This window comes from Labrys sp. F242, assembly GCF_057813875.1.
Genome location: NZ_JBVASG010000005.1, coordinates 1 through 113196 on the forward strand (window position 1 = coordinate 1; position 113196 = coordinate 113196).

Genomic DNA, 113196 nt, shown 5'->3' on the forward strand with positions numbered 1-113196 from the left:
GTTGCCAGGCCTGCAAAGCAAAAATCTCGAATACCATGTAAATTACCTGCCGCGGGGTGGAGCAGCCCGGTAGCTCGTCAGGCTCATAACCTGAAGGCCGCAGGTTCAAATCCTGCCCCCGCAACCAATTCGCATATCAAAAACCCCGATCGAGATAATTACTCGGTCGGGGTTTTGCGTTTGAGTTATGCAATCAAGGCGGGAAATGCGATGGCCCAGGCTGCGCTCTGGATGTTCGAAGCGCTGCCTCGCCGTTTTCTCCCTGCTTCGGTAGGTGAACGCAAACACGGGATGATGATGCCGGACTTGATACATGGCATTTCTGTCCAGTATCGACTGCTGCAAAGCTGAATTGGGGGTGCAATGAGTGTTGGCCTGATCGCCCTTCTCGACGACGTCGCGGCCCTGGCAAAAGTCGCCGCCGCCTCACTGGACGACATTGCCGGCCAGGCTGCCAAGGCAGGCGCCAAGGCGGCTGGCGTCGTCATCGACGATGCGGCTGTCACGCCGCGCTACGTCACAGGGTTTGCGGCAAAGCGCGAACTGCCCATCATTGGCAAGATCGCTGCCGGTTCGCTCAAGAACAAGCTTCTGATCCTGCTGCCGGTCTCGCTCGCGCTCAGCCTGCTTGCGCCCCAGGCGATTACGCCCTTGCTGATGATCGGCGGCGTCTATCTTTGCTACGAAGGCGTCGAGAAGATCTATGAACTCATCGTGCCGCATGCAGCCCATCAGCATGAAGCCGAACTCGGTTCGATCAACCCCAATGCGCAATCCTTCGAAGATCAGAAAGTCGCAAGCGCCATCAAAACCGACTTCATCCTGTCGGCGGAGATCATGGCCATCACGCTCGGTTCCGTTCCCGATAGCGGATTCGTGACCCAGGCCGTCATCTTGGCCATTGTCGGCATAGGCATTACGGCTGCGGTCTATGGTGCGGTCGCTCTTATCGTCAAAGCCGATGATCTCGGCTTGGCGATGGCCAGGGTGATCTCGCCCTCCTTGATGGGGCGCCTGCTGCGCGGAATGGGCCGTGCGCTCGTCGTCGGCATGCCCTATTTCCTGAAGGTGCTCGGCTTGGTCGGCATTGCTGCGATGATCTGGGTCGGCGGCGGCATCATCCTGCATGGCTTCGAGGCCTATGGCTTGGGCGCTCTCAGCCATGTCCTCCATGAGGCCGCCGAAGCGGCGGCGCATAGTGTGCCGGCGGCTGGTGGGGTGGTGACATGGCTGGTCCAGGCTGCGGGCTCGGGCCTTGTGGGCATTGGCGTAGGGCTGGTGACCATTCCGGTGATCAGCTATGTCGTTGCGCCGATCTGGCGCCTGTTCAAGCCGAGGCCCAGTAGCGCCTGATATCGAGAGCCAATCCCGTCCACACCCAATTCCAAATACCCCACCGGAGAAGGCCTCACAGGCTCTCGTCGATCGCGGGGGGGGCATAAAGCCCGTTCTTATGCAGGCGCGTAGCATTGCCGGAAAGGTCATGATAGGTGAAGGCGCCCTGTGCGAAATAGTGGCAGACCATCGCCTTGCGGGAAAGCTTGAGATCCTTGCGAGGCGAGCCGCCGTGCAACAGGTCGGCATGCCAGAACAGGACGTCACCGGCCTTGGCCAGGAAATATTTCGGCTCGAGGCCCAAAGTGTCGATATAGTGTCGGATCGTCGGCTCGTAGCGTGAGCCGTAAACCCCGATATTTTCCTTGAATGCACGCGGCGGAATACCGAGCTCCCCGCTCAGCAAAGGGGGTACGAGCCGGTGGCTGCGTGGATAATATTCCAATGGCCCGCAATCAGTGCCGACATCCTCGAACGCAATCCAACTCGCCAGCATGTAGCCCAGTGGATAGGTCGTCATGTGGATCGTGTCGGAATGCGGACTCTGCCAGCTACCCTTATGTCCCATGATCGTCTGGAACGGTAGGGTCTTGCGTCCGAACAGCACATCCGAAATTCTCAATATCTTGGGATGTTGCTGCAACTCGCGCAGCACCGGCACCGGAATGTGGGGATCGAGCGTACGGCCGGGGTGAATATCGCCGGCACCCCGGCTCTCCGGCGCGACCGTGATCGTTCCATCGGCGATCGCCTTTTCATAGGCTGCCCAGAGGCGATCGAGAAGTTCCGCCTCGATCAGACCAGGCGCGATGCAGTAACCCTCGAATATCCATTGTTTGCACATCGCAGCTTCGGTGTCGTTGAGTTCGCCGGCGGTATGGCGACGATCGACTTCCAGCAACGCGTTCGGCCTGTCAAGCCAGCAAGCCGGGCCACTGATGGGAAACGCATCGCCGCGAAACTCCTCGATGGCTTCGAGGTCCACCGGCCTCTCCGCGATATAGGTTTCCCGGAATTTCTGCTCGATCACCAAGGGGCTTTCCTTCTTGGGCCCCTTCCTGATTGATTTGGCCTTGATACCCCGACGGATGAGATTCGCTAGCCCCAACACCGTGTTTCACCTTTCAGCTTGCTGAGCCGTTCGCCGGGCGAAGACGGAAAATGACGGGCCGTTGATGTGTTGGGGATCGTCATGGGCAACGCGCACATCGTCAAAACCCAGTACGCCGAGAACCGCCAGAAGGTCTTCTTTTTCCATCCAATAATGTCGATTGACCGGACCGCCGCAATATGCCGTTTTCTTCCAGGCGCCATAGTAACTGCGCTCGTGCAATTTGATATCGATGCCGCGAAACTCGACTTCGTGGCTGAGTTCCTTGTATGGCGGCTTTTGTGACTTGAACGGAACGCGCCTGAGATCTTCGGGTGGCATTGCAGTTTCGTCGAAGTAATGTGTCCAGATATAGATCGCATCGGCTCTGGCGGCCAGCAATTCGAGCAATCTCAGCGGGTCCTCCATATGATAGAGGACACCGCATGCAACGATGAGATCGTATGGCGGGTCGTCTCGTTCCAGCCATTTGACGAAGTCGCCGAGATGAAAATGCGCACGCTGCAGTCTGAAGATCTCCTTGGCGATCAGGCAGCGCAGGAAGGCCATTTTGTTGGCTTCCACGGCGTCGAGGACGTCTGGACCAAGCCTCTCCAGCATCATCGAGTGGGAGCCTTCCAAAGGGCCCAGCTCGAGAACGCGCCGACCGGAGACGGGCCCGAATTGTTCGACGGCCCAGTGGATCCTCCCATCCTCATACATATAGGAAGGTCCCGCCTGGATGCCCAATTCCGGCGGGAAGGCGTGATTCCATCCCGGAATCAAGTCGACAGCGTTCTGGGGCGACGGCTCGGAGAAAACATACCCATCGGTCAGATGGAATTCTTCGACATCTTCTTTCGATTTTGCCGCCCGCACACGGCGGAAAATCTGCTGAAGTGGATTCGTCATTTCTTCCTGCGCTGTAGAAGCATTTATCTCCAAGTCGTCTGTTTAGGTCTATCTGTCAACTGCATCCCCGGCAAATTTTGTGTCGCTTGTCCAAGCGGTTTAGCAATTGCTTGAGTTAGCCAACTTGCATGGCCAGGAAAGGGGGCTCCATGTTGCCGGTCGGGGGGCCGCGTCGCAGCCCTCACGGTGCTTCGCCGTTGCGTGTCGTGGTGCGCAGATGATCGACCAGCGCACGAAGCTTTGCCGGCTGGCGCTGGCGGCGCGGATAATAGAGATAGAAGCCGGCAAAGGGCGGCCCGAACGCTTCGAGCAGCGGCATCAGGTCCCCGCGGTCGAGATAGGCTCGGAAGGTGTCGTAGACGCCGAAGGTGATGCCGGTGCCGGTACAGGCCAGACGGATCATGGTGCCCATATCGTTGGTCGTCACCCTGGGCTCGACGGCGATCTCGAAGTCGCGGCCGTTCTCGGTGAATTCCCAGCGATAGGGGGCGAGGTCCGGCCGGGCGCGCCAGCCGATGCAGCTATGGGCCAGGAGATCGCGTGGATGCTGCGGGGTGCCGCAGCGGGCGAGGTAGTCGGGCGAGGCCACTGCCAATTGGCGCTGTTCACCTGAGACGGGGATGGCGATCATGTCCTGTTCGATCACCTCACCCAGCCGCACACCGGCATCGAAACCGGCCTGCACGATGTCGTCTTCCTCGTCCGTCACCGTGAGATCGAGCCGGATGCCGGGATAGGCCTGCAGGAATCCCGTCAGGGCGGCGCCGGACAGGAAGGTCTCGGCGATCGAGGAGACGCTGAGCCGGAGCGTGCCGGCTGGACGCCCGCGCTCGTCTTGAACCGCGCCTAGCGCCGTCTTCACCTCGGACAGGGCCGGGTTGACGCTCTGGTAGAGCTGCTCGCCCGCCTCGGTCAGACGCACGCTGCGCGTGGTGCGCTGCACGAGCGCGACGCCGAGGCGATCCTCCAGGCGCTGCAGGCCCTGGCTGACAGCCGAACGGGTGACGCCCAGCCGCTCGGCCGCGAGGCGGAAACTGCCGGCCTCCGCCACAGCGACAAAGGTTGAAATGCCTTCGAACACATCTGCCATCGGTTAGATAATCTAACCAAGTCATCTCGGATTGGCAACTCGATCGCGCCAATTCGTCGGTCTAGGGTGCATTCCAGCGGGGCCGACGGGCGGCTCTGCGCGAAACAGGAACCTGACGTGAGGAGGATGGCCATGGCGCATCGCAATGTCGGCGGCCGGATCGCGGCCCATGCGGCGATCGTGACCCTGCTGACGGGGGCGAACCCGGCGCTGGCCTCGAATATGCCGTCCCCCAGCCAGGGTCAGATCACAAGAAACGAGGCGAGCATGGCTGAACACCCTTATGCGGGGATGTGGGTCACGGAAGACGGCCATATCCGGCAGGAACTGCTGCCGAACGGGCGCTATGACGAAGCGCGCGGCGGCCGCAAGAGCGCCTATCGCGGCCGCTACGAGGTCCGTGGCAGGCACATCGATTATTGGGACGACACCGGCTTCACCGCGGATGGCGAATTCGTTGACCGCGACACGCTGCGTCATGGCGGCATGGTGTTCCGGCGCCGCTGAACGGGCGCCGGGCTGGGGCTCAATGCTCCGGGCGAAAGAGAGGATACTGACATGACAAAGCAAACACGGGTCTGGTTCATCACGGGGGCCTCTTCGGGCCTCGGCCTGGCACTGGCACAGGCCGTTCTCGCCAGGGGATGGCAGGCCGTGCTGGCGGCGCGGCGGTTGGAAGCGTTGGCCGACCTTGCCGCCGCGCATGGCGAGCGTGCTCTCACCGTCGAACTCGACGTGACGGATCCCGGCGCGATCGAGAAGGCCGTGGCGGCGGCCGAGGCTCGCTTCGGGCATATCGACGTCGCCGTCAACAGTGCTGGCTATGGCTATCTGGCAGCGATCGAAGAAGGTGAGGATGCCGCGATCCGGGCCCAGTTCGAAACCAATGTCTTCGGGCTGATCGGCGTTACCAAGAGAATATTGCCTGGCCTGCGGGCGCGCCGGAGCGGGCATATCGTCAATATCTCGTCCCTGGGCGGCCTCGTGGCCTTTGCGGCGACCGGCTATTACCACGCCACCAAATTCGCCGTGGAAGCCCTGTCGGAATCGCTCGCCCAGGAGGTCGCACCGCTCGGCATCAAGGTGACGATCGTCGAGCCCGGGGCTTTCCGCACCGATTGGGCCGGCCGCTCTATGGTGGAGGCCCCCACCGTCATCGCCGATTATGCCGACACCGCCGGCAGGCGCCGCGAGCAGACCCGCGCCGTTTCCGGGCGGCAGCCCGGCGATCCCGCCCGCGCCGCCCTTGCCATCATCAAGGCGGTCGAAGCACCGGAGCCGCCACTACGCCTGCTGCTCGGGGCGCCGGCCTTGCGCATCGCCCGCCAAAGGCTGGAGGCGCTGAGCCTCAATTTCGAGACCTGGGCCGAGACCACGCTGAGCGCCGATTTTCCCGACCCGGCGAAGGCCTGATGCCGCGCCTCGGCGCGAACACCTCAACAAGGAACCTATGAGATGAATGCAATTGCAGGAAAAGTCGTGGCCATCACCGGCGCGAGCAGTGGCATCGGCGAGGCCAGCGCGAGAATGCTGGCGGCAGCGGGCGCCCGGGTGGTGATCGGTGCGCGCCGTACTGACAGGCTGGAGAGTCTCGCCGCGGCGATCGCGGCCGAAGGCGGCGAGGTGAGGGTGCGCCCGCTCGACGTGACCTCGCAGGCCGAGGTTGCCGCCTTTGCCGGCTTCGCGCGCCAGGCTTTCGGGCGGCTCGACGTGATGGTCAACAATGCCGGGGTGATGCCGCTCTCCCCGCTGTCGGCGTTGAGGGTGGCGGAATGGGACCGCATGATCGACGTCAACATCAAGGGTGTGCTCTACGGCATCGCCGCGGCGCTGCCGATCATGGAGGAGCAGGGCAACGGGCAGATCGTCAACGTCTCCTCGATCGGCGGCCATCGCGTCTCGCCCACCGCCGCCGTCTATTGCGCTACCAAATTCGCCGTGCGCGCCATTTCGGATGGGCTGCGCCAGGAGACGGATCGCATCCGCGTCACGGTGATCTCGCCCGGCACCACCACCTCCGAGCTTGCCGATACGATCGGCGATCCCACCGCGCGGGAGGCGATGAAAGCCTTCCGGGCTGTTACCATGAGCCCGGATGCCGTGGCCGCTGCACTAGCCTATGCCATCGGCCAGCCCGATGACGTCGACGTCAGTGAGATCGTGGTGCGGCCAACGGCGAGCCCGCATTGAGAAAGTTCTTCATTTGCAGGCTACTAAGGCTGCTCACTTCGCAGCCTTCACATAGCGTCGAAGCTGCTCCAGGCTGAGCGCGCCGAAATAGACGTCGTGACCGATCACGAAGCCGGGCGTGCCCTGGAGCTGGAACAGGCGGGCGGCGACGTCGTTCCTGGCCAGCATGGCTGCGATCTCCGGGCCTCGCGCGGCAAGATCCTTGTCGAGCCGCGCGAGGTCCACGCCGGCCTTGCCGGCCGCATCGCGCACGGTATCCTTGTCCATGGTGCGGGGCAGGGCGAAGAGGGCATTGTGCACCTCGCCATATTTGCCCTGCCAATTGGCGGCGAGCGCCACCCTGGCGGCATAGACCGAAGCCTCCCCGAAGATTGGCCATTCCTTCATCACCAGCCTGATCTCCTTGTTTTCGCGCAGGAGGGTGGCGAGACGCGACTGCATCACTCGGCAATAGGGACAGCGATAATCCGTGAATTCGATGATGGTGACCTTGCCCTTGGGATTGCCGAGCACGGGGGAAGAGGGATCGGTGATGATGTCGTTCACGTCGATGTCGGCGGAGGCCGCGCGGGCGGAGCCAGACGGCGCGAGAAAGCCGGCCAGGCTGACGAAGAGGAGAAGGGCCGCGAGAAGCGGGAGCGGAAGGCGCCGAGATGTCATGATATGTCCTTGCTGGCGGGCTGTAGAGCCCGAGCGGCCCGATTCGCCGAGCCCATCGATACTCTTCATGCTGCCGGCATCTTCGGCAAATCACAGTTCTCGGCTGGTGAATCGCATTCACGTGAACGGTCCGCTCAATCTCGTCCAATCATGAAGCGCGAGAGTGCAGCGAAATCGTCCTCGCCCTGGCCGGCCGCGAGCGCCCGGCGGAACAGGCTGTCCTGGCCGAGGATGACGCCGAGGTCGATCTTGCGGGCCTGCATCACCGCCAGCAAATGCTCGAAGGCGTGGTAATGGGTGGCGATCGAGGCAAAGCTCTGCTCGTCACTGGCCAGGCGGCCGGTCTCGTTGCGCTTGATCAGGTCGGCGACCTGACCGTCGATCACCGGCATCAAGGTCTGCCAGAGCCGACCCAGCACGCCGAGTGCCACCCCCTCGGCTTGGCTCACGGCGATGGCGTTGAGCGTGCCGAACAGCGCCCCCCACATCAGGCCGAGCAGGGTGCTGTCGAGCGCATTGGCGAGGCCGGCATCCTCCCCGACATGCTGGACATTGCCGCCGAGGGCCAGGAATAACGGTTTGTTGGCCTCGAAGGCTTGGCTGGGGCCGGCGAACAGGATGGTGCCGGCCTCGGTACCGATGAAATCGGGCGTGGCCATGATGGCGCCGTCGAGATAGGCAGCGCCCTGCGCGGCCGCCCAGCCTCCAGCCTCGCGCGCGCCCTGCGGTGTGCCCGAGGTGAGTTCGACCACGAGCTTGCCTTCGAGGGCCCGGCCGGCGCCGGCCTCGCGCAGCAGCGCGGCGGTGGCGTCGTAATCGCTGACATTCACGATGACGACCGCTCCCGCCGCCACGGCTTCGGCCACGGAGGGCGCGACGGTCGCGCCGAGGGCAGCCAGCGCCTCGGCCTTGGCCGGGGTACGGTTCCACACCGTCACCTCATGGCCGGCGCCCAGCAGGGCGCGCGCCAGCGCCGATCCCATGCGTCCCGTTCCCAGCACCGCAATTGCAAGCTTCATCTCGACACTCCATATCCACCAGCGCGGGCTGACGAATTCCTGCCGCGCGTTCCATCGTCCTCGGGCAGATGGGACTGGCGTGGCGGCGCTCAATACGCACGCCCACGTAAGTGGTTACCAGGTCGTAAGGGGTGGCGAGGGAGAGGGGCATGGCGGATACGGCGAATGATTGCGGCTTTGCGGCGGCGATCCGCATGCTCGAAGGTAAATGGAAGCTCGACATTTTGTGCGAGCTCCATACCGGTGCCCGCCGCTTCGGCCGGCTGCGCCGAGCTATTCCGGCAATCAGCGAGAAGATGCTGGCGCAAAAGCTGCGCGAATTGGAGGCCGACAGCCTCATCCACCGCAAGGTCTATGAGCAGATGCCGGCCAAGGTCGTCTATTCCCTGAGCGAGCGCGGCGCCGGCCTCATCGCCAGCAGCGCTGCCCTCTGCCGTTGGGGCGAGCAGCTTGGCCTCAGCGAGCCGGTGCCGGCGGCCTGCGCGGCGCCTTTGCTGCGAGCCTGATCCTTCAAAGGAACCACTTCGCCCGGCCGATCCTTCGATTGGCCAGGCTCGCAATGACGAGCCGGGCTTTCTATCCCGAAAGCCCGTTTGACGATGCGCACCCGCATCCGCCCATTGCCGCGAATGCCCTTCGGTTTTCGAGAGCCGGGGGCGGATTCGGAACCCAGGATGTCGGTACTGAGGCGGATTGCAAAGGTATATCGCGGCATTATGACCTGGGGGCGTGGCTATTGGGACTCGCGAACGACGAAATCCCGGCTGGCAGACGATGAAGCGCCCGCTTCAACGGGGGAGGAACGATCGTTTTGTCGCGCGCAATGCTTCGTGGATCGGATTCCGGTGTCTTCTGGCCGGCGCTTATTATTGTCGTGGGCTTTGTATTGTGGGGAACGCTCTTCCCCGCCAGCCTGACAAGTGTCGCCACGGCGACGCTCAACGGCATCATCCATGCCTTCGGCTGGAGCTTCGTCGTCTCGACGGCGTTCTTTCTCGTTTTCGCCGGCTTCCTGGCCTTCAGTCGCTTCGGCCGGATCAAGCTCGGCCATGACGACGAAAAGCCGGAATTCTCCACGGTTTCCTGGGTCTGCATGATGTTCAGCGTCGGCATGGGCATCGGCCTGATGTTCTGGGGCGTGGCAGAACCCGTGTCGCATTTCGGCTCGCCGCCCCATGGGCTCGCCCAGCCGCAATCGAAGGAAGCGGCGATCGTCGCGATGCAATATGCCTATTTCCATTGGGCCCTGCATCCCTGGGCGATCTACGCCGTCGTCGGGCTGGCGCTCGCCTATTTCAGCTATCGTCGCGATCTGCCGACCCTGATGTCCAGCGCCTTCCAGCCCCTGATCGGCGACAGGGTGCACGGGCCGATCGGCCGCACCATCGACGTGCTGGCCATCATCGCTACCTTGTTCGGCACCGCCACCTCGCTCGGCCTTGGCGCGCAGCAGATCAACTCCGGCATGAACTATCTGTGGGGCACCGGCGAATCCGCCACCATTGCCCTTGCCATCATCGCCGTGCTCTCGGTGCTCTTCATCCTCTCGGCTGTGTCCGGTGTCGGCAAGGGCATCCAGTTCCTCAGCAACATGAACATGGTGATCGCGGTGGTATTGCTGCTCTTCCTGGCAGTCTTCGGCCCCACCGTGTTCATCTTCGACACGCTGATCGAATCGCTCGGCTATTATCTCAGTGACCTCGTCTCGATGTCGTTCCGCACCGCCGCCTTCAGCGACGGTAAATGGCTGGCCAACTGGACCATCTTCTACTGGGCATGGTGGATCTCCTGGGCGCCCTTCGTAGGTGTGTTCATCGCCCGCATCTCGCGCGGCCGTACCATCCGTGAATTCGTGATCGGCGTCCTGCTGATCCCCAGCGCCGTCACCTTCGTCTGGTTCACCATCATGGGCGGAACCGCCCTCCATTCCGAGCTGATGGGTGCCGGCGGCCTGGTCGAGGCGGTCAAGAACCAGGGCGCGCCGGTATCGCTGTTCGCTTTGCTGGCGCAATATCCGATGGCGACGGTGACCTCGACCATCGCTATGTTCCTGGTGGCGATCTTCTTCGTCTCCGGTGCGGACGCCGCCTCGGTAGTGATGGGCATGCTCTCCTGCCGGGGCGCTCCCCATCCGCAGGCGGGCATCGTGGTGCTCTGGGGCCTGCTCGCCGGCGCCTCGGCCTGCGTGCTCCTGGTGATGGGCGGCCTCGCCGGCCTGCAGACGGCCTCGATCATCGCCGCTGCCCCCTTTCTCCTGGTGATGATCGGCCTGTGCATCTCGCTGTGGAAGGGCCTGCTGGACGAATTGGAGACGCATGGCGTCCTGCACGACGCCAGGATCCAAGTCACCAAGCTCGCGCCGCCAGCCGAATAGGCTGGCCACGCGCTGGACCCGGGACGGGCGGGCAGGTCCCTCCCGTTTTCATGCGGCCAGGAGGGGTGATTTGCGGAGAGCCTCGCCGTAAGGTGTGGAGCCATCATGGCGCCGGTCATCAGGTCGGCGGCATCCCCGCAAGGAGCCGAATACCATGAAGAACCCCTTCGGTCTCGAACTCCACGGCTCCCTCGCGGAGCTCTGCCGGCCCGACCGCATGGCCGTCATCGTCTACGACATGCAGGTGGGCATCCTCAGCCAGATTGCCGACAGCGCCGCCATCATCGCGCGCAATGCCACCGTGCTGCAGGCTGCGCGGGCGGGCGGTTACCGCGTCATCTTCCTGCGACACATGTCGATGCCGCCCAAATTGATGGGACGCTTCCAATATCGCCAGGCCATGGCCTGGCAGCGCACCGAGGACCCCGCCGCGGTGAAGCCCTGGTTCCTGCGCTCCTCGCCCGGCTTCGAGATCGCGCCGGAACTGACGCCACGCGAAGACGAGGCCATCCTCGACAAGATCACCTTCTCGGCCTTCGCCGACACGCCGCTCGCCACCATCCTGCGCGATTGCGGTCTCACCTCCTTCGCCATCATGGGCGTCGCCATCGAGATCGGCATCGAGCCGACGGCCCGCCACGGCGCCGATCTCGGCTTCGTGCCCGTTATCGTCGAGGACGCCTGCGGCACCGGCCACCGGGAGGCGGCCGAGCGCAGCTTTACCGCGCTCGCCTATATGGGCGATGCCATCCTCACGCGGAGCGAGGCGCTGGCTGGGATGATGGCTGAGACGGCGGGATGAAGAAGGTGCCTTCGTCGCCGGCTTGGGATTCATCCATTAATAAACGAATCGAGTTGGCTCTTTGTCATCGCCGTGCTTGACCCGGCAATCCAGCTCCTCCCTCCAGACGTCGAAGCAGGGCCCCCTGGATGCCCGGGCATGACAAGGGCGGCGCTTCGGCTATTTCCGGACAATGCCTTCGTTCCAACAAGCCCTGCTCGTGGGTGAACCGGCCGCTTCTCATCCGAAGCCGAATGAAGCGGTGGCCGGTGATGCCTGTGCGGAGCAGATGCCGGTTGCCCACTCCGGCCTCCTTGCCGTCATAGAACAGCCGCAGGCCCCATCGAGGATCGCCGTTCAAATCGGCGTCCGGTTCGGAAATATCCTTCAAAATCATTGGTGCAGGTATCATGAAGCTCTGTACATCGGCTGCTATTGGGGCTGTCCTGCTCGGGACGTTACCCGCGCCGTCTCTCGCACAGGCAAAGGGCGAACTCATTCAGGTGGCGGTGTATCGGGGCCCGGCCTCTTGTGAAGGCTGCTCCGAAACCATGAAGACATCGATCGAGCAACTCGGGCCGAACTACCGTGTCGAATTTGTTGGGGCGGGGGAACGGACCGACATCTCCCCCCAAAGCCTGTCACGCTACGACATCTATGTGCAGCCGGGTGGCGGTCAGGACATTCCGGGTGCGTTGCGGAGTCTGGGCAAGGCTCGCATCGGCGCCATTCGCAATTACGTGGCGCAGGGCGGCCATTATGTCGGCGTCTGCATGGGCGCCTATCTTGCGGATGCCACGGGGATAGGCCTGATCCCGCATGATCTCGATTCCGAAGTCGGACGTCCCGGCTTCGCCGTCAAGACGATTGCCGACGCAGCCATAACCGTGCGTTGGGCGGGCCAGAAACAGGGAATATTCTTTCAGGACGGTCCTTACCTGCCGAGCGCAAAGCAGGATGCGGGCTTTCGGCAGATCGCCACCTATGAGAACGGCGATGTCGCGGCGGCGCGCTATTCCTTCGGCAAAGGCAGCGTCGTCTTGAGCGGCCCTCATCCGGAGGCCGACAAGGTCTGGTTCGAGGAGGCCGACATTCCACTGGCGAAAATGCCAGGAGGTAATTTGCTCAGGGATCTGTTTTCACAAGCCAGGCGCTAGCCGGCAATTCTGTCGGGCTGCAGAATCCATCGTGGTGGCCAGCATGTTTCCTGGCGATGCTCGTTCAACGGCCACGACCATCTGTCCGTTATTGCCGACGTTACGGCACCGGGATGTCCCGGTGCCGCGCTCCAAGCCTTCCTCCTTCCAACCCGCGGGAAGGAGGACTGGTGATCACTTCGCGGCCACGCCGACCAGTGTGCTGTAAATGAAAGACGTGCCTTCTTTCAAAGACTTGACCGCGATGCGCTCGTCATTGCCGTGCATGCGTTCGAGCGTTTCATTGTCCAGCGGGTATGGATAGATGCCATAGGTCGGTATCCCGCGGTCTCGCCAGGCGGAAGCGTCCGTGCCGGCCTCGAACAAGGCCGAAACCACCGTAGCCTCGGGCCATGTCTTCTTTCCGGCCGTTTCGAGAGCCTTGAACAGGGGCGTGTCGGTCGGGGATGCCTCGGCTTCCGTGCGCTTCTTGTAGTAGGCCTTGGCGTCGGCTTCCGACAGGGTGGTGTCGACGCTGATCTTGATATCCGGATCGGCGATGGCTTTCTCGACCTGGGCTCGCACGTCCCAGGGCGTCGAGCCCGGAATGAGGCGCACGTTCACATAGGCTTCGGCCGTGCCGGGAATGACGTTTTCCTTCACCCCGGCCTTGATGATCGTCGTCGCCACCGTATTGCGCATCAGGGCGTGCCAGAGCAATGGGTAATCACCGGTGGCGGAGACGCGTTTTCCGGCTTTCTTCAGTGCCGCAGGGTCACTGCTCGAGGCCAAGGTCTGGAGATCGCGCTTCATTTGCCCGGTTGCGCTCGATGAAAGGGCCTGGAAATAGGCCTTGGTCTGGCCGGTGAGGGTGGGCTCGGTGTCCCATACCGACAATTTCGCCAGGGCCCTCGTCAATTTGCCGACCGCGCTGTCCGGTTGCGGGCGCGAGGAGTGCGTGGGCGTACCCGTCACCTTGAGCCTGAGGCCGGCATAGATCTTGTCACGCGTCGTGATATTGACCTGGCGGGTGACGCCCTTCTTGTCCTGGAAGATCCAGCCGCCTTCATTCAAGACGAATTCAGCGTCGATCTTGTCCCAGTGATTTTTCGCCAGCCAGTCGGTGCCGTAATCGCCGGCTTCTTCATCGGCTTCGGCCAGGAAGATCACGTCCCTCGAGAGCGCGACACCGCTTTTCTTGAGCTCCAGGAGAGCTTGGACGAACACCGCCTGACCACCCTTGAAGTCCATCGCACCCCGGCCGAGAACATAGCCATCCTTGATTTCGCCGGCGAAAGGATCGACGCTCCAGGTGTGCCGTTCAACCGGCACCACATCCGAATGCGCAGCCAGAAGCACAGGCTTCTTGCTGCCGTCGCCCTTCAGGCGAGCGATGAAGTGAGCCACGCCTTCCTTCGGGGTCTTGATGATTTCATTCTCGACGCCGGCGGCGTCGAAGATCTTCTTGAGATAGCTCGCTTCCTCCAGCGTTCGTCCCGGCGGGTTGGATGTATCGAAGCGCAGAAGCTGCTGAAGAAGCTCGACCGTCTTGTCGGATTCCTGCGCCGCGAGAGGAGAGGTCGAGCCTATAAGGGCGATGACGCCGAAAACCGTCGCGCAATTTAAAAGAATAGATGGACCCAATTTCATAACTTTTCCTCTTGGTATTCTAAATTTTATGAACCTGCTCCTCTTTTCGGGCGCTTTATGTTGGTTACCCTAGCCAAAAAACCTCGTGCGACAAGCCGCGATAAATCGATACAACATGCCTGTCTTTGATCGTGCCGAAACGACGCAGGCCGTTGCCGGTAATTCCGGCATGGGCTTTCGATCGGGAGACCCTCCCGAATACCGTCACACTTGTTACTCCCACCCTCCTCTTCCCGGTGGCACTCTCTCCTCACCGATGACGAGCCAGCGGCGGCGCGTGCCGATGTGCTTGGTGCGCGAGACGTGACTGGCCGAAATGAGGAGATTTGCGATGACGACTTCAGCCGGAAATGGACAGGACGGAGCCACGGGCATGCACATTCCGCCAGTGGTGTCGCCGCAGGATTGGCAGGCGGCGCATGAGCGGCTGTTGGCGATGGAAAAGGCGCATACCCGGGCCCGCGACGCCCTGGCAGCCCAGCGCCGGCGCATGCCGTGGATGGCGGTGGAGAAGGCCTATGTCTTCGAGGGGCCGCAGGGCCGGGCAAGCTTTGCGGATTTGTTCGAGGGGCGCAGCCAGCTCATCGCCTATCGCGCCTTTTTCGAGCCGGGTGTGTTCGGCTGGCCCGAGCATGCCTGCCGGGGCTGCTCGATGGTGGCTGACCAGGTCGCACACCTCTCTCATCTCAATGCCCGTGACACCACACTCGTCTTCCTCTCGCGGGCACCGCAGGACGATATCGCCAGGCTGAAGCAGCGCATGGGCTGGACCATGCCGTGGTACACCGTGATCGACGATTTCGACTGGGATTTCGGCGTGGGCGAATGGCACGGCACCAATGTGTTCTACCGCGACGGCGACAGGATCTTCCGCACCTATTTCGTCAACAGCCGCGGCGACGAGCAGATGGGCGGCACCTGGAACTATCTCGACATCACCCCGCTCGGCCGCCAGGAGTCTTGGGAGGATTCGCCCGAGGGCTATCCGCAGACGCCGCCCTATAAATGGTGGAACTGGAACGATGCCTACGTCGCGGGCGCGGCACCCGACAAGCGCTGGGTGCAGGTCTCGGATGCAGGCGAGGCGACCTTCCGCAAATAGCGGCGCGCTACTGGTTCGTGGAGGGGCGTTTCCACAACCCTATCAAATCATAAGGGTGGGGGCGGCACACTGATGCACGCCTTGCCTGTGTGGGAATTCGCCTGCCGTCTTGCCAGGGGTGGCGGGTCCCCGCATGATCGTCGGGCAAGGAGGCCCACATGCCCGACGAGATCACGCTGAGCGAGCTGCTACACCAAGAGGCGGTGCTCACCTTCCCGGCCTTCGACAACGACATCGCCATCGATCTGGGCACGCTGGCGCTCGGCATCGCCCGCGAGCGCGCCTTGCCGGTGGCGATCAATGTCAGCCGCAACCGCCAGCAGCTCTTCCATGCTGCCCTGGCCGGAACCTCGCTCGACAATGATCAGTGGATCGCGCGCAAATCGGCGGTGGTCTACCGGTTCGGACATTCCTCCTTCTATATGGGCCAGTCGACGCTGCCGGGCGGTCCCTCCTTCCATGATCGCTTCATGGTCGATCCCAAGGAATATGCCGCACATGGCGGCAGCTTTCCGATCATCGTGGAGGGCACGGGCCTGGTTGGCGCCATCACCATATCGGGCCTGCCCCAGCAGGCCGACCATGAGCTGGTGGTGGAAATCATTACCCGTTTCCTCGAGCAACGCTTCGGCAAGAAAGGGTTGCTGAGCTGAAGGCCGTCCCGCTCAACCGGCTGCTGATCTACGCCAGAGACATCGAGGCGATGGTGCTGTTCTATGAAAAGCATTTCGGCTTCGAGGCGATACGCCACCCCGAGGACAGGATCGTCGAACTCGTCAATCCGGGCGGAGGCATGCGCCTGATGCTGCATCAGGCCGGCAAGGGGCAGCGCAGTGGCCAGTCCCTGGTCAAGCTGGTGTTCGATGTCGAGGACGTGGATGCGTTCTGCGCCCTGAGCGCCCGAAACGGCCTGGTGTTTGGTCCGGTTCATCCGGCGGATGGCTATCGGTTTGCCAATGCCAAGGATCCCTGCGGCAATCCTGTCTCCGTCTCAAGCCGCCATGCCCGGTTAGGCGGCGGGCAACCATCCTGACGGCCTATTGAGTGCAAGACGGCGTCGGGGCCGGATCGCGTGCGGGTACGACCTCGATTGCGATCCGGTACGACCGGCAGGTGCAATCGGAGCAGGCAGGCCTCTCCCGATACCGGATCCGGAGAAGCCCAATGAGACCGCCCGTCCCATTACGCCTGCGCCTGCTGCTGTTCGCTTTTCTGCAGCTGCTCTGCCTGCTGGCACCGGCCGGTAGCCGGGCGGCTGGCCTGAGCCTGATCGAGATTCCGGCCGATGGCGGCCGGCCGGCGCTCACCGGCGGCGTCTGGTATCCCTGCGCCGGCGGCACCCCCACCGCGAACCGCTTCGGCCCCATCGTGGTGGAGGTCGTGCGCGATTGTCCGCCCGCCGGCATGCAAATGCCGCTCGTGGTGATCTCGCACGGGGTCGGCGGCTCCTTCGTCAGTCATCGCGACACAGCGCGGGCGCTGGCCGATGCCGGCTTCATCGTGGCGGCTGTCGACCATCCCCTGAATAGCGGCCGCTCGGCAACGAGGCGGCCGGGGGACATCGCCTCCATGCTGGAACGCCCCGACGACATCAAGCGGTTGGTCGATTTCATGCTGGCGGGCTGGCCCGGCGCCGCCCGGATCGCGCCGGAGCGGATCGGCGTGTTCGGCTTTTCCAGGGGCGGCTATACCGGGCTTGCGGCCATCGGCGGCACGCCGGACTTCCGGCTCATCCTTGGTCACTGCCCGACCTATCCGGGCAACCGCTGGTGCGCACAGATCGAGGTCGATGCCACCGACGGCCGGGCGCTGACGCATGATGCGCGCATCAAGGCGGCGGTGATCGCCGACCCGGCCTTCGGGGCGCAATTCACCGTAGCAGGCCTGCGGCCGGTCACCGTTCCCGTGCAGTTGTGGGCCTCCGAGTTCGGCGGTGATGGCGTGGGGCCGAAGGATGCCGACACGGTGGCGCACAATCTCACCGCCCGGCCGGAACTGCATGTTGCCGCCAAGGCGGGGCATTTCGCCTTCCTGGCGCCCTGCAGCGCTGAACTCGCCAAGGCCGCCGCCGATTTCGGCGAAGCGGAGATCTGCACGGACGGGGCGGATTTCGACCGGATTGCCTTCCATCGGAACTTCAACGCTGAGGTCCTCCGCTTCTTCCGGCGGCACCTTGGCGCAGGGCAGGGGCCTTGAGCCATAGGCCGCGCCCATGCGATGGGTGTTTTGTCGGAGCAGCGTCGGCGCCGGCTCTTAGCTTCCGATCGAAAGCCCCCGCGATGAGCGTCACCATCTATCACAACCCCGCTTGCGGCACCTCCCGCAATACCCTCGCAATGATCCGTCAGTCGGGCGAGGAGCCGGTGGTGGTCGACTATCTTACGTCGCCACCCTCGCGGGAGAAGCTCGTCGCGCTGCTGGCCGCCATGGCGATGAAGCCGCGTGACCTCCTGCGCGAGAAGGGCACACCCTATGCCGAGCTTGGCTTGGGCGACCCGCAATGGAGCGACGGTGAGATCGTCGACTTCATGCTGGCCCATCCGATCCTGATCAACCGGCCGATCGTCGAGACGGCGCGCGGCACGCGCCTGTGCCGCCCGTCCGAAGCCGTACTCGACCTGCTCGACCATCCGGTTGCGGCCTTCGTCAAGGAAGACGGCGAAGTCGTGACCCCTCGTCGGACCTGATTGCGACTGATCCAGACATGCATGCGGAACGCTCGCCGGTTGCGGCCATCATCGCCCTCGGCATCACCCAGATCATCGGTTATGGCACGCTCTATTACAGCTTCAGCATCCTGGCCGCCGACATGGCGCGGGGCCTGGGCTGGACCACGGAATGGGTGTTCGGCGCCCTCTCGGGCGCGCTGCTGATCGGGGGCGCAACCGCCCCCTGGGTCGGCCGGCTGATCGACGCGATCGGGGCGGGCCGGGTGATGGCGGTCGGTTCCCTCGGCGCTTCGGCGTCACTGGCTGCCTGTGCCATGGCGCCCGGCGGTGTGAGTTTCGTGGCGGCGCTGATCGTGATGGAGATTGCCTCCAATCTGGTGCTCTATGGCGCTGCCTTTGCTCTCCTGGTGCAGATCCGGCCACGAGCGGCCCAGCGCAGCATCACCTATCTCACCTTGATCGCGGGCTTTGCCTCCACCGTGTTCTGGCCCGTTACGTCGGCCCTGCATGAGCGCATGAATTGGCAGGGTGTCTATCTCGTCTTTGCCGGGCTCAATCTCGCGGTCTGTTTTCCCCTGTATGTCTGGCTCTCCCTCGGCCTGTCGAAGCGGGACGGCAGGACGATCGGCCAGCAGCCGGCCGTGATAGGGCTGCTCGCGCCCGCCCAGCGCCCGCTCGGCTTCCGGCTGATGATCGTCGGCTTTGCCGCGCTGTCGCTGGTGGTGGCGGCCATTCTGGTCCATATGATCCCGCTGCTGTCGGGCCTCGGGCTCGGTGCGTCGGCAGCGATGATCGGTACGTTGTTCGGCCCGTCCCAGGTGCTCAGCCGCCTGGTCAACATGGTGTTCGGGCGTAACCTGCCGTCGATCGCCCTGGCGCTGATCGCGGCGACGCTGATGCCGGCCTCGGTGGCGCTGCTCGCCCTCACGGCGCCCTCCGCCACGGGCGCGGTGGTGTTTGCGGTGGTGTTCGGCCTGGGCAACGGGCTGTTCAGCATCGTGATCGGCACCCTGCCTCTGGCTCTGTTCGGCAGCGAGGGCTATGGCACACTGCAGGGCAAGGTGATGGCCGCGCGCCTGATCGTGGCGGCGATGGCGCCCTTTGCTTTCGCCTTTGCGCTGACTTCTATCGGCGCCGGCCTGTCCCTGGCGGTGACGGCGCTGCTGGGCGGGCTTGGTGGGCTGTCCTTCCTGGCGATCCGCTTCCTGGTGGAGCCAGCGCGGACAGCTTAGTGGTGCAGGTCGGCGATTGGGTGGAACGGGAGGATGCCGCATGGCCGGCCGCTTGACGATCGAAGCCGAACTGGTGCGCCGCCTGGTCGATAGCCAGTTTCCTGATTGGGCCGATCAGCCGGTCCGGCCGGTCGAGCGCAATGGCTGGGACAATACCACTTTCCGCCTGGGCGAGGACAAGAAGGTGCGCCTGCCGACCGCCGCCTCCTATGTGCCTCAGGTCGAGAAGGAATGGCGCTTTCTGCCCGTGCTGGCTTCGCATCTGCCATTGCCGATTCCCGCACCGCTCGCCCTCGGCCGTCCCGCGGAGGGCTATCCCTATCCCTGGTCGGTCTATCGCTGGATCGAGGGTGAGCCGGCGGTGTTCGAGCATCTCGCCGATCCCGTTGGATTCGCGGCCGACCTCGCGCAGTTCCTGCTGGCGCTGCAGCGTGCGCCCGCAGAGGGGCCGGCCGCCGGTGCGGACAATTTCTATCGTGGCGGGGCGCTGAGCGTCTATGACGCCGAGACGCGGCGCTGCCTCGACCAATTACGGGGCGAAATCGACGCCGCCGCGGCAGGGCGAGTCTGGGAGGGGGCGCTGGCGACGCGGTGGCAACGGCCTCGCGTCTGGGTGCATGGCGATATCGCCGTCGGCAACCTGCTGATACGCAACGGGAAGCTGAGCGCCGTGATCGATTTCGGCAGCAGTGCCGTCGGCGATCCCGCCTGCGATCTGGTGATCGCCTGGACCTTCCTCCGGGGCGAGAGCCGGGCGGCCTTCAAGGCGAAACTGGCAGCTGAGGCGGGATTTGACGAGGCTATCTGGGCCCGCGCCCGTGGCTGGGCCCTCTGGAAGGCCCTGCTCATCTGCTGTGGGCACGGCAGTATTCTGCCCACCGAACGATCGGCCCGGGAGGTGATCGCCGCCGTGCTGGATGAGCATGCCAGAGGCGATCATGATTGACCGATCCGGGCAGTCGCGCCTGTCATCCCCTTCCCGCCGCCTACGGCGGCGCCGGGAATGACAGATCAAACTTTACGCCCTCGGCATCAGTGATGGCCCGGGCCCTCGACCTTCACCTCGCTGCCCTTCGCATCGTAGAGCTTGCCGTCGAGGAAATAGTCGCCCTCATGCAGCATCGAGATGTCCTGGTAGCGCAAGGTGCGTTCCATGCCGGCTACGAACACGGACTGCTGATCGGAATTACCGGCCCGTAGATGGTTGAACACCAGGTTCAGCGTGATCGCCATCAGGGCGGCCGAGCTGATGCCCGAATGGAAGATGGTGACGAACCAGGACGGGAAATGCTCGTAGAACTGCGGGGCGGCGATCGGAATCATGCCGAACCCGATCGAGGTCGCCACGATGATGAGGTTCATGTTGTTGGCGTAGTCGACCTTGGACAAGGAGCGGATGCCGCTGGCCGCCACCGTGCCGAAGAGCACGATGCCGGCCCCCCCCAGAACCGAGGGGGGTACGGCCGCGATCACCCGTCCCATTACCGGCAGCAGGCCGAGTGTCACCAGGATGAAGCCGGCGGTGGCCACCACGAAACGGCTCTTGATGCCGGTGACCGCGATCAGGCCGACATTCTGGGCAAAGGCGCTCTGGGTGAAGGAGCCGAAGATCGGCGCCAGGGTCGAGGAAAGCATGTCGGCGCGCAGGCCATCGCCCAGGCGACGTGAGTCGACCTTGGTACCGATGATCTCACCCACGGCCAGGATGTCGGCCGAGGTCTCCACCAGGGTTACGATGATGACGATGAACATCGAGACGGTGGCGGCGACGCCGAAGGTCGGCCAACCGAAATGGAACAGGCTGGGCAGGGCCGCGGTGGGGCCGCTGGCAACCTTGGAGAAGTCGGTCATGCCGAAGGCCATGGCGATTGCCGTGCCGATCACCATGGAGAGCAGGATCGACAGGCGCGAAATAGCGGCGTTGCCGAGTTTGCTCAGGAGCAGCACGGTGCCGAGCGTGGCGCCGGCAAGCGCGATATTGGGCACGCTGCCGAAATCGGGAGCCTTGGGATTGCCGCCCATCGCCCAGCGTGCCGCCACCGGCATCAGCGTCAGGCCGATGGTGGTGATCACGATGCCGGTGACCAGAGGCGGGAAGAACTGCGTGATCTTGGAGAAGATCGGCGTGATCAGAAGGCCGAGCAGGGAGGCCGCCATCACCGCGCCGAGCACGGCCGGCAGGCCGCCACCGGTGGGGCTGACGACGATGGCAACCATGGTGGCGACACCGGCAAAGGAGACGCCCTGCACGAGGGGCAGGCGGCAGCCGAAAAGGGGCAGTCCCAAGGTCTGCAGGATGGTAGCAAGACCGCCCGCGAACAGCGAGGCGGTGATCAGCATGCCGACTTCTTCAGGCGCCAGGCCGGCCGCCTGGCCGACGATCAGGGGGACGGCAACGATGCCGCCATACATGGTCAGGACATGCTGCAGGCCATAGGCCAGGTTGGCGCCGATGCCCAGATTCTCGTCTTCGGGGCGCTGCAAGGCAGGGGCAGCGGTGCCGATGGATGTTGAACTCAAGCCGGTTTCCTCCTTCACGCGTTCTTATCGGATGCAATTCCCGGACCAGACGAGCGCGAGGCGATGCCACGACGGCCTGTCAGCCCATGCGGGGGAAGCCCGCATGCAAAACGGGTACTTGGCCTGCTGCTCATCGTCCGCGCGGGGGCGCAGGCAATGGCGGACAGACATGGCGTAGCGAGTGATGCGCCGCGGCGCTTTCGAGAGCCTCGGGCGAAGGAGTGCAGCGTTCCGGTCTCCCTTGGCCAGCATGCACTCGAAGAATTGACTTCGTTCTATTGATTGCAGCTATGATCCAACAGGATAGAAGCTGTTGGAAGTAGGCCCCGATCGGAAGGACTTCCGCGCCGGATGTGATAATGCCTGTGTAGCGCGACAGGCGGCCTGCCGCGAATATTGCGGCACCGTCGTCAATACGATGCGGCTACTCGGCTGCCGCAGCCAAGGCGCGAGCCGGATCTGTCAGATTGAATGACAGGCTACGATCCTAAAGCAAAAAGCGCTTGAGCGTAAACGCTCCTTTGTTTGAACGCATCTTTGCGGAGGGGCTTTCCTCACGCCGCAAAGTGCTTCGATGCGATCAGCGGCCGGAGGCAAACCACCAGCGGCTCTTGTTGCGCGAGGCAATCTGGCTGCTGGCCTTGCCGTTTCCGGTGACGACCACCAGCCTGTTGACCTCGCCGTTGCGATAGGCGCGCAGGAAGCGAGCATAGTCCTTGAAGGATACGCAACCGTTCGAATCGCCGCGCGGTCCGAGCATGTAGGTGTGCGCCAGCAGGCCGTCGCGGCCGAGGACGGTACCGGATCCGCCGGCAGGGATCATGCGCAGCGCGGCAACGCCATGAAACAGGGCTTCGCGGGGCCTGAGGTCATAGGTCTGGGGCGGCGTGGCGCCCCGGTTCTTCACATGCACCGAGCCGGGATCGTCGAGGAATGGCCCGAGGCCGGAATGGGCTTCCAGGCGTTCGCCGCCGGGCAGATAGACCGTGCGGGCGGAGATGTCATAGACCGCGGTGTGATTGCCGGCCACCGGCCGAGACAGCGGCGCTTCGATGGTGGGGCGGTCGAGAGGACGTCCCTCATCGGGGGCAATGGAGGCGAGGGCTGTCAGGGGGATGGCCGGACGGGTGGGCGGTAGCGGCACCAGATCGGCTGGATCGCCTTCGGCAAAACGACTGTCAATCTGGCTGCCATCGATTTGGCCGTCACCGGTCGGGCGGATCGGTGGCAGGGGCAGGGCTTCGGCAGAGGCTTCGGGCAGGCTGCCGGTGACGACGACATCCGGCGCCACCTGCTCCGCTGGCGGCGAAGGCAGGGCCGCGACCGTCTGTACGGAACGAATGACGGGAAGGGCCTCGTGCGTGCCGTCGGCATCCGGGGCAAAGGACATCAGGCTGGCCAGCACGGGTGAGGCCGGGTGAACGCGTCCGCCCGGGGCGGGCAGACGCACGCCCTCCGCGATTTCGGGGCCGGTGTTGTCGGGGGCGGGTTCGGCAGCGGCGACCGGAGTCTCGTGTTCCGTGGGGCGGGGCGCCGGCCGGAGCACGCCTGCCTGCACCAGAGCCTTGGGGGCGAAGGGATCTTCGGCGCGTAGTTGGAGATGGGCAGGCCTGGAGGCCGAGACCATCGAGGGCGCCACCAACGCGATCGCTGTCCAGGCCGCGGCGGTCGCTCCGAAACAAAGGCCCGCAAGTGCCATCCAGCCGGCGGTGTTCCGGCGAGGCCTTCGGCCTCGGACATGGCTGCCGGGAGAACGGGCGTGGGTCATGTTACTCACTTCCGGACGGCCAGGCGGCCTTGCGGCGCGAGGACCTTCGGTTGGGTACTGAATGCGGTTGCTGGCGAGGGGAAACGCCTCGCGTCATCGATCCGCCGATCGACCCGCAAATCTTTGCCCAATCTTGGTAACCAAACCCTTTACATCCGAGCCCGGATTGTCCCGTTCGCGCGATTGTGCAGTTCGTTAGCCGCGGCCATCGGCAGAAAGACGGCGCGAGTGACCGTGTCCATGACGATACCGGGCGGCCTCGTGGACCGGGAACGCTGCAATCATACGATGCCCGGCACACCCTCCGGCGGTACCGAAAGCAGGGCTGCCAGCGTGTTGAGGCCCTGGCGCAGGGCATCCTGGCTCGGCGCCGCACCGAGCGAGATGCGCAGGGCTGGTGGCGGGGCGCCGACGGCGAAGGCAGCGCTGCCGACCAAAGCGAGTCCGGCCTTGCGGGCGACCGCGCTGAGATCGGCACCGACCCAGGCTGAAGGCAGGCTGAGCCAGAGATGCTGTGCATCGGAGGCCGCGCGATAGGCGAAGCCGTTCAGCGCCGTCGCGGCGACCGTCTGGCGCGCGTGGTTCTCACGGCGGATGGCGGCAGTCAGGCGCGCCATCGTGCCGTCCTTGATCCAGGCGGTCGCCAAGCCAGCCATCAGAGGTGGCGCCATCAAATTGATGATCCGGGTCTGGGCGGTGATTTCGAGCGCCTCGGCCTGGCCCGGCGTGACGACATAGGCCAATCTCAGCGCGGGCGTCGCGCATTTTGACAGTGTGGCGACATGCCAGCTCCGCTCGGGAGCGAGGGCTGCGAGCGGAGGCGGGCTCTGCTCGGGCAGGGCGCCATAGGCGTCGTCCTCGATGAAGGCGATGTCGTGCTTGCGTGCGATGGCGACCAGGGCCTGCCGGCGCTCGGCGGACAAGGTCGCGGTGGTCGGGTTGTCGAGCGTCGGTACGCAATAGAGCGCCCTCGGCCGGCTCGTTCGGCAGAGTTCTTCGAACGCGTCGGGAAGCAGGCCATCCTCGTCGGTCCGCACCGATGCCAGCCTCACGCCGCAGCGGGCGGCCACCGAGCGTAGGCCGGGATAGGTGACTTCAGGCGCCGCCAGCACGGAGCCCGGCTCGAGCAGGGCCGAGACCACGGCAAAGAGGGCGGCTTGCGAGCCGGAGGTCACCACCAGCCGCTCGGGTGCGACCGGCCCGAGGCGGGGCGCCAGGAAGCGTGCACCGGCCGCACGGTCGCCGGGAATGCCGGCATTGTCCTGATAATGCAGCCGCGCCAGCGCATGGGGCGAGGCGAGGACGGTGGCGATGCCTTCGGCGATGGCCTCGCGCAGCCCGGCCTCGGCCGGCTGGGGCGGCATGTTCATGCTTAGATCGATCAGGGCCATCGCCTCGGCCGAGCGGGGTTCGTCGACGATCACGCGGGGAGGCACGATCCTGGCAAGGCTGACGATGGTGCCTCGCTTGGTGTTGCCCTCCACGAGTCCGGCACGGCGAACCTCGTTGAAGGCCCGCGTCACCGTGGTGAGATCGACACCCAGCGCCTTGGCGAGCTGGCGCTGCGGCGGCAATTGCACGCCCGGTGCCAGGCGTCCTGAGCGGATATCTGCCGAGAGTGCCTGGGCAATGGCGAGATATTTAGGCGCATCGCGGGCCAGTTCGGCGGGGAGCCAGAATGCCGCAGGCGAATTGTCTTGCATTTGTATGCCTACAATAATACAAAGAATGTGCTGATCGTCCGAGAAAATCCTAGGATTTTGATTTTTAAAGGCCGATCTCCTGATTCTTATAGACAGGATAGCGATATTTGTATGGAATATCAATCCATACATTTGATGCGGACGAAGGAGCTCTTCGATGGAAGAACAATCGGCAGCCTCTCAATCGATCTGGCGCTGCGGCATGCGTGGCCGCTGCCCGCGGTGCGGACAGGGCAAGCTCTTCAACGGCTTCCTGACGATCGCTCCCAAATGCAACGCCTGCGGGCTCGATTATTCTTTCGCCGATCCGGCGGATGGGCCGGCCTTCTTCGTGATGATGACCATGGCTTTTCCGGCCACCGGCTTCGGCATGTGGATGGAACTGAGCTTCGAGCCGCCGCTCTGGGTGCATTTCGTCACCACGCTGCCCTTCCTGCTGCTCTCCTGCATCCCGATCCTGCGCCCGATCAAGGGGGTGCTGGTGGCAAGCCAATATATCAACAAGGCGGAGGAGGGGCGCCTGGTGCCGCCGGACGAGATCCTGCAAGAGCCGCCGCGCCTGGCTCGGCAGACCTGAAGGGACCCGGTTGCCTCTTCCGGTTGCAATGGGTCAGAATGGCGGGCCTCTCCAAGAGCAAATGCTCAATCGACTGAAACAGCTGGGCTCGCCGCATGTATTCGTCCTTCGCCGCTCCCATATCGCCGCGCGATTTACATGACCACATCTATGCCGGTGAGATTGCCCGTTTCGCCGGACTGATGCCGATGCAGGCATTGGTGGCCTTCACGCGCGGCCTGCTGGAAGATGCTTTCCATCCGCATCAGCCGACCGAGATTCATCGCCATCTGCCCCATGACAGGCAGGTCGAGGAGTTTTCCCGGCTGCAGAAGGCGTTCGTCCAATCCGCGGAGGTCAAGCGCCTGTGGGGCGAGGTCTTCGCGACGCTCGGGCTCGATCCGGAGAAACTCGCCCGTGACCGGCTGCATCTTCGCTTCCAGCCTCATCAGGCCCCCGCTGTGAACCTGCCGAGGGCGCGCAGCACCGCCACCATCGCCTTCCACCGCGACACCTGGGGCTCCAACCTCTATGCGCAGACCAATTGGTGGGCGCCGATCTATCCGATCACGGCCGGGCGCACCTTTGCAATCTATCCGGATCTGTGGACCCGGGCGGTACCCAATACCAGCGCCTCCTTCGATCTCGAGGCCGTACTGGCCCGCTCCAGGATCGCGGGCCGCCATGCCGTCGATGCCGATGATGCCATTCCGCATCTGAGCGCACCGGTGGATGTCGGAGCGGTCGAGCCGGTGGTGATCGAGCCGGGCGAGATAATCGCCTTTTCCAGTGCGCATGCGCATGCCGGCGTGCCCAATAGCACCGATTTCACGCGCATTTCGCTGGAGACGAGGACGCTCTGGATCGAGGATGTCGTGGCTGGGCGCGGCGCTCCCAATGTCGATGGCGACGCGCCCTGGATGGCACCCGGGTGGTTCCGGCGCGTCAGTGACGGCGCCAGGCTGACGGAACTCCTAGGGCTCAATGCCCTCGAGCCTTATCGGCGCGAAAGCCCGGTGGCCTGAGGACCGGCCGTCGTAGCGCTCAGGTCGCCTGCTCTGCCTCGTGCCGATTGCGATGGCCGCTCATCGATGCCCCGGCATTATGCGGCAGCTTGGCGCTCACCGGCGAAGCCAACAGTGAAATAGCGGTGACGAACAGGAACGCCATCGAGAAATCGGTCAACGTGGCGTGTTCGTGCCCCAGCACCAGCTTGGAGCCGGTCAGAGCGAGGGCGCCGGCGCAGATGCCGAAGGACAGCATCAACTGCTGGAAGGTGGTGTAGAAGCTGTTGGCCGATGATGTGCGGGTTGGCGGAATGTCATCGTAGCAGACGGTGTTGTAGGCGGTGAACTGCAGCGACATCGAGAAGCCGCAGACCAGCAGCACGGCGAAGATGGCCCAATGCGGCCAGTCGGGACGGAACAGGGCGCAGGCCGCATAGAGCAGGCTGGAAAACAGGCTGTTCCAGATCAACGTGGTGCGAAAGCCGAACCGCTTGAGGATCGGCTTGGCTGCCGCCTTCATCAGCATGGAGCCGCAGGCGGTGGCGAAGGTAAGCAGGCCACTCTCCACTGCCGACATGCCGAAGCCGATCTGCATCATCAGCGGCAACAGGAAGGGCTGGGCGCCTTGCGTGATGCGCGAGAGCGAGCCGGCGACCAGCGAGACGCGGAAGGTGCGCACCCGCATCAGCGTCAGATCAAGGATCGGGGCGAAGTCGCGTGGTTTGCGGGCATGGACGATGTAAACAGCGCCGCTGACGACGCCGATCACCAGCAGTGCGATGGCGAGCGGCGCTTCCTCGGCGCTGCCGCGGCTGGTCATTTCAAAGCCGAACAGCAGGCAGGCGAGCGAAACACCCGAGAGCACGAAGCCTTTCATGTCGAAGGGCTCGCGCTTGTCCTCCTTCATGTTGGGAATGAAGATCTGGGTCAGCACCAGCCCGAGCAGGCCGATCGGGATGTTGATGTAGAAGATCCAGCGCCAGTCGAGGAAGGTGACGATGAAGCCGCCGACTGGCGGGCCGAGGATCGGGCCGATCAGCGCCGGCACCAGCAGCCAGCCCATGGCGGAGACGAGGTCCGATTTGTCGACGGTACGCAGCAGCACCAGACGGCCGACCGGCACCATCATCGCGCCGCCCGCGCCCTGCAGCAGCCGCGCGGCGACGAGGACGGGCAGGGTCGGTGCCCAGGCGCACAGGATCGAGCCGAGCATGAACACGGCGATGGCGATGGAAAATACGCTGCGGGCACCATAGCGGTCGGCGATCTTGCCGCTGGCGGGGATCAGCACTGCCAGGCTGAGCAGATAGGACGTCAGCGCGATGCTCATATGGGCCGGCGAGACGTCGAAGGAGTTTGCCATGGTGGGCAGGGCGGTCGCCAGGATGGTGGCGTCGAGCTGTTCCATAAACATGGCGCTGGCAATGATCAGCGCGGTGGTTCTGAAATTGGGCCGTGCCATTCGAGGCATCAGGCCGGCGGTCACTTCGGACATGGGAGCAGGCAATTCATGACAAGGCCCGTCCCAAAGGGCGGGCCAAAATTGTGGCCGACTCGACGCCGGTCATGACGCTTGGATATTTATAGGCAGGCTTTTGTTCCGACGAAATGGCAAAAGTAGGGAGAGACAACATATAGTTTCGCATAGCTGAATCGCGCTGCGCGAAACACAAGCCACATCGCAGGCGGAAGGAGCCGATGCCGCGAATCCTCCAGATCTTATCTGCATGTATAAGATATTATCTGATTGGATCAGGCTCATCGGAAAAGAGCCGAATTCTCTCGAAATTTTTGCTGTTTTCGCGAGTGATTGGTGCTTTCGCGCTTGATTTTTGTCGTTTTCGGGCGGCATAAGCCTAGTCATGGAGAAGGGGATGGGCCCCTTCCTTCAAGAACCGGACATGCCGTTGCCGACCAGTTTCAACATCTTTGCGTTTGCGGATGACGCCTCCCAATTGCCGGCCCTGGTGCCGAGCATGGGCATGCCTATCTGCAGCTTGGGCAAAGGTGGCGGCAGCGAATTGTCGAATACGAACCGTATGATCGTCGCCCGACTGGCGCTGGATCACACGAGAATCTGAACCGGCGGCAGGGCAGTCCCCTCCGCCTTGATGGCAGGAGGGTATGTACGCGCGCGGCACACTCCAAACAATCCGAAGCAAGCGGCATGTGCGCATGCCCGGGCATGCGTGCATGCCTGTCCACGCAGAGTTTCCCAGCGCGGCCCTCAATAGGCCTCGCCGGGAAACTCTGCAGATGCTCGTATCGCGCAGAGCTGCGTGCACATCATTCTACTGTCATCATTCCGTCTTTTCGTTGCCGGACAACTGTCCAGCTAGACCAGCCAACGGGGCTGGCCGGGAGTCAGACAGCGAAAACCAGCCGCCGGCCGGATAACCGGTCATCCATTCCTCAAACCAGTGCCCAATCCCCGGAGTTCGAGCGTTGAGGTAGTCATGTCGTCCCACCCCGCTTTGATTTTAAATGCCGATTTCAGACCCTTGCGGTATTTCCCGCTCTCGCTGCTGTCGTGGCAGGATGCGCTGCGGGCCGTTTTTCTCGACCGCGTGAGCGTGGTGGCGGAATATGATGCCGTGGTGCGCAGCCCGTCGACGACGATGCGCCTGCCCTCGGTCGTTGCCCTGCGCGACTACCAGAAGGTGGAGCGCATGGTGCCGTTCACCCGCTTCAACCTGTTCCTGCGCGATGGCTTCACCTGCCAATATTGCGGCGATGGCTTCCAGGCGCGCGATTTGCAGTTCGAGCATGTGGTTCCCCGCTCCAAGGGCGGCGCGACCTCGTGGGAGAACATCGTGGCGGCCTGCGGCGACTGCAACGCCCGCAAGGCGGATCGCATGGACATGAAGCCCCTGCGCAAGCCGGCGAGGCCTTCGCCCTGGGAACTCCTGGAGACGAGCCGGCATTATCCGCACAACTATCTGCATGAAAGCTGGGTCGACTATCTCTACTGGGACAGCGAACTGGTTTCGTGAGGATTGGTGGACCGGAGGAGGGCGGTGGCGACACCGCCCTTTTCGCGTCACGGTGGCAGGGGCCTTGCGGCGCGGGGGGCGATCGCAAGGCCGAGAGGAGGAAAGGATGCCGAAACTTACCGATTTCAAGGTCTTGACCTTCGATTGCTACGGCACGCTGATCGACTGGGAAACCGGGATCTGGAACGCGCTTCAGCCACTGCTCAGCGCCAGCGGTCGCGCGATCGGCCGCGAGGAGGCGCTAACCGCCTTTGCCCGCCGCGAGACCGAGCAGGAACTCGAAACGCCATCGCTGCTCTATTCGACCCTGCTTGCCGTCACCCATGCGCGGCTGGCGCAGGACTGGGGCATCGCCGTCCATGCCGACCTGCATGAGCGCTTCGGCGCTTCCGTGCCGGACTGGCCGGCCTTTCCGGATTCGCGTGAGGCGCTCGCCTATCTCAAGCGGCACTACCGGCTGGCCGTACTCTCCAATGTCGACCGTCGCAGCTTCGCCGCCAGCAACACCAAGCTCGGTGGCCTCTTCGATGCGGTCTACACCGCCGAGGATGTCGGCTCCTACAAGCCGGATCCGTGTAATTTCAGCTATCTGCTCGAGCATTTGTCGCTGCAGTTCAGCCTCGAACCGGCCGATGTACTGCATACGGCCCAGAGCTTGCACCACGATCACGTCCCGGCATCGCGGATCGGCCTGGCCCGGGCCTGGATCGACCGCCGCGCCGGCAAGCACGGCGGTGCCACTTTGGTGGTCGAGGGCGTGCCGGAGCCCGATTTTCACTTCCACAGCCTCGGCGCATTGGCAGAGGCACATCGCAAGGCGCATTCAGGCTGAAGGCGCCTTTCAGGGCGCCCTCGCATCGATCAAGCCCTGTTGGCGCAGATCGCTCCAGAAGGCGTCGGGGATGGCGACGCCGAGCAGGCTGACATTCTCGCGTGCCTGTTCGGGCGTGACGGCGCCCGAGATCACGCTCGCCACGATGGGATGGCGCAGCACGAACTGGAAGGCCGCCGCCTTGAGCGGCACGTTGTGGGCGGCGCAGACGGCCTCGATCTTGCGCACCTTCTCGATGATTTCGGGCGCGGCCGGGGTGTAGCGATAATAGGGCGTGGGCACGCCGGCTCCGGTGGCGAGAATGCCGGAGGCAAAGGGCGAGCCGATCACCACACCGACGCCGCGCTCCTGGCAGAGCGGGAATTCGAGGTCGAGCGGGCCCTGGTCGATCAGCGTATAGGGCATGGCGACCAGGAAGAAATCGAGGTCGAAGCGCTTGAGCATTTCGGGAATGGTGCCGAGCACATTGACGCCGGCACCGATGCCCTGGATCTCGCCGTAATGCTTGAGCATTTCGAGCGCACGCCAGCCCGAGCGCTCCAGATCGAGGAAATGCTGCGCGACGAGGTCGGCCGAGCCGACATGCGGCACGTCGAGGTCATGGATGAGCAGGAGGTCGATGCGGTTGATGCCGAGCCGCATCTGGCTTTGCTCATAGGCACGCATCACGCCGTCATAGGTGTAGTCGAAGCGCTCCTGAAAGGAGAGGCCGCCATACCAGAACGGGCCCTTGTAATTATCGACGTCCTTGGGGCGGTGGAAGGTGCGCCCGATCTTGGTGGAGAGGATGAAATCGGAGCGCGGCCTTTGCCGAAGTGCCTCGCCGAAACGCAATTCGCTGAGGCCGCGGCCGTACCAGGGCGAGGTATCGAAATAGCGGATGCCGGCATCCCAGGCGCCCCTGAAGGTGGCGCGGACTTTCTCCTCGTCGAGATTCTCGAACATGTCCCCCATCGGGCCGCCGCCGAGGCCGACGGGCGTGAGCATGACGGAGGTCTTGCCGAGCCGGCGCGGCGCGACATTGCCGGGCATGATGGGGAGTTGCATGGGTTCCGTCCCTGGGATTTTGAAGATGGATTCTGATTTGTCCGACAATGGTAGTGGCAAACGCCGTCCTGTCCAGAGGGGGACGGCACAATCACCCTTGCTCAAGCCATGTCCGCGCCGTGCGCAGGATCGAGGCGGTGATGTCCTGGAGGCCTTTTTCGACGGCCCGGCTCCAGTGCCAGTAGAGCGGTACCATCAGCCGCGAACCTGGATGCATCGCGACGAGAGATCCCTGCTCGAGATGGGCCTTTACCAGCGATAGCGGGTTCATGCCCCAGCCGAGCCCGGCCAGGGCGCCGTCGACAAAGGCGCCGGAGGAGGGGATCCAATGGCTGGGCCGGCTGATAGGCCGGCCGAAAGTCTCGACCAGCCAGCGGTCCTGCAGCGCGTCCTTGGTGTTGAAGGTGAGGCAAGGGGCGTGCCGCACCGCTTCCTCGTCGAGACCGTCGGGGAACCAGCGGCGCATGAAGGCGGGGCTGGCGGTGGCGACATAGGTCTGCATGCCCAAGGCGCGGCTGCTACAGCCCTGTACGGGCCCCGGAGCGATGCCCACCGCCGCGCTGACTTCGCCGCGCCGCAGCCATTCGGCTGTGTTGCTTTCATCGTCGAGCACGAGATCGAACAGGCGCCCCTCCAACCCGGACAATGCGGGGAGGAACCAGGTCGCCAGGCTGTCGGCATTGACGGCGATGCGCACGGTGGGAGCCGGGCCGGATGGCACCAGGCCGCCGAGCTCGCTGCGCAGGCTATGCTCCATCAGGCCGACTTCCTCTGCATGGCGGCAGAGGTGTTTGCCGGCTGGCGTCGCCGTGCAGGGCTGCCCCCTGACGATCAGGCCGGTGCCGAGGCGTTCCTCCAGCAACTTCACGCGCTGGGAGATCGCCGAGGGCGTCACGCCAATTTCCTGCGCGGCTTTGTCGAAGGAACCGCTGCGCACCACGGCAGCCACGGCTTCCAGCAGGGCATAGTCCAGCATGGATTAATTTTCCTAATCCAATGGTAGATTATTTAAATTTTTTAATCCCGCCAGGATGTGTAGTCAAACCCTGCTCCGGCGACGACACCGGCGCATGCTCTGAAGGGGAGACCATGACCAACGCGCTCATATCCGGATTCCTGCTCGGCCTCAGCCTGATCGTGGCGATCGGTGCGCAGAACGCCTTCGTGCTGCGGCAGGGCCTGCGACGCGAGCATGTGTTCTGGGTCAGCCTCACCTGTGCCTTGTCGGATGCCGTGCTGATCAGCGCCGGGGTGGCCGGTTTCGGCGCGGTCGGCGTGGCCGTGCCCTGGATCGAGCCGGTGATGCGCTATGGCGGGGCCGCTTTCCTGGCGCTCTATGGCCTGCGAAGCTTCCGCTCCGCCCTTGCCGATCATGGCGGGCTCGATCCGGCCGAGGGCGCCGGACTGGGTTTGGGGCGGGCCCTCATGACCTGCCTCGCCTTCACCTGGCTCAACCCGCATGTCTATCTCGACACGGTGGTCCTGCTCGGATCGATTTCCACGCAATATCCGAATGCCAAGACCGCCTTCGGCCTCGGCGCGGTCTGCGCCTCCTTCCTGTTTTTCTTCTCGCTCGGTTATGGCGCCCGCCTGCTGCGCCCGCTCTTTGCCCGGCCGGGCGCCTGGCGGGTGCTGGACGGGCTGATCGGCATGACCATGTGCGGATTGGCGCTGAAGCTGGTGATGTGAGCATGGGGGCCGGTCTTCAGACCGGCCTGCATTCTTACTCCTCATCCTTCAGCCGGTAGCCGATGCCGGGCTCCGTCTGGATGATGCGGGGATTGGCGGGATCGCGTTCGATCTTGGTCCTGAGCTGACCGATGAAGACGCGCAGATAATGCAGGTCCTCGACATGCGCCGGGCCCCACACCGAGGTCAGCAATTGGCGATGGGTGACGACGCGGCCGGCATGGCGCGCCAGCATGGCGAGCAGGTCATATTCCTTGGGCGTGACGCGAACGGCCTCGCCGTCGCGGCTCACCAGCCGTTTCAGCGTGTCGATGACGAGGCCGTCGCTCTCGAAGCGGGTGGCGTTGCCCTCGTCATGGGCCCGATGGCGCAGGGCCGTGCGGATGCGGGCGATCAATTCGCCGATACCAAAGGGCTTTTCGACATAGTCGTCGGCGCCGAGATCGAGAGCGGCGATCTTCTCGGTCTCGCGGTCGCGGGCCGACAGCACGATGACAGGCACTTTCGACCACTCGCGTACCTTGGTGATGATGTCCTTGCCGTCCATGTCGGGCAGGCCGAGATCGAGGATGACGAGATCCGGCGCGGCGGTGGCGATCAGGCGCATGGCGTCGGCGCCGTTGACGGCCGGCGTCACCTCATAGCCGGCGGCGATCAACGCCGGTTTGAGGAAACGCTGGATCTGCGGCTCGTCGTCGACAACCAGAATGTGCATAAGACGGGAAACTCTTGGTGTGCCGGTCTTTAGAGCTCCATCAAGTGATGGAACGAGACCGGCATGGCAGCGGAGAATGCCGGTCTGAAGACCGGCACACCGGAAAGGTACACGCCATCATGCCCCGACCGGCAGGCGAATGACAATGCGGGTGCCGCGTTTGCGCACGGCCGGACTTTCGGCGGTGATGGTGCCGCCCATGGCTTCGATGAAGCCGCGGCTGATCGAGAGGCCGAGACCCGTGCCCGGCGCGCGGCCGTCGACCTTGCCCCGCCGATAGAACTTATCGAAGATCTTCTCCAGGTCGTCAGGCGGAATGCCCTTGCCCTGATCGGTGATGGCAACAACCACCTCGGCATCCTCGCGTCGGGCGAACACGGCGGTCGAGGAATCCTCCCCGCCATATTTGTGGGCGTTGTCGAGCAGGTTGAACAGCACCTGGCCGAGCAGGGCCTGGTCGCCGCGCACGGGCGGCAGGTCGGTCGCCAGGCTGGTCTCGATCAGGCGGGTTGGGAAAGCTTTGCGGGCGCGATCCACCGCGGCTCGGACGACATCGGCCACGTCGATGAAATCGCGCCGTGCATTGAGGGCGCCCGCTTCGAGGCGACTCATGTCGAGGAGATTGGCGACGAAGCGGCTGAGCCGGGCCGCCTCTTCCTCGATGGAAGCAAGCAGATCGTCGCGGCTTTCCTCGCTCATCTTGGTGCCGAGCTGGCGCAGCGTGGTGACGGCACCGGTGATGGAGGCCAGTGGTGTACGCAAATCGTGCGAGAGGGAGGAGAGCAGGGCGCTGCGAAGCTTCTCGCTTTCCTCGAGGGCGGCGGTACGCACATTCTCTTTGGCGAGCTTTGCCCTGTCGATGGCGATGGCGGTCTGGTCGAGAATGGCAACGAGAATGCGCTCCTCGGCCGGCGAGAGCGGTTCAGCTCCTTCGAGCTGGGCCAGGCCGAGCACGCCGACGGCCCCGTTCGGGGTGAGGATCGGCCTGAATTCGAAGGCGATGTTGGGCAGGGTACCCGTGCCCCGGCCGGCAATTTCCCTCTTCTCGAACGCCCAGCGCAGCGCCGTCATGTCGGTGGTATCGAGGCTGATGTCCGGCGGCCAGGCGGCGGCGACGCTGAGCTCGTCGTCCTGCGGCACGGCGATGACGACGCGTCCGTGCAGCGTCGCCTGGGCATGGGCGACGGCGGCCCAGAGCACATCGTCCAGGCTGGTAATGCCCGAGAGTTTACGGGAGAACTCGTAGAGCGACATGATGTTGGCGGCGCGCCGCCCTTCGCCCTCCGCCCGCTCGCGTACTCGCCCGGCGAGGTCGCCCGCCACCACGGCCACGATCAGGAACACCGCGAGGGCGAAGACTTCGTGCGGCTCGGCGATGGTGAAGTTGTAGAGGGGTGGGATGAAGAAGAAATTATAGGCGAAGAAGGACAGGACCGCCGCGGTGATGGCGCTCCAGCGCCCGACCGTGAGGGCGCTGGCGAGCACCGCCATGAGGAACAGCATCGAGGCATTGGGCAGATAAACGAAATGCCTGAGGCCGATACCGATGCCGACGGCTGCCGCAACGCAGGCCGCCGCCATGGCGAGCCCGGCCAGCGAGGGCTGCAGGGCAATCCGGCGCCACCATCGTCGCGCCGGCGGGGCTTCGGCCATGGTGTTGGTGATAATGGTGACGTTGATCTCTTCGGAGCGGTGCAGGAGGTCGTCGGCCAAAGAGCGCCCGGTCAGGCGCTGCCACCAGCTCGACTTGCCGCTGCCCAGCACGATCTGCGTGACGTTTTCGGCCCTGGCCAGCCTGAGAATCTCACCGACATAATCGTGGCCGTTGAGCCGCCGCACCTCCGCGCCCAGGCGCTCGGCAAGGCGTAGATTGGCCTCGAGCTGGGCAAGCGCCTCCCCCCCGGCCTCCTGTCCCGGGCGCTCGACCGTAACGGCCAGCCAATCGGCGTTCAGCCCGGTGGCCAGGCGCCCGGCCGCCCGTACGACCTGCTGGGAAAAATTGTCGGAGCCGATGCAGACGATCAGCCTGTCTGCCGTCTCCCATGGGCCTTCGATGGCATTCTGGCGCAGATAGGCCAGCATCTGGTCGTCGACGCGTTCCGTGGTCCGCCGCAGGGCAAGCTCGCGCAGGGCGGTGAGGTTGCCGGGCTTGAAGAAGCCGTCGGCGGCGCGCTTGGCGTTGTCGGGCAGATAGACCTTGCCGTCCTCCAGGCGCTGGATCAGTTCGGTGGGCGTGATGTCGACGACGATGACCTCGTCCGCCTTCTTGATCACGCTGTCGGGGACGCTTTCGCGCACCGTCACCCCCGTGAGGCGCGAGACGACGTCGGTGAGGCTTTCCAGATGCTGAATGTTGAGCGCCGTCCACACGTCGATACCGGCACCGATCAGTTCCTCAACGTCCTGGTAACGCTTGGGATGGCGGCTGTCCGGCGCGTTGGTATGGGCAAGTTCGTCGACGATGATCAGGCGCGGCCTGCGGGCGAGCGCGCCATCGATGTCGAACTCCTCGAGCTGGCGGCCGCGATAGTCGACCGTCCGCCGTGCCATGATCTCGAGCCCATCCGTCAGGGCGGCCGTCTCGCTGCGGCCATGCGTTTCGACGATGCCGACGACGACGTCGATGCCCGCTTCCTTCTCCCGCCGCGCCCGCGACAGCATGGCGTAGGTCTTGCCGACACCCGGTGCCGCGCCGAGAAAGACGGTGAGGCGGCCGCGACCTTCCCGTCCCGCCAGGGTCAGCAGGGCATTGGGATCGGGACGTTTGTCGGAGGCAGCGCTTGGCATGGGGCCTCAAATGCGATGTGCCGGTCTTCTCAGCTCCATCGAGAGATGGAGCGGGACCGGCACGATTCGATGCTTCACCAGTGGAAGACCAGCACAACATCACTTCAGCTTGATTGCATCAAGCGCAAGGTTCAGGGCGAGAACATTGACGCGCGGCTCACCGATCACGCCAAAGAGCCGGCCTGACGTCTGAGCATCGACCAATGCTTTCACGTCTGCTTCCGGCAGGTTGCGAGCCTTGGCAACCCGCGGGATCTGCAGCACGGCATCGGCTGGCGAGACATCGGGGTCGAGGCCGGATCCCGAGGTCGTCACCGCGTCGGCAGGAATGGCGCCGGTCACGCCCTGCTTGCGCAGGTCCTCGACCGAGGCTGCCACGCGATCGGCCAGCGCCTTGGAGGTCGGGCCGAGATTGGAGCCGGTCGAACCGCTGGCGTTGTAGGGCTGAGACACGGTCTTGCTGGAATCATTGGGATCGGTGCCGGAGGTTGCCGAGGGGCGGCCCTGGAAATAGCGTTCCGACGTGAAGTTCTGGCCGATCAGGGACGAGCCGATCACCGTGTTGTTGCTGGCGATCAGGCTGCCATTGGCCTGGCCGGGCAAGGCGACCTGGGCGATGCCGGTGACGAGCAGCGGATAGACGATGCCCAGCAGCAGGGTGAACAGGGCCATCATCACGATGGCGGGGCGAATATGGGTCAACATGGGCTTGCTCCCTTGGAGCGCGAAAACGGGATTGCCTCGGAAGGCGGGAGCCCTCCCCGTGGGGAGGGGCAGTGTATGGGCCTGGGATCGGTGCTGGCCGGACAGAGCGAGCCAGCGGGCCACGCTCCATCCGTTCCTCATGCGCATCGCCGTCACACCAGATGCAGGGCGGCGACGACCAGGTCGATCAGCTTGATGCCGACGAACGGCACCAGCAGTCCGCCGAGGCCGTAGACCAGGAGGTTGCGCCTAAGCAGCGCGGCAGCGCCGACCGGCCTGTAGGAGACGCCTTTGAGGGCCAGTGGGATCAGGGCGACGATGATCAGGGCATTGAAGATCACAGCCGAGAGGATGGCCGACTGGGGCGAAGCCAGGTTCATGACGTTCAGCGTACCGAGCTCGGGATAGGTCGCGATGAACAAGGCCGGGATGATGGCGAAATATTTGGCGACGTCGTTGGCGATCGAGAAGGTGGTGAGCGAGCCACGCGTCATCAGCAATTGCTTGCCGATGCCGACGATCTCGATCAGCTTGGTGGGGCTGGAGTCGAGGTCGACCATGTTGCCCGCTTCGCGTGCCGCCTGAGTGCCGGTCTGCATGGCGACGCCGACATCGGCCTGGGCTAGCGCCGGCGCGTCATTGGTGCCGTCGCCGCACATGGCGATCAGGCGGCCGCCCGTTTGCTCCTTGCGGATATAGGCGAGCTTTTCCTCAGGCGTCGCCTCGGCCAGGAAGTCGTCGACACCGGCCTCGGAGGCGATCGCGGCGGCGGTGATCGGGTTGTCGCCCGTCACCATGACGGTGCGGATGCCCATCGAACGCAGCTCGGCGAAGCGCTCCTTGATGCCGGGCTTCACCACGTCCTTGAGGTGAACGACACCGAGGACGCGGCTGCCGTCGGTGACGCCGAGGGGCGTGCCGCCCGTGCGGGCCACCTTTTCCACCGCCTGCCGGAAGGCTGATGGTGCCGCCTCCAGCGTGGTGCCGGCGAACTTCACGATGGCATCGACCGCGCCCTTGCGGATGGAGCGTCCGTCGATGTCGATGCCCGACAGGCGGGTCTGGGCGGCGAAGGCGATGGTGGTGATTGCCTTGCAGGTCAGGTCCGGCTGAGTCAGGCCATATTCGCCCTGGGCGAGCGCGATGATGGAACGGCCCTCGGGCGTCTCGTCGGCGAGGCTGGCCAGGAGCACGGCCTCGGCCAGATCCTGTTCGCTGACGCCCGGCACCGGCAGGAACTCGGTCGCCATGCGGTTACCGAAGGTGATGGTGCCTGTCTTGTCGAGCAGCAGGGTGTCGACGTCGCCGGCGGCCTCGACCGCGCGACCGGAGGTCGCCACCACGTTGAAGCGGATCAGGCGGTCCATACCGGCGATACCGATGGCCGAAAGCAGGCCGCCGATGGTGGTGGGGATGAGGGTGACCAACAGCGCCACCAACACTGTGATGGAGAGCAGCGTGCCGGAGTAGCCGGCAAGGCCCCAGAGCGTGACCACGGCGATCAGGAAGATCAGCGTCATGCCCGACAGCAGGATCGACAGGGCGATCTCGTTGGGGGTCTTCTGGCGCTCGGCGCCCTCGACCAGCGCGATCATGCGATCGATGAAGGAGGAGCCGGGCTGGGTGGTGATGCGCACCTTGATCCAGTCCGACAGCACCTGCGTGCCGCCGGTGACGGCGGAGCGGTCGCCGCCGGATTCGCGGATCACCGGGGCGGATTCGCCGGTGATGGCGCTTTCGTTCACCGACGCGACGCCCTCGATCACCTCGCCGTCGCCGGGGATGAGATCACCGGCTTCGACGATGACGATGTCGCCAACCACGAGCTTGGTGGCGTCGATCACCTGGAAGTTTCCCAAGGCGGCCGCGGCCGAAGGCATGCGCTTGGCCTTGAGGTCGGACTTGGTGCGCTTGAGGCTCTCGGCCTGCGCCTTGCCGCGCCCTTCAGCCACGGCTTCGGCGAAGGTGGCGAACAGCACGGTGAACCACAGCCAGGCGGCGATCTGGGCGCTGAAGCCGACGCCGGCCCCGGCGAAGGCGTCACGCAGGCTGAGCACGGTGACCAGGGCGGCCACGACCTCGGTGACGAAGATCACCGGATTGCGGACGAGCAGCCTGGGATCGAGCTTGACGAAGGCATCCTTGATCGCCGGCAGCAGGATGGCCGCGTCGAACATGGAGGGGGAAGTGGGTTTGGAAGACATGACAGCCGTTCCTTAGAAAGTTTTGCCGGCGAGCATGACGAAGTGCTCGACGATCGGCCCCAGCGCGAGCGCCGGGAAGAATTGCAGGCCGCCGACGATCAGGATGACGCCGACCAGCAGGCCGACGAACAGCGGCGTGTGGGTCGGGAACGTACCGGCCGAGGCAGGCACCTTGGTCTTGGCGGCCAGGGAGCCTGCAATCGCCATCACCGGCACGACATAGGCAAAGCGTCCCAGCAGCATGGCGATGCCGAGCGTGGCGTTGAACCAGGGCGTATTGGCCGAGAGGCTGCCGAAGGCCGAACCGTTATTGGCGGTCGTCGAAGTGTAGGCGTAGAGCAGTTCAGAGAGGCCGTGCGGGCCGGCATTGCCGAGCTGCGACAGGGCGAAGGGCGCCATGGCCGAGATCGCAGTGAAGCCGAGGATCGCGGTGGGCAGGATCAGGATCGCCATCACGGCGAATTTCATCTCGCGCGACTCGATCTTCTTGCCGAGGAACTCCGGCGTGCGGCCGACCATCAGGCCGGCGATGAACACGCTGAGGATGGCAAAGACGATCATGCCATAGAGGCCCGAGCCGACGCCGCCAGGCAGGATTTCGCCGAGCTGCATCAGAAACATCGGGATGAGGCCGCCGAGCGGGGTCAGCGAGGAATGCATGGCGTTGACGGCGCCACAGGAAACGCCGGTGGTGACGGCGACGAAGACGGCAGTCATGGCCTGGCCGAAGCGGATCTCCTTGCCTTCCATGTTGCCGAGGGCCCCGTCGAGGCCGAGATGCGCCAGGATCGGATTGCCCGCCGTTTCAGACCAGTAGACCACGGCGGCGCCGGCGATCAGGATGACAGCCATGGCAGACAGCAGGGCCCAGCCCTGGCGGCGCACCCCAACCATCTGGCCAAAGGTGTAGGTCAGGGCCGCGGCGATGGCGAGCATCGAGAAGATCGACAGGTAGTTGGCGAGAGCCGTCGGGTTCTCGAAGGGATGGGCCGAGTTGGCATTGAAGAAGCCGCCACCATTGGTACCGAGCTGCTTGATCGCTTCCTGGCTCGCCATCGGTCCCATGGCAATGGTCTGCTTGGCGCCTTCCAGCGTGGTGACATCGACACTGGCCTGCAGGGTCTGCGGGATGCCCATGGCGACGAAGGCAAGCGCCACGATGATGGCGATGGGCAGCAGCACATAGAGCGTGGAGCGGGTGAGATCGACCCAGAAATTGCCGAGCGTGGCCGCGCTCGAACGTGCAAAGGCCCGGGTAAGGGCGATGGCAAGTGCGATGCCGGTGGCGGCCGAGACGAAATTGTGCACGGTGAGCCCAGCCATCTGGCTGAAATGGCTCATGGTGCTTTCGCCGGCATAGTTCTGCCAGTTGGTGTTGGTGACGAAGCTGATTGCCGTATTGAAGGACAGATCCGGCGGCAGATTGTCGAAACCCTGCGGGTTGAGCGGCAGATAGGCCTGCAGCCGGAAGATCGCGTAGAGCGAGGCGAAGCCTGCCATGCTGAAAAACAACATGGCGAGCGTATAGGCGAGCCAACCTTGCTCCCGGGCGGGATCGATGCCGGAAAGTTTGTAGAAACCCTTCTCGATGGGCGCCAGGACGGGCGAGAGGAAGGTTCTCTCACCGGTGAAGACACGGGCCATATAGGCACCCAGTGGCTTCACCGCTATGAGCACCAGGGCGAACAGAAGGATGATCTGAAGCCATCCGTTCAGGGACATGGAAATTCTCCAAAAGAGCACGGGCCCCGCCAATTCTCTCGCGAGAACGGTTTCTCTCGAGAGAGCGGCGTGGGGCCCGGAAAAGAGGGGACGAGCAGGGAGCGGGGCCGTTTCCCGATGAGCCGGCCCCGCTCCCGTCACGCGCCATCGCGCCGGCGCGGGGGCGGCCGGCGAAGAAAGGCGGTGAAGCCGTAAAACTCAGAAGCGTTCGGGGCGCACCAGCGTGAACACGAGATAGGCGCCGAGCAGGACGGCCACGAGGAGGCCAAGGAGGGGATCGAACATGATGCGCCTCACAGCCTGTCGAGGACGCGGGCATAAAGGACCATCAGGAACAGGCCACCAAGCCCCAGCGCCACATAGGCAAGATCTAGCATGACAAAACTCCAACCCGATTGGGCATGGGTCTGGTTTGCCACCAAAGCGCGTCAGGGTTCGATTCCGATTATCGGGCCCCGGCATAAGGAAAGTGTAAGGATGGGCCGGGTCGTCGCCGGGGCTGGAGCAGGGCTAACACTTCCCAGTTGCGTTGGCATAAGAGAGCGCCGGATATACGGAGTGTCAGCCTCACAGCTCCATCAGGTGATGGAGCAGGGGTGACATCCTTTGCCGGCAAGCGCTTTTTTCAAGATGTCATCCAGGAGGCTGACACTCCAAACTCCTTCGAAGGAAAACACAACGATCGTGCTAAGGCAGAAATGGATTGACGATCCGCAGGCGCCCGTCGATGAACAGGCCGTTCTGCATGTCCTCGGACCACAGCCTGTCGCAGTTGCTCGTCAGGGCTGCCGCGACGATCATGGCATCGTAGACGGAGAGCTTGTAGCGTTCGGCTAGGTCGATCCCGGTCCCATGGATCTCGACGGTGTTGGGCACCACCTGCAATAGGCTGCGCAAAGGCGACAGGAACTGCCGCGTTTCCTGCCATGACATGGCGAGTTTGCAGCGGGTCACATTGGCGATTTCGTTGAGGACCTGAACGCTGATCGTGCCGCCCGCGAGGAGGAGCTTTTCTGCCCGATCCGCCTTGCTCGTATCCGACGAGGCCAAGTAAAGCAGGATATTCGTGTCGAAGAAATCACCGGGCATCGGCGCTATCGCGCATTTGCTTCATCACGGTCGAAGGTGAAATCCGCAGGCAGCCTTCCGCGAAACGCCCGCAACCGGCGCAGCAACTCTTCGCGACCAGGCTTGCGGGCGATTTCCAACCGACGCTCTTCGGCGATATGGACTTCGATCTCGTCGCCCTCTTTCAACTGGAGAGCCTCGACCACGACGGCGGGGATGCGAACAGCCAGGCTATTGCCCCATTTAGCGACCTGCATGAATATGGCTCCGGATATACATGCTGTAATATGTATAGGGTCTGGTCGCCCGTCAACCTCGTCCCAAGCTATCGCGTGCCCGGCGCCCAGTCCGGCGGGGCCAGCTCGAAGCCTTCGAAGCGGAAGCCGGGGGCAACCGTGCAGCCGACCAGGGTCCAGTCGCCGAGGCTACGGGCCGCCTGCCACACGCCCGTCGGCACCACGCCTTGTGGCCGCTGGCCGGCGTCGAAGTCGGTGCCGAGAATCAGGCGCTCGGTGGTCGCGCCATCGGCCGAGAGGTCGAGGGCCAGCGGCGCGCCGGCATGGAAATGCCAGATCTCGGCGGCGTCGACCCGATGCCAATGCGAACGCTCGCCCGCCTGGAGCAGGTAGTAGATCGCGGTCGAAGCCGCCCTGTCGCCGTGGAGAGTGCCGTCGGAGAAGGTGCTGACATAATGGCCGCCTTCGGGATGGGGCTGCATGTCGAGGAGGGCGATGATCTCGGCGGCGGTCGTCATGGTCATTCCTGTTGTTTTGCGAGGATATCGTGCCCGAGCGCTCCCACCGGTCGCGACAGGAGTATCCCGGTGCGTTCTTTTGCCCGATCAGAACCGGTTCTTGCGCTCGCGCAATTCGGTGAACACGGCGACAGGATCTGATCCCGCCAGCCCGATCGCCTCGGCAACGCCGGGATCGTCGGCACGCAGGAAGGGGTTTTCGCGCTTCTCGGCGCCAAGAAGGACTGGCAGGGTGAAGCGGTGGGCACCACGCTGCGCCTCGACCTCGGCGGCGCGCCTGGCAAGCGCCTGGTTGGCGGGATCGACCGTGAGGGCGAAGCGCGCATTGGCCAGCGTGTATTCATGTCCGCAATAGAGCTGCGTATCGTCGGGCAGGGCCCGCAATTTGAGCAGCGAGCGCCACATGTCCGCCGGCGTGCCCTCGAACAGCCGGCCGCAGCCGAGCGAGAACAGGGTGTCGGCGGCAAACAACAGCTTCTCCTGCCTGAACCAATAGGCGATATGGCCGACTGTGTGGCCGGGCGTGTCGATGATCTCGGCCACGAGGGAACCGACAGCGACGGTATCGCCTTCCCCGACCATCTCGTCGACGGCCGGGATGCGGTGGGCATCGGCCTTGGCCGCCACCACCCGGCAGCCATAGGACGTCTTCAACGCCTCGATGCCCTCGACGTGATCGGCATGATGATGGGTGACCAGGATGTCGGTCAGCCGCCAGCCTCGCCGTTCGAGGGCCGCTTCGATCGCTTCGGCCTCCGGCGCGTCGATGGCCGCGGTGCGTCCGGTCGCCTCGTCGTGGAGCAGTACGCCGAAATTGTCGCTCCGGCACAAGAACAATTCGATCAGCGCGCTCATTCTCACCCTCGCAGCATGCACATTTCCTTGGAGATGCGACTCCTTCTATGCGATTGGCGATGTTAGGTCACGCAAACGATGGCGCGGACCGATGGTGATGAAGGAGCCCAAGGAATGTCCGGCGAACCCGTGGTGATCGGCGATGCGCCTCTGACCATCGATGCGCTGACGGCCGTTGCCCGTGAGCGCCGCCCGGTCGTCCTTTCATCCTCTGCCCGCGAGCGCATCTGCGCGGCGCGCTCGGTGATCGAGCAAGCCATCGCCGAGAACAAACCGGTCTACGGCCTGACCACCGGGCTCGGCGCCGGCGTCGACACCCGGCTCTCGGCCGACGATCTCGCCGCTTTCCAACGGCGTGTCGCTTTTGCCCGCGCGGTCGGCGTGGGTGACGAAATGCCGGTCGCCGAGGTCCGGGCTATGATGGCGGCGCGTATTGCCGGCATGAGTGTTGGCCAGACCGGCGTGTCGCTCGCCGTCGTCGAGGCCCTGGCTGCTGCCCTGAATGCGGGCTTTCATCCCATCGTGCCGTCCATCGGCTCGATCGGGGCGGCCGACCTCGCTCCGCTCGCCCATATGGCCCTGGCGCTGCTCGGTGAAAGCGAGGCCGAATATCGCGGCGAACGCCTGGCCGGCGCCGAGGCGCTGCGGCGGGCCGGGCTGCAGCCGGTGCCGATCGGGCCGAAGGATGGGCATGCCCTCGTGGTGGCCAATGCCGCTTCCACCGGGCGCGGCGCCCTGGTGCTCGCGGAGGCGCGCCTGGCGCTCGATACGCTCGACCGCGCCGCCGCGCTGTCGATGGAAGCCTTCGGCGCCAATATCACGCCTCTGGCGGAAGCAGTGAATACAGCCCGTCCAGCTCCCGGGCAAATCGAGGCGGCCCGGACGATCTATGCCCTGCTGGCCGGCGGCCCACTCGGCGACAACAAAGCGAGCCGGCGGGTTCAGGACCCGCTGTCCTTCCGCTGCGTGGCCCCGGTGCATGGCGCCGCGCGCACCGCCTTTGCCGAGGCGGAGGCGATGGTGCTGCTCGAACTCAACCATTCCGGCGACAACCCGGTCATCGTCGAGGGGCAACTGGTTTCCAACGGCAATTTCGACATGACCGGCTTCACCCTGCGTTTCGAGGCGCTGTCGCAGGCGCTCTCCCATGTGGCGACGATCTCGGCCCAGCGCGCCCTGAAGCTGATGTCGCCCGTCTATTCCGACCAGCCGCGCTTCCTTACCCCGATGGGCCAGAGCCGCACCGGCTTCGCCACGCTGCAGAAAGCCATTGGTGCCCTGGAGGGCGAGATCCGGGCTCGAGCCCAGCCGGCGACCCTGGCCTTGCTGCACGCCGCCGACGGCGTCGAGGATCATGCCGCCAATGCGCCGGCCGCGGTGACCAAGCTCGGCGAAAGCGCGGCGCGGGTGCTGGTGCTGGCGGCCTGCGAGATGATGGTTGCGGCCCAGAGCATCGACTTGCGCGGCGCGGTCGCGCTGGGCGAGGGCACCGCGCATATCCGCGATTTCGTGCGCGCCCATGTCGAGCGTCTGGAGGAGGATCGCCCGAGCGGCCCGGACGTCTCCCGCTTAGCGGAGGCTATCCGGACGCGGGGCTGGTGAGAACGCAGTTCGCCTGCTGGTTGACCGCTCAATTGTCAGGCAATAGCATTGGCTCAACCAAAAAGATCAACGCCGTCGGGAGCAAAAGCGCGTTTAAGCGCAAACGCGCTTTTGCGGTTCTTGGTGATTCCACCAAATCGCAAAACGCCATAGGCCCAATATCATGCTCGACTACCCCATCATCGATAGCCACGTTCATCTGCTCGACCCGGCGCGCCTGGGCTATGCCTGGACGCAGGGTATCACCGGTCTGCGGCCGAAGGCAGTGCCGGCGGATGTGTTCGCTGCCGCCAAACCGGTCGAGATCGAGCGTTTCGTCTTCGTGGAAGTCGATGTCGATGCCGGTCAGCATCTCGACGAAGCCGCCTGGGTGACGGAACTTGCGGCAGCCGAACCGCGTCTCGGCGGCATGGTCGCGAGCCTGCCGCTCGAGCGGGGCGCCGCCGTCGAGCGGGACCTCGAACGCCTGCGCGAGCACAAGCCCCTGCGGGGCATCCGGCGGCTGATCCAGGGCCAGTCCGATCCGGAATTCTGCCTGCAGCCCGATTTCCTGGTCGGCCTGAAGCTGTTGGCCCGCCACGACCTGTCCTTCGACATCTGCATTTTACATCATCAACTGCCGAGCGTGATCCGCATGGTGCAGCAATGCCCGGATGTTCGTTTCGTACTCGACCATATCGGCAAGCCGGCCATCAAGGCAGGCGAGATGGAGCCCTGGCGCGCCGATTTGAAGCGGCTCGCAGCGCTGCCCAACGTCTATTGCAAGATTTCCGGCGTATGCACGGAGGCCGATCACCGCACCTGGACCCGCCAGGAGATCACGCCCTATGTCGAGCATGCCCTGGAGAGTTTCGGTTTCGACCGCGTGATGTTCGGCTCGGATTGGCATGTGCTGGAACTGGCGGGGACCTATCCAGACTGGGTGCATGTCGTCGACGAGATCGTGCATGACTGCTCGCCGTCGGAGCGGCGCAAGCTGTTCAGGGACAATGCGGCGGCGTTCTATCGACTCGGGTGAGGGGCTGCGGCTACTGCGTGACGACCTTGACCCGATCACCCGGCCTGACCGGGCTGGTTTCGTCGAAGCCGTTCAGCACGAGGAAGCGTTCCAACTGGTCCTGGGGGTCGGCCATGCGGGCTGCCAGGGATTGCAGCGTATCGCCCGAGCGCACGGTGACGATGTCGATATGCTCGGGGCGCACATTGCGCTGCTCTTCAGGTGTCATGCGCCGGAAGCTGTTGGCCGTTTCCTGGAACAGCGCATCGGTCGTGGCATTGAGATCGCGTGCTGCCAGGATCAGGCGATAGACGTCGCTGCCGAAGCGGATGGCATAGAGGCGGAAGCTCCAGTCCTGGCCGCGGGCGAGGGCTGTCGCCGCCTCGTTGCCGTTGATGCGCAGGGTGGAGACCGAGGCGGTATCGACACCGCTGATCCAGCCAGAGGCGAGATAATCGGACAGCGACTGGCCATCCTTGGTCTTCACCGTATCGAGGCGCAGCGCCCGGCCATTGCCGTCAATGCCGAGAATGGCTTGCGGCGTGTTGTCGAGGGTGAAATTGGGCGGGGAGGTGAAGGTGAAGGCCAGGCGCGGCTGCCAGAAGATGCGGCCCTGCACATAGCCCTGTGCAGGATCCTCGCCATAAGTGAGCCCGTCGATCACCGACAGATAGCGGAACTTGTCATGCTCGCCCGAACCAGGCGCGCCATATTGGGCAGCCTCGGTGTTGGCCTTGGCGATGCGTTCAGGCGTGGAGGGATGGGTCGACAGGAAGTCCGGCGTGGCCTGGCGCGAACGCGCCTCCACCTGCCGGCGCATCGAGGTCAGGAAGCGCGCGGCGCCATAGGGGTCGAAGCCGGCCTTGGCGATGGTGCGGATGCCGATCTCGTCAGCGTTCAATTCCTGCTGGCGCGAGAAGCTCGCCAGACTGTTCTGGCTTGAGGAAACCAGGCCGGGATTGTGCACCATGCTCGCCACCTTGGAGACGACCACGGACTGGCGCTCGCGATCGGCACGTGCTGCGGCATGGCGTGCGGAGACATGCGCCATCTCATGGGCGACCACCGCGGCGATTTCGGCATCGTCATTGGCGAGCGCCAGCAGGCCGCGCGTCACATAAAGCCGGCCGGAGGGCAAAGCGAAAGCGTTGATCGACGAGGCGTTCAGCACCGTCAGCTTGTAGGGAATGTCGGGCCGGTCCGACTGGGCGGCAAGACGCTGGACGAGATCGTCGAGATAGCGCTCCAGGGCGGCATTGCGATAGGCCCCACCATAAGAGGCGAGAACGCGGGCGCTTTCGCGGTCTTCCGCATTGGGAGGAGCAATGACGCGAGGGGCCTCGGCGGGGAGGGCCGCCGGCATGGCGCGCGCAAGCTCGCCCGACTGGTCGTTGTCGCCCACGGTGGCGCAAGAAGACAGGCCGAGCGCGACCGCCAGGGCGCAAACCCGCCACCAGTTCGGTTGTCTTGTCGCGCCCCCCAGCATCTCGCTCAGCTCTCCACTCCTTTCACGGCGACACCGGCGCGACCTGTTCGATCGCCGCCGGCTCGGTAATTTCGATGCGAGGCCCGTCGCGCATCGTCACGACACCGCGGGCCCTGACATAGCTGCCCTCAAGGGCAGCAGCGCTGAGACCGGTTGCCTCGAAACGTGGCCATTGTTTGGCGGGGATCGCCAAAGTCACGTCTTCGCGCCAGATTTTGCCGAAATCGATCCACACGGTCGTCTTCGTCACTCCAACATGCAGCACGCGTCCCGCCACGATGGCGAAGCCATCGTGGCGGGCAACGGCCTCAGGAGTCGCCGCATCGGCGACTGCATAGCCCGGTTCAGCCCAGAGGCCAAGCCGAGCCCGGCGGGCATTGTCTTCCGCAGTCATTAATTCTGTGTAACACACCTCTTCCCCGACGGAAGGTCGAATGCGCGCCAATCCACGAGCCGCGAGATCGGCCGCCAGGTCGCGCCCCTCCAGATAGAGCGCTCCCCGCAGGGCGCCGTGCCTGTCGGGGCCCGCCGAAGCCACCAGGGTGGCAGTGCCGTTGGTGAGATCGGGCAGGCGCAGCGAGGCCAGATCCACGCCCGCAAGCCTGATCTTGCGGCCGTCCGCGAGCAGGAGATGACCCTCGTCGCTTTTGCCGGCAATCGTCACATTCTCGCCCGCTTCCGCCGGGACTGAGCACGGATCCGCCAACGCCGTATGCACATTGCTTGAAAATATCGCAACGACGGCCATTGTGCCCAAAATTTGTGCATGCCTTGGCAAGCGAGTGGTCCTCACATGGCAGGAGGGGAATTTTTGTCGTGATTTTTCATGATGTTAGCATGGCGTTTCGCAGTTGGCACGCGGCTTGAAAGAGCATGTCCGACCGCCAAATCGCAAAACGCTTTAAGGGGATAGAACAGCATGAAAATAGTGATGGCCATCATCAAGCCGTTCAAGCTCGAGGAGGTGCGCGATGCCCTCACGGGTCTGGGCGTGCACGGCCTGACCGTGACCGAGGTGAAGGGATATGGCCGCCAGAAGGGGCATACCGAGATCTATCGCGGCGCCGAATATGCGGTGAGCTTCCTGCCCAAGCTGAAGATCGAGGTGGCGGTGCCGAGCGATCTCGTCGCCAAGGTGATCGATGCGATCTCGGCAGCCGCCAAGACCGGCCAGATCGGCGACGGCAAGATTTTCGTCACGCCGATCGAAACCGCGGTGCGCATCCGCACCGGCGAGCGCGACGGCGACGCGCTCTAGGTCCCCTCTGCCGATGCCCTCGACTTCCATGAGACAGGATGCTTTCCCGATGACTTCCCTTCGTTCCCTCAAACTCGCGGTGTCGGCCTTGCTCGGCGCCGGGCTGCTGGCAGGCCCCGCTCTCGCCCAGACCGCAACGCCGCCGCCCACGCTGAATTCCGGTGACACCGCCTGGATGCTGGTGTCCTGCGCGCTGGTGCTGATGATGATCGCGCCGGGCCTCGGCCTGTTCTACGGCGGCCTGGTGCGCGCCAAGAACATGCTCTCCATTCTCATGCAGGTGCTGATCGTCGCCTCGGTGGTGATGGTGATCTGGGTCTTCTACGGCTACACCCTCGCCTTCAGCGACGGTGGCCCGCTCTTTGGCGGCTTTTCCAAGGCCTTCCTCGCCGGCATCACCAAGGACACGCTGAGCGGCACCATTCCCGAATATGTGTTCGTGTGCTTCCAGATGACCTTCGCTGCGATCACGCCGGCCCTCATCGTCGGCGCTTTCGCCGAACGCATGAAGTTCTCGGCCGTGGTGCTGTTCTGCCTGCTCTGGGTCACCTTCATCTACATCCCGGTCGCCCATTCGGTGTGGCAGTCGACGGGCTGGCTGTTCAAGCTGGGCGCGTTCGATTTCGCCGGCGGTACCGTCGTGCACATCAATGCGGGCGTCGCCGGCCTGGTGGGCTGCCTGATGATCGGCAAGCGCACTGGCTTCGGCAAGGAGCAGATGCCGCCCCATTCGCTCACCCTGTCCTGGGTCGGCGCCGGCATGCTGTGGGTCGGCTGGTTCGGCTTCAATGCCGGCTCGGCGCTTTCGGCCGGTGCCAGCGCGGGCCTTGCCATGATGACGACCTTCGTCGCTACGGCCGGGGCGATACTCGGTTGGTCGCTGATCGAGTGGCTCACCCATGGCAAGCCCTCGATGCTGGGTGCGATCTCGGGTGCGGTTGCTGGTCTGGTGGCGGTGACGCCTGCCGCCGGTTTCGTCGGCCCTGCCGGCGCCATCGCGCTCGGCTTCATCGCCGGTATCGTCTGCTTCTTCTTCGTGACGACCGTGAAGAATGCCTTCGGCTATGACGACAGCCTCGACGTCTTCGGCGTGCATGGCATCGGCGGTATTCTCGGTGCCCTCGGCACCGGCGTACTGGCGTCGCCCTCCCTGGGCGGTGTCGGCTATGCGGACGGCGTGACCATGGCCAGCCAGCTTTGGGTCCAGGTCGAGGCGGTCGCCTTCACCATCGTGATGACGGGCGTCGGTTCGGCGATCCTGTTCAAGATCATCGATCTCGTCGTCGGGCTGCGCGTCGACCGTCAGACCGAGGCCGAAGGCCTCGATATCGTCGAACATGGTGAACGCGCCTATCACAGCTGATCCCAACGGCATGCAACAGATCCGAACCCCGGCCTATGGCCGGGGTTTTCGGTTATCGGGGCGGATGGGCCTGATATCGTCTGTAATTGCTTGCTTCGTGGGGGATCTCTTTTGGCCGGAAACGATGAAAATCAGGCCTGCTCGTTGAAAATTCGGGCTTTACCTGACGTTCAAATCTGCAAATCTGGCGTGATCTAAGCTTGACGAAAATGAAGGAACGTCGCGCTGCTGTCATTTGATGTCGTTTGTAGGTCTCTTGCACAGCGGCTTGCAGGACACGATAGTGGGCAGGTCGAACGCTCGGGCAACGAGCGCAAATTCCATACAGGCGAGCCGCAGGGAACATTGACATGACGGGTAAGAACTTCACGCAGCAAGGGTCGGGCCTGATCCTTGATCGTCGCGAATTGATGAAGAGTGCGGCTGCGCTCGGCTTGAGCCTCGGCGCCTTGGGTGCGCTCGGCGGCCCGGCCCTGGCGGCCGACACCCCCAAGAAGGGCGGCACCTTGAAGCTGGGCATGGAGGGCGGTTCCGCCTCCGACAGTCTCGACCCTCGCACCTATGCCGATTCCGTGCCGATCTCCTACGGCTACCAGATCTGCAACGGTTTCGTCGAAATCGGCGAGGACGGTCTGCCCAAGGGCGAATTGTTCGAGAGCTGGGAATACAAGCCCGGCGCCAAGGAATGGATCTTCAACATCCGCAAGGACGTCACGTTCCACAATGGCAAGACGCTCGATGCCGATGACGCGATCTATTCGATCAACCTGCATCGCGGCGATACCAAGTCTGCCGCCAAGGATCTGCTGAGTTCGATCACCGACGTCAAGAAGCTCAGTGCCAACCAGGTCCAGATCACTTTGTCCGAGGGCAATCTCGATCTGCCCTACAATCTCTCCGACTACCACGTTCTGTGCGTGCCCAATGGCTACACCGACTTCTCCAAGCTGATCGGCACGGGCGCCTACAAGCTCGAAGTGTTCGAGCCCGGCGTGCGCGTCGTGACCAAGAACACCGGCAATTACTGGAAGCCGGGACGCGGCAATTTCGATGGCATCGAGCTGCAATATATCCAGGACCAGGCGTCCCGCCTGCAGGCCATGATTTCGGGCCAGGTCGATGCCATCAACCGTCTCGATGCCAAGACCATGGATATCGTGACCTCTTCGCCTGACGTGAGTGTGGTACAGAGCAAGGGCACCGGCAACCGATTCGCCTTCGTGGCGCTGTGCGACACCGATCCTTATACCAACGCCGATCTGCGCTGGGCGCTCAAATACGGCATGGACCGCAAGAAGATCGTCGACACGGTCTACCAGGGTTACGCCACCATCGGCAACGACACCACGATCAGCCCGTCACACAAATACTACGCGAAGGACGTGCCGCAGACGCCCTACGATCCGGAGAAAGCCGCCTTTCACTACAAGAAGGCCGGTAGTCCCAAAATGGAGCTCAAGGTCTCGGAAGGCGCCTATAACGGCGCGACGGACGCTGGCTTGCTCTATCAGGAGGCCATTAAGCAGGCGGGTATCGATCTGACGGTCACCCGTGTCTCGGGCGACGGCTACTGGTCGAACATCTGGCTGAAGGATCCCTTCTGCGCCGTCTATTGGGGCGGACGTCCCAACATCGATCTGCAATTGTCCCAGACCTTCCTGTCCACCGCCAATTGGAACGACACCCACTGGAAGCGTCCTGAATTCGACAAGCTCCTGATCTCCGCCCGCGTCGAGAGCGACGAAGCCAAGCGCGCTCAGATCTATGCCGATTGCCAGAAGATGATCCACGACGATGGCGGCATGGTCTGTTACGCGGTCGGCGACTATCTCGACGCCTACTCCAAGAAGATCATGGGGACGGCCCCGCATCCACGCTACGACATGTGCGACCAGCGCGTCGCCGAAAAGGGTTGGTTCGCCTGAGAACTCTGGAGCAAGGGGCGTTTGGCGACAACGCCGCTTTGCCCCTGCTCTTTGTTTCGACGCGTTCCTGCGATCCCTGGTGTATCAGCCAGATCGTGGAGCGCTTCGGGGGCGACGCGCGTGAGGCGCCTCGCTCTTCTCCTTTCATATTGCAGAAGGCCGGGCGCATGCGGGGGGAACTGCTACGTGCCCGGTCTCCGTCGGCAACAGGTCGAAAGGGCACATTGTGGGACGTCTTATTGGTTGGCGCATCGTCCAGGGGCTGGTGACGCTCTTCGCCATCTCGCTCATTCTGTTTATTCTAACCCTCAATTTGCAGGGCAATGCGGCGGACGCCGTGCTCGGCCAGGCGGCCACGGCAGAAACCAAGGCCGCCTTCGAACGCAGCATCGGTCTGGATGTGCCGGCCTGGCAGCGTTATCTGAACTGGCTCTGGAACATCGTCGCGCATTTTGATTTTGGTCGCTCCTACACCAACCAGAACGCCATCGTGAACGATCTGTGGCCGCGCTTCACCAATACGATGTTCCTGGCCTGCTACGCGGCCGTGATCGCCGTGCCGCTCGCCGTCATCACCGGCATCACCTGCGCCATCACCGAGGGGCGCTTGGCCGACCGTGCCGCCAACGTGCTGGCGCTGATCGCCATCTCGCTGCCGGAATTCTTCATCGGCGGGGTACTGATCCTGCTCTTTGCCGGTTATTGGCGCTGGTTTCCGCCGCTGGCGACCGTCAATTCCGACATGGGCTTTTTCTTCCGTCTCTATGTGACCTTCCTGCCGGCGGTGGCGCTGACCTGTCTGGTTACCGCCCATATGATGCGCATGACGCGCAATTCCGTGCTGTCGATCATGTCGACACCCTATGTCGAAATGGGCTTCCTCAAGGGCCTGACGCGGGCCCGTGTCGTCACCAAGCATGCGCTACCCAACGCGGCCTCGCCGATCATCTCGGTGGTCGCATTGAACGTCGCCTATCTGGTGGTCGGCGTGGTCGTCATCGAGAAGGTCTTCACCTATCCGGGTGTCGGCCAATACATGATCGACGCGGTGACCAAGCGCGACGTGCCGGCGATCCTGGCCTGCGGCATCCTGTTTGCAGCGGTGTTCATCATCCTCAATACGATTGCCGACGTGCTGGCGATCATCCTCAATCCGCGTCTGCGGCATCCCCGGTAGGAAAGCAGCATGGTCATTTTCGGACACAAGGCGCCGCTCACTGCCGTCATCGGCTTGTTCATCATCGCGCTCAACGTCGTCGTCGCCATCGCCGGCCCTTGGCTCGCTCCTTATTCGGAGACGCAGACTGTCGGCAAGACCTGGGCGACGATCTCGGCGGCCAACTGGCTGGGGACCGACCAGATCGGGCGTGACATGCTCACCCGCCTGATCTATGGCGCCCGCCTCACCATCGGCATCGCCCTGGTCACCACCATCATGTCCTTCGCCATCGGCATTACGCTCGGCCTTGTGGCGGCCGTGACCGGGCGGTGGATCGACGCCGTGCTCTCGCGCGCCGTCGACATCGTCATGTCGGTGCCGCTGCTGATCTGGGCGCTGATCATCCTGTCGATCTTCGGCCAGACCCTGACCTCCCTGGTGCTGACCATCGCCTTCCTCGACTCCAGCCGCGTCTATCGCCTTGCCCGCGCGCTCGGCATGAACCTCGCCTCGCTGGATTTCGTCGAGGTGGCGAGGCTGCGCGGCGAGGGCATTTGGTGGGTGGTCTGGCGCGAGATCCTGCCCAATGCCGCCGCGCCTTTGATGTCGGAGTTCGGACTGCGCTTCTGCTTCAACTTCCTGTTCATCGCCGCCTTGAGCTTCATCGGTCTCGGCGTTCCCCTGCCCTATGCGGACTGGGGCGGCATGGTGCGCGACAACATCACCAGCCTTAAGCTCGGGCGGGCCGCGGCACTCTATCCCGCCGCCGCCATCGCCCTGCTCACCATCGGCATCAACCTGGTGGTCGATTGGTTCCTGTCGATCGATGCCCGCCCATCCGGCGCGCAAGCGGAAATGTAAGGGGGCCGAGATGGCAGACGACAAAACCTCTTCCGACATGATCCTCGAGCTGGAAAAGCTCCGGGTCGAGACCATCACCGGCCGCGTTCTGGTCGACAATGTCGACGTGACGTTGCGGCGGGGAGAAATCCTCGGCCTCATCGGTGAGTCCGGTGCCGGCAAGTCCACCATCGGCCTGGCGTCGATGGCCTATGCCCGGGCCGGCATGCGCATCACCGGAGGCTCGATCAAGCTCGACGGCACCGAACTGCGCGCCTCCACCGCCGCGCAGCGCCGCAATTTCCGCGGCAAGAGCATCGCCTATATCGCCCAGAGTGCCGCCGCTTCCTTCAACCCGGCCATGACGCTGATGGACCAGGTCTGTGAGGCGCCGGTGGTGCATGGCGTGATGACGCGGCCAGAGGCGGAAGCCTATGCCCGCAAGCTCTTTCGCATCCTGCAACTGCCCAATCCCGACACGATCGGCGACCGCTATCCCCACCAGGTCTCGGGCGGCCAGCTCCAGCGCGCCATGGCGGCGATGGCAATGAGCTGCCGGCCCGACGTGATCGTGCTCGACGAGCCGACCACGGCGCTCGACGTCACCACCCAGATCGAGGTGCTGGCGCTGCTGCGCGACCTCATCCGGGAATTCGGCACGGCAGGTCTCTACATCACGCACGACCTTGCCGTGGTGGCCCAGATCGCCCATCGCATCATGGTGCTGCGTCATGGCAAGACCGTCGAGGTCGGCGAGGCCCAGCAGGTGCTGGAGGCGCCGCGGACCGACTATGCCCGTGCGCTGGTGAACGAGCGGCGCGAGGCCGAGCATCTCCAGCTCACCGCCCCGGCGGAGGGGGCCGAGCCCGTACTCTCCATGACCAACGTCACCGCTGGCTACGGCCCGGTGGCGATCGTCAAGAACGCCTCCTTCAAGCTCGCAAAAGGCGAGACCCTGGCGGTGGTGGGCGAGTCCGGCTCCGGCAAGAGCACGATTGCGCGTATCGTGGTCGGCCTGCTGCCGCGCTGGGAGGGGGATGTCTCACTCAACGGCAAGACCCTGCCGCCGGCTTTGCCCCAACGCAGCAAGGACATCCTCCGCCGCCTGCAGATGGTGCATCAGATGCCGGACGTGGCGCTCAATCCGCGCCAGAGCCTGGGGCAGATCATCGGGCGCCCGGTGAGCTTCTACTTCAACCGTTCGGCGGGGGACGTGCGCAAGCGGGTGCTTGAACTGCTGCATCAGGTCGGTCTGCCGGAGGAGTTCGCGGACCGTCGGCCCGGACAGCTCTCGGGCGGCCAGAAGCAGCGCGTCTGCATCGCGCGTGCCCTGGCGGCCGAGCCGGAGGTGATCATCTGCGACGAGCCGACCTCCGCCCTCGACCCGCTGGTGGCGGAAGACGTGCTCAAGCTCCTCAAGAAGCTGCAGGACGATCTTGGTCTCGCCTATATGTTTATCACCCACGACCTCGGCACGGTGCGCCGCATCGCCCATCGCACGGCGGTGATGCTCAAGGGCGAGATCATCGCCCAGGGCCCGACGGCCGACATCTTCGCGCCGCCCTTCCACCCCTATACGGAGAAGCTGATCAGCTCCGTGCCGGAGATGGATACCCACTGGCTCGACAACATTCTCGCCAGCCGCAAGGTGGCGTGATCCAATAGTTCGTAGAAAGGGCCGGTCCTCGGACCGGCCCTTTCGTTTGTCTTTCATAAAGTCTTTTCCGATGACCGCGACCCGCACGATCGAACATTTTTTTATCCCACTCGCCGATGGCACCCGGCTCGCAGCCCGCCTCTGGCTGCCCGAGGATGCGGAGGCCAGGCCTGTGCCGGCGGTCCTCGAATATATCCCCTACCGCAAACGTGATGGCACGCGCGGGCGGGACGAGCCGATGCATGGCTGGTTCGCTGCCAATGGCTATGCCGCCATCCGCGTGGACATGAGAGGCAGCGGCGAATCCGACGGCCTGCTCGAGGATGAATATCTGCAACGCGAGCTCGACGATGCCTGCGAGGTGATCGCCTGGCTCGCGGCCCAGCCCTGGTGCTCGGGCGCCGTCGGCATGATGGGCAAGAGCTGGGGCGGTTTCAACTGCCTGCAGGTCGCGGCGCTCAACCCGCCGGCGCTCAAGGCTGTCATCACCGTCTGCTCGACCGACGACCGCTATGCCGACGACATCCATTTTATGGGCGGCACCCTGCTCAACGACAATCTGTGGTGGGGCAGCATCATGCTGGCCTACCAGGCGCGCCCGGCGGATCCGGCGCTGGTCGGCGAGGCCTGGCGGGCGCAATGGCAGCACCGGCTCGAACGTCTGCCTTTCTTCCCGGCGCTCTGGCTCGCCCATCAGAGGCGCGATGCCTATTGGCGGCACGGCTCGATCTGTGAGGATTTCTCGGCCGTGCAATGTCCGGTTTTCGCAGTCGGCGGCTGGGGCGATGCCTACACCAATGCCATTCCGCGCCTGCTGGAGGGCCTGGAGGTGCCCAGGCTCGGCCTGATCGGGCCCTGGGCCCATATCTACCCGCAGGACGGCGTGCCGGGCCCTGCCATCGGCTTCCTGCAGGAGGCGACGCGCTGGTGGGATCACTGGCTGAAGGGCCGGGATCGCGGCATTATGGCCGAGCCGATGATGCGGGCCTTCATCGAGGAATGGACGCCGCCCGGTCACCGCGATCCGGTGCCTGGCCGCTTTGTCGGCGAGATGACCTGGCCTTCGCCGCAGATCACCGCCAAGACCGTCCATCTAGCGCCGGGCACCTTGACGCCCGAGCCCGGCCCGGCCAGCGAGATCGCCTTCGCCTCGCCGGCCTGGACGGGGGCAGCGGCCGGGGAATGGATGGGCACCGGGGTCAGCGGCGAGGAGCCGGCCGATCAGCGGCATGACGATGCCTTCTCCTGCAGCTTCGACGGCGAGGTCCTGACCGAACGGGTCGAATTGCTTGGCGCCCCGGAGATCGAGATCGAGGTCGCCTCCGATAAGCCTCTGGCCCAGCTCTGCGCCCGGCTCTGCGACGTCGCGCCGGATGGATCTTCTCGCCGCATCGCCTATGGCGTGCTCAACCTGACCCATCGCGACAGCCATGTCGACCCCGAGGCGCTGGTGCCCGGCCGCTTCTATCCCATCCGCCTCAAATTGAGCGATTGCGGCTATGCTCTCGCCCCGGGGCATCGCATCCGCCTGGCCTTGTCGACGGCCTACTGGCCGCTGATCTGGCCGGCGCCGGAACCGGTGACGCTGACCCTGCGCTGCCCGGGTCGGCTGAGCATGCCGGTGCGCGAGGCCCGCGCGGACGACTTCGTCGTCGCCTTCGAGCCCGCCGTGAGCGCGGCGCGTACCCCGATGTCCAAGGTCGCCGAAGGGCGGATGGCGCGTACCACCTCGCTCGATCTCCTGACGAACACGGCCACCTATGTCACGGAGGGGGAGGGCGGCCTGTTCGGAGAGGGCGTGCTGCGCTTCGACGAGATCGATACCACGCTCTCCCATAGTCTCCGGCGCGAACTCACCATCAGAGGCGATGATCCACTCAGCGCGCGCTACCACCTCACCGAGAGCTATGAGATGGGGCGCGAGGGCTGGCAGATCCGTATCGAGGTGAAGACCGCGATGCAGGCGACCGCGGCCGATTTCATCCTGGAAGGCGAGCTCAAGGCCCTCGCCAATGGCGAGGTGGCAGCCGAGCGCCGCTGGCATGAGAAAATCGCCCGCGATCTCTTGTGACCGCAATTGTGCCTCGAGCGTGCCACACCCGGCCATTCCATTGAGGACTTCCCTCGATGGAATGGCCGCCATGACCCGGAGTGTTTTTTGATTTTGGCGGTCACGCCAAGAATCGCAAAGACGCGTCGAAACAAAAAGCTGGAGCAAAGAGACGTTTATGTGAAAACGCGCTTTGCTCAAGGTGGTCACCGAGAACGGCATCAAATGCAAATATATGGGCAAATATATGGACTGTGTCGCCGAGTGCCCGGTGGATTGCTTCCGGGAAGGCGAGATCATGCTTGTCATCGATCCCTAGAGCAAAGCGCGTTCATGACTGAACGCTTGTTTGCTCCAGCTTTTTGGTTCGACGCGTCTTTGCGATTCTAGGTGACTCCGCCAAATCGAAAAACGCTTTTGCTCTGCATCGATTGCGGCATCTGCGAACCGGTTTGTCCGGCGGATGCCATCCATTCCGGCGCCGAGCGGGGGCTGGAGGCCTGGGTTGAACTGAACGCGCGCTATGCCTATCTCTGGCCGGAGATCACGATGAAGCGCGAAACCCCAGCGGACGCCAAGCAATGGGACGGCAAGCCTGCAAGCTCGCTTTGCTGTCGCCCCGGCCGGGCGCTGGAGATGCAGGACAGGCCGGGTAGAGGACAGGTCCAGTGCCCCGTTTGTGATGAACTGTGTTAAAGCCAGCACCGCGACGAATGGCTGCTCTGTGCTGGTGCGCCTTGAACCGTCGGCACAGTTCGGCTAGGCAGTTTTAGCAAGATTATAAACTTTCGGGATTTTCTGGCATGACCTACGTGGTCACTGAGAACTGCATCAAGTGCAAATACATGGACTGCGTGGAAGTCTGCCCGGTGGACTGTTTCTACGAGGGTGAGAATTTTCTCGTCATCCATCCCGACGAATGCATCGATTGCGGTGTCTGTGAGCCTGAATGTCCGGCGGATGCCATCAAGGCCGATACCGAAAAGGGCCTGGAGGCCTGGCTTGAGCTGAATGCCAAATTCGCGCAGAGCTGGCCCAATATCACGGTCAAGCGCGACAGTTTCCCCGATTCCAAGGAGTGGGACGGCAAGCCGGACAAGTTGCCGCTGCTCTCTCCGGAACCGGGCCAGGGCGACGCCTGACCGCCAGATCCCGGCCGAATTCGGCAGGGTTCGCCTCCACTGTGCGGGCAGCATGGCTGCCCGTTTTCTGGGCCTCGGCCACAGGTGGCCGTCGGGATGCGCTTGCATGTGCCCGTCGCTTTTTGCATAGCGGCTATTCACAAAAACCGCGTGGTATCAACCTTAACGAGCGCTTTACGCGCCGTTTTTGCGTGTAAAAGCGTTGATTTTTGCCGATTTTTGGTGTATACACACGGCATGGTCAAGAGAGAGACCGAGTTACCCCCGCCGCTGCTCCGCACAGGGGCAATTTTTTTGTGCTCAGCTTCAAGGGACCTCAGTCGGTCGGTGCGGGTAGCGCCGATAGATACATGGAATTTTTGACCGTCCTTCAGTTCGACGTTCCTCGCGGCGGCTCCTTGAAGCTTTGGCCTGGTTCCACTGTCGAATGGTGTTTGCGGCAACAGGCGCGAGCCTGTCCGTGGTTTGGTGCGGCTGCCGGTTCGGCATCCGCCAATGATAGGAGCGTTGAAGCGTCATGACGACAGCGAAAAAGACGTCCACGAAGCAGGGTTTCAAGACGGGCGAGAGCATTGTTTACCCCTCGCATGGCGTCGGCAAGATCGTGTCGATCGACGAGCAGGAAGTAGCCGGTTTCAAGCTTGAGCTGTTCGTGATCTCCTTCTCCAAGGACAAGATGACGCTGCGCGTGCCCACCACCAAGATCGCTTCCGTCGGCATGCGCAAGCTGTCCGAGCCGGCTGTGGTCGCCAAGGCGCTCGAGACGCTCAAGGGCCGTGCCCGCATCAAGCGCACCATGTGGTCGCGCCGTGCGCAGGAATACGAAGCCAAGATCAATTCGGGCGACCTGATCGCTATTGCCGAGGTGGTGCGCGATCTCTATCGCTCCGACGCGCAGCCTGAGCAGTCCTATTCCGAGCGTCAGCTCTATGAAGCGGCTCTCGATCGCATGGCGCGCGAGCTCGCCGCCGTGGACGACCTCATCGATTCCGAGGCCGTGAAGGTGATCGAAGCCAACCTCGCCAAGGGCCCCAAGCGTGGCGGTGCCAAGGAAGCCGAGGCAGAGTTCGACGACGCCACCGAAGAGGAGGAGGAGGCCGCCGCCTGAGGCGCTTCCCCATCCATCACAAAAAAACCCCGCTTCGGCGGGGTTTTCTTTTTTCCTGGGATCGCAGGCGTCCTCGCCTGCATCGTCCCATCCTGTGAGCGCTGCCCTTCCAAGAGCAGGCGAGGACGCCTGCGGTCCCAGCAATAACGCCGCCTTAGGTCGGGTCGGGGCATGCTACCGCCGCTGCCCGCTCGCTACCAACGAAGGCGAGTGCGAGGCCGGCAAGGGCCAGCAATCCGCCAGCAATCGGTATGGCTGCATAGCCCAGGCCCAGGCTGAGGGTTGCGCTGCCGATGGCGGCACCGAGGGCGTTGCCGAGATTGAAGGCGCCGACATTGATGGAAGAAGCCAGGCCCGGTGCCGCCGAGGCGACCTGCATCACCCGCATCTGCAAGGGCGGCACGATGGCGAAGGCGGCCATGCCCCAGATGACAAGGCCGATTGCGGCGCCCCAATGATTGGTCAGAGCGAGCGGCAGCATCATCATGATCACGCCGAGGGCTGCCAGTGAGAGCCTGGCGGCGCCGTCCAGCGACCAGTCGGCCAGGCGGCCACCCAGCGTATTGCCGAGGGTCAGGCCAATGCCGATCAGGGCAAGGGCGAGGGTGATGAAACTGGCGCCGGCTTGGGTGATCTCGACCAGTACCGAGGTGACATAGGTATAGAGGACGAACATGGCACCCGCACCCATCACGGTGGCCGCCATGGCGGTCAGCACGCTGCGCTGGGCAATGGCGCCGAATTCCCGGCGGATGTCGGGCATGCTGCCGGGTTCCCCTTTCGGGAGAGCCAGGAAGAGCGCCAGGATGGCCGCCAGCCCGAGCAGGGCCGTCGCAGCGAAGGTCTGGCGCCAGCCGATGGCCTGGCCGATCCAGGTGGCCGCCGGCACGCCGCCGATGGTGGCGATGGTCAGGCCCAGGAACATCGCGGCGATAGCGCTGGCTTGGCGTTCCCGTGGCACGATGCTGGCAGCGACGACCGAGCCGAGGCCGAAGAAGGCACCATGATTGAGGCTGGTGACGATGCGGGCCGCCATGAGCGTCCAGTAGCCGGGTGCGATCGCCGCCAGCAAATTGCCGATGGTGAAGATGCCCATCAGCACCATCAGGGCCGTGCGCTTGTGAAGGCGGGCCAGCAGCAGCGTCATCACCGGTGCGCCAGCCATCACGCCGATGGCATAGGCGCTGATCAACAGGCCGGCGGTCGGAATGTCGACGCTGACGCCTTGCGCAATGTCGCGCAGCATGCCCATGGGCGAGAATTCGGTGGTGCCGATGCCAAAGGCGCCGATGGCCAGCGCCGTCAGCGGCCAGAAGCTGGACGGCGTGCCGGCATTGGCGGTACGTGGTAGTGGGGCCATTGCATCCATTGTCGTTTCTCGACTTTCGATTCCTTGGTTTCCAAGCGGCGACGGCATCAGCGCTGCCGCCTGGGTTCAGGTGGAGGTAGGGCCGCGTCGGGTTCCGGGAAAGGCGCCGGGGATCACCTTATTTATGAAATCGTTTCACGAGTAAGAGCAGGCAGCAGATGGACAACCGCTTTGGCGAGATGCAGGTGTTCCGGCTGGTGGTCGAAACCGGCAGCTATTCGCGTGCCGCCCGGCAGTTGCGCATGACGCCTTCGACGGTGAGCAAGCTGATTGCACGGATCGAGACGCGCCTGGGATTGCGATTGTTCGAGCGTTCGACCCGGCGTCTGTCTCTTACCGGGGAAGGGCGGGCCTATTACGAGCGCGGCGGTGCCGTCATCGACGACTTCGATGCGATCGAGCGGGATTTGAGCGGGCAAGCCGTGACCCCCAGCGGCACCGTGCGCGTGACGGCTTCGCTGGCCTTCGGGGCAATGGCGATCGAGCCGATCCTGCCGGCCTTCTGGCAGGCCTATCCGGAGGTTGCCGTCGACCTGGCGCTTTCGGAAGAAAAGCTCGATCTCTATCAGGAGCATATCGACGTGGCTTTCCGGGTGGGTGCTTTGCCCGACTCGCGTCTGCGGGCACGCCGTATCGGCACCTCGCGACGCCTGATCGTCGCAGCTCCGGCCTATCTCGACCGTCATGGCATGCCGCGATCGGTCGATGACCTCATACGGCACAATTGCCTGGGTTTCAGTTTCCGTCGTGCCGTGCCGGTATGGCCGATCAGTGAGAGCGGCCGCATCGTCGACCGTGCCGTGCGCGCTTCCCTGCTCGCCAACAATGGCGAGACGCTGCGCCGCATGGCCGTCGCCGGTGTGGGTCTGGCGCGCCTTGCCGATTATCACATCCGCGACGAGCTGGCGGCTGGACGCCTCGTCGAGATCCTCGCTGATGCGGTCACGCCTGACGAGGAGGACATGCATGTCCTCTTCTTCGGCGGCGACAACATTCCCCATCGCGTCAGGGTGTTCCTGGATTTTTGCGTGCCGCTGCTGCAACGCTTTCTGCGGGATGGACTGGTTGAGCGCCTGCTCTAGACGTCAGGCCGGCCAGCGGCCGGCGAGAGCCCGGGCGACGCCACCGAGATCTTTGCGCGCCGGACCGATCATCTCGAAACCGGCTTGACGCATCAGCGCCGCCACGGCGTCCTCCTGGCCGATGCCGAGCTCGAAGACCAGCAGCCCGCCCGGGCGCAGCAGGCGAGGCGCGTCGGCGACAATGGCACGATAGGCGTCGAGGCCGTCCGTGCCACCATCGAGGGCCAGCAGCGGGTCGTGCTGGCGGACCTCGGGTTCCAGCCCGGCAATATCGGCGGAGGGAATATAGGGCGGGTTGGAGACGATGAGGTCGAATTTATCCTCCAGGCCCTCCGTCCAATTCCGGGGCTGGAATTGAGCCCGGTCGGCAACGCCATTATCGGCGGCATTCAGGGCAGCAACAGCCAGGGCGTCGGCAGAGCGATCGATCCCGATTCCGCTCGCTCGGGGTCTTTCATGGAGTAGGGCAATCAGGATGGCGCCGGTGCCGGTGCCGAGATCGAGCAGACGATAGGCTGCATCCCGCTGGGGCAGCAGGGCAAGGCAGGTTTCGACGATGGTTTCGGTGTCCGGCCTTGGCGACAGGGTGGCAGGGCCGAGGCGGAATTCCAGGCTCCAGAACGCGCGGCTCCCCAGGATGCGGTCCACCGGCTCCCCGGCCAGGCGCCGGGCGCGGAAGGCGTAGGCTTTCGCAGCGGCCTCGGCCGTTATCGGGCTGTCGGGTGAGAGCGTGATCGCGGTCGCCGGCAGGCCGGCGGCTTCGGCGACCAGCCACCGCGCGTCGAGCTCGGGCGTGGCAAGGCTCGCTGTCCGGAAGTCGGTCAGGATCTCCCGATAGAGGCCGCCGAGCGTGGTCATGGAAGCGCCCATGCGCGGCGTTTGCCGTGCAGACCAAGCTTGTCTCTCACGCCCGAGCCTCGCTGGCGGCGAGAAGCCGGGCCTGGTTTTCGGTCACCAGCGCGTCGATCACCTCGTGGAGGGCATCCCCGGTGATGATCTGATCGAGCTTGTAGAGGGTGAGGCCGATGCGATGATCGGTGAGCCGCCCCTGCGGGAAATTATAGGTACGGATACGTTCGGAACGGTCGCCCGAGCCGACCTGGTCGCGCCGGTCGGCCGCGCGGGCGCTGTCGACGCGCTCGCGCTCGGCCTCGTAGAGGCGTGCCCGCAGCATCGCCATGGCCTGTGCCCGGTTCTTGTGCTGGGAGCGTTCAGCTTGTACCGCGACGGCGATGCCGGTGGGCAGATGGGTGATGCGCACGGCACTGTCGGTGGTGTTGACGTGCTGGCCGCCGGCGCCGGACGCCCTGAAGACGTCGACTTTGAGGTCCTTCTCCTCGATGGCGATATCCACCTCTTCGGCTTCGGGCAACACGGCGACCGTGGCGGCGGAGGTGTGGATACGTCCGCCTGCCTCCGTCACCGGTACACGCTGCACGCGATGCACGCCGGATTCGAATTTCAGCTTGGCGAAGACGCCCTTGCCCCTGACCGCCACGGCGACGTCCTTGTAGCCGCCCATGGTGCCTTCGGATTCGGTCAGGATCTCGGTCTTCCAGCCCTGGAGACCGGCATAGCGCATATACATGCGCAGGAGGTCGCCGGCGAAAAGCGAGGCCTCGTCGCCGCCGGTGCCGGCGCGCACTTCCAGGATGGCCGATTTTTCGTCGGCGGCGTCCTTGGGCAGCAGCGACAGCTTGATCGCGGTCTCCAACTCGCCGAGCCGTTCGAGCAGCGACTTGCGTTCCTCCTCCGCCATCTCGGCCATCTCGCCGGCCATGGCCGGTTCGGCAATGATGACTTCGACGCCTTTCAGTTCTTCCTGGGCACCCTGCCATTCGCGAATGATTGCCGCGACGGGATCGAGTTCGGAGAGTTCGCGAGCCAAGGCCACATAGGACTCGGCATCCGGGCCGGAGGCGAGCTCCGCCTCGACGAAATCGCGGCGGCGAAGCAAGGCATCAAGGCGGTCGAGGGGTAGCATCTATTCATCCTGGGGGCGCGGACGTCCTCGTCCGCATCTTGGAAACGGTGCGCATGGGGAGAAAAAGCGGGCGAGGACGTCCGCGCTCCCGGAGCAGCCTCGCTATAACGGGATGCCGCGTTCGGCAGCGAATTCCCGCAAGGCAAGGCGCAGCGGCTTCTCCGCTTCCGGCTTGAGGTAGTGGTTGACGAGGTCTGTGATCTCGCGCGTGTCGATTTCGAGCAACATGGCCTTGACCGGGCCGATCGCGGACGGCGTCATCGACAATTGCCGGAAGCCGAGGCCGATCAGGGCAAGCGCCTCCAGCGGTCTGGATGCCAGCTCGCCGCACAGCGTCACCGGCACGCCGGCGGCGTTGGATTTGTCGGCGATCATCTTCAGGGCCCGCATCACCGAGGGCGAGAGCGTGTCGAAACGGCCGGCCACACGCGCATTGCCGCGGTCGACCGCATAGAGGAACTGGAAGAGATCGTTCGAGCCGACGGACAGGAAGTCGGTGCGCTGCAGGATCTCGTCGAGCTGGAAGAGGAGGCTGGGCACCTCCACCATGGCGCCGAGCTTCACGAGATCCGGCAGGGGCTTGCCGTGGCGGCGCAGGAAGGTGATCTCGCGTTCCACCACCCCGCGAGCCTGGTCGAATTCCTCGGCGGCCGAGATCATCGGGAACATCACCCTGAGCTCGCGTCCGGCGGCGGCCTGCAGCAAGGCGCGGAGCTGCGAGCGCATCAGGCCGGGACGGTCAAGGCCGAGACGGATGGCGCGCCAGCCGAGCGCCGGGTTCTCCTCCTCGATCTGGTGCATATAGGGCAGCACCTTGTCGCCGCCGATATCGAGGGTGCGGAAGGTCACGGGCCGGTCACCGGCAGCCTCCAGCACGGCCTTGTAGAGCGCATATTGCTCGCCGGTACGCGGGAACTGCGAGGCGATCATGAATTGCAGCTCGGTGCGGAACAGCCCGATGCCGTCGGCGCCGCTCTCCTTGATATGCGGCAGGTCGACCAGGAGGCCGGCATTGATGAACAATCTGATATCGCTGCCGTCGCGCGTGCGGCTGGGCAGGTTGCGCAGGGCGAGATACTGCTCCTGCCGCTTGGCCCGGAACCTCACCTTCTCGGCATAAGCGTGTTCGACATCGGGCGCCGGACGCACCTGGACCTCGCCCACCGAGCCGTCGACGATGATGGCATCGCCTTGTTCGACCAGGCTGGTGATGCCCTCGACCTCGCCCACGGTGGGAATGCCGAGCGCGCGCGCCACAATGGCGACATGGCTCGTCGGGCCACCCTCTTCGAGGATGAGGCCGCGCAGGTTGTCGCGCGAATAATCGAGCAGGGCCGCCGGCCCCATTGAGCGGGCCACCAGCACCGCATCCTTGGGCATGGCGTCGGAGGAGACGTGATGCCCGTCGCCGGTGAGCTGACGCAGCAGGCGGTTGGCGAGATCGTCGAGATCGTAGAGGCGCTCGCGCAGGATCGGATCGGCGACGCGCTGCATGCGCGCGCGCGTGTCGGACTGCACGCGCTGCACCGCCGCCTCGGCGGTGACGCCGGTGGCGATGACCTCGCGCATCTTGGTGATCCAGCCGCGGTCCTGCGCAAACATGCGATAGGCTTCGAGCACGTCGAGCGTCTCGGTGGCGCGGGCGAGGTCGCCACGGTCGAGCATGGCGTCGATGGCGTCGCGCAGGCCGACGATGGCATTGTCGAGGCGGTCTGTCTCGCGCCCGACGTCATCGGCGATAAAGGTCTTCACCACCACGCGTGGCTCGTGCAGCACGACATGGCCGAGGCCGACGCCCTCGGAAAGCGGGGCGCCGGTCAACTGCAGGGCGCGACGGCTGGCGAGATCGGCGCCCGGGCGGGCGAGGGCCTGAAGCTCGCCGGAAGCGATCATCTCGGCCAGCACCATGGCGACCGTGGCGAGCGCCTCGATCTCCTCTTCCGAATAAGCGCGCTGGGCCTTGTTCTGCACGACCAGGACGCCGAGCGTCTCGCCGGCGCGCAGGATCGGCACGCCGAGGAAGGCGTTGTAGATTTCTTCGCCTGTTTCCGGCTTGTAGGCAAAGGAGGGATGGTGCTGCGCGTCCGAGGTGGTGACGGCCTCGGCTTCCTTGGCGACGAGGCCGACCAGGCCCTCGCCCTTGCGCATGGTGGTCAAATGCACCGCGTTCGGATTGAGGCCTTCGGTGGCATAGAGTTCGAGCGTGCCGTCGGTGCGCAGGACATAGACCGAGCAGACCTCCGCGACCATGTTCGCGGCGATCAAGACAACGGTCTTGTCCAGCCTCTCCTGCGCCGAAACAGGCTCCGCCATGACTTCGCGGAGCCGCTTGAGGAGCAGGCGCGGGCCACCGATCGCGCCACGCATCCGATGCCTCCATGTCCTCGACAGATCTGGCGACCCGGCGAACCGGGGCCGTCCGCTGTCTCAGAGGGCCGGCCGGTTCTGGCGAAGCGGCCGGTACCATAATGAATAGGGGGCGTACCTCGCGCGAGAATCCAAACGAAGCACGCACTAACTTTTTGTTCTGTCGCAAGATCTCACGGAAATTGAAAGAAGTATTTCCGATCTTGCCGGGCACTGCGTCATCGGGGCGCTATGCCGTCGTCATGAGAACAAGGCGCGGTTGCTCAGGCCTTGTCGAGCCCGTAAAGCGTGTGGAGCGTGCGTACCGCCAGTTCGGTATAGGCCGCGTCGATCAGCACGGAGATCTTGATCTCGGAGGTGGTGATGGCGCGGATGTTGATGCCGCGGCCGGCGAGGGCCTGGAAGCAGGTTGCCGCTACGCCGGCATGGCTGCGCATGCCGATGCCGATCACCGAGATCTTCGAGACGTCCATATTGGTTTCGACATTGTCGCACACCACGTCCTTGCGGGCCTTGTCGATCACGTCCTTGGCGCGCTGGAACTCGGCCTGCGGCACCGTGAAGGTGATGTCGGTGGAAGCCCCGTCGGCGGAAATGTTCTGCACGATCATGTCGACGTTGATGTTGGCATCGGCCAGGGGCACGAAGATGGCGGCGGCGACACCCGGACGGTCGGCAACATCCCGCAGGGTGATCTGCGCTTCATCCTTCGAATAGGCGATGCCGGTCACAACCTGCTGTTCCATGATGTCTTCCTCGTCGCAGATCAGGGTTCCGGGATTGGGGTTTTCTGGATCGTCGAAGGACGATCTTACATAGGTTTTCACCTTGTGGACCATGGCCAGTTCCACCGAGCGGACCTGCAGCACCTTGGCGCCGAGGGAAGCCATTTCCAGCATTTCCTCGAAAGCGATGCGGTCCATGCGCTGGGCCTTGGGCACGATGCGCGGATCGGTGGTGTAGACGCCGTCGACATCGGTGTAAATGTCGCAGCGCTCGGCACCGATCGCGCCGGCAATGGCGACGGCCGACGTGTCGGAACCACCGCGGCCCAGCGTGGTGATGCGCCCGCTTATGGGCTCGACGCCCTGGAAGCCGGAAATCACCGCGACTTCCCCGGCGGCAAAGCCGTCATCGAGATTCTTGGAGGGGATCGCCGAAATGCGTGCGGAGCCGTGAGCGGCCGAGGTCTCGATCGGCACCTGCCAGCCCTGCCAGGACCGGGCCTTGATGCCGACGCTGCTGAGCGTCAGGGCCAGGAGGCCCGAGGTCACCTGTTCGCCGGAGGCGACGATGGTGTCATATTCGCGCTGATCGTAGAGCGGCGACGCCTCGTTGCACCAGCCCACGAGCTCATTGGTCTTGCCGGACATGGCGGAGACCACCACCGCCACGTCGTAGCCGGCGGCGACCTCGCGTTTGACATGCTGCGCCACATTCTTGATGCGCTCGACAGTGGCGACAGAGGTGCCGCCAAACTTCATCACAAGACGGGGACGCGGGCTGCCGGACATACGGCCACTAGGCTCCGATGAACTCTCGAACGTGCTGAGACGCTCTCGATGAGGGGACGCCGCACAAAAGCGGCCAGGATGCGATCCCGGCCGTGGCTGTTATGCATGAGGCGAGGAGACGCGGAGACCAGTTGTCACCGCGCCGCGGGATTTAAGCGAAAGGGGAAGCGATGGCAAGCAAAAGCGGCGCGCATCCGACGGGGATGCGCGCCGCGATCTTTATCGCAGCCGTCACTTCTCCAGCAGAGGCGTGATACGGCGCAGGGTCACGCGGCGGTTTTCCTGCTCGGGCTCCGGCGTCGGGATCTTGAGATAGCGCTCGCCGAGGCCCGCCGTGACCAGATTGTCGGGCGAGATCACGTAATATTGCGTCAAGGCCTGCTTCACAGCCTCGGCCCGCTCCTTGGACAGGCGCAGATTATAGGCATCGTCGCCCACCGCATCCGTATTGCCCTCGATCACGAAGACCTCGCCCGGATGGGCGGCCACGATGCGCTCAAGGATGCGCCCGATGCGGTCGAGATTGGCGATCTCTTCCTCGCGTACGAATGATTCGTTGAAGCCGAAGTGGATGGTATCCAGTTCGACGCTGGGAATGGACTGGCGCACGGCGGGCTGTTCCATCACCACCTCAGGCCGGGCAAGAAATTCGGCACGTGGATAGCGGCGCGGCAGAGGCTTGAGGGGGCGGGCGGCAAATTGCTGCTCGATCTGGTCGTCATCGACTTCGGCGGCCCAGACGCTCTGATAGCGCTGCCCGCGCGGGTTGATGTCCATGTCGAATCGCCTGCCGTCTTCATCGCCCCGCAGGCGGTCAGTGCGCTGACCGCGATCGCTGAGCAGGCGGCGGCGCAGATCGTTGCGGTCGTCCAGCAGATATTGCGCGAAGGCCTCACGGTCCTCGGGATTGTAGCGCTGGTCGTTGGAGGCGTCGCGATAGACCAGGATACGGCGGTTGAGCTGTTCGATGGTCAATACGTTGGACGGACGCCGATCCGCCAGGATGGCGGGAATATCCTGGGGACGGGGCGAACCCTGGCGGAACTGGGAGCGGCCGAACGGCGAGCCGCGCCCGGCCTGGCCTTGCTGCTGCTCGCCGCCATATTCCTGGTCGGCGACGCGGTTGCGCAGGGCCGCGCGTGCGCCGTTGAGGCGCTGGATCAGGGCTTGCTCGGTGGCTTCCGACAGGTTTCCGGTCGCCAGGGCCGAGCGATAGACGTTGAGGCGCTGGCGCAATTGCTGGTCGTTGAGACGGTCGGGCGGCGTGGTATCACCCAACAGGCCGATGGCGCGCTGTTCCGCCGCCCGATCGACCGGGCCCTGCAGGGGGCGGCCCTGGCCTTGCTGGCTGCCGTTGTCCGGCTGCGGCGGAAGGCCCGGGCGCCCCTCCTGACCCTGCTGCGTGCCGTCGGCCGGCAGGGGAATGCCGCCTTGGCCGGGAAGCTGGTTGCGCCCGCCTGAGCGGCCGTCCAAAGGACGGTCCTGGGGGCGGTCTTGGGGGCGTTTCTGCGGCTGGCCGTCGTCGACGCCCTGCGGCACGCCGTCATTGCCGGGCTGGCCCTGGCCAGGCTGGCCCTGCGTGCGGTCGCGGCGCTTGCCGCGCGGTTCGGGCGTGCCGCCGTTCTCCTTGTCCGTCTCCTGGCCTGCAGCCGGCTGGTCGTCGCCGGCGGCAGGCTGCTGGGGCTTGGGCTGGAGAGGCTTGGGCTGGAGAGGCTTGGGTTGCGCGGGGGCAGTACCGGCACCTTGATCCGTATTCGGCTGGGCAGGAGCGCCGGGCTTGGCGGCCGGTGTGTCCTGCCCGCTGTTTTCGCCAGGGGCGGCGGGTTTCTGGCGCTTCGGCTTTGTCGATGGAGCCGCCGGTGCCGGCTCGCCAGCAGCCGGTTTTCCAGGAGTTTCCTGGCCGGCCGCATCGGGTGCCGGCTTCTTGGGCTTGGGCTTGGCGGCAGGAGGCGTCTCGACCGGCGCCGGTTCGCCGGGCGCGTCCTGGCTGGCCGCATCGGGCGCAGGCTTCTGACGCTTGGGCTTGGCGGCGGGGGCCTCGTCAGCGCCGGAACCGGGCGCTGCCCCCTCCTGCTCGGCAGCCGGCTTCTGCCGCTTCGGCTTTGCAGCGGGAGCGCCACCGTCCTGGTCCTGCGATTCGGCGGGGGCAGCCCGTTTTGCCGGAGCCCCTTCGCCATCCTGGCCGCTGCCCTTCTTATGGCGCTTCAGAATGTCCTCGACCGAGGGCTTGGCGCCCGGCGCGGGCGCTTCCGTGGTTGGGGCCTGGGCGTCCTGGGCCATGGCATCCTGCACCAGCACGATCGCCGTGGGCGAGACGGCGAGCATCAGGGTTCCAGCCAGACCGAACAGTTTCTTGCGCAGGAGCATCTCGACCTCTCATGATTTGGCCGCCATCATCCCGATTGCGGCTGAACCGAAACTGAACGTCGATTATCGAAGATCCGTCGGTGTCGGGATCGGTCACCGCCCAGCTAACGCTCGATCCGGGTCGACAGGATGAGAGAGGTCGAGGTGCGCTCGACGCCCTCCAGCGCCCCGATGCGATCGGCGAGTTCGTCGAGTTCGCCCACGGACCGGGCCTCGATCACTGCGATCATGTCGAAATTGCCGCTGACCGAGTGCAGGGTGCGCACGGACGGAATTTCGCGCAGGCCCGCTTCCACCTGGCGGATCAGCTTCGGCACGGTGGTCAGCAGGACATGGGCGCGCAGGAGCGAGCGCGTGTGTTCCTCGGAAAGCCGGATGGTGTAGCCGACGATCACGCCGCGATGTTCGAGGCGGGCCAGGCGGCTCTGCACGGTGGTGCGGGAGACGCCGAGGCGCCGGGCGATCTCGGCCGTGGAGGCGCGGGCATTCTCGCGCAGGATGGCAATCAGGGCATCATCGGCGGGTGTCGTCATAATGACGATATAACGCCCTGCATTGTGCAAAGAAAGTTCGGCATATCGTCGAAATGCAGGCTTCGAAACAAAAGGAGGCAGGCGTAGGCTTTTGAGCAAGAATCGCGACAGGGGGGCCGACGATGCGCAAGATCGTGGTAGCGGGAGCAGGCAAGATCGGGGCGTGTATCGCCGATATTCTGGCGGTCAGCGGAGACTATGAAGTCACAGTCATCGACCGTTCGGCCGAGCAGCTGGAAAGTGCCGAGCTTTCGGCGGCGGTGGCGCAACGTGAACTCGATCTCCAGGACGAGGCTGCCCTCGGTGCAGTGCTCGACGGTGCCTATGCGGTGCTCAGCGCGGCGCCCTTTCATCTCACCACCCGTATTGCGGAAGCGGCGGCGCGCGCCAATGTCCATTATCTCGACCTGACCGAGGACGTCGCCTCGACGCGCCGCGTGCGGGACCTCGCGGCTTTGGCCAAAAGCGCCTTCATCCCTCAATGCGGGCTGGCGCCCGGCTTTATCTCGATCGTCGCCAATGATCTCGCCCAGCAATTCGACAGCCTGGATTCCATCCGCATGCGGGTCGGCGCCCTGCCGCAATATCCCTCCAACGCGCTCAACTACAACCTGACCTGGTCGACGGATGGGGTCATCAACGAATATTGCGAACCCTGCGAAGCGATCGTCGATGGCCATCGCGTCGAAATGCCGGCGATGGAGGAGCGTGAGGAATTTTCGCTCGACGGCGTCACCTATGAAGCCTTCAACACCTCGGGCGGCCTCGGCAGCCTGTGCGAGACCTATCTGGGGCGAGTGCGCACGCTGAATTACCGCACCATTCGCTATCCCGGCCATGCGGCGATCATGAAGGCGCTCCTCAACGACCTCGATCTCAGGCATCGCCGCGACGTGCTCAAGGACATTCTCGAAAATGCCCTGCCGGCGACGATCCAGGACGTGGTGGTGATCTTCGTCACCGTCAGCGGCAAGCGCCACGGCCACCTGGTGCAGGAGACCTATGCCAACAAGATCTACAACCGCCGCGTCGGCTTGCGCCTGCGCAGCGCCATCCAGGTGACGACGGCCTCCGCCATCTGCGCCGTGCTGGACATGCTGGCCGCAGGAGAATTGCCCCAGAAGGGCTTTATCCGCCAGGAGGACATTGCCCTGTCGGCCTTCCTGGCCAATCGCTTCGGCAGCGCCTATGCGCAGACGGCGGCGCGATAGGAAAAGATGTATCCAGGAACTTGGATGCCGCATCCCTAAGCGCCGACTTGGGATGAGAGATGCGACGCTAGCCTCTCCCCGTAAGAACGGGGCGAGGGGACACATGCGTCGAGTTCTATTGTCGCCTTTGTCATCTCGCGGGTCCGCTACCTTGAGGACGCATGGACGAGAACGTCCGCGTTTCCGGGAAGCGTTCCCCCCAATCGTGTCATCTCGCTTGATAATTAAGCATAGTGCTTTAATAATTGAAGGATCCTTCCGGCTCGAGATCCTTCATTCATTGGAGCACGATGGCGATCATGTCCCAGCCGAACGCGCCGGCGAGCCGCAAGGGCAGCAATTCCGTCCAGGTCCGGCGCTACAATGAGCGCGTGGTGCTCGAGGCGCTGCAGCGTCTCGGCCAGGCCTCCAAGGCCGAACTCGCCCGCTCGGCCAATCTCACGCCCCAGGCCGTGGCCGTCATCGTCGACCATCTCGAGGAAGTCGGGCTCGTGAGGCATGAAGGCAAGCGCGCCGGACAGGTGGGGCAGCCTTCCACCCTCTATGCGCCGGCGCCCGACGGTGCTTTTTCGATCGGCCTGCATGTCGGCCGGCGAGCCTTCGATGCTGTGCTGGTCGATTTCACCGGCCGCACCCTGCGCATGGAGACCAGCGACTACGAATATCCCGAACCGCAGATGGTGGCGGAGCTGGCCGCCGCCTATGTCCGCACCTTCCGGGCCGGCCTGGCGCCCGATTTGCGCAGCCGGGTGGTCGGCGTCGGTGTGGCGATGCCCTATTTCATGGACAGCTGGACCAAGGAGCTGGGCATGCCGGCTTCGATCACCCAGGCCTGGGAGGATTTCGATTTCGCCAAGGCCCTGGCCGACAGCATAGATCTGCCGCTTTTCTTCGAGAACGATGCCTCCGGTGCGGCGACGGCCGAACTGGTCTATGGCCGGGGGCGCGAGGCCAGGGATTTCATCTATCTGTTCATCTCCACCTTCATCGGCGGCGGACTGATCATCAACGGCAATCTGGAGACCGGCCCGAACGGCAATTCGGCCGCCTTCGGCCCCTATCCCGTGACGCCCTCGCTGCTGTCCAGCGTGCCGGCGCCAAAAGGGCCATTCGAGATCCTGCTGCGCCGGGCCTCGATCTATGTGCTGACCAACCATCTGCGCCAGAACGGCGTGCCGATCCGGCGGGCCCACGAACTGGCCGAGATCGGCGAGGCGGCCGAACCCCATCTCGGCGCGTGGGTGGAGGATTGCGCCGACGCGCTCGCCCAGGCGATCGTCGGCGCCATCGCCGTGGTGGATGTGTCGGCGATCGTGATCGACGGCATCCTGCCATCGGCCATCCTGCAGCGGACGGTCGAGGCGGTGTCGCGCCGTTTCCAGGCGATCATGCCGGAAGGGCTGTTCGCGCCTGATATTGCGGTCGGGACGATGGGGCCGCAGGCGGCGGCGATCGGCGCGGCCATCCTGCCGCTCTATGCCATGTTCGCGCCGGACAGTGCCACGCTGGTGAAGGCCAAGGCGCCGGGCATCGGGCGCGCCAGCCTGAAAACCTATATCGGGGCCCGCTAGGGGAAAGGGCATCCGCTTGACAGTTCAGGGGCATCGATATATCCATTTGCTTTAATAATTAAAGGATGCGGGAGGATGATGGTGGGGGTATCTCGGTCGCGTCATCGCCGGCGTGCAATGCCATGAAGAGCAGCCTGGCCGATGAGGGCCTCGGAACCTCGATCGCGTCCCCCGCGGCGGCTGCCGGGTTGGTGAACGCCTCCAAGCGCTTCGGAGGAACGATCGCTCTTTCCAACGCCAGTTTCGATCTCCTGCCCGGCGAGGTGCTGGCGCTTTTGGGCGAGAACGGCGCGGGCAAGAGCACCTGCGTCAAGCTGCTTGCCGGCGTCTACAGGCCGGACGAGGGCGCGGTCGCCATCGATAACCAGCCGGTGGAGCATTGGTCTCCGCTCGAAGCCCAGCGCCGCGGCATTGCAGTGATGCATCAGCATCCCGGCCTGTTCGGCGACCTGACGGTGTTCGAGAACATTTTCGTCGGCCACATGCCGCAGCGCTCCCTGGGCCGCATCGACTATGAGCGCATGCGCGAGGAAGCGCGCGCTCTGCTCGACGTCGTCGGACTGAAATGCTCGCCCGAGGATCAATTGAAGGAGCTGCGCACCTCCGAGCAGCAATTGGTCGAGATCGCCCGTGCCCTATCGGTCAACGCCAAGGTGCTGATCATGGACGAGCCGACCGCTGCCCTGTCCCAGCGCGAGGTCGAGCGCCTCTTCGCCGTGGTCGCCGATCTCAAGGCCCGGCAGGTGGCGATGATGTTCGTCGGCCATCGCATGGAAGAGATCTACCGTATCGCCGATCGCATCGCCGTCCTGCGCGACGGCCATCTGATCGGGGTGAGGCGGGCGGTGGAACTCGACCGCGACCAAGCCGTGCAGATGATGATCGGGCGGCCGCTCAAGGCCATCTATCCGCAATGGGACTCCAAGCCCGGCCGCGAGGTGCTCGCCGTTTCCGGCCTGTCGCGCGAAGGGGACTTCGACGACGTCTCCTTCAGCGTCCGGGCCGGCGAGATTCTCGGCCTCGGCGGGCTGGTGGGCAGCGGGCGCACCGAGATCGCCCGCGTGCTGTTCGGCATCGACCAGCCGACGGCGGGCCGCATCGAGATGGAAGGAAGGGCGGTATCCTTTGCCGATCCGCCCGCCGCCATGGCCGCCGGCATCGCCTATGTCTCGGAAGACCGGCTCGGCCAGAGCCTGGTGATGGATTTTCCCATCCTCGACAACGCCTCCCTGCCGGTGATCGAGAAGGCCACCATGGCGGGGCTGGTGATGCGCCGGCAGGAACTGGCTTTGGTCGAGCCGCACTTGCGGCGCCTGAAGCTGAAATTCCGCAGCTTCGCCCAGCCTGTGAAGACACTTTCGGGCGGCAATCAGCAGAAGGTGGTGCTGTCGAAATGGCTCGCCACCCAGCCCAGGCTGCTCATCCTCGACGAACCGACCCAGGGCATCGATGTCGAGAGCAAGTCCGAAGTCCATACCATGATCGCCGAACTGGCCCAGCAGGGGCTGGCGATCATCCTGATTTCCTCGGAACTGCCCGAACTGGTGAGCATGTGCGATCGCATCGTCGTGCTGCGCGAGGGCCGGATGGCCGGCGCCTTTGCGCGCGGGGAGGCCGACCAGGAAAAGGTGATACGCGCGGCCACCGATGCCGGCGGGGTGGTTTTGGACAAGCAGCCGGCGCTGGCGCCGCGGGATGAGGCCGCAAAGCTCGATGAGCCTCCGGGCAACTGGCTCAAGGCGCTGCTGCGCCGGCGCGAGGTCGGGCTGGTCGGGGCGATGGCAGCCGTTGTCCTGCCGGTGATGTTCCTCAATCCGCGCATGGTCAGCCCCGAGAACCTGACCGCCATCGCCATGGACGCGGCGCTCCTGATGATCGTCGCTGTGGCCCAGATGCTGGTCCTGCTGACGCGCAACATCGATCTGTCGGTGGCCTCCGTGATCGGCCTGTCGGCCTATGGCGCCGCCAGCTTCATGCATGCCCATCCCGAAAGCTCGGTGCTTCTGGGCGTCGCCACGGCTTGTGCCATAGGCCTGGCCTGCGGTGCCCTGAACGGGCTGGTGGTGACCCTCGGCCGCGTGCCGGCGATCGTGGTCACGCTAGGCACCCTTTCGGTCTTCCGCGGCCTGAACAGCCTGTGGGCGGGCGGTCGGCAGATCAGCGCCGACCAGGTGCCGCAAGCCTGGCTCGACATGACCAGTGCCCGCATCGTCGGCATTCCGGCCGTGATCCTCATCGCTCTCGCCTGCCTGGTGGTGATCGGGGTGATCCTGAAGCACTGGCCTGTTGGCCGGGAGCTCTATGCCATCGGCTCCAATCCGGATGGGGCCGTCCTTATCGGCATCCGCCGCACGGCTCTCGTGCTCGGCGCCTTCATGCTGGCGGGCCTGCTGGCCGGCTTCGACGGCGCGCTGTGGGCCTCGCGCTATGCCACCATCGATGCCCGCGTGGCGCTCGGCTTCGAACTCACCGTGATCGCCTCGGTGGTGGTGGGTGGCGTCGCCATCAGGGGTGGTGCCGGAACGGTGCTCGGCGTCGCCCTCGGCGCGCTGACGCTCCTGGTGATCCAGAACGGGCTGACGCTGGTGCGCGTCGATCCGCTCTGGCTGCAGGGGGTCTATGGCCTCGTCATCCTGCTCGCCATCGGTGTCGACACCATCATCGGGCGGCGGACCCATCAGGGACGGAGAGGGCGATGAAGACGAGCCTTATCGAAAGGATCGCCAGCTGGGAGAATTTCCTGGCGCTGCTCACCGTAGCGGTGCTCGCCTATGCGGTGCTGGCCGTACCGAATTTCGCCACGGCCTTCAACATCTCGCAGGCCATTGCCGGTGCATCCGAGCGAGCCCTGATCGTGCTGCCGATGGTGCTCTTGATCATCGCCCGCGAGATCGACCTGTCCGTTGCCAGTATCCTGGCTCTCAGCAGCGTGGTGTTCGGCGTGCTGATCCGCGAGGGCCTGCCGCTGGAGGGTGCGATCGCGCTGGCGCTGCTGACGGGCATCCTGGCGGGCGCGTTCAACGGCGTGCTGGTGACCTATCTCGGCCTGCCCTCGCTGGTGGTCACCCTCGGCACCATGGCGATGTTTCGCGGCATCGGCTACATCCTGCTCGGAACCGGCTCGGTGAACGAGTTTCCCGAGAGCTTCACCGATTTCGGCATCGACACGCTGGGCGACACGCCGATCCCCTGGACGATCGTGCCTTTCCTCGTGCTGGCGCCGGTCTTCGCCATCCTGCTGCAGGTGAGCAGCATCGGCCGGCGCATCTACGCCATCGGCGGCAGCCCTGATACGGCGCTCTATGCCGGGGTGCGGGTGGCGCGCATCCGCCTCGGCCTGTTCGTCCTCAGCGGCTTCATCTGTGCCATCGCCTCTATCGTGTTCACCGCCCGCCTTGCCAATGCCCGGGCCGACAATGCCATCGGCCTCGAACTCGACGTGATCACCATCGCGCTTCTCGGCGGCGTCAGCGTGTTCGGGGGCAAGGGCAAGCTGACCGGCGTGTTCCTGGCGCTGGTACTGATCGCCACGCTGCGCAACGTGCTGGGGCTGAGCCAGATCGGCGGCGATGCGCAGGGCACCGTGATCGGGCTCTTGCTGATCTTCTCGCTATTGCTCAGCACCACGGCCCAGCGCCTCTATGGCGGTCTCCAGGCCAAGTTCAAGGCAGCCGGCCGGCCGCGAGAACCAGAACAAACGACCTGACTGAAAGCGTAAACCAACAACGACCTGAAGAAAGACGTGAAGGAGGAGACGAGCCATGAAAAAAGCGATGAGAACACACCTGATCCTGACCACGGCCATCATGCTGGGCGCTCTGGCGGCACCGGCCTTCGCGGCCGAGAAATGCGCCAAGGAGCCCGTGACCGTCGGCTTCCTGCCCAAGCTCGACACCGATCCCTATTTCCAGGTCGCCAAGACCGGGGCGGAGGAGGCCCAAAAGGAGATCGGCGGCAAGGTGATCCAGCAGGCGCCTTCCCAGGCGACCGCCGAAGCCCAGATCGAGTTCATCAACAATCTGGTGTCCCAGAAGGTCGACGTCATCGCCATCTCCGGCAATGACGCCAATGCCGTGGCGCCGGCCCTCAAGCGCGCCGCCAAGCAGGGCGTCAGGATCGTCTCCTACGATTCGGACGTCTCGGAAGCCGCCCGCTCGCTGTTCTTCAACCAGGCCAAGGGCGACAGCCTGGCCGAGATGATGCTGGAGAGCATGGGGCAGATGATCGGTTATGAGGGGGATTTCGCCATCCTCTCCTCCACGCCGACGGCCACCAACCAGAATGCCTGGATCGACTTCATCAAGAACAAGATGAAGGAGCCAAAATTCGCCAAGATGAAGTTGGTGCAGATCGCCTATGGCCAGGAGAGCGAGCAGGTCAACCAGCAGCAGGCCCTGGCGCTCGTCCAGGCCTTCCCGAACCTCAAGGGCATCATCATTCCCGCCGGCATCGGCCTGCCGGCCGCGGCGCGCGCCCTTGAACAGGCTGGCAGCCTCGGCAAGGTCAAGCTGACGGGCCTGGCGCCGGCCACCCTAATCAAGAAATACATCCAGAACGGCTCCGTCCAGGACATCTGGTGGAACGTCAAGGATCTCGGCTATCTAACCTATTACGGTGCCCAGCAACTGGCGCAGTGCAAGATCGCCGGCAAGCCGGGCGACAAGTTCAAGGCCGGGCGTCTCGGCGACTATACGGTGGGCGAAAAGGGTGAGGTGGTGCTCGGCCCCGCCAAGATCGTCACGCCGGCCAATGTCGAGGAATTCAAGTTCTGAGCACGAGTTCCGGGCGGCGACCAATCTTGCCGCCCGGATACTGGCCCCGCCGGAAATCAGGAAATCTACATGCCGCAAACCTGGTCGCTCGACTGGTCGCATGGCCAGGTGACGGTACATGCCGGCGCTGCCGCCCTGGGCCGCACGCGCTTTCGCTTGGAGGACGGCCGCTTCGTCGAACCGTTCCACGAGGCGCCCTGGATCACGGCCGGCGAAAAAGTCGAGCCGGGCTTGGAGAACCTCCGGGGCGACTGGCCCTGCCTGCCCTTCGGGAGGCTCTACAGCAGCGACGATCCCCTGATCGGCGCCTGGCGGGGGCTGGTGGATGCTTCGTTGCCGGACAGCGGCCATCCGCTCGGCCCGAGTGATCACCTGCTGCATGGCCACAGCGCTGCCGCCGAATGGAGCCTGGTGTCGCGCACGCAAGATGCGATCGCCCTCGGCCTCGATTATCCCAGCGACTCGCCCATCGAGAGGATCACACGCACGATCCGCCCGATCGACGGGCAGGCGGGACTGGATGTTTCCGTCGAGATCCGGGCCCGGCACCGTTGCGTCAGGCCGTTCGGCTTTCATCCCAACTTCGCCCTGCGTGGAAAACCAGGATCCTTTCGCATCGAGCCCGGTCCCTATCGTTTCGGCCTCAGCCATCCCGTTGCCGAAGCGGCCGCCCGGGCCGAGCCGGACAGGAGGTTCACGACGCTTGCCGATGTCGCGGTCAAGTCAGGCGGGAGCGAGCGTTTCGACAGGCTACCCTTCGCCGACGACCGCGAGGACATAATGCAACTCTGCGGCATCGAAGGCGGCGTCCATCTCGTCGACGAGCACGACCGGGTTGCCTGGGATCTTTCCTGGGACACGACGAAGCTGCCGTCCTGCCTCTTGTGGATGAGCAATCGCGGGCGCAAATTCCCGCCCTGGAACGGGCGCCATCTGTGCGTGGGCGTCGAGCCCGTGGCCTCGGCCTTCGATTTCGGATCGGTGATCGCCGCCTCGGACAATCCCATCGCACTTGCCGGCGTACGCACGGCTATCACGATCGAGCCGGGAACCCCGCTCACGCTCGGCTATCGCATTCGCGGCCAGGCGCTGGGGCCAAACTAGAGCGTAATCTGTGCTGTCGGCTCGGCTTTGCGAGCTCATGCTTCAACGGGCTGACGGGGCGTTGATCGCAAATTGCGCGGCAAAGGCCCTGACATAAGCGGGCCGAGCTTCCCCGCGGGCGACATAGGCGGCCAGGTTTTGATATTCGTCCAGAAGGCCCGACATTCTCAGTCGCAGCAGCACGGATACCATCAACAAATCGCCTGCGCTGAACGCCCCATCGAGCCAGTCGGCGTTGCCCAGCCGGGCGGAGAGCTGGTCGAGCCGGGCCCGAACGCGGTCCTTTACCAAGGGCAGACGCTCCTCGCTCCAGGGCTTGTCGGCTTCGAATATCCGTGCTGTCGTCAGGTCGAGGATCGGCGGCTCGACGGTGTTGAGTGCGGCAAACATCCAGGTGATCGCCCGTGCTCGGGCATCGCGATCCCCAGGCAGCATGCCCGCATGCCGCTCGGCGAGGTGAAAGACGATCGAGCCGGTCTCGAACAGCGACAGAGAACCGTCCTCATAAGTGGGGATCTGGCCGAAGGGGTGGATGGCCAGATGGCCAGGCGCCTTCATCTGCGCGAAGGAAACCAGGCGAACCTCATAAGGCTGGCCCACTTCTTCGAGCGCCCAGCGAACGCGCGTATCGCGTGCCAGTCCCTTGCCGCCATCGGGTGATCGTTCAAACGCCGTGATGGTGATCGTCATCGTATCCATTTCCTTGCCTGGGCGAATTTCTTCGGCCTCCTATCGTGACGACGAATGAGCCTGGCGGAGGGCGACATCGGTCTTGAATTATTTTCATTACCGGGCGCAGATCGCGCATGCCCGATTCCGATCAAAGGTCGCGGGGCAAGAGTGGGGCCGCATGAACTATCCTGCCGGAACAGCCTATATCGATGGCGGCTTCGTGCCGATCTCGGAAGCCAAGATCTCGGTGCTCGACTGGGGCTTCCTGCATTCGGACGCGACCTATGACGTCGTACATGTCTGGAAGGGCCGCTTCTTCCGCCTCGACACCCATATCGAGCGATTCCTGCGCTCGGCCGACAGGCTGCGCCTCACGCTGCCGGTCTCGCCCGAAAAACTGGTCCAGATTCTCGCCGAATGCGTCTCCCGCTCCGGGCTCCAGGATGCCTATGTCGAGATGGTGCTGACGCGCGGTATCTCACCGACCTTCTCGCGCGACCCCAGGGAGGCCCATAACCAACTGATCTGCTTTGCCATTCCGTTCGGCTGGATCCTCAGGCCCGAACAGCGCGAGGCCGGGCTTCCGATCGTGCTGTCCGACATTCGCCGCATCCCGCCGGATTCGGTCGATCCCACCGTCAAGAACTATCACTGGCTGGATTTCGTCATGGGCCTCTACGATGCCTATGATCGCGGCGCACAGAGCGCCGTGCTGACCGATGCCGACGGCAATCTTGCCGAGGGGCCGGGCTTCAACATCTTCACCGTGCGCCAGGGCCGGATCGCCACACCCGATCGCGGCGTGCTGCGTGGCGTTACGCGCCAGAGCGCGATCGAACTCGCCGCCGAACTCGGCTTTCCCCTGGAGGAGCGGGTCGTGACGGCGGCCGAGGCGCGGGCTGCCGACGAGGTCTTCATTACCTCGACGGCCGGCGGCATCATGCCGGTGACGCGGATCAATGGCGCCGCCGTCGGCGAGGGCCGCATGGGGCCGGTCACCCGGGCGCTGCTCGAGGCCTATTGGGCCAAGCACACGGATGGCAGTTGGTCGACGGCGGTGGAGGATGTGCTGTCGGGCCGGGCGCCAGGATAGGCGCGCGACCTGTCTTCCCCCGCTTCGCGGAGAAGGCAAACAACGCTTCATTCCGCCGGCTGCATGGCAGATGGTTCGACGTCGTCGCGGCATTTTTTCTTGTCTCTTGGCAGGTGGCAGCCCTATGTGCATTCATGCTGTCATGCAGCATGACCATGCTCCCGGGCACTTCCCGCCTTTTCGACACCTTGTTCCAACGGCCTAGAGACTTCCCTCCATGTATGATTATGACATGCTCGTCATCGGTTCGGGCCCGTCCGGCCGTCGCGCCGCCGTGCAATCGGCCAAGCTCGGCAAGTCGGTCCTGGTGGTGGAGAAGGGCCGGCGCGTGGGTGGCGTGTCGGTGCACACCGGGACGATTCCCTCCAAGACGCTGCGTGAGACGGTGCTGAACCTGTCGGGTTGGCGCGAGCGTGGCTTCTACGGCCGGGCCTACCGGGTCAAGCAGGATATCGGCGCCACCGACCTGATGGTCCGCCTCCAGAAGACACTCGACCACGAGGTCGAGGTGCTGGAGCATCAGTTCAGCCGCAACACCGTGCGCACGGCCCGCGGCGAAGCACGCTTTCTCGGCCCGCACGAAATCGAGATCACCACGGAGACCGGCACGCGCAGCACGGTGACGGCCAATTACATCCTGATCGCCTGCGGCACGCAGCCCTTCCGCCCCGACTATGTGCCGTTCAATTCCGATAATGTCTTCGACAGCGACGAGATCATCGAGCTGCCCCGGCTGCCGCGCAGCCTCACCGTGATCGGTGCGGGCGTGATCGGCGTCGAATATGCCACCATCTTCAGTGCTCTCGACGTCGCCGTCACGCTGATCGAGCCGCGCTCGAGCTTCCTCGATTTCATCGACAAGGAGCTGATCGAGGAGTTCATGCATGAATTGCGGGACCGCAACGTCTCGCTGCGCCTGGGTTCCCCGGTGGTCTCGATCGAGCGCGAGGAGAGCCGCGTCGTCACCAAGCTGGGCGATGGCCGCAAGGTGTCCTCGGAGATGCTGATGTTCGCCGCCGGGCGCGTCGGCAATACGGACAGGCTGAACCTCGACGCGGCCGGCCTCAAGACCGATCATCGCGGCCGCATCGGCGTCAATCCGGCGACCCTGCAGACCGAGGTGGCGCATATCTACGCGGCCGGCGACGTCATCGGCTTTCCCAGCCTCGCCTCCACCTCGATGGAGCAGGGGCGGGTGGCCGCCTGCCATGCCTTCGGCCTCGAACCGCCGCCGCCACCCGAATATTTCCCCTATGGCATCTATTCGGTGCCGGAGATCTCCACCACGGGCCTGACCGAGGAGGAAGTGCGCCAGAAGGGCATTCCCTACGAAGTCGGCATCGCCCGGCTGCGTGAGACCTCGCGCGGCCACATCATGGGGCTCGACAGCGGCATCATGAAGATGATCTTCTCGACCAAGACGCGCCGCCTGCTCGGCGTGCACATCTTGGGCGAGGGCGCGACCGAACTGATCCATATCGGCCAGGCAGTACTCAACCTCAAAGGCACGATCGACTATTTCATCGAGAACACCTTCAACTATCCCACCCTCGCCGAGGCCTACAAGATCGCCGGCCTCGACGCCTGGAACCGGATGGGGCGCTAGAGCATCGTGCCGAAAAGTGGATGCCGGTTTTCGGAAAAAACGATGCAACAACAAAAGCTTACAGTACGGAATCCGATTCCGATATCGGATCCTGTACTGTAGCGCGGCCCTGTCCGCGCCCTGTCCCCACTTTCGCGTAACATCATAGGAGTTCGCCGTGTCCCCTGACCGCAAGCTCGTCGTCCTTCTCGACGTCGACAACACGCTGCTCGACAATGACCGCTTCGGCGAGGACCTCGGCGACCATATCGAGGAAGCCTTCGGAGCGGACCAGCGCGCGCGCTACTGGACGATCTACGGCAAGATCCGCGACGATTACGGCTATGCCGATTACCTCGCCGCGCTCCAGCTCTTCCGCGCCGGGCTGGACGACGACCCCGACCTGCTCCAGATGTCGAAGTTTCTCCTGGAATATCCCTTCGCCGGACGCGTCTTCCCGAAGGCGCTGGAAGCGATCGCCCATCTCAAGAGCTTCAGCGCTCCCGCCGTGCTTTCGGATGGCGACATCGTGTTCCAGCCGCGCAAGGTGCAGCGCGCCGGCCTGTGGGACGCGGTGGAAGGGCGGGTGATGATCTATCTGCACAAGGAGCAGATGCTGGACTCCGTGCAGCGCCATTATCCGGCCGAGCATTACGCCATGGTCGACGACAAGCCCCGCCTGCTCGCCAAGATGAAGGCGGTGATGGGCGACAAGCTCACCACCATCTTCGTGCGCCAGGGCCATTACGCCCTGGAAGCGGATATGAACACTGTCGATCCCAAGCCCGACGTCACCATCGAGCGCATCGGCGATCTTCTGTCCCTGGACCGGGCTGCCTTCACACGGGCGGGATAGATGTTTCGCGCTTCCTTGCCGCCGACGGCATGAATCCGGGGGTGGGCCTTCAGATCCCTTTCAAGGTCTTCCGAACAAACCGGAGAAAGGCGGATGAGGGGTTGCATCGCTCTGGCACTTCAAACCCGGCATCTTCATCCCTGGCAGGCGCCGCGCTTCAGGCTGGTCTGAAGACCAGCCCCCCCGAGAGCCGGCAGGCTCAGCGCACCAGTTCGAGGATCTCGAGCGTGCTGCAGCAGGTTTGCGGCAGTTCCAGGCGCAGCTTGCGCGGGCCGGCCTTGAACAGATAGGCCACCGCGTCGGATTTGGGCGATGCGCCATAGGCGACCGGCGGATCGTCGCCATTGGCATTGCCGCCGAGGAAGACGAAGCGGGTGTTGCTGACGCGGTAGAGAAAGCCGCTGACGCGCTGGGAGCCGTTCACCTTGGCGAAGAAGAGCTTGCCGCCGCGCTCGCTGATGGCGCATTTGAAATAGGGATAGGCATAGATGCTGCCCTTGCCGTCATTGGCCTTCGAGCCGTCGTCGAGCTGGGCGCTGCGGCAGCGCCAATTGCCGACGAGTTCGCGTGTATTGGCGATCGGCCTGGGATCGCCGGCGAGGATCTCCTCCAGGGCGATGCCGTCGGCGGTGTGGCGGGCATTGGAGCCGAGCACCGCATCGACGGCGCTGCGGCGCGTCTGCTCGAAATTCATCAGACGGGTGCGGTCGGCCTCCTCGATCGAAACAGGCAATTGCGGCGTGGGATCGAATTCGGAGGCGGCCAGGGCCGTGCCGGTGGAGGCCGCGAACCAGGCGAGAGCGGCGAGGGCCCAATGACATCTCGTCATGATGGAATTTCCAAGTGGCGGGGTGCCCTGTTTGCACCAGTCCAGGCGATCCTGGCAAGGCGGCCGCGGCGTCATGGGTCATTGCCCAAAGGCTGGCCCGTCGTAGCCAGGAAGCAGGAGGTCAAGAAGCAGCAGGATGCCAAGAAGCACTTGCCGAGGAGCTCGGCTATGGCGATAGAGAAGGCCGCGCTGGCAGTGGCGGGGCCTTGTTTGTGAACCTTCGGCTTTTCCCAAGCAGAGTTTTCCGACGGGCTCCGTCCATGGACCCCGCCGGAAAATTCTGCAAATATTTGATGTCTTGCAGATTACTCTCGATCGGGCCGGGGCCACGATCGAGAGTAATCTGCTTGACGACGATGCTGCTTCTTGCCGCCTTCGCCGGCATGGCCATGGTGGGCCGAGCCGAGGCGCGCCAGGAGAGCCTGGACGAGGCGATCTGCCGCCTGATCGAGACCACGGCCAAGGACAAGGGTATTCCGCCCGAACTCTTCACCCGGCTGATCTGGCGCGAGAGCAGTTTTCGTCCCCACGTCATCTCCAGTGCCGGCGCGCAGGGTATCGCCCAGTTCATGCCTGGCACGGCGGCCGAATGGCAACTCGACGATCCCTTCGATCCCGAAAAGGCGATTCCGGCTTCGGCCGCCTATCTCAGCGCGCTCAAGACGCAGTTCGGCAATTGGGGGCTGGCGCTGGCGGCCTATAATGCCGGGCCCAAGCGCCTCTCGGACTGGCTGGCGGGCGGGCGCTATCTGCCCTCGGAAACACGTGCCTATGTCTATTTCATCACCCATCGCAGCGTTGACGACTGGGTTTCGAACGACGGGCTCAAGGCCGGGGAGGAGCCCGCCGCCAAGCCGGTCGATTGCCTCGCCGTCGTCACCACCGTGCGCCGGGAGGTGCCGCGCCTGATCGAGGGCCCCTATGCGCCCTTCGGCGTGCAGCTGTCCGGAAATTTCTCCAAGGCGATCGCCATCGCCTCTTATGAGCGGGCGGTGAAGCGCTTCTCGGCCGTCCTGGCGGGCCGGGAGACATTGATTGTCGGCACGCGCATGGCCGGGCGCGGCCGGCGGGCCTTCTATCGTGTCCGCCTGCCAGCCCGCAGCCTGCGCGAGGCGAGCCTGCTCTGCGACAAGCTGCACCGCGTCGGCGGCAGTTGCGCGGTGCTGCGCAATTGAGGCTGCAGCAGCATCGTGCCGAAAAGTGGACTCCGGTTTTCGGCAAAAACGATGCGACAACAAAGATCCATGTCACAGGATCCGCTTCCGAAATCGGAGCCTGTGCCGTAGCGGTCGGGCAAAGAAAAAGCCGGATGCGGGGGCACCCGGCAGTTGGGTCGTTGGGTCGGGCCAAAAAGCCCGAGGAAACTACGAGTGCGTCAACAGCTCGAAGTCATGCGGGCGGGCCCGCTCGAATGCCAGGAACGGTCTCAAGGCATCCGACTGCACACTCAACCGGTGGGCCGGGATTTGGTTCCATGATTCGTGCAGATTTTTTCAGGCGTCTTGCCTGGCTGTGGGCGATCGGGAGCAGGCTCGTGTCGGTGTCGTCTATATCAGAACATAACATGAACAAAATGCTCGACAGCCGCAGCCGGCTCGCCTAATTTTCCGGTCTCGAATCCGAAAGCATTTTGCGATTTGCCGAAGCGGAAGAATCGCAACGGCATGTCGAAACAAGGCGTTGGAGCAAAAACGTTCTCGCATGAACGCGCTTTGCCCTGCGTTCGTGCCGATCAGGGCCGAGGCGAACCGTCCGTCCCGTCATCGGGGCAGGGCTCATGCACCGTCACGATGGGGCGAGATATCTGCCGATTCCAGTCCTCTGAACAGGGAGAACCGTCAATGACCTCGCAAGCCAGCAAATCCGAACAGGCTTTGCCGGAAGATCTGGAAGCGAGCGTGGAGCGCGTCATCGCCGATTGTGACGGCGATGCGCGTGCGGCGGTGCGCGTCTTGCTGGTCGCCAACAGCCACGCCATGGCCGAGATCGCGGCGATCGAGGGCGAGATGGCCAAGCTCCTTGCCGACGTCTCGCGCGGCTATGCCCGCGGCCACTGGGAGTGGCTGCTGGAACGGGCGGAGATCGCCATTCCCTATTCCAGAGAGTAACCGAACGGAAATCAGTGCAGTCGATTTGTCTGGTCAATGCATGCAGGAAAAGAAAAAGCCCGCTTGCGCGGGCCGGGAGGTTAGACGAGAGAGAGACGAGCTGGAAAGACACGAACGACACGGCAGGGAGGGGATCTGTTCGGAGAGTGCCGCGCCGTTCGCAGAATCAACTTAGCCGCTACGTTGTGTTCGCGCACACCGGCAAATTTGACGGACATTGAGAGACACCGCCACGCTGCTTCTGTCAGGCCGCTCCGTGTCGCGGGAGGCCGCCGGATCGCTTGCCTCGCTCCGGGCCGGTGGCTTATGACGGCCGGTATATCCGGCCCGGACACAGCGTCCGGGAGCCGGCTTCCGGCGCCCGCCGGGACGGCAGCCGAGAACGGCCGGCCGGGATTTCTGCAATGATGTGAAATGGATAATGAGTTATCTCGATAATTTCATCAATCGCATGACGGCCCAGCGCAGTTGCCTCGACCTCGCCGTCGAACTCATCCGGGGGATCGAGGGGCCGGTGCTCGAATTCGGCCTCGGCCATGGCCGGACCTATGACCATTTGCGCCAGAACTTTCCCGATCGGGATATCTATGCCTTCGAAAAGCGCGTGAGCCCCAATGTCTTCGTGCGCCCGGCGGATGAATTGCTCTTCCTCGGCGATATCGGCGATACCATCCGCACGGCTGGACAGCGCTTGCCGCGCAAGGCCGCGCTGGCCCATTCCGACCTCGGCCTCAAGGACCGGCAGGGTGCCGTGCCGATCGTGGCCGATATCATCGCCTATCTGCCCGGTTTGATGGCGCAGGGAGGCTTCTATATCTCCAATGTCGATATTGCCCTGGTGGACGGCAGGCTGCCGCCCGCCTTCCGGCGCCGGGCGTTTCCGCAGGCGACGGGCGATCAGTATCACATCTACGAGATCGTCTGAGGCGAGCCACCGGGAGAACGACCATGAACGACAGCGTCGAGGAGATCGGCGGCGTCCGGGTGCTCGTCTGTGCTGCAGACGGTAAGAAGCTCGCCGGCGAAGCCGATATCAACGACTTTCTCAGCAAGGCCTGGGAGCAGGAGGCGACATTGGTGGCGATTCCGGTCACCCGGCTTGCCGACGATTTCTTCCGCCTGCGCACCCGGCTCGCCGGCGCCGTGGCGCAGAAATTCGTCAATTATCGCATGCGCCTCGCCGTGATCGGCGACATCTCGGCCTGGGTCGCCGGCAGCGATGCCCTGCGTGATTTCGTCCGGGAGGCCAATCGCGGCCAGGACATCTGGTTCGCCGCCGATCTGGCGGAGCTGCGCAGCCGGTTGTAAGCTGGCAGCGGGGCGCCTGTCTCTTCCGCAAATGACGGCGCCGTCTCAAACGGGGTGAGCTACGCGAAAACGGGACCAATGGTACGACTAGTTACCATCAGGTCGAAAACGACAATAATTTCAGGAGTAAATGGCGGAGAGGGAGGGATTTGAACCCCCGATGGAGTTGCCCCCATGCCGCATTTCGAGTGCGGTGCATTCAACCACTCTGCCACCTCTCCGCAGCTGGTCGGGCGCTTCATATAGATATGCGTCGCGCGGGGCAAGACCGGAACGGCGGAAAAATTGGGAGAAAGTTGCGGTAGCGGCGCTGCGGGAGATCAAGGCGGGATGATCTGTCCGTATCTCCCCGGCGCCGGGGTTCCGCCAACAAAATCGAAGCCCATCTCGGTGTTTCGATTGCCAGCGGCGGGCGAGGTGCTTAAGTCGGGGGGCGCCTGCGTCGGGCAGGCGCCCTCGCGGCATTACAGCGGAGCCCATGTCCGTCACCTCTTCCGCCTATTCGGGATTTCGTCTCGCTTTGGAGGCGTTGCGCGGACATCGCGGCTGGGGGCCGGCCTGGCGCAAGGCGACGCCCAAACAGGCCTATGACGTGATCATCGTCGGCGGCGGCGGGCATGGCCTCGCCACGGCCTATTATCTCGCCAAGAATCACGGCATCGCCAATGTCGCGGTGCTGGAGCGTGGCGGCATCGGGCTCGGCAATGTCGGGCGCAACACCACCATCATCCGCTCCAATTATTTCTCGCCCGAGAACATCCGCTTCTACGACTTTTCGCTCAAATTGTGGGAAGGGCTCGAGGTTGAGCTCAACTACAATGCCATGGTCTCGCAGCGCGGCGCCCTCAACCTCGTGCATGCGGACGGCCAGCGCGACCTGCTGGCCCGCCGTGCCAACCAGATGCTGCTGGAAGGCGTCGATACCGAACTGCTCGACAAGGAGGGCGTCAAGCGCCTGGTGCCGCTGGTCGATGTCGACAACGGTCGCTTTCCCGTGCTCGGTGGCTTCCTGCAAAAGCGCGGCGGCACCGTTCGCCACGATGCGGTCGCCTGGGGCTATGCCCGTGCCGCCGACCGGCGCGGCGTCGACATCGTCGAAAATTGCGAGGTCACCGGCCTCACGCGTGAAGGCGAGGCTATCACCGGTGTTGAAACCAGCCTCGGCAGCATCCGCGCCGGCAAGGTGCTGTTCGCGGTGGCCGGGCATTCCTCGCTGCTGGCCGGTATGGCCGGCTTCCGCCTGCCGCTGGAGACCCATGTGCTGCAGGCCTTCGTTTCCGAGGCGGTCAAGCCGCTGATCGACTGCGTCGTCACCTATGGCGCCGGCCACTTCTATGTCAGCCAGTCGGACAAGGGCGGCCTCGTCTTCGGCGGGGCGCTCGATGGCTACAACTCCTATGCCAGGCGGGGCAGCCTGCCGATGGTGGAGGATGTGCTGGCAGCTGGCCTCACGCTGATGCCGGCCCTCGGGCGCCTGCGCGTGCTGCGCCAATGGGGCGGGGCGATGGACATGACCGCCGACGGCAATCCGATCATCTCGACGACGCCGGTGCGCAATCTCTACCTCAATGGCGGCTGGTGCTATGGCGGCTTCAAGGCGATCCCCGCCGGCGGTTTCACCACGGCGCATCTGGTGGCGACCGGCGCGCCACACCCGCTGATCGCCCATTTCGGCCTGGAACGCTTCCGGGAGGGGCGGGTGATCGACGAACGGGGCATCGGCCCCTATGCCTGGATGCATTGAGATGAGAAGCATCGCAATGACCGCAATTGTCATCCCCGGCCGAGCAGAGCGAGGGGAAGGGGCCATGGATCGTGCTCGTCAGCCCTTGGATCCCCTTCCCGCCACCTGCGGTGGCGCCGGGGATGACAGCCCTCTAGGTCCAGCGGATTTGCGAAGCGTCCAGACCGTCGAGGCTCGCCCATCATGCTGAGAATTGCCTGTCCCCATTGCGGCCTGCGCGACGAGGTCGAATTCCGTTATCGGGGCGATGCCTCGGTGCGGCGGCCGGGCGAAGAGGCCGAGGCGCAAGCCTATTACGACTATGTCTATGAGCGCGCCAATCCGGCAGGCTGGCATCTGGAATGGTGGCAGCATGTGCATGGCTGCCGGCAGGTGCTGAAGGTGCTGCGCGATACGGTCAGCCACGAGATCCAGACCGTGGTTAGCAGACATGACGAGATCGCCCTGCCGGAGCGTTCGGCATGAGCGGTCCCCATCGCCTCGCCGAGGGCGGGCAGGTCGATCGCGGCAAGCCGCTGTCCTTCCGCTTCGACGGCAAGATCCTGCATGGCTATCGCGGCGATACGCTCGCCTCGGCGCTCCTGGCCAATGGCGTGCGCATCGTCGGGCGCTCGTTCAAATATCACCGGCCGCGCGGCATCTTCACGGCGGGTCCCGAGGAGCCCTCGGCCCTGGTGGAACTGCGCAAAGGCGCGCGGCGCGAACCCAACATTCCAGCGACCACGATCGAACTCTTCGAGGGACTGGAGGCGGTGAGCCAGAACCGCTGGCCTTCGCTCGGTTTCGACCTCGGCGCGGTGAATGGCTGGCTTTCGCCGTTTCTGCCGGCGGGCTTCTACTACAAGACCTTCATGTGGCCGCCAGCCTGGTGGGAGAAGGTGTATGAACCGCTGATCCGCCGGGCGGCGGGGCTGGGGCGGGCGGCGCGGGAGCCGGATCCCGACAGCTACGACACCATGCATGCCCATTGCGATCTGCTGGTCGTCGGCTCCGGCCCATCAGGGCTCGACAGCGCCCTGGCGGCGGGGCGGGCCGGCAAACGCGTGATCGTGCTGGAACAGGACTTCGCCTTCGGCGGCTCGGCGCTGCTCGATCCGGCGATGCGCGATGGCCTGACGGACAAGCTCGCCGAACTTGCGGCGCTTCCCGAGGTGACGCTGCTCAACCGCACCGGTGCCTATGGCCTCTATGACGGGCTGGTGGTCGGCGCCGTCGAGCGGGTGGCCGATCATCGCGCCACGCCGAAGGCAAACGAGGTGCGCCAGCGCCAATGGATCATCCGTCCGGGCAGGATCGTGCTCGCCACCGGCGCGCAGGAACGCCTGATCGCCTTTCCCGGCAATGACCGGCCCGGGGTGATGCTGGCTTCGGCGGCCGCGACCTTTGCCGCGCGTTTCGGCGTGGCGCCGGGCCGGCGGGCGGCCTTCTTCGTCAACAATGATCGCGCCTATGAGGCGGTGAGGCAGCTTGCGCAAGCCGGCGTCGAGATTGCCGGTATCATCGATGTCAGGGCTGATTCGGCGGCCGGCCGCGAGGCGGAGCGATCGGGCATCCCCGTCTGGTTCGGGTCGCAGGTCTCCGCCACCGAAGGCACTCCCCTCCATGTCCTGACCATCACCTCGATCGCGGCAAGGCTGCGGCCGCAAATGCTGCTGGCCGATCTGCTCTGCGTCTCGGGCGGCCATGATCCCCGGCTGCAGCTGGCCGGCCAGGCCCGGTTGCCGTTCGAATGGGACGAAAAGGCCGTGTCTTTCCGCGCCAGGGGCAATGAGCGGATCGAGCTCGTCGGCGATGCCGCGGGGCCGGAGGGCGAGGGCACGCCGCCCCAACCCTTCTGGGAGGTCAAGACTTCGCGCGGCTCCAGCAAGGCCTTCCTCGGAAAGGCCTTCGTCGACCTGCAGCACGACGTCACCGCCGATGACCTGCGGCTCGCGGTGCGCGAAGGCTATGGCCATATCGAGCACGCCAAGCGCTACACCACGCTCGGCATGGCCACCGACCAGGGCAAGACGGGCGGCCTCGTCGGGAGCGCCATCCTCGCCGGCGAGAAGGGCGAGAGCATCGCCGAAACGGGCCTGCCGACCTTCCGGCCCTATGCCGCGCCGGTCTCCTTCGGTGCGCTTGCCGGCGCCGAGACGGGCGAGCATTTTCGGCCCAAGCGCCGGCTCGCTCTGCATGACTGGCATTCACGGCATGGCGCCGTCTTCGTCAAGTTAGGCCTATGGCTGCGGCCCCTGGTCTATTCTCCCTCGCGCGATACAAGCTGGGCGCCGGTGCTGGCCGAAGCGAAGGCGGTGCGCGAGGCCGTCGGCGTCACCGATGCCTCCTCGCTCGGCAAGATCGACGTTCAGGGCCGCGATGCGGGCGTCTTCCTCGATCGTATCTATGCCAATGGCTTTTTGTCCCTGCCGGTGGGACGAGCCCGTTACGGCCTGATGCTGCGCGAGGACGGCATCGTCTTCGACGACGGCACCACCTCCAGGCTGGCCGAGGATCATTATTTCGTCACCACCACCACGGCCAATGCCGGGCCGGTGCTGGAGCATCTCGAATTCCACCATCAGGCGGTGTGGCCCGATCTCGACGTCCAGATCACCAATGTCTCCGACCAATGGGCGACCTTCGCGGTCCCCGGGCCGAAGGCAAGGGCGGTGCTCGCCCGCATCGCCACCCAGGATCTCGATGACGAGGCCTTTCCCTTCATGGCCGTTGCCGAGACCGTGATCGCCGGGGTTTCCGGCCGGCTCTTCCGCATCTCTTTCTCGGGCGAACTCGCCTATGAGGTTTCGGTGCCATCGGGCCATGCCGAGCCGGTATGGGAAGCGATCCTCGCCGCCGGCAAGCCCTTCGGCATCAAGCCCTATGGGCTGGATGCCCTCAATCTGCTGCGGATCGAGAAAGGGCATGTGGCGGGCAGCGAACTCAACGGCCAGACCACGGCCGATGATCTCGGCCTTGGCCGCATGCTCAAGAAAAAGGGCGATTATGTCGGCCGTGTCCTGGCAGGCCGTCCTGGCCTGACCGATGCCGGGCGCCTTACCCTGGTCGGCGTGAAGGTGGACGACCCCGGCCGCAAGCTGCGGGCCGGTGCCCATCTCACCGCCTCGGCCGAAGCCAAGGAGAGCCTGGGCTTCCTCACCGCGGCCTGCCCGACCACGCAGGGGGCGGGGTTCATCGGCCTTGCCCTGCTGCGCGGCGGCAAGGAGCGGATCGGCCAGAGGCTTCATGCCGCCGATCCTGTGCGCGGCGAAGCCTGCGAGGTCACCATCGTCTCCCCGCATTTCATCGATCCAGATAATCTCAGGGTGAAGGACACTTCGCCGGTCGGAGCCGTCGAGCCGCTGCCTCTGCCGCGTTCCGTGCCCGGTCATCATGCTTTGATTCCGGATCGCCCCTCTGATCGCATCGCCGAGGTGCAACTGGCCGAGCGCAGTCCCGACATCGCCGAGATCAAGCTGCGGCGGGGCGGCGATGCGGCCCTGCGCCGTGCGCTCCAGGCAGAATTCGGGCTCGATCTACCCGAGCCGGGCCGGTCGGCGGTCTCGGGGGCCCTGAAGGTGCTGTCATCAGGTCCCGGCGATTGGCTGGTTCTGGACAAGCATGGCCGGCCGGGCAGCCTTGCCGTCAGCCTCAAACATGCGCTCGGCGAGAGCGCTTCGGTGGTGGATCTGTCTTCCGCCTTCGGCGTGCTGCGCCTGTCGGGTGCCAAGGCCCGCACCGCCCTCATGAAACTATGCCGGATCGACCTGCATCCGCGCGTGTTCGGGCCGGGTCGTGTCGCACGGACCGTGATGGCGCAGATTCCCGTCCTGCTGCATCAGGTGTCCGACGAACCGGCCTATGATCTTTTTGCGCCCTCGACCCTGGCCCAGGCTTTCGCCGAGGTGCTGGTCGAAAGCGCGGCCGAATATGGTCTGAAGCTGGATTGAGGTGACACGGTGGTTGCGGGCTTGAGGAAGCCCCCTCATCCCCCTGCCGGAGAAGGTGGCGGCAGCCGGATGAGGGGTGAACCTCATCCGGGCCACCCTTGCCTCAATGCTTGCTGGCCGACGCGGCACCGATACCGGTCTGCGAACGGACATACTGATCGTCGAAGCCGGCCCGGTCCTGGGCGGCGCGCTGGCTGTTGTCGAGCTTGGAGAACAGCCAGATCCCGGCAAAGGCGAGCACCATCGAGAACAGCGCCGGGTTCGAATAGGGGAACGGCGCCGAGCCCTTGGGGTGGCCGAGCACGGCTTCCCACACGCCGGGCGAGAGGATGACGCCGACGAGGGCGGAGATCAGGCCTAGATAGCCCCCGATGACCGCGCCGCGCGTGGTCATGCCACGCCACATCATCGACATCAGCAATACCGGGAAGTTGCAGGAGGCGGCGATGGCGAAGGCTAGGCCAACCATGAAGGCGACGTTGACGTTCTCGAAGGTGATGCCGAGCACCATGGCGACCACGCCGAGCACGACGGTGGTGATCTTGGAGACGCGGATCTCGTCCTGCTCCTTGGCCTTGCCGCCCTTGATGACCGTGGCGTAGAGGTCGTGGCTGATGGCGGAAGCGCCGGCGAGCGTCAGGCCCGATACCACGGCCAGGATGGTGGCGAAGGCGACGGCGGCGATGAAGCCGAGGAAGATGTTGCCGCCGACGGCCGAAGCCAGATGCACGGCCGCCATGTTCTCGCCGCCGCGGATGGAGGCCAGGCCCTTGGCCGGATCGGTCAGGAACTCCGGATTGGTCGAGACCAGGGTGATGGCGCCGAAGCCGATGATGAAGGTGAGAATGTAGAAATAGCCAATGAAGCCGGTGGCGTAGAACACCGATTTACGGGCCGCCTTGGCGTCCGCGACGGTGAAGAAGCGCATCAGGATATGCGGCAGGCCGGCCGTGCCGAACATCAGCGCGAGGCCGAGCGAAATGGCCGAGATCGGATTGGAGATCAGCGAGCCCGGCTGCATGATCGCTTGGCCCTTGGGATGGACCTCGACGGCCTTGGCGAAGAGGGCCTCGGGGCTGAAGGAGAAGGTCGCGAGCACCATCAGGGCCATGAAGGTGGCGCCGCCGAGCAACAGGCAGGCCTTGATGAGCTGCACCCAGGTGGTGGCGACCATGCCGCCGAAGGTGACATAGAGCATCATCAAGACACCGACGATAACGACGGCGTAGCTGTATTGCAGGCCGAACAGGAGCTGGATCAGCTTGCCGGCCCCGACCATCTGCGCGATCAGGTAGAAGGCGACCGTGACCAGGGTGCCGCAGGTCGCCAGCACGCGGATCGGCGTCTGCTTGAAGCGGAAGGACGCTACGTCGGCGAAGGTGAACTTGCCGAGATTGCGCAGGGGTTCGGCGATCAGGAATGTCACGATCGGCCAGCCGACCAACCAGCCGATCGAATAGATCAGGCCGTCATAGCCGGAAAGATAGACCAGGCCGGAAATGCCGAGGAAGGAGGCGGCCGACATGAAGTCGCCTGCAATGGCAAGACCGTTCTGAAAACCGGTGATGCCGCCGCCCGCCGTATAGAACTGGGAGGTCGACTTGGTCCGCCTGGCTGCCCAGGCGGTGATAGCCAGGGTAAGGAGCACGAACAGGCCGAACATGATGATGGCGTGCCAGTTCGTGGCCTGCTGCTGCACGGGCCCCGAGACCGCATCGGCGAAGGCCCGATTTACAGTCAGGGCGAGGATAGGGGCGGCGAGGAGAAGGGCGCTGCGTGCCATCAGCGGGCCTCCTCGACGATTTCACGGGTCAGCGTGTCGAATTCGGCATTGGCCTTGCGGACATAGATGCCCGTGAGGATGAAGGCGGTGATGATGACGAGCAGGCCGATCGGAATGCCGATCGTGGTCACCCCAGTACCCAGATGCTGGCCCAGCACGCCGGGCAGATAGGCGACGACCAGGATGAAGCCGAAATAGATGATCATCATGATGGCCGAAAGCGTAAGGCCAAGCGTTCGCCGGCGCCTTACGAGTTCCTGATATTTTGGATTTTGCTCAATGGATTTGTAAGAAGACATTGCGTTTCCCCCGACGACACCTTGCAGGCAAGGCGGCCCAAATGTTTTGCAGGCCCACCGTCCGGTTCAACCTAGAATTAAGCCAACATGTCGCGCAATGGACAATTGCGGCTATTCCCAATCCATTGAACGCCTTGCGCTTGTTGTTGGGAGCTATTCCGATGATCGGGCTTCGGCCGTACCGGATTCCTTAGGAGAGTCGTTACCGGCCAGAGGGAATGTTGGATCCGACGCACCCCGGAGAACTGGTGAAAACTCGGACTGGTCAACAATATCTTAACAGCCGCTACCTAGCTTGACCGCGTCACGAGCGGATAAGGCGGGCATGGAGACGATCTCGGTCATTCTACTTTTGTTGCTGGCGGTCGTTCTCAGCGGCGCGCTGGCCAGGATGCTGCCGATCGTCCTGCCGCTGCCGCTGGTCCAGATCGGTTTCGGCGCGCTCATCGCGTCCTTCGCCAGCTTCAAGGTCGAGCTCGACCCGCAGGTCTTCTTCCTCCTGTTTCTGCCGCCGCTTCTGTTCCTGGATGGCTGGCGCATCCCCAAGGACGGCCTGTTCCGCGACAAGGGGACGATCATAGAGCTCGCTTTGGGCCTGGTGGTCTTCACCGTGATCGGTGTCGGCTTCTTCATCCACTGGATCATCCCTTCCATGCCGCTGGCGGTGGCTTTTGCGCTTGCGGCCGTCGTTTCGCCGACCGATCCCATCGCGGTATCGGCCATCGCTGCCAGGGTCCCCGTGCCCAAGCGGCTGATGCATGTGCTGGAAGGCGAATCGCTGCTGAACGACGCCTCCGGCCTCGTTTGCATGCGTTTTGCCGTCGCCGCGGCCTTGACCGGCACCTTCTCCTTCACCAGCGCGCTCGGCACTTTCATCTGGGTGGCGAGCGGTGGCGTCGCCATCGGCATCGCCGTTACCTGGGGGGCGTCCCTCGCCAATCGCTGGGTCGCCCGCCGCTTCGGCGACGAGGCGGGTTCGCAGGTGCTGGTCAGCCTGCTGATCCCCTTTGCCGCCTATCTCCTCGCCGAAGAACTGCATTGCTCAGGCATCCTGGCTGCCGTCGCCGCCGGCATGACCATGAGCTATGTCGAGCGCCTCGGCCAGTCGCTGGTCGCTGCCCGCATGCGCGGCGGCGCGGTGTGGGACATGGTGCAGTTCGCTGCCAACGGCATCATCTTCGTGCTGCTTGGCGAGCAGATCCCGCAGATCGTCGCCGCTGCGGCCGAAAGCCACGGTGCGATCTGGATGATCGTCTATGTCCTCGCTATCACGCTGTCGCTGGCGATCCTGCGTTTCCTGTGGGTGTGGACCTCGCTGCGCTTCACCCTGTTCCGGGCCGCGCGCAAGGGCAAGGTGGAGGTACTGCCGAGCTGGCGGCTGATCGCCGCCGCTTCGTTGGCCGGCGTGCGCGGTGCCATCACCCTGGCCGGCGTGCTGACGCTACCCCTGACACTGACCGACGGTTCGCCTTTCCCGGCGCGCGATCTTGCCATCTTCCTGGCGGCCGGGGTGATCGTGATGTCCCTGGTGGCTGCGAGCGTGGGGCTTCCCCGCCTGCTCAAAGGCCTTGAGCTGCCGCCCGAGCCCTCGCATCAGGAGGAAGAGGACCAGGCCCGCATCGCCGCGGCGGAAGCCGCGATCAAGGCGATCGAGCGGACCCAGCACGAATTGGGGCTGGGGCGCAGCGATGCCGATCTCTATGCCGATGCCAGCGTGCGCATCATGGATCTCTATCGCCAGCGCATCGACGGGCGGCTGCAGACCGGTGAGGAAGCCGAGCTGACGCGCCGCATCGACGAGATCGAGCGCCAGCTGCGCCTGGCGGGCCTCAGGGCCGAGCGCGACCAGATCTTCCAGTTCGCCCGGACCCGGCGGCTTTCGGATGAGGTGGCCCGCAGATTGGTGCGCGAGCTTGATTTGCTGGAAGCACGCTTCGCGACGGGGTGAGCCCTGGAATCGCAGGCTTCCGGCCTGCGTCGTGGAAACGCTATGCCTGTGGCAGGCGAAGATGCAGGCTGGAAGCTCATAGGCGCCAACTTTGCGGCCAGAGGCGCGGGTAGCGTGGAGGGTCGATCTCCACAGCTCCATCAATTGATGGAGCGAGATCGACCACCTTTGTCCTCTATCTCGCTCGGCATTTCCAAGATGGCCAATCTGGTGCCACCACCCAAAGTTGGCGCTCATGGGCTGGAAGCCTGCGGTCCCAGGGGCAATGCGTTTCCTTATCCATCATTTGTTTCCTATCCTCACTTTTAGCCTGAAAAATCTGATGAGTTGACTCTAGTCATGTTTGTTTTGTCATCAGGACGTTTTCCCTACCATCGTCGCGGAGCGGCCTGATGTCGTGTATCAGGGACCTGTTGCCGTGAAAGGGTCCCGAGGATGAAGAGCGAAGTGCGTGCCGTGGTCATCGGCGGTGGCGTGGTGGGATGTTCCATCCTCTATCACCTGGCCAAGATCGGTTGGACGGATGTCGCGCTCATCGAGAAGAACGAGCTGACCTCGGGTTCGACCTGGCACGCCGCCGGCGGCATGCACACCTTCAATGGCGATGCCAACGTCTCCAAGCTGCAGAAATATACGATCGACCTCTATCGCGAGCTGGAGGCCCTGACGGGCCAGTCCTGCGGCATCCACGCCAATGGCGGCCTGATGCTGGCCGCCAATGAGGGCGAGATGGACTATCTGCGCCTCGTCGCCAGCCGTGCCCGCTATCTCGACATGGAAACCGAGATCATCCCGGTGGCCGAGGCCAAGCGTCGCAACGTGCTGATCGAGGAGAAATACTTCACCGGCGCGCTCTGGCGCTCGGATGGCGGCCATGTCGATCCCTGGGGCACCACCCATGCCTATGCCGGCGCAGCCCGCAAGCTCGGCGCCGAGATCCATCGATTCACCCGCGTTACAGGCCTCAGCCAGCGTCCCGACGGCTCCTGGGACGTCGCCACCGACAAGGGCTCCATCCATGCCGAGCATGTCGTCAATGCCGGCGGCCTGTGGGCCCGCGAGATCGGGCGGATGGTCGGCATCGAGCTGCCGGTGCTGGCGATGGAGCACCACTATATCGTCACCGAGGCCATCCCGGAGCTGGAAGGACTGGACAAGGAGATCATCAACACCACCGATTTCTCCGGCGAGATCTATGTGCGCCAGGAAGGCAAAGGGGCTCTGCTTGGCACCTACGAGCATAATTGCACGCCCTGGTCTGTTGACAAGACGCCGGATGATTTCGCCACCCAGTTGTTGCCCGACAATTTCGACCGCATCGCCCCAGAACTCGAAGTCGGCTTCGAGCATTTCCCCGCTGTCGGCCGGGCCGGCGTGAAGAAATCGATCAACGGCCCCTTCACTTTCGCGCCGGACGGCAATCCGCTGGTCGGCCCGGTCAAGGGCCTGCCGAATTTCTGGGTGGCCTGTGCCGTGATGGCGGGCTTCAGCCAGGGTGGCGGCATCGGCCTGACCCTGTCGCGCTGGATGGCCGAGGGCGATCCGGGTGCCGACATCATGGCCATGGACGTCGCACGCTTCGGTGTGTTCGCCACGCCGCGCTATACCAAGGCCAAGGTGATCGAGAATTACCGCCGGCGCTTCCGCCTTGCCTTCCCCAACGAGGAGTTGCCGGATGCGCGGCCGCTGCGGCGCACGCCTGTCTATGGCCGCCTGAGACGAGCGGGTGCCGTGTTCGGCGCTAATTTCGGCCTGGAGCATGCGCTCTGGTTCGCCCCGCCCGGGGTCGACCCCGTCGAGAACCCGACCTATCGGCGCTCCAACGCCTTCCCGCATGTCAGGGACGAATGCCTGGCGGTGCGCGAGGCCGTCGGCATCTACGAGACCTCCAACTACGGCAAATACGAGATCGAGGGCGCCGGCGCCCGCGCCTGGCTCGACAAGCTGCTGGCCTGCAAGCTGCCGAAACCCGGCCGCATGGCGATCGCGCCGATGCTCAACCCCGAGGGGCGCATCGTCGGCGATCTCTCCATCGCCTGCCTTGCCTTGGACCGCTATCTCCTGATCGGCTCGGGCTTCGCCGAGGCCTATCACCTGCGCTGGTTCTGGCTGCAGAACCCGCCCGCCGACGTGCATGTGCGCTCGGCGGCATCGACGCTCACGGGTTTCTCCATCGCCGGCCCCAATGCCCGCACGCTGATGCAGCGCCTGGTGCGTGAGGACCTCTCGCCCGATGCCTTCAAGCTCTTCGCCGTAAAGGAAACCGCCGTCGGCATGTCCCCGGTGATCTTCTCCCGCGCCGGTTTCACCGGGGAGCTCGGTTATGAGATCTGGGCGACGCCCGACTACCAGGCCACGCTCTATGATGAGATCTTCGAGGCCGGACGCGATCTCGGCCTCAGGCATTTCGGCGGCCGGGCTCTGTCGTCCCTGCGCATCGAAAAGGCCTATGGCTCTTTCAACAAGGATTTCAGGCCCGATTACACGCCTGCCGAAACGGGTCTCGATCTCTTTGTCGACTTCAAGAAGGAAGGTTTCACAGGTCGCGACGCCGTGCTCGCGGAGCGCGAGCGGGGCCCGAAGAAGAAATTCACCGTGCTGGAGGTCGACACCGATACCGAGGTGATCGGCTATGAGCCGATCCTCAAATCGGGCAAGGTCGTCGGCCACGTCACCTCCGGCAGCTATGGCCATTATGTCGGCAAGAGCGTGGCCATCGGCTACATCAAGTCCGAATATCACGAGGACGGCGGCGAATTCGCCATCGACATCTTTGGCAGGGAATGCCCGGCCATCATCCGCAAGGCTCCCTTGCACGATCCGAACGGCGGAAGGTTGCGCGGATGAGCCAGGATCCCTCGGACCAGCCTATCGCCCGCGAGAACACGCCGCCGGAGCACGGTCGTGCCGGCCGCCGCGAACGCGGCAGCCGCAACACTGGGGCGGCAACCCCGCCGATGCCGCGGCTCACCAATCGCTTCGCGCCGGTCGACATCCTCTCGCCCGAACAGGTCGAGCGCATCCTCGATGCCGCCTTCACCCTGCTCGAAACCGACGGCATGAAGATCCTCAGCCCGAGGGCGCGTGAGACCTATCGTACCCACGGAGCGCTGGTGGACGAGGCGACGCAGATGGTGCGCCTCGGCCGCGATATCGTCGAGGCCATGCTGGCCAAGGCTCCGTCGTCCTTTGTGCTGCATGCACGCAACCCCGAGCGGGACCTGCATGTCGGCGGCAATGTCGTCAATTTCGGCCCGGTCAACGGCGCGCCCAATGTGCGTGACCTCGAGCGCGGCCGGCGCTATGGCGACTTGGAGGCCTTCCGCGACATCCTCAAGATCACCAATGGCCTGGGCCTCCTGCATTGGCAGGGCGGCGTGGTGGTGGAGCCGGTCGATATCGCCGTCCCCGTGCGGCACCTGGAAATGTATCGCGCCCATATCGAATTGTCGGATCTGGTCTGGGCGGCGCGCGGTGTCGGCGGCGTGCAGGCGCGTGATGCGCTCGCCCTTTCGGCGGTCGAGCACGGCTGCAGCATCGAGGCCCTGGCGGACCGTCCAACCCTGATGACGGTGACCAATGTCAACTCGCCCCGCGTGGTGGACGAGGAGATCATGGACTCCATCATGACCATGGCCGAGCATGGCCAATGCGTGGTGATCACTCCCTTCACCTTGATGGGCGCCATGGCACCGGTAACTTTGGCCGGTGCCCTGGTGCAGCAGACGGCAGAAGCCTGCGCCATCATGGCTCTCTGCCAGATGCTGCGTCCCGGCGCGCCCTGCGTGATGGGCGGCTTCACGTCGAATGTCGACATGAAGACGGGTTCGCCCGCCTTCGGCACGCCCGAATATGTCAATGCGGCCCTGGCGACCGCCCAGCTCGGTCGGCGCCTCGGCGTGCCGGTGCGCACCAGCGCCGTCAATGCCAGCCCGGCGCCGGACGCTCAGGCGACCTGGGAGACCAGCTTCTCGCTCTGGGCAGCGATCATGAGCCATAGCCACCTCATCAACCACGCGGCCGGCTGGCTCGAGGGCGGCCTGTCGGCCAGCCTCGAAAAGATCGTGATCGACGCCGAATTGCTGCGCGGCTGGGCCGAGATCCTCAAACCCATCGAGTTCGGCGACGACGAGATCGCCCTCGATGCCATCCGCGGCGTGGCGCCGGGCGGCCATTTCTTCGGTTCGCCCCACACGCTCGCCCGCTATGAGAATGCCTTCTACCGCCCCGTGCTCTCCGATTGGTCCAATTTCGAGAACTGGCGCGATGCCGGCGAACGCACCGCGACCGACCGTGCGCTCGGGATTTGGAAGAAAACGCGGGATGCCTATGTCCCGCCGCCGCTCGATCCGGCCGTGCGTGATGCGGTGGACGCCTATATCGCCAAGCGCAAGGAGGAGATCGGGGAGTGACCCCGGTTCACTTTGGGGAACGGCTCTGATTTGTCATAGCCGGGCTTGACCCGGCTATCCAGAAGCCACGCACGCAACAGGGCTTAGGACTGGATTGCCGAGTCAAGCCCGGCAATGACAAAGCTCGCGCGAGTTCGAATGACGTATGAGTGAACCGTGTTGGGCATAGTCCCTACAAATCCCAGGCCCTATAGAGTTCATTGAGCGCTTTCGCCGTATGGCATTCGACGGCCGGCAGGCCGGACTGGCCGATGATCGCCGTGTATTTGCTGCTGCTGTCGCGGGTCTTGACCAGGATCCAGTGGATCATCTCCCATTTGAGGCTGTCCTTGGCACCTGCCAGATGGCCGGCACGGCTGGAGCGGTTGACCAGCGTGCGCTTGAGATAGCGATAGAAGCGCAGCCAGTGATGGGAAGTGATCAGGATCGCGCCGGTGGCCCGGGCGAAGCGCTGGGGCATCAGGCGCGAATAATTACCCTCCATCACCCAGCGCTCTCCCATGATGGCGGCATCGTGCAGGGCCGCGAACTCCGCCTCTGGCCGGGGCTGCCAATCGGTATGGGGCCGATGGTGAAGCTGGTCGAGGTGGATGGCGGGAACCGCGAGCTTTCTGGAGAGGGCGACGGCGAGCGTCGACTTGCCGGCATTGGAGGGGCCGAGGACGACGATGCGCTCGCTGAGGCAGGCCAAGGGCAGCATGGTGGCACCGATCAGGAAAATTGGGGGCGAGCCCAATGCGCCAGGCAGCCGGTCTTGTCAATGTCGGCAAGCCGGTAGATGCGGCCAATCTTATATCAAGGGCGCCGAGCTTGATCCGTCATCCCCGGCGAGGCCACTGGCCGAGGGAAGGGGATCCAGGGGCTATGGGCGGCACCTCTGGCCCCTGGATCCCCTTCCCCTCGTTGCGCTCGCGAGTGGCTCAGCCGGGGATGACAAGTCAAAGATTTCTCTTCTCAATCCCGCAGATAGTCGAGAGCGATCGCCTGCATGGCGGCGCGGTCCATGCTGTCACCATGGCCGCCATGAGCCACCGCGATGTCGAGCCGGGCCAGGCGCTCCATCGTCCTGCGATAGACTATCTTATCGGCGCCCGGCACGTCGTCGACGAGGCCGCCGCGATAGATCGCATCGCCGCTGAAGAACAGGCCGCCCTGCTCGTCCAGTAGTCCGATCGATCCGGGTGAATGGCCCGGCAGATGCAGCACGCGCAGCCTGACATTGCCGAGATCGATGGTGTCGCCCTCCGCCAGACACGCGATGAGGGGAGCGGGGTCGAGGCGATAGTCTGCCGCCTGCCAGGATGAGACCGGCGGACGTGTGACGGCACCGTCCATGTCGCGGAACAGTGAGGCGAGCGTGTCATCGTCGCGCATCTCGGCGAAGGCCGCCTGCTCGGCGACATGGCCGAAACGCTGCTCGAATTCGTGGAAGGAGCCGACATGGTCGACATGGCCGTGGCTTGCCACCGCCAGGACGGGCTTGCCTTCGGTGAGTTCCAGGGCGCCCCGCAGCGAGGACAGGCCCATGCCGAAATCGAGCACCAGATCGGCATCGCGGCCCCTGAGGTGAAAGATGTTGGCCTGGAAGAAGGCGTGCACGCAGGGTTCCCACAGCCGGGTCAGGTCGGGCGTAAGGCTTTCCCTGGCAAACCAGGCAGTAGGAGGGACCACGGTCATGCCGTTACTCCAGGATCAAGGCGTGATTTCTTCGAATGGGGCTGCGCGACGTTTATGGAAGGCGGGAACATCAACGCCGGCCTCGCGCGAAGATCGCCTCGGTCCGCATCTGGATGGCGGTCAGGATCGAGACCATCACAAGATAATAGACCAGCGCTGCGCCATACCACTCCATGAAGCGGAAGCTGGTGGCGATGGCATATTGGGTGACAGTCATCAGTTCCTTGAGCGAGATCACCGTGGCAAGCGACGTCGTCTTCAGGAGCGTGATGAACTCGCTCATCAGGGCGGGCAGGGCGATGCGCATGGCCTGGGGCAGCGTAACGAGGACGAAGATCTGGCCGCGATGCAGGCCGAGCGCCGCACCGGCTTCACGCTGCCCCGGCCCCACGGCCGCGAAGGCGCTGCGCAGGATCTCGGTGAGATAGGCCACCTGGATCAAGGTGAGTGCGATGAAGGCGGCCAGGAAGGGCGAGAACCAGCCGGCCCGGAACAGCGGCGAAAGCTGGGGCAGGCCGTTCCAGATGAACAGCAACACCAGCAAAGCCGGCGTTCCGCGCAGCAGCCAGACATAGCCGACGATGCTCCAGCGCAGCAGGCGCCGCGGCGAAATGGCGAGGGAGGCCGTGCCCATGGCCGTCAGCATCGACACGGCCATTACCACCAGCGACAGCGCGATGGTCAAGAGGGCGCCTTCGGCCAGGGGCCAGCCGAAGACGGCTTCGAGGAACAGATGGAAATCGAACATCGCGCCGGGTCATCGAGCCGCAGCGCCGTCGATCTCGACTGCCTGGGGCGACAGGTTCCATTTCTTCAGGATGTCCTGCATGCGGCCATCCGCCTGCAAGGCCTCGAGGCCGGCTCGCACGGCGTTGCGGTCGCCAACATCCTTGCGCAGATAGATCGCGTAAAATTCCTTGTCGGGATAGGCATAGGGCATCTGCAGCCGCCCGGGCGTTTGCGCCATGCGATAGGCTGCCGTGGTGTCGAGGGTGATGGTCGCGGCCGCGCGGCCGACGAGGATCTGCTGGATGACGGCCGCGGCCGAGGGATAGGGCTGCAGCACGGCCTCGGGCCGTCCGGCCTTGGCAAAGGTGGCGTTGAGGGCGGCGAGAGTCGGCTCGAAACTGGTGCCTGCCTCGACGGCGACGGTCTTGCCGCTCAGATCCTCGGGGGTGCGGGGTTCGCTGTCGCCGGCAGCCGTCACCATCACGGTGGAGGTCTTGAAATAGGCGATGCCATCATATTTCTGCAGCCGCTCGGGCCGCAGCGTGATGCCGCTGATGACGGCATCGCAGCGCTGGGAATCCAGCGAAGGCAACAGGCCCTTGAAGTCGCCGACGACATAGTCGGTCTTGGCCCCCCATTGCCTGGCCAGTGCCTCAGCCACATCGATCTCGAAGCCGACAAGGGCCTTGTCGCCGGGCTTTTCGTAGAATTCCATCGGCGGGAATTCGCCGGCGGTGCAGACCTTGAAGGTGCCGTTCTGCACGAAGGAGGGGACATCCGCCGCCCGTGCCGGCCCGATGGAGATCCACGGGAAGACGGCAAGGCCGCATAGAATGGCGCATGCGATATGGTTCTTCGTCGAGCGCATGGAAGCGTTCCCCTGATGCCGTGATCCCGGCCGTTCTGTTCTGGATGACCAGACTTTCAGGCAGGGAAAGCATGGAAACAAGCTAAATGTTCTGCTAGTTAAAGGAGCAGAAAAACTAAATGATCTGACTCACATGCTTCCGCCGCTTCATGCCTTCAAGGTCTTCGAGGTCGTCGCCCGGCTCGGCCATGTCGGGGCTGCCGCCGCCGAACTGCATGTCACGCCAGGGGCGGTGAGCCAGCAATTGCGTTCCCTACAGCTCCATCTCGGCGTGGAACTCTTCACCAAGACAGGCCGCCGGCTGATGCTGACGGAGGCGGGCCTGGGATTGCGGCAATCTGTCGGGGCCGCCATGGCCGAGATCGGCGAAGGCGTGCGCAATCTTACGGCGCAGCGCATCGACAGCCAGGCGGAGGTCGTCGTCAACCTCTGCATTCCGCCGGTGCTGGGCACGACATGGCTCGCGCCCCGGCTGTTCGCCTTCATGGCGGAGCATCGCCACCTCAGGCTGCAGGTTTCCTCCGGCGTCGAGTTCCACGCCATCGACTGGCGCAGGACCGATGTTGCCATCGTCTATGGCAACCCACCCTGGCCGGGCTTCTGGTGGCGCATGCTGCATGGCGTCTATCTGATGCCGGTCTGCAGCCCGCAATTGCTGCGCGGGCCGCATGCTATCCGCCACCCCGCCGACGTGCTGCATCATCGCCTGTTGCATGAAGACGACGGATCGGAATGGCGCCGCTGGCTGGCACAAGCCCGGGTGAAATATCCGGGTGCGGCCGACATCTATTTCGGCGACTTCGCCCTCATCCTGCAGGCAGCGCGGGATGGCCATGGCGTCGCCTTGGTGGACGACGTGATCTCGGCGCGCGATCTCGACGAAGGTAGGCTCGTGCAGCCGCTGACGCAGCGTGTGCCGGCGGCCAAGAACTATCACTGCATCTGCAGCGAGGAAAACCTCGCCAAGCCGGAGATCGGCGCCTTGGTCGACTGGCTGATCGATCAGGCTTCGCGCGCGCCGGCGCCGCGCATCGGCCTGGGCTAGGACACGTCGTCTTTCTCCTGCTCACCCCGTTGTGATCGGCCTATCATCGGGAACACGAATAAAATCCGGCCCGGTGTGTTTTCCAGCCGAACCTCCTGTGTGACGGATCGAGACGGAATTGAGCCATGACCACCGCCAGACTGAATAGGCTCTCTCTGGGAGCCATACCCGTGATCATCTGCCTGCTCGGCGCCAGCCAGGCCGATTCTGCGCAAGCGCGCAACTGGCGCATCAATCCAGCCCGAACGTCGGTGGGCTTTGTCGTCGACGGCATCGGCTGGCCGCGCACCAAGGGGCGCTTCCATGATTTCGATGGCAGGATCTCGATCAATTTCGACAATCCCGCCGCCAGCCGCGTCACCTTCAAGGTCGTAGCGAAATCGGTGGATGTCGGCTCGCCCTCCTTCAACGACTATCTGCGCACCGATGCCTTCTTCGACGTGGCGCAGTATCCAACCATCAGCTTCACGTCCACCAAGGTCGAGAAGGTCGATGGCAGCCATGCCCGGGTCACGGGCGACCTCACCATGCGCGGCGTCACCCGCCCGCTCACCATCGACGTCGCGCTGGACAAGCCCGCCAACGGGGGCAGCTCGCAGATCGGCTTCCGCGCGACCGGGGTGATCAAGCGCCTCGCCTTCAACATGAGCGCGGGCTTTCCGGCGATCAGCAACGATGTCGACCTGATCGTCACCACTGAGGCGCAAGCCCAGTGACGGGAGGCGTGGTGATGAAGGCGAGGCCATCCCTCCGTCATCGCTGGAGTGCGACCGGGCAATTTCTGCATTGGTCCTGCGCCGCGCTCATCCTGTTCATGCTGGGGCTCGGCCTCGTCATGGTGGAATGGGTGGAGGACCAGGGCGAGCGCTTCGATCTCTATCAGCTGCACAAGAGCCTGGGTGCCCTCGTCTTTCTGATGATGGCCCTGCGTGCCGCCTGGCGCCTCCTGGCCAGGGCACCGATGCTGCCGCAGACCATGCCGCGCCATGAGCGCGTGCTGAGCAAGGCGGTGCATGCGGCGCTTTACGGCCTGATCTTCGCCATGCTGATCACCGGCTATGTGATGATCTCGGCCTCGCCTCTGCCGCTGCCGATCCAACTGCCGGGGGGAGGGCATGTTCCCAATCTCGTTGCGCCCGATTTCGAGCTTTCCGAGCAGATGAAGGCGCTGCATCACCGGGTCGCCTGGATCTTGATCGGCCTCGTCCTCCTGCACGTGGCCGCTGCCCTCAAGCACTGGCTGTGGGATCGCGACGGCGTGCTGCAGAGCATGCTGCCGGGGCGAGGGTGAGGCTTCATTGCTTTTGCCAAGCGGGACCGACTCCGCGTAAGACAGGCTGGTGGCCTTGCCTTTCTCGGAGTTTGGCATGAACGGTGCGCAGGACCTCGGCGGCATGATGGGCTTCGGGCCGATCGCGCCGGAAAAGGACGAACCTTTCTTCCACGCCGCCTGGGAGAAGCGGGCGATGGCGGTGACGCTGGCGATGGGCGCGACCGGCTCCTGGCCGCTCGACGCCGGGCGCTATGCGCGCGAGAGCCTGCCGCCGGCGGACTATCTGTCCTCCTCCTATTACGAGATCTGGATCAAGGCCCTGATCAAGCTCATGCTGGCGAAAGCGCTGGTCAGCGAGGCAGAGCTTGCCGAGGGGCAGGCGATCGAGCCGGGCAAGCCGCTCAAACGCGTGATCAAGGCGGCCGAGGTGCCGGCCGCGTTGGCCGCCGGCACGCGCTGCGATCGCCCGGCGAGCCAGCCCGCGCGTTTTGCCGCCGGCGAGGGGGTGCGGGCACGCAACGAGCACAAGCTCACCCATACGAGGTTGCCACGCTATGCGCGCGGGCATCTGGGTACCATTGTCGAAGCCCATGGCATGTTCGTGCTGCCTGACAGCAACGCCCATGGCGAAGGCGAGAATCCCGAATGGCTCTATACGGTGCGCTTCGCCGGTACCGAACTCTGGGGGCCGCAGGCCGACCCGACGCTGACCGTGATGCTCGATCTGTGGGAGAGCTACCTTGACCCCGCTTGACGCCATTCCTTCCATTCCGCGCGACCGCGGCGAACCCGTGTTCCGCGAACCCTGGGAGGCCCGCGCCTTCGCGCTCGCCGTCTCCCTCCACGAAAAAGGCGTGTTCACCTGGCCAGAATGGGCGCAGGCACTGGGCGGCGAGATCGCGGCAGCGCCCGCAGACGACGGCTCGCATTATTACAAGCACTGGCTGTCGGCGCTGGAGAAACTGGTGGGAAGCAAGGGCCTGGTATGAACGAAGTCACGCGTCGACGGGTCCTGCTATCGGGTCTTATTGCCCTGGCTGCCGGAATGGCTGGCGCGCAGAGTGCGGAAGCCGCAGCAGCCGGTTGGCGCGAGAACCTGGTGGATGCGGCGCGGGGACAGATCGGCGTCACCACCCTCTATGATCCCGCCTATAAGCGCATCGCCTATCCCGGCGGCGACGTGGCGCCCGAGCGGGGCGTGTGCACCGACGTGGTGGTGCGCGCCTATCGCAAGGCCTTCGCCCTCGACCTCCAGCGTCTGGTGCACGAGGACATGAAGGCCGGCTTTGCCGCCTATCCCAGGAATTGGGGCATGCGAGCGCCGGATCCCAATATCGACCACCGCCGCGTGCCCAATCTGATCGCCTTCTTCAAGCGCAAGGGCACGCTGCTGCCGGTGACCGCCGATCCGACCGATTACTTGCCGGGCGACCTGGTCACCCAGATGCTGCCCGGCAATCTGCCGCATATCCTGATCGTCTCGTCGGAGGTCTCGGCCGAGACGCCGGGGCGCCGGCTGGCGATCCACAATATCGGGCAGGGTGCGCGGGAAGAGGACGCCTTGTTCGCCTTCCCGCAAACAGGCCATTTCCGTTTCGCGCCGGCGTAGGAGGGCTTTTTCCCCTACGTGCTCAGCGCTTCAATCAACTCGGCCTGCATTCCATCGTTGCAGGATAAGGCGCGGCTGACCTTCTCCAGCGCAGCTGGGGAAGGTGGCATTTCGAAGAAATGACGGATGGGGTGTGGGCCGCTAGCGGGGCCAGAACCAGTTGAGCACAGGCTCTACATACTGTTGGGGGCCGGATCGGATGGGTGGAGCTTGCGGGCCACACCCCATCCGATCCGGCCTTGCCGGGTCGCCTTCCCCACTGCGTGGAGAAGGCTTGTCGCGTCTCGCTTTGCCGCCTCTCAATGAGAAGGCAAGATTGTTCACCGCACCAGGATGTTGCGGAACTGCCAGGGATCGGAGGTGTCGATGTCCTCCGGGAAGAAGCCCGGCCGGCCGTCGAGCGGGGTCCAGTCGGTGTAGTAGCCCTTGACCGGGCCGAGATAAGGCTTCTGCACTTCCAGGCAGCGGCGGAAGTCCATTTCGTCGGCTTCGACGATGCCGGCTTCCGGATTCTCCAGGGCCCAGACCATGCCGGCCAGCACGGCCGAGGTGACCTGCATGCCGGTGGCGTTCTGGTAGGGCGCGAGCTTGCGGGTCTCCTCGACCGTGAGCTGGGAGCCATACCAATAGGCGTTCTTGCCATGGCCGTAGAGCAGCACGCCGAGCTCGTCCGCACCGTCCTCGATTTCCTTCTCGTCGAGGATGACGAACTTGTCCTGCGCCTTGCCGGCCGCGCCGAACATCTCGTGCAGCGAGAGCACGGCATCGTTGGCCGGGTGATAGGCGTAGTGGCAGGTCGGGCGGTAGACCGCCTCGCCATTCTCGCGCACCGTCAGGTAGTCGGCGATCGAGATCGCCTCGTTATGGGTGACGAGGAAGCCATATTGCGGGCCGGGCGTCGGGCACCAGCTCAGCACGCGGGTATTGGCGCCGGGCTGCAGCAGGTAGATCGCCGCGCCGCAGCCTTCCTTGTGAGTGCGGCCGGTCTCGGGCATCCAGGTCTCGTGCGTGCCCCAGCCCAGCTCCGCCGGCTGCAGGCCTTCGGAAATGAAGCCTTCCACCGACCAGGTGTTGACGAACACGCCGCGCGGCTTGGGATGCTTGGCGCGCTGGGTATCGCGCTCGGCGATATGGATGCCCTTGACGCCGACCTTATGAGCGAGCGCGGCCCATTCCTCACGGGTCTTGGGATCGGCGGAGCCATTGCCGGTTGCCTCGGCGACGTCGAGCAGGGCCTGCTTGACGAACCAGGAGACCATGCCGGGATTGGCACCGCAGCAGGAAACGGCCGTCGGGCCACCGGGCGTGCGGCGCTTGGCGGCCAGCATGCTCTCGCGCAGGGCATAATTGGTGCGCGCTTCAGGACCGGCGTTCTTGTCGAAATAGAAGCCGAGCCAGGGCTCGACCACCGTGTCGATATAAAGGGCGCCGAGGCTGCGGGCGAATTCCATCAGGTCGACGGAACCGGTGTCGACCGAGAGATTGACGCAGAAGCCCTGGCCGCCGCCGGCGGTAAGCAAAGGCTGCAGCAGGCTCTTGTAGTTGTCCTTGGTAACGGCCTCCTGCACGAAACGAATGCCGTGCTCCTCGATGATCTTGCGGTCGGCATCGAGCGGATGTGGGTCGATGATGACCATGCGCTCCTTGTCATATTCGAAATGACGCTCGATCAGCGGCAGCACGCCGCGACCGATCGAACCGAAACCAATGATCACGACGGGGCCGGAAATCTTACCGTAGACAGGCCATTGAGCCATTCAATCCTCCAAAATGTGCGAGCCCCAGCGTTTAGGGGCTGGGGCCCGCGGGTGCAAGTTTTGTCGCGAATATGTGAAGACGCGATGACGCCTCGGGGAGCGCCACGGGCAAAGGGACCCTTCCCCGAAGATTACGCTGCGAAGCGGAAAGTTGCTTCGTTGGCTGCCCTGGCAACGAGCGCCGCGAAGTCGGGTGCGGTTTCGAGTTCGCCGGTGGCGTTCACCAGGCCGGCCGCTCCCACCAGTCCATCGGGCACCAGCTCCAGGCCGAGGAAGCGGTTGCGCTCCACCGGGCCGGGCAGCCAGAGGCGCTCGGTGAGATCGGTCGAAAAGCCGAAACGGCTGTAATAGGGAGCATCGCCCACCAGCAGGATGGCCTTGTGGCCATATTCCTGGGCATAGCCGATGCCGTGCCACATCAGGCGCGCGCCGAGACCTTCGCTGCGATACTGGCCATCGACAGCGAGCGGGCCGAGCAACAGGGCCGGCCGGCCCGGGCCGGCGGAGATGTTCCACAGGCGCAGCGTGCCGATCAGCCGGTTGTCATCGACGGCGGTGAAGGCCAGGCCCTTGGCCGGCAGGCGGCCTTCGCGCAGGCGCTCGCTGGTCTTGGCGAAACGGGACGGACCGAAGCAGGCGTCGAGCAGCGCCTCGCGAGCTTCGAGATGGGCAGAGGTTTCGGGAACAATACGGATCATGGCCGTGGCTCCTAGCAAAAGGAGAGCGACAGCCCTCGCACCGATGAAACGGCCGTACGGGACACAACTATCCCCAAAGGCCGGATCGGACGCCCGGCTTGGGAGACGACGGAATGGCTGGAGGTCGGAGGAGCGATTTCTACCGCTCCTCGCTGAATCTCAGATCACCACGGAAGCCAGCGGCGGGAAGCCGTTGAAGCCGATGGTGGAATAGGTGGTGGTGTAGGCCCCGCAGGCCTCGATCAGCACCTTGTCACCGATCGACAAGCTCACCGGAAGATCATAAGGGGTCTTCTCGTAGAGCACGTCGACGCTGTCGCAGGTCGGTCCGGCCAGGACGCAGGGCGC

100 protein-coding genes, 2 tRNA genes and 3 pseudogenes (1 of these 105 only partly in view) are annotated in these 113196 nt (G+C 64.4%); 61 read left to right on the forward strand and 44 right to left on the reverse strand.

Translation table 11 applies throughout. The features are described from left to right. Positions 1-50: 50 nt before the first annotated feature. Positions 51-127, forward strand: a tRNA-Met gene (locus tag ACZYTC_RS26480). 236 nt (positions 128-363) lie between these two features. Further along, the gene (locus ACZYTC_RS26485) at positions 364-1353 is read left to right on the forward strand and encodes a DUF808 domain-containing protein (protein ID WP_488990934.1); all 990 of its coding nucleotides are present in this window, start codon (positions 364-366) and stop codon (positions 1351-1353) included. A 55-nt stretch (positions 1354-1408) separates the two neighbouring features. Here ACZYTC_RS26485 and ACZYTC_RS26490 read toward each other — a convergent pair whose 3' ends face one another. The 3 genes from ACZYTC_RS26490 to ACZYTC_RS26500 all read right to left on the reverse strand — a co-directional run bounded on the left by ACZYTC_RS26490 (position 1409) and on the right by ACZYTC_RS26500 (position 4427). Beyond that, on the reverse strand, positions 1409-2365 hold the full coding sequence (locus tag ACZYTC_RS26490; protein ID WP_488990935.1) for a phytanoyl-CoA dioxygenase family protein: 957 nt from the start codon (positions 2363-2365) through the stop codon (positions 1409-1411). An 87-nt stretch (positions 2366-2452) separates the two neighbouring features. Beyond that, on the reverse strand, positions 2453-3337 hold the full coding sequence (locus ACZYTC_RS26495) for a class I SAM-dependent methyltransferase (RefSeq protein ID WP_488990936.1): 885 nt from the start codon (positions 3335-3337) through the stop codon (positions 2453-2455). A gap of 181 nt (positions 3338-3518) precedes the next feature. Next, positions 3519-4427 (reverse strand): LysR family transcriptional regulator, encoded by a 909-nt coding sequence (locus tag ACZYTC_RS26500; protein WP_434954863.1) that lies wholly within the window; start codon positions 4425-4427, stop codon positions 3519-3521. A 132-nt stretch (positions 4428-4559) separates the two neighbouring features. On the opposite strand from ACZYTC_RS26500, the gene ACZYTC_RS26505 reads away from it, so the two are divergent. The 3 genes from ACZYTC_RS26505 to ACZYTC_RS26515 are packed head-to-tail and all read left to right on the forward strand — an operon-like array spanning position 4560 to position 6617. Next, positions 4560-4934: an Atu4866 domain-containing protein gene (locus ACZYTC_RS26505; RefSeq protein ID WP_488990937.1), complete on the forward strand. Its 375-nt coding sequence runs from the start codon at positions 4560-4562 to the stop codon at positions 4932-4934. A gap of 51 nt (positions 4935-4985) precedes the next feature. Beyond that, positions 4986-5840 carry an oxidoreductase gene (locus ACZYTC_RS26510; RefSeq protein ID WP_488990938.1) on the forward strand — a complete coding sequence of 285 codons (855 nt, stop codon included), beginning with the start codon at positions 4986-4988 and terminating at the stop codon, positions 5838-5840. Between the two features lie 42 nt (positions 5841-5882). Then, complete coding sequence (locus ACZYTC_RS26515) at positions 5883-6617, forward strand: SDR family oxidoreductase (protein ID WP_488990939.1); 735 nt, start codon at positions 5883-5885, stop codon at positions 6615-6617. A gap of 33 nt (positions 6618-6650) precedes the next feature. Here ACZYTC_RS26515 and ACZYTC_RS26520 read toward each other — a convergent pair whose 3' ends face one another. Continuing rightward, positions 6651-7346, reverse strand: coding sequence for a DsbA family protein (locus ACZYTC_RS26520; protein WP_488990940.1), 696 nt, complete (start codon positions 7344-7346; stop codon positions 6651-6653). A gap of 65 nt (positions 7347-7411) precedes the next feature. Beyond that, complete coding sequence (locus tag ACZYTC_RS26525; RefSeq protein ID WP_488990941.1) at positions 7412-8296, reverse strand: NAD(P)-dependent oxidoreductase; 885 nt, start codon at positions 8294-8296, stop codon at positions 7412-7414. Between the two features lie 149 nt (positions 8297-8445). Here ACZYTC_RS26525 and ACZYTC_RS26530 point away from each other — a divergent pair, with 149 nt between their 5' ends. The 4 genes from ACZYTC_RS26530 (at position 8446) to ACZYTC_RS26545 (ending at position 12608) form a co-directional block, all read left to right on the forward strand. After that, the gene (locus ACZYTC_RS26530; protein WP_488990942.1) at positions 8446-8802 is read left to right on the forward strand and encodes a winged helix-turn-helix transcriptional regulator; all 357 of its coding nucleotides are present in this window, start codon (positions 8446-8448) and stop codon (positions 8800-8802) included. A 317-nt stretch (positions 8803-9119) separates the two neighbouring features. Beyond that, positions 9120-10670 (forward strand): BCCT family transporter, encoded by a 1551-nt coding sequence (locus ACZYTC_RS26535; RefSeq protein WP_488991103.1) that lies wholly within the window; start codon positions 9120-9122, stop codon positions 10668-10670. A gap of 154 nt (positions 10671-10824) precedes the next feature. Beyond that, positions 10825-11472 carry a cysteine hydrolase family protein gene (locus tag ACZYTC_RS26540; RefSeq protein ID WP_488990943.1) on the forward strand — a complete coding sequence of 216 codons (648 nt, stop codon included), beginning with the start codon at positions 10825-10827 and terminating at the stop codon, positions 11470-11472. Between the two features lie 389 nt (positions 11473-11861). Continuing rightward, positions 11862-12608, forward strand: coding sequence for a BPL-N domain-containing protein (locus ACZYTC_RS26545; protein WP_488990944.1), 747 nt, complete (start codon positions 11862-11864; stop codon positions 12606-12608). Positions 12609-12782: 174 nt separating this feature from the next. On the opposite strand, the gene ACZYTC_RS26550 is transcribed toward ACZYTC_RS26545, so the two are convergent. Next, positions 12783-14237, reverse strand: coding sequence for a M20/M25/M40 family metallo-hydrolase (locus ACZYTC_RS26550; protein WP_488990945.1), 1455 nt, complete (start codon positions 14235-14237; stop codon positions 12783-12785). 331 nt (positions 14238-14568) lie between these two features. Here ACZYTC_RS26550 and ACZYTC_RS26555 point away from each other — a divergent pair, with 331 nt between their 5' ends. From ACZYTC_RS26555 to ACZYTC_RS26585, 7 genes are all read left to right on the forward strand, one after another. Continuing rightward, positions 14569-15339, forward strand: coding sequence for a DUF899 domain-containing protein (locus ACZYTC_RS26555; protein WP_434954874.1), 771 nt, complete (start codon positions 14569-14571; stop codon positions 15337-15339). Positions 15340-15497: 158 nt separating this feature from the next. Then, complete coding sequence (locus tag ACZYTC_RS26560; RefSeq protein ID WP_434954875.1) at positions 15498-15992, forward strand: heme-degrading domain-containing protein; 495 nt, start codon at positions 15498-15500, stop codon at positions 15990-15992. Further along, the gene (locus ACZYTC_RS26565; RefSeq protein ID WP_434959578.1) at positions 15989-16372 is read left to right on the forward strand and encodes a VOC family protein; all 384 of its coding nucleotides are present in this window, start codon (positions 15989-15991) and stop codon (positions 16370-16372) included. Before ACZYTC_RS26560 ends, ACZYTC_RS26565 begins: the two co-directional genes overlap by 4 nt. 131 nt (positions 16373-16503) lie before the next feature. Beyond that, positions 16504-17535, forward strand: a complete 1032-nt coding sequence (locus ACZYTC_RS26570; RefSeq protein ID WP_488990946.1) for an alpha/beta hydrolase family protein — start codon at positions 16504-16506, stop codon at positions 17533-17535. A gap of 83 nt (positions 17536-17618) precedes the next feature. Then, on the forward strand, positions 17619-18026 hold the full coding sequence (arsC, locus tag ACZYTC_RS26575; RefSeq protein WP_434954877.1) for an arsenate reductase (glutaredoxin): 408 nt from the start codon (positions 17619-17621) through the stop codon (positions 18024-18026). Between the two features lie 17 nt (positions 18027-18043). Continuing rightward, entirely contained in the window at positions 18044-19240 is a 1197-nt protein-coding gene (arsK, locus tag ACZYTC_RS26580; protein WP_441771440.1) for an arsenite efflux MFS transporter ArsK, read from the forward strand. A gap of 40 nt (positions 19241-19280) precedes the next feature. After that, entirely contained in the window at positions 19281-20186 is a 906-nt protein-coding gene (locus tag ACZYTC_RS26585; protein WP_441771439.1) for an aminoglycoside phosphotransferase family protein, read from the forward strand. Between the two features lie 86 nt (positions 20187-20272). Here ACZYTC_RS26585 and ACZYTC_RS26590 read toward each other — a convergent pair whose 3' ends face one another. The 3 genes from ACZYTC_RS26590 to ACZYTC_RS26600 all read right to left on the reverse strand — a co-directional run bounded on the left by ACZYTC_RS26590 (position 20273) and on the right by ACZYTC_RS26600 (position 25231). After that, a complete protein-coding gene (locus ACZYTC_RS26590; protein ID WP_441771438.1) occupies positions 20273-21760 on the reverse strand; it encodes a nucleobase:cation symporter-2 family protein in 1488 nt (495 codons plus the stop codon). Between the two features lie 580 nt (positions 21761-22340). Next, a complete protein-coding gene (locus tag ACZYTC_RS26595) occupies positions 22341-23528 on the reverse strand; it encodes a DUF2778 domain-containing protein (RefSeq protein ID WP_441771437.1) in 1188 nt (395 codons plus the stop codon). A gap of 281 nt (positions 23529-23809) precedes the next feature. Further along, complete coding sequence (locus ACZYTC_RS26600; RefSeq protein WP_441771436.1) at positions 23810-25231, reverse strand: aminotransferase-like domain-containing protein; 1422 nt, start codon at positions 25229-25231, stop codon at positions 23810-23812. Between the two features lie 157 nt (positions 25232-25388). Here ACZYTC_RS26600 and ACZYTC_RS26605 point away from each other — a divergent pair, with 157 nt between their 5' ends. Both ACZYTC_RS26605 and ACZYTC_RS26610 read left to right on the forward strand, forming a co-directional pair. Next, a complete protein-coding gene (locus ACZYTC_RS26605; RefSeq protein WP_434954884.1) occupies positions 25389-25808 on the forward strand; it encodes a DUF983 domain-containing protein in 420 nt (139 codons plus the stop codon). A gap of 95 nt (positions 25809-25903) precedes the next feature. Then, entirely contained in the window at positions 25904-26812 is a 909-nt protein-coding gene (locus ACZYTC_RS26610) for a hypothetical protein (protein WP_488990947.1), read from the forward strand. Positions 26813-26831: 19 nt separating this feature from the next. On the opposite strand, the gene ACZYTC_RS26615 is transcribed toward ACZYTC_RS26610, so the two are convergent. After that, complete coding sequence (locus ACZYTC_RS26615; RefSeq protein ID WP_434954886.1) at positions 26832-28289, reverse strand: DHA2 family efflux MFS transporter permease subunit; 1458 nt, start codon at positions 28287-28289, stop codon at positions 26832-26834. A gap of 379 nt (positions 28290-28668) precedes the next feature. Between ACZYTC_RS26615 and ACZYTC_RS26620 the strand changes: the two genes are divergently transcribed. From ACZYTC_RS26620 to ACZYTC_RS26630, 3 genes are all read left to right on the forward strand, one after another. Further along, positions 28669-28875: a hypothetical protein gene (locus ACZYTC_RS26620; RefSeq protein WP_434954887.1), complete on the forward strand. Its 207-nt coding sequence runs from the start codon at positions 28669-28671 to the stop codon at positions 28873-28875. Between the two features lie 375 nt (positions 28876-29250). After that, on the forward strand, positions 29251-29787 hold the full coding sequence (locus ACZYTC_RS26625; RefSeq protein WP_434954888.1) for an HNH endonuclease: 537 nt from the start codon (positions 29251-29253) through the stop codon (positions 29785-29787). A gap of 106 nt (positions 29788-29893) precedes the next feature. Further along, the gene (locus tag ACZYTC_RS26630) at positions 29894-30619 is read left to right on the forward strand and encodes a haloacid dehalogenase type II (protein ID WP_441771434.1); all 726 of its coding nucleotides are present in this window, start codon (positions 29894-29896) and stop codon (positions 30617-30619) included. A gap of 9 nt (positions 30620-30628) precedes the next feature. Here the strand turns inward: ACZYTC_RS26630 and ACZYTC_RS26635 are convergent, their stop codons facing one another. Together ACZYTC_RS26635 and ACZYTC_RS26640 are read right to left on the reverse strand one after the other, a co-directional pair. Then, entirely contained in the window at positions 30629-31666 is a 1038-nt protein-coding gene (locus tag ACZYTC_RS26635; RefSeq protein ID WP_441771433.1) for an aldo/keto reductase, read from the reverse strand. A gap of 91 nt (positions 31667-31757) precedes the next feature. Further along, positions 31758-32642: a LysR family transcriptional regulator ArgP gene (locus tag ACZYTC_RS26640; protein WP_441771432.1), complete on the reverse strand. Its 885-nt coding sequence runs from the start codon at positions 32640-32642 to the stop codon at positions 31758-31760. Between the two features lie 113 nt (positions 32643-32755). Between ACZYTC_RS26640 and ACZYTC_RS26645 the strand changes: the two genes are divergently transcribed. Next, on the forward strand, positions 32756-33355 hold the full coding sequence (locus ACZYTC_RS26645) for a LysE/ArgO family amino acid transporter (protein ID WP_441771431.1): 600 nt from the start codon (positions 32756-32758) through the stop codon (positions 33353-33355). A 34-nt stretch (positions 33356-33389) separates the two neighbouring features. Here the strand turns inward: ACZYTC_RS26645 and ACZYTC_RS26650 are convergent, their stop codons facing one another. The 11 genes from ACZYTC_RS26650 to gloB form a co-directional block, all read right to left on the reverse strand. Next, positions 33390-34070 (reverse strand): response regulator, encoded by a 681-nt coding sequence (locus ACZYTC_RS26650; RefSeq protein WP_434954893.1) that lies wholly within the window; start codon positions 34068-34070, stop codon positions 33390-33392. Positions 34071-34187: 117 nt separating this feature from the next. After that, entirely contained in the window at positions 34188-36857 is a 2670-nt protein-coding gene (locus tag ACZYTC_RS26655) for a DUF4118 domain-containing protein (protein ID WP_488990948.1), read from the reverse strand. Between the two features lie 99 nt (positions 36858-36956). Next, complete coding sequence (gene kdpC / locus ACZYTC_RS26660) at positions 36957-37562, reverse strand: potassium-transporting ATPase subunit KdpC (protein ID WP_441771428.1); 606 nt, start codon at positions 37560-37562, stop codon at positions 36957-36959. A 152-nt stretch (positions 37563-37714) separates the two neighbouring features. Continuing rightward, positions 37715-39766 carry a potassium-transporting ATPase subunit KdpB gene (kdpB, locus tag ACZYTC_RS26665; protein WP_488990949.1) on the reverse strand — a complete coding sequence of 684 codons (2052 nt, stop codon included), beginning with the start codon at positions 39764-39766 and terminating at the stop codon, positions 37715-37717. 12 nt (positions 39767-39778) lie between these two features. Next, on the reverse strand, positions 39779-41488 hold the full coding sequence (gene kdpA / locus ACZYTC_RS26670; RefSeq protein ID WP_441771427.1) for a potassium-transporting ATPase subunit KdpA: 1710 nt from the start codon (positions 41486-41488) through the stop codon (positions 39779-39781). Positions 41489-41686: 198 nt separating this feature from the next. Beyond that, the gene (gene kdpF, locus ACZYTC_RS26675; RefSeq protein WP_195826137.1) at positions 41687-41785 is read right to left on the reverse strand and encodes a K(+)-transporting ATPase subunit F; all 99 of its coding nucleotides are present in this window, start codon (positions 41783-41785) and stop codon (positions 41687-41689) included. Further along, positions 41782-41907: a hypothetical protein gene (locus tag ACZYTC_RS26680; protein WP_434954898.1), complete on the reverse strand. Its 126-nt coding sequence runs from the start codon at positions 41905-41907 to the stop codon at positions 41782-41784. Before ACZYTC_RS26680 ends, kdpF begins: the two co-directional genes overlap by 4 nt. A gap of 268 nt (positions 41908-42175) precedes the next feature. After that, on the reverse strand, positions 42176-42577 hold the full coding sequence (locus ACZYTC_RS26685) for a PIN domain-containing protein (protein WP_434954899.1): 402 nt from the start codon (positions 42575-42577) through the stop codon (positions 42176-42178). A gap of 5 nt (positions 42578-42582) precedes the next feature. After that, entirely contained in the window at positions 42583-42813 is a 231-nt protein-coding gene (locus ACZYTC_RS26690) for an AbrB/MazE/SpoVT family DNA-binding domain-containing protein (RefSeq protein WP_434954900.1), read from the reverse strand. A gap of 68 nt (positions 42814-42881) precedes the next feature. After that, positions 42882-43310: a cupin domain-containing protein gene (locus ACZYTC_RS26695; protein ID WP_488990950.1), complete on the reverse strand. Its 429-nt coding sequence runs from the start codon at positions 43308-43310 to the stop codon at positions 42882-42884. Between the two features lie 87 nt (positions 43311-43397). Beyond that, positions 43398-44165, reverse strand: a complete 768-nt coding sequence (gloB, locus tag ACZYTC_RS26700) for a hydroxyacylglutathione hydrolase (protein ID WP_434954902.1) — start codon at positions 44163-44165, stop codon at positions 43398-43400. Between the two features lie 114 nt (positions 44166-44279). On the opposite strand from gloB, the gene ACZYTC_RS26705 reads away from it, so the two are divergent. Together ACZYTC_RS26705 and ACZYTC_RS26710 are read left to right on the forward strand one after the other, a co-directional pair. Further along, the gene (locus tag ACZYTC_RS26705) at positions 44280-45767 is read left to right on the forward strand and encodes an HAL/PAL/TAL family ammonia-lyase (protein ID WP_441771425.1); all 1488 of its coding nucleotides are present in this window, start codon (positions 44280-44282) and stop codon (positions 45765-45767) included. Between the two features lie 163 nt (positions 45768-45930). Next, entirely contained in the window at positions 45931-46785 is an 855-nt protein-coding gene (locus tag ACZYTC_RS26710; protein ID WP_488990951.1) for an amidohydrolase family protein, read from the forward strand. Positions 46786-46795: 10 nt separating this feature from the next. Here ACZYTC_RS26710 and ACZYTC_RS26715 read toward each other — a convergent pair whose 3' ends face one another. Together ACZYTC_RS26715 and ACZYTC_RS26720 are read right to left on the reverse strand one after the other, a co-directional pair. Further along, a complete protein-coding gene (locus ACZYTC_RS26715) occupies positions 46796-48250 on the reverse strand; it encodes a M48 family metalloprotease (protein WP_434954905.1) in 1455 nt (484 codons plus the stop codon). Between the two features lie 22 nt (positions 48251-48272). Beyond that, complete coding sequence (locus tag ACZYTC_RS26720) at positions 48273-48914, reverse strand: thermonuclease family protein (protein ID WP_488990952.1); 642 nt, start codon at positions 48912-48914, stop codon at positions 48273-48275. 255 nt (positions 48915-49169) lie between these two features. Here ACZYTC_RS26720 and ACZYTC_RS26725 point away from each other — a divergent pair, with 255 nt between their 5' ends. The 11 genes and pseudogenes from ACZYTC_RS26725 to ACZYTC_RS26775 all read left to right on the forward strand — a co-directional run bounded on the left by ACZYTC_RS26725 (position 49170) and on the right by ACZYTC_RS26775 (position 60752). Further along, positions 49170-49508 carry a P-II family nitrogen regulator gene (locus ACZYTC_RS26725; protein WP_434954907.1) on the forward strand — a complete coding sequence of 113 codons (339 nt, stop codon included), beginning with the start codon at positions 49170-49172 and terminating at the stop codon, positions 49506-49508. Between the two features lie 49 nt (positions 49509-49557). Beyond that, positions 49558-50871: an ammonium transporter gene (locus tag ACZYTC_RS26730; protein WP_434954908.1), complete on the forward strand. Its 1314-nt coding sequence runs from the start codon at positions 49558-49560 to the stop codon at positions 50869-50871. 350 nt (positions 50872-51221) lie between these two features. Then, a complete protein-coding gene (locus ACZYTC_RS26735; protein WP_434954909.1) occupies positions 51222-52796 on the forward strand; it encodes an ABC transporter substrate-binding protein in 1575 nt (524 codons plus the stop codon). 226 nt (positions 52797-53022) lie between these two features. Beyond that, positions 53023-53973, forward strand: a complete 951-nt coding sequence (locus ACZYTC_RS26740; protein WP_434954910.1) for an ABC transporter permease — start codon at positions 53023-53025, stop codon at positions 53971-53973. Between the two features lie 9 nt (positions 53974-53982). Next, entirely contained in the window at positions 53983-54816 is an 834-nt protein-coding gene (locus ACZYTC_RS26745) for an ABC transporter permease (RefSeq protein WP_322434950.1), read from the forward strand. 10 nt (positions 54817-54826) lie between these two features. Then, positions 54827-56452 (forward strand): ABC transporter ATP-binding protein, encoded by a 1626-nt coding sequence (locus ACZYTC_RS26750; protein WP_434954911.1) that lies wholly within the window; start codon positions 54827-54829, stop codon positions 56450-56452. 70 nt (positions 56453-56522) lie between these two features. Next, complete coding sequence (locus ACZYTC_RS26755) at positions 56523-58523, forward strand: CocE/NonD family hydrolase (RefSeq protein WP_434954912.1); 2001 nt, start codon at positions 56523-56525, stop codon at positions 58521-58523. A 172-nt stretch (positions 58524-58695) separates the two neighbouring features. Next, positions 58696-58818 (forward strand): annotated as a pseudogene (locus ACZYTC_RS26760) (ferredoxin FdxA); the annotation flags it as partial. A 107-nt stretch (positions 58819-58925) separates the two neighbouring features. Beyond that, positions 58926-59158: pseudogene (locus ACZYTC_RS26765) on the forward strand (DUF3470 domain-containing protein); the annotation flags it as partial. A 147-nt stretch (positions 59159-59305) separates the two neighbouring features. Beyond that, positions 59306-59644: a ferredoxin FdxA gene (fdxA, locus tag ACZYTC_RS26770; RefSeq protein WP_105865397.1), complete on the forward strand. Its 339-nt coding sequence runs from the start codon at positions 59306-59308 to the stop codon at positions 59642-59644. Positions 59645-60161: 517 nt separating this feature from the next. Then, positions 60162-60752 carry a CarD family transcriptional regulator gene (locus ACZYTC_RS26775; RefSeq protein ID WP_367624859.1) on the forward strand — a complete coding sequence of 197 codons (591 nt, stop codon included), beginning with the start codon at positions 60162-60164 and terminating at the stop codon, positions 60750-60752. A gap of 154 nt (positions 60753-60906) precedes the next feature. On the opposite strand, the gene ACZYTC_RS26780 is transcribed toward ACZYTC_RS26775, so the two are convergent. Then, positions 60907-62112: an MFS transporter gene (locus tag ACZYTC_RS26780; protein ID WP_488990953.1), complete on the reverse strand. Its 1206-nt coding sequence runs from the start codon at positions 62110-62112 to the stop codon at positions 60907-60909. A gap of 167 nt (positions 62113-62279) precedes the next feature. On the opposite strand from ACZYTC_RS26780, the gene ACZYTC_RS26785 reads away from it, so the two are divergent. Next, positions 62280-63203 carry a LysR family transcriptional regulator gene (locus ACZYTC_RS26785; protein WP_488990954.1) on the forward strand — a complete coding sequence of 308 codons (924 nt, stop codon included), beginning with the start codon at positions 62280-62282 and terminating at the stop codon, positions 63201-63203. Positions 63204-63206: 3 nt separating this feature from the next. Here ACZYTC_RS26785 and prmC read toward each other — a convergent pair whose 3' ends face one another. The 6 genes from prmC to ACZYTC_RS26815 all read right to left on the reverse strand — a co-directional run bounded on the left by prmC (position 63207) and on the right by ACZYTC_RS26815 (position 71968). Further along, positions 63207-64073: a peptide chain release factor N(5)-glutamine methyltransferase gene (prmC, locus tag ACZYTC_RS26790; protein WP_488990955.1), complete on the reverse strand. Its 867-nt coding sequence runs from the start codon at positions 64071-64073 to the stop codon at positions 63207-63209. Positions 64074-64107: 34 nt separating this feature from the next. Continuing rightward, positions 64108-65187, reverse strand: coding sequence for a peptide chain release factor 1 (gene prfA, locus ACZYTC_RS26795; RefSeq protein ID WP_488990956.1), 1080 nt, complete (start codon positions 65185-65187; stop codon positions 64108-64110). A 102-nt stretch (positions 65188-65289) separates the two neighbouring features. Further along, a complete protein-coding gene (gene ptsP / locus ACZYTC_RS26800) occupies positions 65290-67554 on the reverse strand; it encodes a phosphoenolpyruvate--protein phosphotransferase (RefSeq protein ID WP_434954918.1) in 2265 nt (754 codons plus the stop codon). A 263-nt stretch (positions 67555-67817) separates the two neighbouring features. Then, a complete protein-coding gene (locus ACZYTC_RS26805; RefSeq protein WP_488990957.1) occupies positions 67818-69068 on the reverse strand; it encodes an aspartate kinase in 1251 nt (416 codons plus the stop codon). Positions 69069-69299: 231 nt separating this feature from the next. Next, complete coding sequence (locus ACZYTC_RS26810; protein WP_488990958.1) at positions 69300-71435, reverse strand: OmpA family protein; 2136 nt, start codon at positions 71433-71435, stop codon at positions 69300-69302. Between the two features lie 104 nt (positions 71436-71539). After that, positions 71540-71968, reverse strand: coding sequence for an Lrp/AsnC family transcriptional regulator (locus ACZYTC_RS26815; protein WP_434954921.1), 429 nt, complete (start codon positions 71966-71968; stop codon positions 71540-71542). Between the two features lie 122 nt (positions 71969-72090). On the opposite strand from ACZYTC_RS26815, the gene ACZYTC_RS26820 reads away from it, so the two are divergent. From ACZYTC_RS26820 to ACZYTC_RS26845, 6 genes are all read left to right on the forward strand, one after another. Next, positions 72091-73179, forward strand: coding sequence for a saccharopine dehydrogenase family protein (locus ACZYTC_RS26820; RefSeq protein WP_488990959.1), 1089 nt, complete (start codon positions 72091-72093; stop codon positions 73177-73179). Positions 73180-73478: 299 nt separating this feature from the next. Beyond that, positions 73479-74750, forward strand: a complete 1272-nt coding sequence (locus tag ACZYTC_RS26825; RefSeq protein ID WP_488990960.1) for an ROK family transcriptional regulator — start codon at positions 73479-73481, stop codon at positions 74748-74750. A gap of 122 nt (positions 74751-74872) precedes the next feature. After that, positions 74873-77449, forward strand: coding sequence for an ATP-binding cassette domain-containing protein (locus tag ACZYTC_RS26830; protein WP_488990961.1), 2577 nt, complete (start codon positions 74873-74875; stop codon positions 77447-77449). Then, positions 77446-78456 (forward strand): ABC transporter permease, encoded by a 1011-nt coding sequence (locus ACZYTC_RS26835; protein WP_488990962.1) that lies wholly within the window; start codon positions 77446-77448, stop codon positions 78454-78456. Before ACZYTC_RS26830 ends, ACZYTC_RS26835 begins: the two co-directional genes overlap by 4 nt. A gap of 55 nt (positions 78457-78511) precedes the next feature. Further along, the gene (locus tag ACZYTC_RS26840) at positions 78512-79522 is read left to right on the forward strand and encodes a rhamnose ABC transporter substrate-binding protein (RefSeq protein WP_488990963.1); all 1011 of its coding nucleotides are present in this window, start codon (positions 78512-78514) and stop codon (positions 79520-79522) included. Positions 79523-79591: 69 nt separating this feature from the next. Beyond that, positions 79592-80626 carry a hypothetical protein gene (locus ACZYTC_RS26845; RefSeq protein WP_488990964.1) on the forward strand — a complete coding sequence of 345 codons (1035 nt, stop codon included), beginning with the start codon at positions 79592-79594 and terminating at the stop codon, positions 80624-80626. 42 nt (positions 80627-80668) lie between these two features. Here the strand turns inward: ACZYTC_RS26845 and ACZYTC_RS26850 are convergent, their stop codons facing one another. After that, positions 80669-81316: a glutathione S-transferase family protein gene (locus ACZYTC_RS26850; protein WP_488990965.1), complete on the reverse strand. Its 648-nt coding sequence runs from the start codon at positions 81314-81316 to the stop codon at positions 80669-80671. A 160-nt stretch (positions 81317-81476) separates the two neighbouring features. Here ACZYTC_RS26850 and ACZYTC_RS26855 point away from each other — a divergent pair, with 160 nt between their 5' ends. The 3 genes from ACZYTC_RS26855 to ACZYTC_RS26865 all read left to right on the forward strand — a co-directional run bounded on the left by ACZYTC_RS26855 (position 81477) and on the right by ACZYTC_RS26865 (position 84832). Continuing rightward, positions 81477-82391: an aminotransferase class IV gene (locus tag ACZYTC_RS26855; RefSeq protein WP_488990966.1), complete on the forward strand. Its 915-nt coding sequence runs from the start codon at positions 81477-81479 to the stop codon at positions 82389-82391. A gap of 217 nt (positions 82392-82608) precedes the next feature. Beyond that, positions 82609-83997, forward strand: a complete 1389-nt coding sequence (sthA, locus tag ACZYTC_RS26860) for a Si-specific NAD(P)(+) transhydrogenase (RefSeq protein WP_434954929.1) — start codon at positions 82609-82611, stop codon at positions 83995-83997. A 157-nt stretch (positions 83998-84154) separates the two neighbouring features. Then, positions 84155-84832, forward strand: a complete 678-nt coding sequence (locus tag ACZYTC_RS26865) for an HAD family hydrolase (RefSeq protein ID WP_488990967.1) — start codon at positions 84155-84157, stop codon at positions 84830-84832. A gap of 199 nt (positions 84833-85031) precedes the next feature. Here the strand turns inward: ACZYTC_RS26865 and ACZYTC_RS26870 are convergent, their stop codons facing one another. Next, on the reverse strand, positions 85032-85661 hold the full coding sequence (locus tag ACZYTC_RS26870) for a DUF4893 domain-containing protein (protein WP_488990968.1): 630 nt from the start codon (positions 85659-85661) through the stop codon (positions 85032-85034). A gap of 356 nt (positions 85662-86017) precedes the next feature. Between ACZYTC_RS26870 and ACZYTC_RS26875 the strand changes: the two genes are divergently transcribed. The 4 genes from ACZYTC_RS26875 to ACZYTC_RS26890 all read left to right on the forward strand — a co-directional run bounded on the left by ACZYTC_RS26875 (position 86018) and on the right by ACZYTC_RS26890 (position 89077). Continuing rightward, positions 86018-86836 carry a lytic transglycosylase domain-containing protein gene (locus ACZYTC_RS26875; RefSeq protein ID WP_434959580.1) on the forward strand — a complete coding sequence of 273 codons (819 nt, stop codon included), beginning with the start codon at positions 86018-86020 and terminating at the stop codon, positions 86834-86836. A gap of 666 nt (positions 86837-87502) precedes the next feature. Next, positions 87503-87769, forward strand: coding sequence for a hypothetical protein (locus tag ACZYTC_RS26880; RefSeq protein ID WP_434954932.1), 267 nt, complete (start codon positions 87503-87505; stop codon positions 87767-87769). Positions 87770-88190: 421 nt separating this feature from the next. Beyond that, positions 88191-88694, forward strand: a complete 504-nt coding sequence (locus ACZYTC_RS26885; RefSeq protein ID WP_488990969.1) for a class I SAM-dependent methyltransferase — start codon at positions 88191-88193, stop codon at positions 88692-88694. A 23-nt stretch (positions 88695-88717) separates the two neighbouring features. Next, on the forward strand, positions 88718-89077 hold the full coding sequence (locus ACZYTC_RS26890; RefSeq protein WP_488990970.1) for a DUF4180 domain-containing protein: 360 nt from the start codon (positions 88718-88720) through the stop codon (positions 89075-89077). A 131-nt stretch (positions 89078-89208) separates the two neighbouring features. Here ACZYTC_RS26890 and ACZYTC_RS26895 read toward each other — a convergent pair. After that, positions 89209-89298 (reverse strand) — tRNA-Ser (locus tag ACZYTC_RS26895). Between the two features lie 257 nt (positions 89299-89555). Here ACZYTC_RS26895 and ACZYTC_RS26900 point away from each other — a divergent pair. From ACZYTC_RS26900 to ACZYTC_RS26910, 3 genes are all read left to right on the forward strand, one after another. Further along, entirely contained in the window at positions 89556-90821 is a 1266-nt protein-coding gene (locus ACZYTC_RS26900; RefSeq protein ID WP_488990971.1) for a sarcosine oxidase subunit beta family protein, read from the forward strand. 183 nt (positions 90822-91004) lie between these two features. Continuing rightward, complete coding sequence (locus ACZYTC_RS26905) at positions 91005-91286, forward strand: sarcosine oxidase subunit delta (protein ID WP_434954940.1); 282 nt, start codon at positions 91005-91007, stop codon at positions 91284-91286. Beyond that, a complete protein-coding gene (locus ACZYTC_RS26910; RefSeq protein ID WP_488990972.1) occupies positions 91283-94750 on the forward strand; it encodes a 2Fe-2S iron-sulfur cluster-binding protein in 3468 nt (1155 codons plus the stop codon). The genes ACZYTC_RS26905 and ACZYTC_RS26910 overlap by 4 nt, the downstream gene beginning before the upstream one ends. Before the next feature lie 103 nt (positions 94751-94853). Here ACZYTC_RS26910 and ACZYTC_RS26915 read toward each other — a convergent pair whose 3' ends face one another. Next, positions 94854-96533, reverse strand: coding sequence for a cation acetate symporter (locus ACZYTC_RS26915; protein ID WP_488990973.1), 1680 nt, complete (start codon positions 96531-96533; stop codon positions 94854-94856). Next, positions 96533-96832 (reverse strand): DUF485 domain-containing protein, encoded by a 300-nt coding sequence (locus ACZYTC_RS26920; protein WP_441771403.1) that lies wholly within the window; start codon positions 96830-96832, stop codon positions 96533-96535. The genes ACZYTC_RS26915 and ACZYTC_RS26920 overlap by 1 nt, the downstream gene beginning before the upstream one ends. Positions 96833-97157: 325 nt before the next feature. Here ACZYTC_RS26920 and ACZYTC_RS26925 point away from each other — a divergent pair, with 325 nt between their 5' ends. The 3 genes from ACZYTC_RS26925 (at position 97158) to ACZYTC_RS26935 (ending at position 103192) form a co-directional block, all read left to right on the forward strand. Beyond that, positions 97158-98780, forward strand: coding sequence for a Na+/H+ antiporter (locus ACZYTC_RS26925; RefSeq protein WP_454812553.1), 1623 nt, complete (start codon positions 97158-97160; stop codon positions 98778-98780). A 435-nt stretch (positions 98781-99215) separates the two neighbouring features. Continuing rightward, positions 99216-101627, forward strand: a complete 2412-nt coding sequence (locus tag ACZYTC_RS26930) for a GcvT family protein (RefSeq protein WP_488990974.1) — start codon at positions 99216-99218, stop codon at positions 101625-101627. After that, the gene (locus ACZYTC_RS26935; protein ID WP_488990975.1) at positions 101624-103192 is read left to right on the forward strand and encodes a trimethylamine methyltransferase family protein; all 1569 of its coding nucleotides are present in this window, start codon (positions 101624-101626) and stop codon (positions 103190-103192) included. The genes ACZYTC_RS26930 and ACZYTC_RS26935 overlap by 4 nt, the downstream gene beginning before the upstream one ends. Positions 103193-103364: 172 nt before the next feature. Here ACZYTC_RS26935 and ACZYTC_RS26940 read toward each other — a convergent pair whose 3' ends face one another. The 4 genes from ACZYTC_RS26940 to ACZYTC_RS26955 form a co-directional block, all read right to left on the reverse strand. Continuing rightward, positions 103365-103892, reverse strand: a complete 528-nt coding sequence (locus ACZYTC_RS26940) for a P-loop NTPase family protein (RefSeq protein ID WP_488991104.1) — start codon at positions 103890-103892, stop codon at positions 103365-103367. A 254-nt stretch (positions 103893-104146) separates the two neighbouring features. Next, on the reverse strand, positions 104147-104869 hold the full coding sequence (locus ACZYTC_RS26945) for an MBL fold metallo-hydrolase (RefSeq protein ID WP_488990976.1): 723 nt from the start codon (positions 104867-104869) through the stop codon (positions 104147-104149). Positions 104870-104939: 70 nt separating this feature from the next. Beyond that, entirely contained in the window at positions 104940-105617 is a 678-nt protein-coding gene (locus ACZYTC_RS26950) for an amino acid ABC transporter permease (protein WP_488990977.1), read from the reverse strand. 9 nt (positions 105618-105626) lie between these two features. Next, complete coding sequence (locus ACZYTC_RS26955; protein ID WP_488990978.1) at positions 105627-106466, reverse strand: ABC transporter substrate-binding protein; 840 nt, start codon at positions 106464-106466, stop codon at positions 105627-105629. A gap of 133 nt (positions 106467-106599) precedes the next feature. Between ACZYTC_RS26955 and ACZYTC_RS26960 the strand changes: the two genes are divergently transcribed. The 6 genes and pseudogenes from ACZYTC_RS26960 (at position 106600) to ACZYTC_RS26985 (ending at position 110393) form a co-directional block, all read left to right on the forward strand. Beyond that, complete coding sequence (locus tag ACZYTC_RS26960; protein ID WP_488990979.1) at positions 106600-107511, forward strand: LysR substrate-binding domain-containing protein; 912 nt, start codon at positions 106600-106602, stop codon at positions 107509-107511. 125 nt (positions 107512-107636) lie between these two features. Next, positions 107637-108227 (forward strand): YceI family protein, encoded by a 591-nt coding sequence (locus ACZYTC_RS26965; RefSeq protein WP_434954952.1) that lies wholly within the window; start codon positions 107637-107639, stop codon positions 108225-108227. A 14-nt stretch (positions 108228-108241) separates the two neighbouring features. After that, positions 108242-108802 carry a cytochrome b gene (locus ACZYTC_RS26970; RefSeq protein ID WP_488990980.1) on the forward strand — a complete coding sequence of 187 codons (561 nt, stop codon included), beginning with the start codon at positions 108242-108244 and terminating at the stop codon, positions 108800-108802. 76 nt (positions 108803-108878) lie between these two features. Continuing rightward, positions 108879-109538, forward strand: coding sequence for a nitrile hydratase subunit beta (nthB, locus tag ACZYTC_RS26975; RefSeq protein ID WP_441771394.1), 660 nt, complete (start codon positions 108879-108881; stop codon positions 109536-109538). Beyond that, positions 109507-109767, forward strand: a pseudogene (locus ACZYTC_RS26980) (nitrile hydratase accessory protein); the annotation flags it as partial. The gene nthB and the pseudogene ACZYTC_RS26980, both read left to right, overlap by 32 nt. Positions 109768-109769: 2 nt before the next feature. Then, on the forward strand, positions 109770-110393 hold the full coding sequence (locus ACZYTC_RS26985; RefSeq protein ID WP_488990981.1) for a DUF1287 domain-containing protein: 624 nt from the start codon (positions 109770-109772) through the stop codon (positions 110391-110393). 320 nt (positions 110394-110713) lie between these two features. Here the strand turns inward: ACZYTC_RS26985 and ACZYTC_RS26990 are convergent, their stop codons facing one another. From ACZYTC_RS26990 to ACZYTC_RS27000, 3 genes are all read right to left on the reverse strand, one after another. Beyond that, positions 110714-112150 (reverse strand): homospermidine synthase, encoded by a 1437-nt coding sequence (locus ACZYTC_RS26990; RefSeq protein WP_488990982.1) that lies wholly within the window; start codon positions 112148-112150, stop codon positions 110714-110716. A 131-nt stretch (positions 112151-112281) separates the two neighbouring features. Next, entirely contained in the window at positions 112282-112848 is a 567-nt protein-coding gene (locus ACZYTC_RS26995) for a GNAT family N-acetyltransferase (RefSeq protein WP_441771391.1), read from the reverse strand. A 159-nt stretch (positions 112849-113007) separates the two neighbouring features. Next, on the reverse strand, positions 113008-113196 hold the 3' portion of the coding sequence (locus ACZYTC_RS27000) for a type III PLP-dependent enzyme (RefSeq protein ID WP_434954958.1). Its footprint extends 942 nt past the window's final position; 189 of the gene's 1131 nt are visible here — the last part of the coding sequence; the start codon falls outside the window, past its right edge; it ends in the stop codon at positions 113008-113010.

Excerpts from the sequence above, each read along its gene's own strand:
- ACZYTC_RS26950 (WP_488990977.1), bottom strand. The coding sequence starts at position 105,617 with ATGTTCGATTTCCATCTGTTCCTCGAAGCCGTCTTCGGCTGGCCCCTG.
- ACZYTC_RS26750 (WP_434954911.1), top strand. The coding sequence starts at position 54,827 with ATGGCAGACGACAAAACCTCTTCCGACATGATCCTCGAGCTGGAAAAG.
- ACZYTC_RS26785 (WP_488990954.1), top strand. The coding sequence starts at position 62,280 with ATGGACAACCGCTTTGGCGAGATGCAGGTGTTCCGGCTGGTGGTCGAA.
- ACZYTC_RS26870 (WP_488990968.1), bottom strand. The coding sequence starts at position 85,661 with ATGACGAGATGTCATTGGGCCCTCGCCGCTCTCGCCTGGTTCGCGGCC.
- ACZYTC_RS26985 (WP_488990981.1), top strand. The coding sequence starts at position 109,770 with ATGAACGAAGTCACGCGTCGACGGGTCCTGCTATCGGGTCTTATTGCC.
- ACZYTC_RS26835 (WP_488990962.1), top strand. The coding sequence starts at position 77,446 with ATGAAGACGAGCCTTATCGAAAGGATCGCCAGCTGGGAGAATTTCCTG.
- ACZYTC_RS26685 (WP_434954899.1), bottom strand. The coding sequence starts at position 42,577 with ATGCCCGGTGATTTCTTCGACACGAATATCCTGCTTTACTTGGCCTCG.
- ACZYTC_RS26850 (WP_488990965.1), bottom strand. The coding sequence starts at position 81,316 with ATGACGATCACCATCACGGCGTTTGAACGATCACCCGATGGCGGCAAG.
- arsK (WP_441771440.1), top strand. The coding sequence starts at position 18,044 with ATGCATGCGGAACGCTCGCCGGTTGCGGCCATCATCGCCCTCGGCATC.
- ACZYTC_RS26885 (WP_488990969.1), top strand. The coding sequence starts at position 88,191 with ATGAGTTATCTCGATAATTTCATCAATCGCATGACGGCCCAGCGCAGT.
- ACZYTC_RS26990 (WP_488990982.1), bottom strand. The coding sequence starts at position 112,150 with ATGGCTCAATGGCCTGTCTACGGTAAGATTTCCGGCCCCGTCGTGATC.
- ACZYTC_RS26970 (WP_488990980.1), top strand. The coding sequence starts at position 108,242 with ATGAAGGCGAGGCCATCCCTCCGTCATCGCTGGAGTGCGACCGGGCAA.
- ACZYTC_RS26485 (WP_488990934.1), top strand. The coding sequence starts at position 364 with ATGAGTGTTGGCCTGATCGCCCTTCTCGACGACGTCGCGGCCCTGGCA.
- ACZYTC_RS26945 (WP_488990976.1), bottom strand. The coding sequence starts at position 104,869 with ATGACCGTGGTCCCTCCTACTGCCTGGTTTGCCAGGGAAAGCCTTACG.
- ACZYTC_RS26545 (WP_488990944.1), top strand. The coding sequence starts at position 11,862 with ATGAAGCTCTGTACATCGGCTGCTATTGGGGCTGTCCTGCTCGGGACG.
- ACZYTC_RS26830 (WP_488990961.1), top strand. The coding sequence starts at position 74,873 with ATGAAGAGCAGCCTGGCCGATGAGGGCCTCGGAACCTCGATCGCGTCC.
- kdpC (WP_441771428.1), bottom strand. The coding sequence starts at position 37,562 with ATGTTGACCCATATTCGCCCCGCCATCGTGATGATGGCCCTGTTCACC.
- ACZYTC_RS26810 (WP_488990958.1), bottom strand. The coding sequence starts at position 71,435 with ATGCTCCTGCGCAAGAAACTGTTCGGTCTGGCTGGAACCCTGATGCTC.
- ACZYTC_RS26805 (WP_488990957.1), bottom strand. The coding sequence starts at position 69,068 with ATGTCCGGCAGCCCGCGTCCCCGTCTTGTGATGAAGTTTGGCGGCACC.
- ACZYTC_RS26730 (WP_434954908.1), top strand. The coding sequence starts at position 49,558 with ATGACTTCCCTTCGTTCCCTCAAACTCGCGGTGTCGGCCTTGCTCGGC.
- ACZYTC_RS26955 (WP_488990978.1), bottom strand. The coding sequence starts at position 106,466 with ATGCGCTCGACGAAGAACCATATCGCATGCGCCATTCTATGCGGCCTT.
- ACZYTC_RS26535 (WP_488991103.1), top strand. The coding sequence starts at position 9,120 with ATGCTTCGTGGATCGGATTCCGGTGTCTTCTGGCCGGCGCTTATTATT.
- ACZYTC_RS26530 (WP_488990942.1), top strand. The coding sequence starts at position 8,446 with ATGGCGGATACGGCGAATGATTGCGGCTTTGCGGCGGCGATCCGCATG.
- ACZYTC_RS26710 (WP_488990951.1), top strand. The coding sequence starts at position 45,931 with ATGCTCGACTACCCCATCATCGATAGCCACGTTCATCTGCTCGACCCG.
- ACZYTC_RS26690 (WP_434954900.1), bottom strand. The coding sequence starts at position 42,813 with ATGCAGGTCGCTAAATGGGGCAATAGCCTGGCTGTTCGCATCCCCGCC.
- ACZYTC_RS26570 (WP_488990946.1), top strand. The coding sequence starts at position 16,504 with ATGAGACCGCCCGTCCCATTACGCCTGCGCCTGCTGCTGTTCGCTTTT.
- ACZYTC_RS26780 (WP_488990953.1), bottom strand. The coding sequence starts at position 62,112 with ATGGCCCCACTACCACGTACCGCCAATGCCGGCACGCCGTCCAGCTTC.
- ACZYTC_RS26605 (WP_434954884.1), top strand. The coding sequence starts at position 25,389 with ATGGAAGAACAATCGGCAGCCTCTCAATCGATCTGGCGCTGCGGCATG.
- ACZYTC_RS26625 (WP_434954888.1), top strand. The coding sequence starts at position 29,251 with ATGTCGTCCCACCCCGCTTTGATTTTAAATGCCGATTTCAGACCCTTG.
- ACZYTC_RS26610 (WP_488990947.1), top strand. The coding sequence starts at position 25,904 with ATGTATTCGTCCTTCGCCGCTCCCATATCGCCGCGCGATTTACATGAC.
- ACZYTC_RS26820 (WP_488990959.1), top strand. The coding sequence starts at position 72,091 with ATGCGCAAGATCGTGGTAGCGGGAGCAGGCAAGATCGGGGCGTGTATC.
- ACZYTC_RS26930 (WP_488990974.1), top strand. The coding sequence starts at position 99,216 with ATGAAGAGCGAAGTGCGTGCCGTGGTCATCGGCGGTGGCGTGGTGGGA.
- ACZYTC_RS26855 (WP_488990966.1), top strand. The coding sequence starts at position 81,477 with ATGAACTATCCTGCCGGAACAGCCTATATCGATGGCGGCTTCGTGCCG.
- ACZYTC_RS26965 (WP_434954952.1), top strand. The coding sequence starts at position 107,637 with ATGACCACCGCCAGACTGAATAGGCTCTCTCTGGGAGCCATACCCGTG.
- ACZYTC_RS26715 (WP_434954905.1), bottom strand. The coding sequence starts at position 48,250 with ATGCTGGGGGGCGCGACAAGACAACCGAACTGGTGGCGGGTTTGCGCC.
- ACZYTC_RS26540 (WP_488990943.1), top strand. The coding sequence starts at position 10,825 with ATGAAGAACCCCTTCGGTCTCGAACTCCACGGCTCCCTCGCGGAGCTC.
- ACZYTC_RS26920 (WP_441771403.1), bottom strand. The coding sequence starts at position 96,832 with ATGTCTTCTTACAAATCCATTGAGCAAAATCCAAAATATCAGGAACTC.
- ACZYTC_RS26960 (WP_488990979.1), top strand. The coding sequence starts at position 106,600 with ATGCTTCCGCCGCTTCATGCCTTCAAGGTCTTCGAGGTCGTCGCCCGG.
- ACZYTC_RS26755 (WP_434954912.1), top strand. The coding sequence starts at position 56,523 with ATGACCGCGACCCGCACGATCGAACATTTTTTTATCCCACTCGCCGAT.
- ACZYTC_RS26620 (WP_434954887.1), top strand. The coding sequence starts at position 28,669 with ATGGGCCCCTTCCTTCAAGAACCGGACATGCCGTTGCCGACCAGTTTC.
- ACZYTC_RS26905 (WP_434954940.1), top strand. The coding sequence starts at position 91,005 with ATGCTGAGAATTGCCTGTCCCCATTGCGGCCTGCGCGACGAGGTCGAA.
- prmC (WP_488990955.1), bottom strand. The coding sequence starts at position 64,073 with ATGGGCGCTTCCATGACCACGCTCGGCGGCCTCTATCGGGAGATCCTG.
- ACZYTC_RS26650 (WP_434954893.1), bottom strand. The coding sequence starts at position 34,070 with ATGCACATTCTGGTTGTCGACGACGAGCCGCAGATCCAGCGTTTCCTC.
- ACZYTC_RS26890 (WP_488990970.1), top strand. The coding sequence starts at position 88,718 with ATGAACGACAGCGTCGAGGAGATCGGCGGCGTCCGGGTGCTCGTCTGT.
- ACZYTC_RS26775 (WP_367624859.1), top strand. The coding sequence starts at position 60,162 with ATGACGACAGCGAAAAAGACGTCCACGAAGCAGGGTTTCAAGACGGGC.
- ACZYTC_RS26815 (WP_434954921.1), bottom strand. The coding sequence starts at position 71,968 with ATGACGACACCCGCCGATGATGCCCTGATTGCCATCCTGCGCGAGAAT.
- ptsP (WP_434954918.1), bottom strand. The coding sequence starts at position 67,554 with ATGCGTGGCGCGATCGGTGGCCCGCGCCTGCTCCTCAAGCGGCTCCGC.
- ACZYTC_RS26745 (WP_322434950.1), top strand. The coding sequence starts at position 53,983 with ATGGTCATTTTCGGACACAAGGCGCCGCTCACTGCCGTCATCGGCTTG.
- ACZYTC_RS26655 (WP_488990948.1), bottom strand. The coding sequence starts at position 36,857 with ATGCCAAGCGCTGCCTCCGACAAACGTCCCGATCCCAATGCCCTGCTG.
- ACZYTC_RS26495 (WP_488990936.1), bottom strand. The coding sequence starts at position 3,337 with ATGACGAATCCACTTCAGCAGATTTTCCGCCGTGTGCGGGCGGCAAAA.
- ACZYTC_RS26525 (WP_488990941.1), bottom strand. The coding sequence starts at position 8,296 with ATGAAGCTTGCAATTGCGGTGCTGGGAACGGGACGCATGGGATCGGCG.
- ACZYTC_RS26915 (WP_488990973.1), bottom strand. The coding sequence starts at position 96,533 with ATGGCACGCAGCGCCCTTCTCCTCGCCGCCCCTATCCTCGCCCTGACT.
- ACZYTC_RS26615 (WP_434954886.1), bottom strand. The coding sequence starts at position 28,289 with ATGTCCGAAGTGACCGCCGGCCTGATGCCTCGAATGGCACGGCCCAAT.
- ACZYTC_RS26875 (WP_434959580.1), top strand. The coding sequence starts at position 86,018 with ATGCTGCTTCTTGCCGCCTTCGCCGGCATGGCCATGGTGGGCCGAGCC.
- ACZYTC_RS26500 (WP_434954863.1), bottom strand. The coding sequence starts at position 4,427 with ATGGCAGATGTGTTCGAAGGCATTTCAACCTTTGTCGCTGTGGCGGAG.
- fdxA (WP_105865397.1), top strand. The coding sequence starts at position 59,306 with ATGACCTACGTGGTCACTGAGAACTGCATCAAGTGCAAATACATGGAC.
- ACZYTC_RS26560 (WP_434954875.1), top strand. The coding sequence starts at position 15,498 with ATGCCCGACGAGATCACGCTGAGCGAGCTGCTACACCAAGAGGCGGTG.
- ACZYTC_RS26585 (WP_441771439.1), top strand. The coding sequence starts at position 19,281 with ATGGCCGGCCGCTTGACGATCGAAGCCGAACTGGTGCGCCGCCTGGTC.
- ACZYTC_RS26695 (WP_488990950.1), bottom strand. The coding sequence starts at position 43,310 with ATGACGACCGCCGCCGAGATCATCGCCCTCCTCGACATGCAGCCCCAT.
- ACZYTC_RS26630 (WP_441771434.1), top strand. The coding sequence starts at position 29,894 with ATGCCGAAACTTACCGATTTCAAGGTCTTGACCTTCGATTGCTACGGC.
- ACZYTC_RS26935 (WP_488990975.1), top strand. The coding sequence starts at position 101,624 with ATGAGCCAGGATCCCTCGGACCAGCCTATCGCCCGCGAGAACACGCCG.
- ACZYTC_RS26550 (WP_488990945.1), bottom strand. The coding sequence starts at position 14,237 with ATGAAATTGGGTCCATCTATTCTTTTAAATTGCGCGACGGTTTTCGGC.
- ACZYTC_RS26520 (WP_488990940.1), bottom strand. The coding sequence starts at position 7,346 with ATGAAGAGTATCGATGGGCTCGGCGAATCGGGCCGCTCGGGCTCTACA.
- ACZYTC_RS26515 (WP_488990939.1), top strand. The coding sequence starts at position 5,883 with ATGAATGCAATTGCAGGAAAAGTCGTGGCCATCACCGGCGCGAGCAGT.
- ACZYTC_RS26925 (WP_454812553.1), top strand. The coding sequence starts at position 97,158 with ATGGAGACGATCTCGGTCATTCTACTTTTGTTGCTGGCGGTCGTTCTC.
- ACZYTC_RS26505 (WP_488990937.1), top strand. The coding sequence starts at position 4,560 with ATGGCGCATCGCAATGTCGGCGGCCGGATCGCGGCCCATGCGGCGATC.
- ACZYTC_RS26940 (WP_488991104.1), bottom strand. The coding sequence starts at position 103,892 with ATGCTGCCCTTGGCCTGCCTCAGCGAGCGCATCGTCGTCCTCGGCCCC.
- nthB (WP_441771394.1), top strand. The coding sequence starts at position 108,879 with ATGAACGGTGCGCAGGACCTCGGCGGCATGATGGGCTTCGGGCCGATC.
- ACZYTC_RS26900 (WP_488990971.1), top strand. The coding sequence starts at position 89,556 with ATGTCCGTCACCTCTTCCGCCTATTCGGGATTTCGTCTCGCTTTGGAG.
- ACZYTC_RS26645 (WP_441771431.1), top strand. The coding sequence starts at position 32,756 with ATGACCAACGCGCTCATATCCGGATTCCTGCTCGGCCTCAGCCTGATC.
- ACZYTC_RS26555 (WP_434954874.1), top strand. The coding sequence starts at position 14,569 with ATGACGACTTCAGCCGGAAATGGACAGGACGGAGCCACGGGCATGCAC.
- ACZYTC_RS26735 (WP_434954909.1), top strand. The coding sequence starts at position 51,222 with ATGACGGGTAAGAACTTCACGCAGCAAGGGTCGGGCCTGATCCTTGAT.
- ACZYTC_RS26725 (WP_434954907.1), top strand. The coding sequence starts at position 49,170 with ATGAAAATAGTGATGGCCATCATCAAGCCGTTCAAGCTCGAGGAGGTG.
- ACZYTC_RS26910 (WP_488990972.1), top strand. The coding sequence starts at position 91,283 with ATGAGCGGTCCCCATCGCCTCGCCGAGGGCGGGCAGGTCGATCGCGGC.
- kdpB (WP_488990949.1), bottom strand. The coding sequence starts at position 39,766 with ATGTCTTCCAAACCCACTTCCCCCTCCATGTTCGACGCGGCCATCCTG.
- ACZYTC_RS26640 (WP_441771432.1), bottom strand. The coding sequence starts at position 32,642 with ATGCTGGACTATGCCCTGCTGGAAGCCGTGGCTGCCGTGGTGCGCAGC.
- gloB (WP_434954902.1), bottom strand. The coding sequence starts at position 44,165 with ATGAGCGCGCTGATCGAATTGTTCTTGTGCCGGAGCGACAATTTCGGC.
- prfA (WP_488990956.1), bottom strand. The coding sequence starts at position 65,187 with ATGCTACCCCTCGACCGCCTTGATGCCTTGCTTCGCCGCCGCGATTTC.
- ACZYTC_RS26995 (WP_441771391.1), bottom strand. The coding sequence starts at position 112,848 with ATGATCCGTATTGTTCCCGAAACCTCTGCCCATCTCGAAGCTCGCGAG.
- ACZYTC_RS26510 (WP_488990938.1), top strand. The coding sequence starts at position 4,986 with ATGACAAAGCAAACACGGGTCTGGTTCATCACGGGGGCCTCTTCGGGC.
- ACZYTC_RS26825 (WP_488990960.1), top strand. The coding sequence starts at position 73,479 with ATGTCCCAGCCGAACGCGCCGGCGAGCCGCAAGGGCAGCAATTCCGTC.
- ACZYTC_RS26595 (WP_441771437.1), bottom strand. The coding sequence starts at position 23,528 with ATGACCCACGCCCGTTCTCCCGGCAGCCATGTCCGAGGCCGAAGGCCT.
- ACZYTC_RS26705 (WP_441771425.1), top strand. The coding sequence starts at position 44,280 with ATGTCCGGCGAACCCGTGGTGATCGGCGATGCGCCTCTGACCATCGAT.
- ACZYTC_RS26845 (WP_488990964.1), top strand. The coding sequence starts at position 79,592 with ATGCCGCAAACCTGGTCGCTCGACTGGTCGCATGGCCAGGTGACGGTA.
- ACZYTC_RS26635 (WP_441771433.1), bottom strand. The coding sequence starts at position 31,666 with ATGCAACTCCCCATCATGCCCGGCAATGTCGCGCCGCGCCGGCTCGGC.
- kdpA (WP_441771427.1), bottom strand. The coding sequence starts at position 41,488 with ATGTCCCTGAACGGATGGCTTCAGATCATCCTTCTGTTCGCCCTGGTG.
- ACZYTC_RS26600 (WP_441771436.1), bottom strand. The coding sequence starts at position 25,231 with ATGCAAGACAATTCGCCTGCGGCATTCTGGCTCCCCGCCGAACTGGCC.
- arsC (WP_434954877.1), top strand. The coding sequence starts at position 17,619 with ATGAGCGTCACCATCTATCACAACCCCGCTTGCGGCACCTCCCGCAAT.
- sthA (WP_434954929.1), top strand. The coding sequence starts at position 82,609 with ATGTATGATTATGACATGCTCGTCATCGGTTCGGGCCCGTCCGGCCGT.
- ACZYTC_RS26880 (WP_434954932.1), top strand. The coding sequence starts at position 87,503 with ATGACCTCGCAAGCCAGCAAATCCGAACAGGCTTTGCCGGAAGATCTG.
- ACZYTC_RS26840 (WP_488990963.1), top strand. The coding sequence starts at position 78,512 with ATGAAAAAAGCGATGAGAACACACCTGATCCTGACCACGGCCATCATG.